96 protein-coding genes and 5 pseudogenes (1 of these 101 cut by a window edge) are annotated in these 114,409 nt (G+C 73.5%); 38 read left to right on the plus strand and 63 right to left on the minus strand.

Annotation, left to right across the window (positions count from 1 at the left end):
• The 5 genes and pseudogenes from ABZ340_RS13530 to ABZ340_RS13550 all read right to left on the minus strand — a co-directional run.
• Positions 1–93: pseudogene (locus tag ABZ340_RS13530) on the minus strand (L-cystine ABC transporter ATP-binding protein YecC); the annotation flags it as partial.
• A gap of 106 nt (positions 94–199) precedes the next feature.
• The gene (locus ABZ340_RS13535) at positions 200–1,129 is read right to left on the minus strand and encodes an ABC transporter ATP-binding protein (protein WP_358781919.1); all 930 of its coding nucleotides are present in this window, start codon (positions 1,127–1,129) and stop codon (positions 200–202) included.
• Between the two features lie 20 nt (positions 1,130–1,149).
• Entirely contained in the window at positions 1,150–2,157 is a 1,008-nt protein-coding gene (locus ABZ340_RS13540; protein ID WP_358781920.1) for an iron ABC transporter permease, read from the minus strand.
• Entirely contained in the window at positions 2,154–3,203 is a 1,050-nt protein-coding gene (locus ABZ340_RS13545; RefSeq protein WP_358782018.1) for an iron ABC transporter permease, read from the minus strand. Before ABZ340_RS13545 ends, ABZ340_RS13540 begins: the two co-directional genes overlap by 4 nt.
• Positions 3,204–3,310: 107 nt before the next feature.
• Positions 3,311–4,291: an ABC transporter substrate-binding protein gene (locus ABZ340_RS13550; RefSeq protein WP_358782019.1), complete on the minus strand. Its 981-nt coding sequence runs from the start codon at positions 4,289–4,291 to the stop codon at positions 3,311–3,313.
• A 236-nt stretch (positions 4,292–4,527) separates the two neighbouring features.
• Here ABZ340_RS13550 and ABZ340_RS13555 point away from each other — a divergent pair, with 236 nt between their 5' ends.
• From ABZ340_RS13555 to ABZ340_RS13575, 5 genes are all read left to right on the plus strand, one after another.
• Entirely contained in the window at positions 4,528–5,772 is a 1,245-nt protein-coding gene (locus ABZ340_RS13555) for a hypothetical protein (RefSeq protein ID WP_358781921.1), read from the plus strand.
• Between the two features lie 276 nt (positions 5,773–6,048).
• A complete protein-coding gene (locus ABZ340_RS13560) occupies positions 6,049–6,639 on the plus strand; it encodes a GNAT family N-acetyltransferase (RefSeq protein ID WP_358781922.1) in 591 nt (196 codons plus the stop codon).
• A gap of 57 nt (positions 6,640–6,696) precedes the next feature.
• A complete protein-coding gene (locus ABZ340_RS13565; RefSeq protein WP_358781923.1) occupies positions 6,697–8,205 on the plus strand; it encodes an ABC transporter substrate-binding protein in 1,509 nt (502 codons plus the stop codon).
• A gap of 3 nt (positions 8,206–8,208) precedes the next feature.
• Complete coding sequence (locus tag ABZ340_RS13570; protein WP_358781924.1) at positions 8,209–10,002, plus strand: ABC transporter permease subunit; 1,794 nt, start codon at positions 8,209–8,211, stop codon at positions 10,000–10,002.
• Positions 9,999–11,225, plus strand: a complete 1,227-nt coding sequence (locus ABZ340_RS13575; RefSeq protein WP_358781925.1) for an MFS transporter — start codon at positions 9,999–10,001, stop codon at positions 11,223–11,225. The genes ABZ340_RS13570 and ABZ340_RS13575 overlap by 4 nt, the downstream gene beginning before the upstream one ends.
• A gap of 6 nt (positions 11,226–11,231) precedes the next feature.
• Here ABZ340_RS13575 and ABZ340_RS13580 read toward each other — a convergent pair whose 3' ends face one another.
• Entirely contained in the window at positions 11,232–12,461 is a 1,230-nt protein-coding gene (locus ABZ340_RS13580; protein WP_358781926.1) for a serine hydrolase domain-containing protein, read from the minus strand.
• Between the two features lie 797 nt (positions 12,462–13,258).
• On the opposite strand from ABZ340_RS13580, the gene ABZ340_RS13585 reads away from it, so the two are divergent.
• Complete coding sequence (locus ABZ340_RS13585) at positions 13,259–15,361, plus strand: tetratricopeptide repeat protein (protein ID WP_358781927.1); 2,103 nt, start codon at positions 13,259–13,261, stop codon at positions 15,359–15,361.
• 125 nt (positions 15,362–15,486) lie between these two features.
• Here the strand turns inward: ABZ340_RS13585 and ABZ340_RS13590 are convergent, their stop codons facing one another.
• The 3 genes from ABZ340_RS13590 to ABZ340_RS13600 all read right to left on the minus strand — a co-directional run bounded on the left by ABZ340_RS13590 (position 15,487) and on the right by ABZ340_RS13600 (position 19,514).
• Entirely contained in the window at positions 15,487–17,247 is a 1,761-nt protein-coding gene (locus ABZ340_RS13590) for a hypothetical protein (RefSeq protein WP_358781928.1), read from the minus strand.
• 103 nt (positions 17,248–17,350) lie between these two features.
• A complete protein-coding gene (locus tag ABZ340_RS13595; protein ID WP_358781929.1) occupies positions 17,351–18,727 on the minus strand; it encodes an MFS transporter in 1,377 nt (458 codons plus the stop codon).
• 121 nt (positions 18,728–18,848) lie between these two features.
• A complete protein-coding gene (locus ABZ340_RS13600) occupies positions 18,849–19,514 on the minus strand; it encodes a TetR/AcrR family transcriptional regulator (protein ID WP_358781930.1) in 666 nt (221 codons plus the stop codon).
• 116 nt (positions 19,515–19,630) lie between these two features.
• On the opposite strand from ABZ340_RS13600, the gene ABZ340_RS13605 reads away from it, so the two are divergent.
• Both ABZ340_RS13605 and ABZ340_RS13610 read left to right on the plus strand, forming a co-directional pair.
• Positions 19,631–20,560 (plus strand): shikimate dehydrogenase, encoded by a 930-nt coding sequence (locus ABZ340_RS13605; RefSeq protein ID WP_358781931.1) that lies wholly within the window; start codon positions 19,631–19,633, stop codon positions 20,558–20,560.
• Positions 20,561–20,816: 256 nt separating this feature from the next.
• Positions 20,817–22,622 (plus strand): TIM barrel protein, encoded by a 1,806-nt coding sequence (locus ABZ340_RS13610; RefSeq protein ID WP_358781932.1) that lies wholly within the window; start codon positions 20,817–20,819, stop codon positions 22,620–22,622.
• Here ABZ340_RS13610 and ABZ340_RS13615 read toward each other — a convergent pair.
• The 8 genes from ABZ340_RS13615 to tkt are packed head-to-tail and all read right to left on the minus strand — an operon-like array spanning position 22,609 to position 33,157.
• On the minus strand, positions 22,609–24,075 hold the full coding sequence (locus ABZ340_RS13615) for a membrane-associated oxidoreductase (RefSeq protein ID WP_358781933.1): 1,467 nt from the start codon (positions 24,073–24,075) through the stop codon (positions 22,609–22,611). The genes ABZ340_RS13610 and ABZ340_RS13615 overlap by 14 nt on opposite strands.
• A 58-nt stretch (positions 24,076–24,133) precedes the next feature.
• Complete coding sequence (locus ABZ340_RS13620) at positions 24,134–24,718, minus strand: histidine phosphatase family protein (RefSeq protein ID WP_358781934.1); 585 nt, start codon at positions 24,716–24,718, stop codon at positions 24,134–24,136.
• Between the two features lie 7 nt (positions 24,719–24,725).
• Complete coding sequence (gene gnd, locus ABZ340_RS13625) at positions 24,726–25,607, minus strand: phosphogluconate dehydrogenase (NAD(+)-dependent, decarboxylating) (protein ID WP_358781935.1); 882 nt, start codon at positions 25,605–25,607, stop codon at positions 24,726–24,728.
• A 2-nt stretch (positions 25,608–25,609) separates the two neighbouring features.
• Positions 25,610–27,262 (minus strand): glucose-6-phosphate isomerase, encoded by a 1,653-nt coding sequence (gene pgi / locus ABZ340_RS13630; RefSeq protein WP_358781936.1) that lies wholly within the window; start codon positions 27,260–27,262, stop codon positions 25,610–25,612.
• The gene (gene opcA, locus ABZ340_RS13635) at positions 27,255–28,190 is read right to left on the minus strand and encodes a glucose-6-phosphate dehydrogenase assembly protein OpcA (RefSeq protein WP_358781937.1); all 936 of its coding nucleotides are present in this window, start codon (positions 28,188–28,190) and stop codon (positions 27,255–27,257) included. The genes pgi and opcA overlap by 8 nt, the downstream gene beginning before the upstream one ends.
• Positions 28,187–29,920, minus strand: a complete 1,734-nt coding sequence (gene zwf / locus ABZ340_RS13640) for a glucose-6-phosphate dehydrogenase (protein WP_358781938.1) — start codon at positions 29,918–29,920, stop codon at positions 28,187–28,189. Before zwf ends, opcA begins: the two co-directional genes overlap by 4 nt.
• Entirely contained in the window at positions 29,917–31,062 is a 1,146-nt protein-coding gene (gene tal, locus ABZ340_RS13645) for a transaldolase (RefSeq protein ID WP_358781939.1), read from the minus strand. The genes zwf and tal overlap by 4 nt, the downstream gene beginning before the upstream one ends.
• Positions 31,063–31,081: 19 nt before the next feature.
• The gene (gene tkt / locus ABZ340_RS13650) at positions 31,082–33,157 is read right to left on the minus strand and encodes a transketolase (protein WP_358781940.1); all 2,076 of its coding nucleotides are present in this window, start codon (positions 33,155–33,157) and stop codon (positions 31,082–31,084) included.
• A gap of 156 nt (positions 33,158–33,313) precedes the next feature.
• Between tkt and ABZ340_RS13655 the strand changes: the two genes are divergently transcribed.
• Positions 33,314–34,234, plus strand: a complete 921-nt coding sequence (locus ABZ340_RS13655; protein WP_358781941.1) for an AraC family transcriptional regulator — start codon at positions 33,314–33,316, stop codon at positions 34,232–34,234.
• 135 nt (positions 34,235–34,369) lie between these two features.
• On the opposite strand, the gene ABZ340_RS13660 is transcribed toward ABZ340_RS13655, so the two are convergent.
• From ABZ340_RS13660 to ABZ340_RS13670, 3 genes are all read right to left on the minus strand, one after another.
• Complete coding sequence (locus tag ABZ340_RS13660) at positions 34,370–35,302, minus strand: Ig-like domain-containing protein (RefSeq protein WP_358781942.1); 933 nt, start codon at positions 35,300–35,302, stop codon at positions 34,370–34,372.
• A 198-nt stretch (positions 35,303–35,500) separates the two neighbouring features.
• Complete coding sequence (locus ABZ340_RS13665) at positions 35,501–36,301, minus strand: IclR family transcriptional regulator (RefSeq protein WP_358781943.1); 801 nt, start codon at positions 36,299–36,301, stop codon at positions 35,501–35,503.
• A gap of 161 nt (positions 36,302–36,462) precedes the next feature.
• Positions 36,463–36,888: a MarR family transcriptional regulator gene (locus ABZ340_RS13670; protein ID WP_358781944.1), complete on the minus strand. Its 426-nt coding sequence runs from the start codon at positions 36,886–36,888 to the stop codon at positions 36,463–36,465.
• Positions 36,889–37,160: 272 nt separating this feature from the next.
• On the opposite strand from ABZ340_RS13670, the gene ABZ340_RS13675 reads away from it, so the two are divergent.
• The 5 genes from ABZ340_RS13675 (at position 37,161) to ABZ340_RS13695 (ending at position 42,414) form a co-directional block, all read left to right on the plus strand.
• On the plus strand, positions 37,161–38,078 hold the full coding sequence (locus ABZ340_RS13675; RefSeq protein ID WP_358781945.1) for an SDR family oxidoreductase: 918 nt from the start codon (positions 37,161–37,163) through the stop codon (positions 38,076–38,078).
• Entirely contained in the window at positions 38,078–38,953 is an 876-nt protein-coding gene (locus ABZ340_RS13680; RefSeq protein ID WP_358781946.1) for an amidohydrolase family protein, read from the plus strand. Before ABZ340_RS13675 ends, ABZ340_RS13680 begins: the two co-directional genes overlap by 1 nt.
• A gap of 9 nt (positions 38,954–38,962) precedes the next feature.
• Entirely contained in the window at positions 38,963–40,474 is a 1,512-nt protein-coding gene (locus ABZ340_RS13685; protein WP_358781947.1) for a long-chain fatty acid--CoA ligase, read from the plus strand.
• A 15-nt stretch (positions 40,475–40,489) separates the two neighbouring features.
• On the plus strand, positions 40,490–40,945 hold the full coding sequence (locus ABZ340_RS13690; RefSeq protein ID WP_358781948.1) for a MaoC family dehydratase: 456 nt from the start codon (positions 40,490–40,492) through the stop codon (positions 40,943–40,945).
• A gap of 131 nt (positions 40,946–41,076) precedes the next feature.
• Entirely contained in the window at positions 41,077–42,414 is a 1,338-nt protein-coding gene (locus ABZ340_RS13695; protein ID WP_358781949.1) for a 6-phospho-beta-glucosidase, read from the plus strand.
• 27 nt (positions 42,415–42,441) lie between these two features.
• Here ABZ340_RS13695 and ABZ340_RS13700 read toward each other — a convergent pair whose 3' ends face one another.
• Entirely contained in the window at positions 42,442–43,608 is a 1,167-nt protein-coding gene (locus ABZ340_RS13700) for an ATP-grasp domain-containing protein (protein ID WP_358781950.1), read from the minus strand.
• A 272-nt stretch (positions 43,609–43,880) separates the two neighbouring features.
• Between ABZ340_RS13700 and ABZ340_RS13705 the strand changes: the two genes are divergently transcribed.
• Complete coding sequence (locus tag ABZ340_RS13705; protein WP_358781951.1) at positions 43,881–44,741, plus strand: metallophosphoesterase; 861 nt, start codon at positions 43,881–43,883, stop codon at positions 44,739–44,741.
• Positions 44,738–45,418, plus strand: coding sequence for a 4'-phosphopantetheinyl transferase superfamily protein (locus ABZ340_RS13710; RefSeq protein ID WP_358781952.1), 681 nt, complete (start codon positions 44,738–44,740; stop codon positions 45,416–45,418). The genes ABZ340_RS13705 and ABZ340_RS13710 overlap by 4 nt, the downstream gene beginning before the upstream one ends.
• Positions 45,419–45,482: 64 nt before the next feature.
• Here the strand turns inward: ABZ340_RS13710 and ABZ340_RS13715 are convergent, their stop codons facing one another.
• The 3 genes from ABZ340_RS13715 to ABZ340_RS13725 form a co-directional block, all read right to left on the minus strand.
• Entirely contained in the window at positions 45,483–45,764 is a 282-nt protein-coding gene (locus tag ABZ340_RS13715) for a hypothetical protein (RefSeq protein ID WP_358781953.1), read from the minus strand.
• Positions 45,765–45,917: 153 nt separating this feature from the next.
• Positions 45,918–46,442, minus strand: coding sequence for a toxin-antitoxin system, toxin component (locus ABZ340_RS13720; RefSeq protein ID WP_358782020.1), 525 nt, complete (start codon positions 46,440–46,442; stop codon positions 45,918–45,920).
• Between the two features lie 32 nt (positions 46,443–46,474).
• Entirely contained in the window at positions 46,475–47,131 is a 657-nt protein-coding gene (locus tag ABZ340_RS13725) for a helix-turn-helix transcriptional regulator (RefSeq protein WP_358781954.1), read from the minus strand.
• 237 nt (positions 47,132–47,368) lie between these two features.
• Here ABZ340_RS13725 and ABZ340_RS13730 point away from each other — a divergent pair, with 237 nt between their 5' ends.
• Both ABZ340_RS13730 and ABZ340_RS13735 read left to right on the plus strand, forming a co-directional pair.
• The gene (locus ABZ340_RS13730) at positions 47,369–48,028 is read left to right on the plus strand and encodes a hypothetical protein (RefSeq protein ID WP_358781955.1); all 660 of its coding nucleotides are present in this window, start codon (positions 47,369–47,371) and stop codon (positions 48,026–48,028) included.
• A 90-nt stretch (positions 48,029–48,118) separates the two neighbouring features.
• Positions 48,119–49,879 carry a beta-galactosidase family protein gene (locus tag ABZ340_RS13735; protein ID WP_358781956.1) on the plus strand — a complete coding sequence of 587 codons (1,761 nt, stop codon included), beginning with the start codon at positions 48,119–48,121 and terminating at the stop codon, positions 49,877–49,879.
• A gap of 55 nt (positions 49,880–49,934) precedes the next feature.
• Here ABZ340_RS13735 and ABZ340_RS13740 read toward each other — a convergent pair whose 3' ends face one another.
• From ABZ340_RS13740 to ABZ340_RS13775, 8 genes are all read right to left on the minus strand, one after another.
• Entirely contained in the window at positions 49,935–50,741 is an 807-nt protein-coding gene (locus tag ABZ340_RS13740; protein ID WP_358781957.1) for an ABC transporter ATP-binding protein, read from the minus strand.
• A gap of 21 nt (positions 50,742–50,762) precedes the next feature.
• Entirely contained in the window at positions 50,763–51,542 is a 780-nt protein-coding gene (locus ABZ340_RS13745) for an ABC transporter permease subunit (protein WP_358781958.1), read from the minus strand.
• Between the two features lie 5 nt (positions 51,543–51,547).
• Positions 51,548–52,321 carry an ABC transporter permease gene (locus ABZ340_RS13750; protein WP_358781959.1) on the minus strand — a complete coding sequence of 258 codons (774 nt, stop codon included), beginning with the start codon at positions 52,319–52,321 and terminating at the stop codon, positions 51,548–51,550.
• Entirely contained in the window at positions 52,318–53,289 is a 972-nt protein-coding gene (locus ABZ340_RS13755) for an ABC transporter substrate-binding protein (protein WP_358781960.1), read from the minus strand. The genes ABZ340_RS13750 and ABZ340_RS13755 overlap by 4 nt, the downstream gene beginning before the upstream one ends.
• 231 nt (positions 53,290–53,520) lie before the next feature.
• Complete coding sequence (locus ABZ340_RS13760) at positions 53,521–54,468, minus strand: PDR/VanB family oxidoreductase (protein ID WP_358781961.1); 948 nt, start codon at positions 54,466–54,468, stop codon at positions 53,521–53,523.
• Complete coding sequence (locus tag ABZ340_RS13765; RefSeq protein WP_358781962.1) at positions 54,465–54,683, minus strand: hypothetical protein; 219 nt, start codon at positions 54,681–54,683, stop codon at positions 54,465–54,467. Before ABZ340_RS13765 ends, ABZ340_RS13760 begins: the two co-directional genes overlap by 4 nt.
• Positions 54,680–55,729 (minus strand): aromatic ring-hydroxylating dioxygenase subunit alpha, encoded by a 1,050-nt coding sequence (locus ABZ340_RS13770; RefSeq protein ID WP_358781963.1) that lies wholly within the window; start codon positions 55,727–55,729, stop codon positions 54,680–54,682. The genes ABZ340_RS13765 and ABZ340_RS13770 overlap by 4 nt, the downstream gene beginning before the upstream one ends.
• Positions 55,730–55,856: 127 nt before the next feature.
• Positions 55,857–57,164, minus strand: a complete 1,308-nt coding sequence (locus ABZ340_RS13775) for an MFS transporter (protein ID WP_358782021.1) — start codon at positions 57,162–57,164, stop codon at positions 55,857–55,859.
• Between the two features lie 164 nt (positions 57,165–57,328).
• Between ABZ340_RS13775 and ABZ340_RS13780 the strand changes: the two genes are divergently transcribed.
• Positions 57,329–59,380, plus strand: coding sequence for a phosphocholine-specific phospholipase C (locus ABZ340_RS13780; RefSeq protein ID WP_358781964.1), 2,052 nt, complete (start codon positions 57,329–57,331; stop codon positions 59,378–59,380).
• Between the two features lie 3 nt (positions 59,381–59,383).
• Here the strand turns inward: ABZ340_RS13780 and ABZ340_RS13785 are convergent, their stop codons facing one another.
• The gene (locus tag ABZ340_RS13785; RefSeq protein ID WP_358781965.1) at positions 59,384–60,454 is read right to left on the minus strand and encodes a hypothetical protein; all 1,071 of its coding nucleotides are present in this window, start codon (positions 60,452–60,454) and stop codon (positions 59,384–59,386) included.
• A 347-nt stretch (positions 60,455–60,801) separates the two neighbouring features.
• Positions 60,802–61,521: pseudogene (locus ABZ340_RS13790) on the minus strand (phosphatase PAP2 family protein); the annotation flags it as partial.
• Positions 61,522–61,780: 259 nt separating this feature from the next.
• Here ABZ340_RS13790 and ABZ340_RS13795 point away from each other — a divergent pair.
• On the plus strand, positions 61,781–62,395 hold the full coding sequence (locus ABZ340_RS13795; protein WP_358781966.1) for a TetR/AcrR family transcriptional regulator: 615 nt from the start codon (positions 61,781–61,783) through the stop codon (positions 62,393–62,395).
• Positions 62,396–62,732: 337 nt separating this feature from the next.
• Here ABZ340_RS13795 and ABZ340_RS13800 read toward each other — a convergent pair whose 3' ends face one another.
• Positions 62,733–63,278 (minus strand): flavoprotein, encoded by a 546-nt coding sequence (locus ABZ340_RS13800; protein ID WP_358781967.1) that lies wholly within the window; start codon positions 63,276–63,278, stop codon positions 62,733–62,735.
• Complete coding sequence (locus ABZ340_RS13805; RefSeq protein ID WP_358781968.1) at positions 63,275–64,486, minus strand: helix-turn-helix transcriptional regulator; 1,212 nt, start codon at positions 64,484–64,486, stop codon at positions 63,275–63,277. Before ABZ340_RS13805 ends, ABZ340_RS13800 begins: the two co-directional genes overlap by 4 nt.
• Before the next feature lie 69 nt (positions 64,487–64,555).
• Between ABZ340_RS13805 and ABZ340_RS13810 the strand changes: the two genes are divergently transcribed.
• Positions 64,556–64,933 (plus strand): hypothetical protein, encoded by a 378-nt coding sequence (locus ABZ340_RS13810; protein WP_358781969.1) that lies wholly within the window; start codon positions 64,556–64,558, stop codon positions 64,931–64,933.
• A 503-nt stretch (positions 64,934–65,436) separates the two neighbouring features.
• On the opposite strand, the gene ABZ340_RS13815 is transcribed toward ABZ340_RS13810, so the two are convergent.
• Positions 65,437–65,946, minus strand: coding sequence for an Lrp/AsnC family transcriptional regulator (locus ABZ340_RS13815; RefSeq protein WP_358781970.1), 510 nt, complete (start codon positions 65,944–65,946; stop codon positions 65,437–65,439).
• Between the two features lie 100 nt (positions 65,947–66,046).
• Between ABZ340_RS13815 and ABZ340_RS13820 the strand changes: the two genes are divergently transcribed.
• Genes ABZ340_RS13820 through ABZ340_RS13830 form a run of 3 tightly spaced genes read left to right on the plus strand, consistent with a single transcriptional unit; the run spans position 66,047 to position 68,545 of the window.
• Complete coding sequence (locus ABZ340_RS13820) at positions 66,047–67,087, plus strand: pyridoxal-phosphate dependent enzyme (protein WP_358781971.1); 1,041 nt, start codon at positions 66,047–66,049, stop codon at positions 67,085–67,087.
• A gap of 25 nt (positions 67,088–67,112) precedes the next feature.
• Positions 67,113–68,099, plus strand: a complete 987-nt coding sequence (locus ABZ340_RS13825) for an alpha/beta hydrolase (RefSeq protein WP_358781972.1) — start codon at positions 67,113–67,115, stop codon at positions 68,097–68,099.
• A gap of 35 nt (positions 68,100–68,134) precedes the next feature.
• Positions 68,135–68,545, plus strand: coding sequence for a hypothetical protein (locus ABZ340_RS13830; protein ID WP_358781973.1), 411 nt, complete (start codon positions 68,135–68,137; stop codon positions 68,543–68,545).
• A 3-nt stretch (positions 68,546–68,548) separates the two neighbouring features.
• Here ABZ340_RS13830 and ABZ340_RS13835 read toward each other — a convergent pair.
• The 5 genes and pseudogenes from ABZ340_RS13835 to ABZ340_RS13855 all read right to left on the minus strand — a co-directional run.
• Positions 68,549–68,692: pseudogene (locus ABZ340_RS13835) on the minus strand (IS630 family transposase); the annotation flags it as partial.
• A gap of 111 nt (positions 68,693–68,803) precedes the next feature.
• Complete coding sequence (locus ABZ340_RS13840; protein ID WP_358782022.1) at positions 68,804–69,673, minus strand: hypothetical protein; 870 nt, start codon at positions 69,671–69,673, stop codon at positions 68,804–68,806.
• A gap of 363 nt (positions 69,674–70,036) precedes the next feature.
• Positions 70,037–70,147 (minus strand): annotated as a pseudogene (locus ABZ340_RS13845) (DUF2510 domain-containing protein); the annotation flags it as partial.
• 88 nt (positions 70,148–70,235) lie between these two features.
• Positions 70,236–71,390, minus strand: a complete 1,155-nt coding sequence (locus ABZ340_RS13850) for an anhydro-N-acetylmuramic acid kinase (protein ID WP_358781974.1) — start codon at positions 71,388–71,390, stop codon at positions 70,236–70,238.
• Between the two features lie 122 nt (positions 71,391–71,512).
• Positions 71,513–72,766: an MFS transporter gene (locus tag ABZ340_RS13855; RefSeq protein WP_358782023.1), complete on the minus strand. Its 1,254-nt coding sequence runs from the start codon at positions 72,764–72,766 to the stop codon at positions 71,513–71,515.
• A gap of 272 nt (positions 72,767–73,038) precedes the next feature.
• On the opposite strand from ABZ340_RS13855, the gene ABZ340_RS13860 reads away from it, so the two are divergent.
• Positions 73,039–75,720 (plus strand): AAA family ATPase, encoded by a 2,682-nt coding sequence (locus tag ABZ340_RS13860; RefSeq protein WP_358781975.1) that lies wholly within the window; start codon positions 73,039–73,041, stop codon positions 75,718–75,720.
• Positions 75,721–75,865: 145 nt separating this feature from the next.
• Here ABZ340_RS13860 and pcaD read toward each other — a convergent pair whose 3' ends face one another.
• Genes pcaD through ABZ340_RS13895 form a run of 7 tightly spaced genes read right to left on the minus strand, consistent with a single transcriptional unit; the run spans position 75,866 to position 82,361 of the window.
• Positions 75,866–77,011, minus strand: coding sequence for a 3-oxoadipate enol-lactonase (pcaD, locus tag ABZ340_RS13865; protein ID WP_358781976.1), 1,146 nt, complete (start codon positions 77,009–77,011; stop codon positions 75,866–75,868).
• Positions 77,008–78,345: a 3-carboxy-cis,cis-muconate cycloisomerase gene (gene pcaB / locus ABZ340_RS13870; RefSeq protein ID WP_358781977.1), complete on the minus strand. Its 1,338-nt coding sequence runs from the start codon at positions 78,343–78,345 to the stop codon at positions 77,008–77,010. Before pcaB ends, pcaD begins: the two co-directional genes overlap by 4 nt.
• Positions 78,342–78,947 (minus strand): protocatechuate 3,4-dioxygenase subunit alpha, encoded by a 606-nt coding sequence (pcaG, locus tag ABZ340_RS13875; protein WP_358781978.1) that lies wholly within the window; start codon positions 78,945–78,947, stop codon positions 78,342–78,344. Before pcaG ends, pcaB begins: the two co-directional genes overlap by 4 nt.
• 6 nt (positions 78,948–78,953) lie before the next feature.
• On the minus strand, positions 78,954–79,727 hold the full coding sequence (gene pcaH, locus ABZ340_RS13880; RefSeq protein ID WP_358781979.1) for a protocatechuate 3,4-dioxygenase subunit beta: 774 nt from the start codon (positions 79,725–79,727) through the stop codon (positions 78,954–78,956).
• 35 nt (positions 79,728–79,762) lie between these two features.
• Positions 79,763–80,965, minus strand: coding sequence for a thiolase family protein (locus ABZ340_RS13885; RefSeq protein WP_358781980.1), 1,203 nt, complete (start codon positions 80,963–80,965; stop codon positions 79,763–79,765).
• The gene (locus ABZ340_RS13890; protein ID WP_358781981.1) at positions 80,962–81,606 is read right to left on the minus strand and encodes a CoA transferase subunit B; all 645 of its coding nucleotides are present in this window, start codon (positions 81,604–81,606) and stop codon (positions 80,962–80,964) included. The genes ABZ340_RS13885 and ABZ340_RS13890 overlap by 4 nt, the downstream gene beginning before the upstream one ends.
• A complete protein-coding gene (locus ABZ340_RS13895) occupies positions 81,606–82,361 on the minus strand; it encodes a CoA transferase subunit A (protein ID WP_358781982.1) in 756 nt (251 codons plus the stop codon). The genes ABZ340_RS13890 and ABZ340_RS13895 overlap by 1 nt, the downstream gene beginning before the upstream one ends.
• A 219-nt stretch (positions 82,362–82,580) precedes the next feature.
• Between ABZ340_RS13895 and ABZ340_RS13900 the strand changes: the two genes are divergently transcribed.
• Positions 82,581–83,045 (plus strand): MarR family transcriptional regulator, encoded by a 465-nt coding sequence (locus tag ABZ340_RS13900; RefSeq protein WP_358781983.1) that lies wholly within the window; start codon positions 82,581–82,583, stop codon positions 83,043–83,045.
• A 116-nt stretch (positions 83,046–83,161) separates the two neighbouring features.
• Here ABZ340_RS13900 and ABZ340_RS13905 read toward each other — a convergent pair whose 3' ends face one another.
• Positions 83,162–84,121: a DUF3048 domain-containing protein gene (locus tag ABZ340_RS13905; protein WP_358782024.1), complete on the minus strand. Its 960-nt coding sequence runs from the start codon at positions 84,119–84,121 to the stop codon at positions 83,162–83,164.
• A gap of 202 nt (positions 84,122–84,323) precedes the next feature.
• Here ABZ340_RS13905 and ABZ340_RS13910 point away from each other — a divergent pair, with 202 nt between their 5' ends.
• Together ABZ340_RS13910 and ABZ340_RS13915 are read left to right on the plus strand one after the other, a co-directional pair.
• Positions 84,324–85,514: a zinc-dependent alcohol dehydrogenase gene (locus tag ABZ340_RS13910; RefSeq protein ID WP_358781984.1), complete on the plus strand. Its 1,191-nt coding sequence runs from the start codon at positions 84,324–84,326 to the stop codon at positions 85,512–85,514.
• Positions 85,515–85,749: 235 nt separating this feature from the next.
• On the plus strand, positions 85,750–86,490 hold the full coding sequence (locus ABZ340_RS13915) for a class I SAM-dependent methyltransferase (RefSeq protein ID WP_358781985.1): 741 nt from the start codon (positions 85,750–85,752) through the stop codon (positions 86,488–86,490).
• Positions 86,491–86,602: 112 nt separating this feature from the next.
• Here ABZ340_RS13915 and ABZ340_RS13920 read toward each other — a convergent pair whose 3' ends face one another.
• Both ABZ340_RS13920 and ABZ340_RS13925 read right to left on the minus strand, forming a co-directional pair.
• A complete protein-coding gene (locus ABZ340_RS13920; protein WP_358782025.1) occupies positions 86,603–88,783 on the minus strand; it encodes a family 16 glycoside hydrolase in 2,181 nt (726 codons plus the stop codon).
• Between the two features lie 14 nt (positions 88,784–88,797).
• Complete coding sequence (locus ABZ340_RS13925) at positions 88,798–91,227, minus strand: ThuA domain-containing protein (RefSeq protein ID WP_358782026.1); 2,430 nt, start codon at positions 91,225–91,227, stop codon at positions 88,798–88,800.
• A gap of 348 nt (positions 91,228–91,575) precedes the next feature.
• Here ABZ340_RS13925 and ABZ340_RS13930 point away from each other — a divergent pair, with 348 nt between their 5' ends.
• A complete protein-coding gene (locus ABZ340_RS13930; RefSeq protein ID WP_358781986.1) occupies positions 91,576–92,601 on the plus strand; it encodes a multicopper oxidase domain-containing protein in 1,026 nt (341 codons plus the stop codon).
• 245 nt (positions 92,602–92,846) lie between these two features.
• Here the strand turns inward: ABZ340_RS13930 and ABZ340_RS13935 are convergent, their stop codons facing one another.
• The gene (locus ABZ340_RS13935) at positions 92,847–93,632 is read right to left on the minus strand and encodes a VOC family protein (RefSeq protein WP_358782027.1); all 786 of its coding nucleotides are present in this window, start codon (positions 93,630–93,632) and stop codon (positions 92,847–92,849) included.
• 296 nt (positions 93,633–93,928) lie between these two features.
• On the opposite strand from ABZ340_RS13935, the gene ABZ340_RS13940 reads away from it, so the two are divergent.
• Complete coding sequence (locus ABZ340_RS13940) at positions 93,929–94,177, plus strand: WhiB family transcriptional regulator (RefSeq protein WP_358781987.1); 249 nt, start codon at positions 93,929–93,931, stop codon at positions 94,175–94,177.
• A gap of 53 nt (positions 94,178–94,230) precedes the next feature.
• Here the strand turns inward: ABZ340_RS13940 and ABZ340_RS13945 are convergent, their stop codons facing one another.
• The 5 genes and pseudogenes from ABZ340_RS13945 to ABZ340_RS13965 all read right to left on the minus strand — a co-directional run bounded on the left by ABZ340_RS13945 (position 94,231) and on the right by ABZ340_RS13965 (position 100,112).
• Entirely contained in the window at positions 94,231–95,205 is a 975-nt protein-coding gene (locus ABZ340_RS13945) for an acyl-ACP desaturase (RefSeq protein ID WP_358781988.1), read from the minus strand.
• 262 nt (positions 95,206–95,467) lie between these two features.
• Positions 95,468–96,244, minus strand: a complete 777-nt coding sequence (gene ddaH / locus ABZ340_RS13950; RefSeq protein WP_358781989.1) for a dimethylargininase — start codon at positions 96,242–96,244, stop codon at positions 95,468–95,470.
• 158 nt (positions 96,245–96,402) lie between these two features.
• A pseudogene (locus ABZ340_RS13955) lies at positions 96,403–97,698 on the minus strand (excinuclease ABC subunit UvrA); the annotation flags it as partial.
• 10 nt (positions 97,699–97,708) lie between these two features.
• Positions 97,709–99,334: an ABC-F family ATP-binding cassette domain-containing protein gene (locus tag ABZ340_RS13960; protein WP_358781990.1), complete on the minus strand. Its 1,626-nt coding sequence runs from the start codon at positions 99,332–99,334 to the stop codon at positions 97,709–97,711.
• Between the two features lie 361 nt (positions 99,335–99,695).
• Positions 99,696–100,112 carry an SsgA family sporulation/cell division regulator gene (locus ABZ340_RS13965; RefSeq protein WP_358781991.1) on the minus strand — a complete coding sequence of 139 codons (417 nt, stop codon included), beginning with the start codon at positions 100,110–100,112 and terminating at the stop codon, positions 99,696–99,698.
• A 242-nt stretch (positions 100,113–100,354) separates the two neighbouring features.
• Between ABZ340_RS13965 and ABZ340_RS13970 the strand changes: the two genes are divergently transcribed.
• Positions 100,355–100,675, plus strand: a complete 321-nt coding sequence (locus tag ABZ340_RS13970) for a plasmid stabilization protein (protein WP_358781992.1) — start codon at positions 100,355–100,357, stop codon at positions 100,673–100,675.
• 10 nt (positions 100,676–100,685) lie between these two features.
• On the opposite strand, the gene ABZ340_RS13975 is transcribed toward ABZ340_RS13970, so the two are convergent.
• Entirely contained in the window at positions 100,686–100,982 is a 297-nt protein-coding gene (locus tag ABZ340_RS13975; protein ID WP_358782028.1) for a YciI family protein, read from the minus strand.
• 60 nt (positions 100,983–101,042) lie between these two features.
• On the opposite strand from ABZ340_RS13975, the gene ABZ340_RS13980 reads away from it, so the two are divergent.
• Positions 101,043–101,756 carry an endonuclease V gene (locus tag ABZ340_RS13980; protein WP_358781993.1) on the plus strand — a complete coding sequence of 238 codons (714 nt, stop codon included), beginning with the start codon at positions 101,043–101,045 and terminating at the stop codon, positions 101,754–101,756.
• A gap of 42 nt (positions 101,757–101,798) precedes the next feature.
• Here ABZ340_RS13980 and ABZ340_RS13985 read toward each other — a convergent pair whose 3' ends face one another.
• Positions 101,799–101,993 carry a hypothetical protein gene (locus ABZ340_RS13985; RefSeq protein ID WP_358781994.1) on the minus strand — a complete coding sequence of 65 codons (195 nt, stop codon included), beginning with the start codon at positions 101,991–101,993 and terminating at the stop codon, positions 101,799–101,801.
• Positions 101,994–102,183: 190 nt separating this feature from the next.
• On the opposite strand from ABZ340_RS13985, the gene ABZ340_RS13990 reads away from it, so the two are divergent.
• Entirely contained in the window at positions 102,184–102,339 is a 156-nt protein-coding gene (locus ABZ340_RS13990) for a hypothetical protein (protein WP_358781995.1), read from the plus strand.
• A 109-nt stretch (positions 102,340–102,448) separates the two neighbouring features.
• Here ABZ340_RS13990 and ABZ340_RS13995 read toward each other — a convergent pair whose 3' ends face one another.
• Positions 102,449–103,639, minus strand: coding sequence for a saccharopine dehydrogenase NADP-binding domain-containing protein (locus tag ABZ340_RS13995; protein WP_358782029.1), 1,191 nt, complete (start codon positions 103,637–103,639; stop codon positions 102,449–102,451).
• A gap of 303 nt (positions 103,640–103,942) precedes the next feature.
• On the opposite strand from ABZ340_RS13995, the gene ABZ340_RS14000 reads away from it, so the two are divergent.
• Genes ABZ340_RS14000 through ABZ340_RS14010 form a run of 3 tightly spaced genes read left to right on the plus strand, consistent with a single transcriptional unit; the run spans position 103,943 to position 108,570 of the window.
• Entirely contained in the window at positions 103,943–105,088 is a 1,146-nt protein-coding gene (locus ABZ340_RS14000) for a CaiB/BaiF CoA-transferase family protein (protein ID WP_358781996.1), read from the plus strand.
• A 52-nt stretch (positions 105,089–105,140) separates the two neighbouring features.
• Complete coding sequence (locus ABZ340_RS14005) at positions 105,141–106,355, plus strand: acetyl-CoA C-acetyltransferase (RefSeq protein ID WP_358781997.1); 1,215 nt, start codon at positions 105,141–105,143, stop codon at positions 106,353–106,355.
• A gap of 34 nt (positions 106,356–106,389) precedes the next feature.
• A complete protein-coding gene (locus ABZ340_RS14010) occupies positions 106,390–108,570 on the plus strand; it encodes a 3-hydroxyacyl-CoA dehydrogenase NAD-binding domain-containing protein (protein ID WP_358781998.1) in 2,181 nt (726 codons plus the stop codon).
• On the opposite strand, the gene ABZ340_RS14015 is transcribed toward ABZ340_RS14010, so the two are convergent.
• On the minus strand, positions 108,554–109,291 hold the full coding sequence (locus ABZ340_RS14015) for a MerR family transcriptional regulator (RefSeq protein WP_358781999.1): 738 nt from the start codon (positions 109,289–109,291) through the stop codon (positions 108,554–108,556). The genes ABZ340_RS14010 and ABZ340_RS14015 overlap by 17 nt on opposite strands.
• A 267-nt stretch (positions 109,292–109,558) precedes the next feature.
• Here ABZ340_RS14015 and ABZ340_RS14020 point away from each other — a divergent pair, with 267 nt between their 5' ends.
• A complete protein-coding gene (locus tag ABZ340_RS14020) occupies positions 109,559–111,025 on the plus strand; it encodes an amino acid permease (RefSeq protein WP_358782000.1) in 1,467 nt (488 codons plus the stop codon).
• 86 nt (positions 111,026–111,111) lie between these two features.
• On the opposite strand, the gene ABZ340_RS14025 is transcribed toward ABZ340_RS14020, so the two are convergent.
• Complete coding sequence (locus tag ABZ340_RS14025) at positions 111,112–112,635, minus strand: M1 family metallopeptidase (protein WP_358782001.1); 1,524 nt, start codon at positions 112,633–112,635, stop codon at positions 111,112–111,114.
• A gap of 200 nt (positions 112,636–112,835) precedes the next feature.
• Here ABZ340_RS14025 and ABZ340_RS14030 point away from each other — a divergent pair, with 200 nt between their 5' ends.
• A protein-coding gene (locus ABZ340_RS14030) for a Xaa-Pro dipeptidyl-peptidase (protein ID WP_358782002.1) crosses the window boundary here: on the plus strand, positions 112,836–114,409 show its 5' portion. Its footprint extends 385 nt past the window's final position; 1,574 of the gene's 1,959 nt are visible here — the first part of the coding sequence; the start codon lies at positions 112,836–112,838; the stop codon falls past the right edge of the window.

Consider the following 114,409-nt stretch of genomic DNA (forward strand, 5'->3'; position numbering starts at 1 on the left):
TTCCCGGGTCCGGTCGTGCTCCGGATCGCCGAAGATCTTCTCCGGCGGGCCGGACTCGATGACCCGCCCCGAGTCGAACATCAGGACCTGGTCGGGCCTGACCCGGATCGGCGATCGGCGCGAAGACCTGCTCGTTGTCCATGAACTCTCCTCAATCGCAAGGAAGTACGGCGTTCGGTCGAGCGCCGCACCACAGACACTAATGAATATGATTTTCAGTTTCTAGTACTGTGTGGTCCCGCAGGGGGTGATCCGGGTAACACACCGGCCAGCCCCCCTCGGGGTCCCGGCCCACCCGGCCCGCCACCCGCAGGACGTCCGCGAGCAGCCCCGGCGTGACGACCTCCTTCGGCGGCCCGTCGGCCGCCACGCGCCCGCCGCGCAGCGCGACGATCCGCTCGGCGAACCGGGCGGCGTGCGCCAGGTCGTGCAGCACCATCACGACGGTCAGGCCGCGCTCCTCGCGCAGCCGCACCACGGTCTGCAGCACGTCCAGCTGGTGGTGCAGGTCCAGGTAGGTGGTCGGCTCGTCGAGCAGCAGGATCCGCGTGTCCTGGGCGAGCGCCATCGCCAGCCGCACCCGCTGCCGTTCGCCCCCGGACAGCGCGTCCACGGGACGTTCGGCCCACTCCTGCACCCCGACGTCGCGCAGCGCCCGGCGTACGACGGGGTCGTCGCCCTCGCGCAGCATGCCGAGCGGGCCGCGCGCCGCGTAGCGCCCCTGCCGTACGAGCTGGCGCACCGTCATACCCGGGACGGCCGGCGCCGACTGGTGCAGCAGCGCGACGCGCCGGGCGGTGGCGCGCCGGGAGAGCCGGGCGAGGTCGTCCCCGCCGAGCAGGACCCGTCCCGAGGCGGGACGCAGCAGGCCGGCGGCCAGCCGCAGCAGGGTCGACTTGCCGCAGCCGTTGAGGCCGACGAGGGCGGTCAGCTCGCCCGGCTCCACGGACAGGTCGACGCCGTCCAGCACGGGCCGGCCCGGGTAGCCGAAGCGGACCCCTTCCACGCGGATCCCCAAGGGGCCCGGGGACGCGATGGACTCGGCGGATCCAGTGGGCCCGGCGGGCTCGATGGGTTCGGCGGGCTCGATGGGCTCGATGGGCTCGATGGGCTCGATGGGCTCGTTCATGCTTGTGTCCTTCGTCGGCATCAGAACGTACGGCTCGGCGCGCGGCGCACGACGGCCAGCAGGAGCGCGGCCCCGACGCACGTGGTGAGCGCCCCGACCGGCAGCGTCAGCCGTCCGGTGTCCAGCGCGACCGCCAGCAGCCGCGACAGCAGCTGGGCGCCCGCGTCGGCCCCGCACACCACGGCCGCTCCCACCAGGGCGGCGCCGGGCAGCGTCACCCGCAGGTCGGCACCGAACACGGCCACCGCGACATGCGGGACGAGCAGCCCCACGAAGCCGAGGGCGCCCACCGCGGCCACCGCCCCGGCCGTCAGCGCCACCGCGCACAGCAGTGCCAGCGCCCGGGCCCGCGCGGTGAACAACCCGGCGGCGGTGGCGAGTTCGTCGCCGCAGCGCAGCAGGGTCAGCGGTCCGGCCAGCAGCCACGCCGACGCGCCCCAGGCCAGCGCCCACGGCCACAGCAGGTGCCAGTGCTGCCACACCCGGCCCTCCGTGGTGCCCACGAGCCACTGCACGACGCTGCCCAGCTCGCCCGGCGCGACCAGCAGCACCATGGCGGTGAGCCCGCCGAGCACCGCCGAGACGAGCACGCCGTGCACGGCGATCTGCCCGGGGTCGCCCCGGCCGCGCCCGGCCAGCAGCCACAGCAGCGCGGCCCCGGCGCAGCCGCCGGCGCACGCGGCGACGACCACGGCGAGCGGCGATTCCCAGCCCGCGAGCCCGAGTCCCGTCGCGGTGACGGCGCCCAGCACCGCGCCCGGTGTCACGCCCGTGACCTCGGGACCGGCGAGGGGGTTGCGCAGCGCGGACTGCAGGACCAGGCCCGCCAGGCCCAGGCAGGCTCCCGCGGCGAGGGCCACCAGCGTCCGGGGGAAGCGGAGTTCGAGCAGGATGTGCCGTTCCGTCGCGTCGCCGCCTCCGCCGAGGACCTCTCCCACGACGGCGGGGGACATGCCCCGGCCCGCCAGCAGTTCGGCGCAGGCGCAGACGAGGACGAGCGCGACGAGCATCCACAGCCGCCGGATCATCGCGTCACCCCCGCCGTGCCCGGTACGGAGCCGGAGGACGCCGCCCGGCCGCCCCGGGCCCTCGGCACCCTCGGCTTTCCGGCGCCCCGAACCCTCGGCACCCTCGGCTTTCCGCCGCCCGACCGCAGCAGGGCGACCCCGGCGGGCACGCCGAGCAGGGCCGTCCAGGCGCCGGCCGGTGTCTCCACGGGCGCCAGCGCGAGCCGGGCCGGGACGTCGGCGACGGCCACCACGGCCGCGCCCCACGCCGCCGACCAGGGCAGCCATCCCACCGCGTCGGCACCGGGGGCCAGGCGCCGGGCCAGGTGCGGGGCGAGGAACCCGACCCACGCCACCGGGCCGCACACGGCCGTCACCGGTGCGATCAGGACGACGGCGATGCCCAGCGCGGCGAACCGCGCCCGCTGCGTGCGCACCCCCAGCGCCTCGGCGTCCTCGTCGCCGAGCCGCAGCACCGACAGCACCGGCGCGCACAGCACCAGCGCGGGCACCGCGACCAGCAGCCAGGGCCACAGCCCGGTGACGTCGTCCCAGGTGCGGGCGGAGAGCGAGCCGAGCAGGTAGCGGTAGACGATCTGGAGGTCGAGCTGGTCGGCCATCACCATGAGGACGAGCAGCGCGGCCTGCAGCGCGGCGGCGACCGCCGCCCCGGTCAGCAGCACGGCGGACGGGCTGCGCCCCAGTCCCGCGGCGAGCAGGGTGAGCCCGCCGCCCAGGACCGCCCCGGCGATGGCGAGCAGCGGCTGGACGGCGGCCGGCAGGGACACCGCCAGCACCAGGGGCGCGGCGACGCCGAGCGCGGCCCCCGACGAGACCCCCAGCATCTCGGGGACCGCCAGCGGATTGCGCAGCGCCTCCTGGAGCACGAGGCCCGCCGCTCCCAGGCAGGCGCCGGCGAGCAGCGCCAGCACCAGCCGGGGTACGCGGAGTTCGCCGACGACGATCCCGGCGAGCGTGGAGTCCCCCTCCAGCAGGGCGCCGGGCAGCCGGTGCAGCGGGACGTACGGTGTCCCCAGGCTCAGCGAGCAGCAGGCCGCCGCGGCCAGCAGGACGGCCAGGACCGGGAGTTGCCGCCTCCACCCGGACCGGCGCCCGCCCGTTCCCGTGTCCGGGGGCGTCCCCGCCGCCCCGGCCCGTGGCGTGGTCGGCGCGCTCATCGCAGCGCGGCCGTGGCCTCGTCGAGCACGAGGCCCAGCGAGCGGGTGCCGCGTCCCTTGGCCCACACCTCGGGGTCGACCTCGTGGACGTCTCCGTTCCGTACGGCCGGGATCTTCCCCCACAGCGGGTTCTCCGACAGCTTCTCCGACAGCTTGCCGTCCGCGTCGCCGAAGCTGATCGTCTCGACGAACAGCACGTCGACGTCGGCCGCGAGGATCTCCTCCAGGCTGTAACTGCCCTCCACGCCGCGGGACTTCCAGGGGTAGTGGGCCAGCTTCGGGAACAGGCTGGCGGTCACGTCGGTCTCCGGGGTGGCGACGCCGAAGTTCTCGTCGCTGCCGTAGATGACGAGGGCGGTCTTCTCGCTCCTGGACCGCTCGGCCCGGGCGAGCTTGGCGCGGAAGGCCTTCTCGGCCTTCTCGCCCTCGGCGGTGCGGCCGGTGAGGGCGGCGACGTCGCGCAGGTAGCCCACGCTGTCCTGCCAGGTCTCGGGCTGCATGGGCCAGAAGGTGGTGGCGTCCTTCAGGGCCGGGGCCAGTTTGCCGTGGGTGTCCTCCAGGCCGATCACGAGATCGGGCTTGTGGGACAGGATCGCCTCCACCTCCGGGGCGATGAACCCGCCGGGGACGACGTCGATCCGCGCGGCCTTCTCCTTGCCGAGGAAGCCGGGGTGGGCGAGGAGCGCGTTGTTGGTGGCCGTGGGGGTGATGCCCAGCTCGGTCAGGATGTCGTCGCAGAGCGCGAAGAGGCACACGATGCGCCGCGGTTCCTTCGCGAGGGAGATCTTCACCCCGTTGGCGTCGGTCAACTGCCGGGTGGCCTTGATCGGTTCGACGGTGACGTCGGTGGTGCCGCCGCCCGCGGCGGGGCTCTGCTCACTCGCGGGTTCGCCGGAGGCGCCGCATCCGGTCAGTACGACGGCGGCGGTCGCGGCGGCGATCCAGGCGCGGACGGATCTCGACGGGGAGCGCAGCATCGGGTGCCCTCGCTTCTTCCTCATGGACTGCTCACGAGGACTGCCCGCACGGGCCGTTCCTCGCGGACTGTTCTCTTGGACCTGGGACGCAGCCGAAGATACATGATAATCGTTTTCATAAGTCCGCTGTTTGTGCACACAAGACCGCTGTTCGTGCACACAAGGCCCCTGTCCGTGTTCACAAGCCCGCTGTCCGTGTTCCCGGCCGCTCGCCGCGCCGGCGAGGGAGGCACCCGATGACCGCCGAACCACTCCTGTACGTCTCCGACCACGTGGCCGGATCCGTCGTCGCGCTGACCGTGCCGGACGGGACGGAGGCGATGCGCCTCACGGGCCGTCACCTCTCCGAGCACGCCGGGTTCCTGGCGCTGCCGGGTGGCCGGGTCGCCTGCGTCGACGACCGCAGGGGCGAGCTGCTGGTCCTCGACCCGGCCGCCCGCGCACTGGTGGAGGCGGCGGTCCCGGTCGCCGTGCCGGCCGAGCACCTGGCCTGCGACCCGTCCGGCAGGTGGGTGGCCGTCACCACCGGCCTCGGCCGCGACGACCGGCCGTGGTCGGACGTGCTGACCGTCGCCGACCTGGCCACGGGGGAGGCGGTCCGGGTACGCACGCGCGCGGGGGAGCCCGGGGTGACGGTCCTCGGAGGCGAGGCCCTCGGGCAAGAGGCCCCCGAGGGCGCGGATGCCGCCGGTGAGGGCCCGCTCGTCGTCCTGCGGCACCGCGAGCCCGGCGCACTGGCCGTCCACCGGTTCGCCGACCTGCTCGCCGCCCCGCCCGGCTGCCCGCACGTCACGCCCCACGCGCACCTGCCCCTGCCGGACGACGGCCACGGAGACGCTCAAGACCCCCTCACCGGGCGCGTGTTCGCGGCCACGGGCGAGGGGGTGCACCGGGCGCGCCGCGCGGGCGGCACACTCGTCCCGGAGCCGGCGATCCCCTGGGGTGCGCCCGCCCGGGGCTGGTACCTGCGGCTCGACCCGCGACGACGGGCGCTGTGGTCGACGCTGCGGGGCGGGCCGCCGGACCCGCTGCGGTGGCCGGAGTGGACCAACCGGGCGTGGCGCCACGACCTGGACACGGGCCGCACGACGCTCACGGACCTCGGCCCGGGCCTGGTCTTCCGGCTGGCCCCGGCCGCACACCACACCGCGTTCACCCGCGTCCACCCCGACGGCGACGAACTCCTGCTCCTGCGGGACACCGGCGGAACCGTCCGCCGCGTCCCGCTCCCCGCCATGGACGGCGCCCCGCGCCGCGGCCGTACGCCGTGGGAGGGTGTCCAGCGCCGCGCGGTGGCCGCCTCGCCGGGCGCGGACTGGGTCGCCGTCACCCGCGGGGGCCACGGGGAGATCCACGTCGTCGACGCCGTGACGGGCTGCGAGGCGGCCCGCCTGGAACCGGGCACGCCACTGCACCACGGCGGCCACGTGATGCTGCGCACCCGGGCCGACGGGGCGGAGGGCGATCCGGTGGGCCGGTGAACACCCGCCGCCCGCCCTTCCCGCGCTCACCACGGCACCGGGGCGAGCGCGGGAAGGGCGGGCTGTGCGCGACCGCGGTGCCGCCAGGGGTGAGGAGCGGTGGCGCCGGGGGTGAGGAGCGGTGGCGCCGGGGGTGAGGAGCGGTGGCGCCGGGGGTGAGGGGCGGTGGCGCCGGGGGTGAGGGGCGGTGACGTTGGAGGTGAGGGGCGGTGACGCCGGGGACGAGGAGGGGCGACGCCGGGCCGCGATCTTGCCAGGGGGCTTAATGCGTATTATGTGCAAGTGCACGACTACAGCATCAGGCCGGCAGGGCCCCAGGACATAGACGCCGCCCGAGCCGTCATGCTCGACACCGTCTACCACGACTTCGGCACCGGGTACGTGCCCCGCTGGCACGGCGACATCGTCGATCCGGTCGCCGCCTACCTCGCCCCGCCGCGCCACACCCTGCTCGTCGCGCTCGGCCCCGGCGGCGAGGTCGTCGCCACCGGCGCGCTCGACTCCCGAGGCCCCGCCCACCCGCCGAACCCGCGGCACGTCGCCGAGCGCTTCCCCTCGGGAGAGACCGCCCAGCTGCGCCGGATCTACGTCCGGCCGGAGCACCGCAGGCGGGGGCTGGCCCGGCGGCTGGTCGAGGAACTGCTGGCGTTCGCCGAGGCGGACGGGGGCTACCGGGCCGTCTACCTGCACACGGACCCGTCCGTGACGGGGGCCGAGCCCTTCTGGCGGTCGCTCGCCAAGGTCGTCCACGACGAGCGTGAGGACCCCGGCGGCGGAAACGGTGTCGTGCACTTCGAGGTGCCGATGGGACGGGGGCCGGTGGCCGGAGCGCCGGCCGGCGGGAGGCCGCCGGGAGGGGCCCGGTAGCTGGAAATGATTGTCATATAGGCTGTCGTTCACGATCTTCCGACCCCCTCCAGGACCATGCATCCCCACGTTCGCCTCCGGCTGCTTCCCGCGCTGATACTCGCCCCCCTCCTCACCGTCACCGGCTGCTTCGCCTCCGGCGGCGACCAGTCGTCCGGTGAGGACGCCGGGGGTGACGGCTCCCGGCTGCGGGTCGCCCTCGCCTTCCCGCCCGCCGAGAACCTCTCGCCGTACGGCGCCGACGCCACCCTGCTCAGCCGGCTCGGCGTCACCGAGGGCCTGACCACGCTCGACGCCAACGGCTCCGCCGCCCCCGCGCTCGCCCGGTCCTGGCGCCGGGAGAACGACCGGACCTGGGAGTTCACCCTGAGGGAGGCCGCCTTCCAGGACGGCACCGACGTCACCCCGGCCGCGGTCGCCGCCTCCCTCACGCGGGCCACCCGGGCCAAGCCCGCCCCCGCCGCCCTGTCCGGCGTCACGCTCACCGCCCGGGCCGACGGCGACCACGCCGTACGCGTCACCACCACCGAGCCCGACCCCGTGCTGCCCCTGCGGCTGTCCAGCCCCAGCCTCGCCGTGCTGTCCCCGAAGGCGTACGGCAAGGACGGGAAGGCCGACCCGGTCGGCACCGCCACCGGGCCCTTCGAACTGACCGAGGTCAACGGCTCCAGCTCGGCCACCCTCGCCCGGTTCGACGCGTACTGGGGAGGCCGGGCCCAGGCATCCGGCATCGACGCCCGGTTCATCGCCGACGGCACCGCCCGCGCCAACGCCCTGCGCACCGGAGAGGTCGACATCGCGGAGGCCGTACCGGTCTCCCAGGCCGCCACCCTGGACAAGGCCACCCGGCGCGACACCGCCACCACCCGCACCACCAGCCTGCTGCTCAACGCCTCCTCCGGACCGTTCGAGGACCCGAAGCTGCGCGCCGCCGCCCGCGCGGCCGTCGACACCTCCGCCCTCGCCAAGGACGTGTACGAGGGGTACGCCGACCCCGGCGCCGGCATCTACGGACCCGCCGTGACCTGGGCCGAGGGCAAGCGGAAGCAGCCCGTGGGCCGCGCCGGGGCCGGCCGGCCCGACGGGCGGACGATCACCCTCGCCACCTACGACAACCGGCCCGAGCTGCCCGAGGTCGCCCAGGTGGTCGAGCAGCAGCTGGAGAAGGCCGGGTTCGAGGTGAAGCTGGAGGTACGCGAGTACTCGCGGCTGGAGAGCGACGCGCTGGCGGGCAGGTTCGACGCCTTCGTCCTCGCCCGCAACAGCCTCCTGGACACCGGTGACCCCGTCGCCGTCCTCGCCGGCGACTACACCTGCGACGGCGGCTACAACATCGCCCAGCTGTGCGACCCGGACGTCGACCGGGCCGTCGCCCGCGCCGAGGGCATCGCCGACCCGGCCGGACGGCAGGACGCCGCCATGGCGGCCGAGGCGGAGATTCTCGGCACCGACGCCGTCGTCCCCCTGGTCCACCAGCGGATCATCACCGGCGTCGGCACCTCGGTGAAGGGTGTGCTGCTCGACCCGTACGAGCGCACCCTCGTCGGCGTGGGAACGCGGCGCTGACCCATGCGACAGCAGGTGACGGCGCTCCTGTGGCGGGCCGCCATCGCGGCGGCCCTGGTGTGCGGGATCGGGCTGCTGCCCTGGCTCACCCGCACCGATCCGGCACTGACCGTCCTCAAGGCCCGCTCCGCCGACCGCGACCCCTCGCCCGAGGTGCTGGCCGCCATCCGCGACCAGCTCGGACTCGACGGCGGCCCGCTGCACCTGCTCGGGCAGTGGCTCGGCGGGCTCGCCCACGGCGACGCCGGGCGGTCGTGGATCTCCGGGTCCGCCGTCCTGCCCGACGTCCTCCAGGCGCTCGGCGCCTCCCTGCTGCTGATGGCGGCGGCCCTCGTGGTCGCCGCCCTCACCGCCGCCCTGGTCTGCGCCCGCACCCTCCGCAAGGGCGCCCGCCGGCAGCTTGGCGGGCGGCGCGGCGGCGGCACCCTGTCCGCCGCCTTGGCCGCGCTGCCCGAGTTCCTCACCGCCTCCGTGCTGGCCACCGTCGTCGGCGTACAGCTCGGCTGGCTGCCCGCCCTCGGCTGGTACGGGCCGCGGTGGACGGTGCTGCCCGCGCTCGCCCTCGGCGTGCCCGCCGGAGCCGTCCTCGGACGCCTCCTCGACGACCTGCTGCCCGGCGCCTTCGGCGAGCCGTGGGCCCGGGCCGCCGCCGCCCGCGGCCTGCCCGGCCGCCGCATCGCCCGCCAGGCGCTGCGCCGCTGCCTGCCCGCCCTGCTGCCCAACCTCGGCCTGTTCGCCGTCGGCCTGACCGGCGGCGCCGTCGCCGTCGAGCAGATCTTCGACATCCCCGGCCTGGGCCGCACCACCCTCCAGGCCGCCCTCGCCCAGGACCTGCCCGTCCTCCAGGCCGGCACCCTCGCCCTCGTCGTGCTCGCCGCCCTCGCCGCCGGTGCCGCCCGCCTCGCCGCCCGCCTCCTCACCGGCCCCGCCCTGCGCGAGGGTGCCCTGCCCACCCTGCACCGGCCCGCACCGCCTGCCCGCCGCGTCCTGCCCCTCCTCCACGGCGCCGTCCTGCTCGCCGTCGTCGTCCTCGGCCTGCCCCGCGACCCGCTCGCCGTGCACACCGGCGACCGCCTGCGGCCCCCGTCCCCCGCCCACCCCTTCGGCACCGACGCCCTCGGCCGCGACCTGCTCGCCCGCGTCGGCCACGGCGCCCTCGACACCCTGCTGCTCGCCCTCGCCATCACCGCCGCCTCCCTCGTCCTCGGCGTGCTGCTGGGCCTGCTGCCCCGGCTGTCCGGGCCGCTCGCCGACACCGTCAACGCCGTGCCGCCCGTCCTCGCCGCCCTCCTCGTCACCGCCGTCGCCGGCAGCGGACCGGCCACCCCCGCGCTCGCCGTGACCGCCGTCGGCTGGGCCGCGCTCGCCACGCACACCTCCGCCCTGCTCCGGCAGGAACGCGCCGCCCCGCACGTGCTGGCCGCCCGCGCCCTGGGCGCGAGCCGCCGGCACCTGATGCGCCGCGTGATCCTGCCCGCGATCCTGCCGCCCGTCGTCCGCCACGCCCTGCTGCGCCTGCCCGGCGTCGCCCTCTCCCTCGCCTCCCTCGGCTTCCTCGGCCTGGGCGCCCAGCCGCCGTCCCCCGAGTGGGGCCTGCTGCTCGCCGAGAACCAGCCCTACGCCGAACGCGCCCCCTGGGCCGTCCTCGCCCCCGCCGCCGTCCTCGCCCTCCTGGGCGCGCTCGCCGTCACCGCGGCCGGCGGGCTGCGCGGGCCGCGCCGGCGGCCACCCGGGCCCGCGGCCACCGCCGTCCCGGACCGGACGGAGACCGTCAAGGAACCGGCGGGAGTGCGATGACCGCCGCCCCCACCGGCCTGCCCCCGGCGTCCGGGCGCACCCGCCTCTCCCCGCTGCTGCGGCTGCTCGTCCTCACCCAGCTCGCCTTCAACATCGGCTTCTTCGCCGTCCTGCCCTTCCTGTCCGAGCACCTCGGCCGGACGGTCGGCATGGCGGGCTGGCTGGTCGGGTTCGTGCTCGGGCTGCGCACCTTCAGCCAGCAGGGGCTGTTCGTGGTGGGCGGGGCCCTGGCCGACCGGTACGGCGTCCGGCCCGTGGTGCTCGCCGGGTGCGTGCTGCGGATCGCCGGGTTCGTCTGGCTCGGGTACGCCGAGCGGACCTGGGCGGTCATCGGCGCCGTCCTGCTCATCGGGTTCGCCGCCGCGCTGTTCTCGCCCGCCGTCGAGTCCGAGGTGGCCCGGCAGGCGGTCCTCTGGGAGGAGGCCGGCGGCGGCTCCCGCACCCGGGTGCTGGCGCTGTTCACGGTGGCCGGGCAGGCCGGGGCGTTCACCGGGCCGCTGCTGGGCGCGCTGCTGCTGGCGGTGGACTTCCGCACGGCGTGCCTGGCCGGCGCCGGGATCTTCGTGCTCGTCCTCGCCGGGCACGCCCGGCTGCTGCCGCAGCACCTCCCCGGGCGGGCCCGTACGCGGGCCCGGGGCGGGGCGCGGCTGGTGCTGCGCAACCGCCGCTTCCTGGCGCTGTGCTGCGCGTACGGCGCCTATCTGCTCGCCTACAACCAGCTCTACCTCGCCCTGCCCGCCGAGGTGGAGCGCGCCACCGGCTCCCAGGCGCCGCTGGCGTGGCTGTTCGCGCTGTCCTCCCTGCTGGTGGTGACCGCGCAGCTGCCCGTCACCCGCTGGGCGGGCGAGCGGCTGACGCCGCGCCGCTCCATGGCGGCCGGACTGGCGCTGATCGCGGCCGGGTTCGCGGCCGTGGCGGCGGCGCGGCCCGCCGGGTGGACGGGCGCGGCGGGGCTGCTGCCCGCCGCCGGGTTCGTCGTCCTGCTCACCGCCGGGCAGATGCTCGTCGCGCCCGTCGCCCGCGCCTGGGTGCCCGACCTCGCCGAGGAGGGCCGGATCGGGCTGTACACGGGGGCGCTGTCGTCGGTCTCCGGGATCGTCGTGCTGCTCGGCAGCTCGGCGAGCGGCACCCTGCTCGACAGCGGCCTGCCGCCCGCCGTGCCCTGGCTCGTCCTGGCCGCCGTACCGCTCGGGGCGGTGGCGCTGCTGCCGCGCCGGAGGTGAGGCGGGTCAGTCCCGGACGGCCTCGTGCACCAGCCGCTTGAGGTCCCGGTGGACCGTGTGCGACGACCTCGGCCGCACCTGCGTCATGAACTGCACGGTCAGATCACGGCCGGGATCGACCCAGAAGGTGGTCGTCGCCACCCCGCTCCAGCCGTACGTGCCGAGCCCGGACGGGGCCTGCGTGCGGGCGGGGTCGATCACCACCGAGACGCCGAGGCCGAAGCCGACGCCGTCGTTGCCGGGCTGGTCGTGGGCGGGGCGGCTGCCGAAGGCGCGCAGGTCGGCGCCGCCGGGCAGGTGGTTGCGGGTCATCAGGTCCACCGTCCCGGCGGCGAGCAGCCGCACGCCGTCGAGTTCGCCGCGCCGCCGCAGCATCTCCATGAACCGGTGCCAGTCGTACGCGGAGGCCACCAGGCCGCCGCTGCCGGACAGGAACCGAGGCCGGCCCCGCAGCGGCAGCCCCGGGACCGGCTCGATGCCGCCGTCGCCGGTCTCGCCGTACAGCTCGGCGAGCCGCCCGGCCTGCTCGTCCGTGACCTGGAAACCGGCGTCCGGCATACCGAGCGGGCGGAAGATCCGCTCGGCGCAGAACACGTCGAGCGGCTGCCCCGACACCACCTCCACCAGCCGTCCCAGGACATTGCTGGCCACCGAGTAGTTCCACTGCGTGCCCGGCTCGAACTGGAGCGGCAGGCTCGCGTACAGGTCGACCGTCTCGGCCAGGTCCGCGCCGGGACGCACCGACGACTCCAGCCCGGCCGCGCGGTAGAGGGCGTCGACGGGGTGGGAGTGGTAGAAGCCGAAGGTCAGACCGGCTGTGTGGGTCATCAGATGCCGTACGAGGACCGGTCCGGAGGCCGGGCGGGTGGTGACGCCGGTGCCGGAGCCGCCGGTGTACACCCGGGGCGCGGCGAAGGACGGGACGTACCGGCCGACCGGGTCGTCCAGCGACAGCCGCCCCTCCTCCACCAGCATCAGCGCGGCGACCGACGTCACCGGCTTGGTCATGGAGTAGATCCGCCACAGCGTGCCGGCCTCGACGGGCAGGGCGGCGGCCACGTCCCGGTGCCCGTGGACGGTGAGGTGGGCGACGCGCCCGCCGCGGGCGAGCGCCACGAGGAACCCGGGCAGGCGCCCTTCGCCGACCAGGCGGGCGAAGTGCCCGTCGAGACGCTCCAGCGCTTCCCGGTCCAGCCCCGCCTCGTCCGGTTCGACCTCTTGCCGCAGCAGTGCCATCGCTCTCCTCCGTCACGTTCGTCGAGGTGAGGTCCGGCCTACCCAGCCCGGACGGCGTCAGACCTCATGGCGCTCGGGGTCTTCCCCGTGCGTGCCCGTGCGCCCGTGAGCAGCTGCTGACCGCACAGAACGACGAGCAGCCTTCCCCGTGCGTGCCCGCGCACCCGAGGCGGGCCGGACGGCGGGAACCCGTGCCTGCGGGCGCCCGGTACCACGATCAGCGCCGGCGGCATCAGCAGCAGCACGCTCCACGGGAACGCCGTCACGCCGAACAGGGCCGGCGGTACACCGCCGGCCGCCCCGCCACCCGCCATCACCGCGTTCCACCGGTGACAGCGCCACCGGTACGCCGGTCATGACGATCACGACGACCGCCACCGCCCGGCCCTGGAGCTCTGCCGGCACCGGCCACCGGGCACACCCGGCCGACGGCGCCCGGGCCGGTCCGGCCGGGTGTGCCCGCCTCGGGACCCGTTCACACCGGGGCCGGCGCTCGGCGCGGGCAGCGGACCCGCCGGAAGGGTCCCGGTGAGGCCGGTGACGACGACGGCGGTGGCCGGGGCCGGCAGGGCCGGCCAGGGCGGGGAACCGGCCGCCGGTGCCGCCGACGGCCGCATCGAAGAGGCGCGTGCGCTCACGCCGGGCAGGGCGGCCCCTGACACCGGTGCCGGATTCAAGCCCTGCCGAGGGAGCGGCCGTGGGGACTGAACCTCCGTCATCTCCGCCTGACGCCGCTAGGGTTGATCCACGTCCGCCGACGACCGGCGGGGCCTACGGACGACGGGGGAGTGCGCGGCATGATGGATCCGATCTCGCTGGGCGCCATCGGGGCGGTGCTGGCGGCCGTCGGGTCGGGCATGGCCAACGAGGCGGGGAAGCGGGCCTGGGAGTCGGCCGGCGCCCTGGTCCGCCGGATCGCCGGCCGGGAGGTGCCCGCCCCCGCCACGCCCGGCCAGCTCGACGACGTGACCCGGCTGCTGCACGACCGGCTGCGCGCCGACCCGCACCTCGCCCTCGCCTGGGCCTCGTTCGCCCGCGACGTCCGCACCCCCGCCCTCCTCGCCGCGCCGGACCGCCCCTGCCTGCCCGCCGCGCCGCGCTTCTTCACCGACCGGCAGCAGGCGCTGAAGCAACTCGACAAGGAGGCCACGCGCCCCTACGACGGCCGCCCCCGGCTGGCGCTGCTGCACGGCCCCGAAGGCATCGGCACCAGCGCCCTCGCCGTCCACTGGGGCTGGCGGCAGACCGCCCGCTTCCCCGACGGCCAGCTCCACGCCGATCTGCGCACCCTCGCCCCCGAGGCCGCCGCCGCGACCCTGCTGCGCCGGCTCGGCCTGCCCGAAGAGGAGATACCCCCGGCCGCCGAGGACCGCACCGCCCTGCTGCGCCGCACCCTGGCCGGCCGGCGGCTGCTCCTCGTCCTCGACCACGCCGGCTCCGCCGCCCAGGTGCATCCGCTGCTGACCGCGGCGCCCGGCGTGTTCACCCTCGTCGTCGCCCGGCACCCGCTCACCGGACTCGACGCCCTGCGTGTCCCCGTCGGGCCGCTCCCGCGCCGGGACGCCGTACGGCTGCTCACCGACCTGGCCGGCAAACCGGCCGTCGCCGCCGCCCGTGCCACGCTGCCCGCCCTCCTCGACCGCTGCGCCGGCTCGCCCTATGCCCTGCGCGCCGCCGCGCCCCGCCTCACCGACCCGCCGCCCGCGCCCCCGGAGGTCCCCGCCGTGCCCGACAGCGACCCGGTCCGCGCCGCCGCCGAGGACTCCTACCGCCGGCTCACCCCCGGCGCCGCCCGCCTCTACCGCCTCGCGGGCGTGCACGACTGGCCCGCCCTGGACGCCGCGGCCGCCGCCCGCGCCGCCGGCACCGACGAGAGCGAGGCCGCACGCCACCTGGACGAACTCACCGACGCGCTGCTCGTCGAACGCACCGACGCCGGCCGCCACCACTACCGCCCCGCGGTCCGCGCCCACGCCGAGCACACGGCCGCCGCCACCGACGGCATCGCCGCCTGCTCGGCCGCCGTCACCCGCGTCGTCGCGTACTACCGGGACCTCGCCGTGGGAGCGGCCCGGGCGGCGCTCCCGGAGAGCTGGCGGGTGCCCTCGGCACCATCCCCGGTGACTTTCCCGGACCGGGGCGCGGCCGTCGCGGCCCTCGCCGCCGAGGCGCCCAACCTCGTCCAAGCGGTGCGCGCCGCCGACGAGTTCGGCGACCGGGACACCGTCGTCCTCCTCTGCCGGGCCCTCTGGCCGCTCCAGCTCAAGGCCGGCCACCACGACGTCCTGCTGCCCGCCCTGCGCACCGGCGCCCGCACCGCCGACGCCCACTGCCCCGGCACCCGCGCGGCCGGAGCACTGCACGCCCAGCTCGCCCACACCCTCACCGAGCTGCGCCGCTGGGACGAGGCCGAGGCGCAGGCGCTCGCCGCCGCGCGGGACGAACGGGCCGCCGGGCACGTGCGCGGCCACGCCTCCGCGGTGGAGTTCCTCGGCCTGCTGCGGCTGCGGCAGTGGCGGTTCGAGGAGGCCCACGCCTGCTTCGACGAGGCCGGCGGCATCCTCGACGCCCTCGGCCCCGGCGACGAGGGCGCCGCCGACCTCCCGCGCGCCCGCGCCCTGCTGGACCGCCACCGGGGCCGCGCCCTGCGCGGCCTCGGCCGCCGGACGGAGGCGGTGGCCCGCCTGGAGAGCGCCCTCGCCTTCTTCCGCGACAGCGGCGAGGCATACAACACCGCCCGCACTCTCACCGACCTCGCCGAGACCCACCTCGACGGCGGTGCGGCCGACACCGCGCTGCCGCTGATCGACGAGGCGCTCGCGGCGCTCGCGCGGGAGAACGCCGCGTATCACGTGGCGGGGCTGCGGGCGCTGCGGGAGCGGTGTGTGAGAGGGATGTGAGGGGCATGAGGGGCATGAGGGAGGGGCGCGGAGCCACCCAATATGCCCGCCCGGTGTGCCCGCCCGGTGTGCCCACCTGGTGTGCCCGTCTGGTGTGTCCGTCTGGTGTGCGGCTCGGAAGGCCCTCACCGCCTCATCGGACGGACCGTCACCGGGTGCGCGGTGCCGCCCGTGCGGATCGTCAGCCCCCGGCCGGTCAGTTCCTCCAGCGCCCTGCCCGCCGCGAGCCACGCGTGCAGCGCCGAGGCGTACACCGCCGGATCGGCGTCCGCGCCCGGCCCGGCCGTCAGCCGCAGCAGCGCCCCCGCGCGGGTGCGGACCACGCACGTCCCTGGCCCGGTGACATACGCGGCCAACGCACAGTGCGGGAGCCGGGCGAGGACCTCCGCCGTCCACTCGGCGGGGGACCCCAGACGCGGGTCGTCCGGGGAACCGTGGCGGAACACCACGTCGGCCAGGGCGAGCCGGTCGGTCTCGCGCGTGTCCTCGTGGACCGCCGTGTGCGCCTCGCCGGCGTCCGGGGGCGGTGGCGCGTACGGGCCCGCGTACCGGGTCACCGAGACCTCGCCGGTGCCCGTCGGTCGGGTCAGCACCAGCAGGGCCGCGGTGGGGACGGCGGGCTCGTGCGGCGGCAGGGGCAGCGGCTCCAGGCGCGCGGGCCCGTCGGGCTCGGCGAGGCCGATGATGTCGTAGAAGAGGCGCCGCAGCCGGGCCGCCGACTCCCCGGGGACGGAGCTGACGAACCCGGCGGGGCCGGGTGTCGGCCGGTGCTCTTCGACGAGCGCGTCCACCTGGGGGCGCAGGGGGAGCGCCGGGTCCAGGCGGGGTGCCGTGCGCACGAACGCGTGGACGGGCGCGTCCGGGGCGAGCCCGGCCAGGGGAGCGGCGCCCAGCAGGACCGGGGCGCCGAGGGCGGCGGCGTAGTACGTGACCGAGCCGTGGTCGCCGATCACGGCGTCGGCGGCCAGCAGCGCCTGCCGCCAGCCCGTCAGCGGGTCGATCAGCGTCAGCCCGGAGCGGCGGGCCCGGTCCAGCCAGGCCCGGATCTGGCCGGGGCCGTGACCGTGCCAGACGTTGGGGTGCAGCACGGCCGCGAGCCGGTACTCGTCGGCGGGGAACTCCGAGGTCAGGCGGGGCAGCAGGGACGGCAGGACGTCAGCGCCGCCGTCGCCGAACAGCGACTCCGGGTTCCAGGTGGAGCTGAGGACGATCAGCCGCCGGCCGCGGCCCACACCGAGCGCCCGCCGGTAGCGTGCGCGGTACGGGCGGGCCGCCAGTATGCGGTCCCAGCAGGGGTCGCCGGCGAGTACCGCCGTGGGCGCCGCCTCGGGGCAGACGGCGCGCAGCCGCTCGTACTGCTCGGGGTGCGAGAGCACCAGCGCATCGGCCACCGGCCGCCCGTCCTCGCCGAGCAGCCACTCCCGCGACATCCCGAAGACGGGGGCGGGCTTCCGGCTTCCGGCTTCCGGCTTCCGGCTTCCGGCATCCGGCATCCGGCATCCGGCATCCGGCATCGCCAGCCTCTTAGTGTATCCGATGCCGTGTGACAATATGGCCAACTTACCTTTTATTTCCCGGAGTTGGCCGCCGAAGCTCGCCGAGATCGCCAACGAGACCGGCGTCGACACCGCCTGTTCCCACGGCAGGACGGGCACACCGGTCTCCGCCAGCAGCTCCGCGATCCCGCCCCGGAACGCCGACGACCCCGGGCAGGTGGCCAGCACCTGTATCCGGAGGTCGTCGTCGAAGAGGGGTATGACGTCCAGCAGCCGGGTCGCCGCGGTCACGTTGTGGACGACGAGGAGGACCTTGCGGGTGCGCCCCCGCGTGGCCCATCGCGCCGCGTCGTCCCCGACCGGTACCCGTATCCACCCGGCCCCCGCCACGTCCTTGCCCGCCTCCCGCGCCCGTTCGCGTGTACGTGTGTACGCCTGTACGTGCGTACGTGTGTCGTGTGACCGGGCAACGATAGTCAACGGGGCGTGCGGGTCAGACGGTCGCCTTCGTCGTCTCCGTCTCCGGCTGGGGCGCAGTCCGCCGGGGCCGCTCGCCCAGTTCCTCCGTCGGCGTCCGGTGGGTCTCCCGGGCCGAGAGGGCGGCGATCACCGGCGGGACGCACAGGGCCGCCGTGAACAAGGCCACCGCGAACCAGTCGTCGCCGTCCGGACCGGCGATCCGCGCGGCGAAGGTGACCGCGAACCCCGCCACGGCGAAGCCGATCTGCGTGCCGATCGCCACCCCGGACAGCCGGACCCGGGTGGTGAACATCTCGCCGTAGAAGGCGGGCCACACACCGTTGGCGGCGCTGTAGACGACGCCGAAGGCCACGATGCCCAGCAGCAGCGTCAGCGGGTAGGAACCCGTCGAGATCGCCCACAGGTACAGGAACATCGTCACCGCGCTGCCGACGGCGCCGATCAGGAAGACAGGGCGGCGGCCGATGCGGTCGGACAGCACCGCCCACAGCGGGATCGCGGCGAGCGCGGCCAGGTTGGCGAGGGCGCCCACCCACAGCATGGACGAGCGGGACATGCCGACGGAGTCGCCGGTCGCGTACGCCAGCGCCCAGACGGTGAAGATGGTGCTGACCGAGGCGACGAGCGAGCCCGCGATCACCCGCAGGACGTCCGCCCAGTGCTCGCGCAGCAGGATCACCAGCGGCAGCTTCACGACGCCCTCGGTGGCGCTCTGCTGGGTGAAGGCCGGGGTCTCGTCCAGCTTGCGGCGGATGACGTAGCCGACGACGGCGACCGCGACGCTCAGCCAGAACGGGACCCGCCAGCCCCAGGAGAGCAGGTGTTCCTCGGGGAGCGCGGCGATCGGGAGGAAGACCAGGGTGGCCAGGAGCTGGCCGCCCTGGGTGCCGCTGAGGGTGAAGCTGGTGAAGAAGCCGCGCCGGTGCGGTGGCGCGTGTTCCAGCGTCATGGAGTTGGCGCTGGCCTGCTCGCCGGCGGCCGAGATGCCCTGCAGGACCCGGCACAGCACCAGCAGGACCGGGGCGAGGGCGCCGACCTGTCCGCGGGTGGGCAGACAGCCGATGAGGAACGTCGACAGGCCCATCAGGATCAGGGTGAACACCATGATCTTCTTGCGGCCGAGGCGGTCGCCGACGTGGCCGAGGACGAACGCGCCGAGCGGACGGGCGGCGTACGCGACACCGAACGTGGCCAGCGACAGCAGGGTCGCGGTGGCCGGGTCCGACTCGTCGAAGAAGACCTCCGGGAAGATCAGCGCGGCGGCGCTGCCGTAGATGAAGAAGTCGTAGTACTCCAGGGCGCTGCCGATCCAGGCGGCGGTGGCGGCCTTCCTGGGCTGGCCGGGCGGAGCGTCGGGAGCGGGAGCGGGGGCGGGGGCGGGGACGGACACGGCGGCTCCTTAGCGGCTTCGTCGCCTAATTAACCCACTGGGTAGTTAGTAGGGGTTGGCTGGGATGGTGCGCCCACGTGTCCCGGGTGTCAAGGGGTGCGTCCGCGTCGGCCGGACCCGCTCAGTCCGCCGCGCGCTCCGCCGTCAGGTACGCGATCACCATGTCGCCCAGCATGGTGCGGTAGTGCTCGCGCCGGGCGGGATCGACCAGGTCACGGCCGAACAGGGCCCCGAAGGTGTGCCGGTTGGCGACCCGGAAGAAGCAGAAGGAACTGATCATCGCGTGCAGGTCGACCGCGTCGACGTCGGCTGTGAACAGCCCCGACTCCTGGCCCGCCGCCAGGATCCGGCGGATCACGTCCAGCGCCGGCGAGCCGATCTTCCCGAGTTTCTCGGAGGCGGCGATGTGCTCGGCCCCGTGGATGTTCTCGATGCCGACCAGCCGGATGAAGTCCGGGTGCTGCTCGTGGTGGTCGAAGGTCAGCTCCGCCAGCCGCCGGATGGCGGCCACCGGGTCCAGGTGCTCGACGTCGAGCCGCTGTTCGGCCTCGCGGATCACACCGTACGCCCGCTCCAGCACGGCCGTGAACAGCTGCTCCTTGCCGCCGAAGTAGTAGTAGATCATCCGCTTTGTGGTGCGGGTGCGGGCGGCGATCTCGTCGACGCGGGCGCCGTCGTAGCCGGCCCGGGCGAACTCCTGTGTGGCGACGTCGAGGATCTCGGCCCGGGTGCGGGCGGCGTCACGGGTGCGCCCGTGGGGTCGTGCCGGTTCGTCGACGCTGGTCATCGGGTTCCTTCGGCCGCGGCGGGTGGTGCCGGTGATTGTAGAAGGTCGGGACTTCCCCTGGGCGGCGCCCTGCTGCTATGACTAACGTACTGGTTCGTACATTAAGGGGGTTCCCGGTGGCCCAGGACGCCAAGGACTCGTATCTCGTCGGGCTGATCGGTTCCGGCATCGGCCCGTCGCTCAGCCCGGCCCTGCACGAGCGGGAGGCCGACCGCCAGGGCCTGCGCTACCTGTACCGGCTCGTCGACATCGACACGCTCGGCGTCCCGCCCGAGGCGGTGGGCGACCTGGTGCGCGCCGCCCGCGACCTCGGCTTCGACGGGCTCAACATCACCCACCCCTGCAAGCAGCTCGTCCTCGCCCACCTGGACGGGATCGCCCCGCAGGCCGAGGCGCTGGGCGCGGTCAACACCGTCGTCTTCGACGGCGGCCGGGCCGTCGGCCACAACACCGACGTCACCGGCTTCGCCGCCTCCTTCGCCCGTGGGCTGCCCGACGTGTCGCTGGAGGAGGTCGTTCAGCTCGGTGCCGGCGGGGCGGGCGCGGCCGTCGCGCACGCCCTGCTCACCCTGGGCGCCGGGCGGGTCACCGTCGTCGACGCGCGGCCCGAACGGGCCGCCGCCCTCGCCGCCTCGCTCGGCCGGCACTTCGGGGAGGGCCGCGCGGTCTGCGCCGCCCCCGGCCGGCTCGCGGAGCTGACCGCGCGAGCCGACGGCATCGTCCACGCCACCCCCACCGGCATGGCCGCCCACCCCGGCCTGCCGCTGCCCGCCGAGCTCCTCCACCCAGGGCTGTGGGTCGCCGAGGTCGTCTACCGGCCGCTGGAGACGGAACTGCTGCGCACCGCCCGCGCGCTGGGCTGCGCCGTGCTCGACGGCGGCGGCATGGCCGCCTTCCAGGCCGCGGACGCGTTCCGGCTGTTCACCGGGCGGGAACCCGACAGTGCGCGGATGCTCGCCGACCTCACGGAGCTGGCCGGGGCCGGCGCGGCGCCGCCGCGGGCCGCCACCGGACCGCGGCAGGCCGCCGTCACGGCACCGGAGTAGACCGCCGTCCCGGCATCGAAGCAAGCCGTCCCGGCCCGATGCAGACCGTCCCGGCCCGGCACAAGCCGTCCCGGCCCGAAGCAGGCCGTCCCGGCCCGGCACAAGCCGTCCTGGCCCGATGCAGACCGTCCCGGCCCGGCACAAGCCGTCCCGGCCCGATGCAGACCGTCCCGGCCCGGCACAAGCCGTCCCGGCCCGGAACAGAGCCGCCCCGGCCCGGAACAGAGCCCCCGGCCCGAAGCAGAGAGGTACCCGGATGCGTACGTCCATCGCCACCGTCTCCCTGAGCGGATCCCTCACCGAGAAGCTGACCGCCGCCGCCCGGGCCGGGTTCGACGGCGTGGAGATCTTCGAGAACGACCTGCTGGCCAGCCCCCTCACCCCGGAGGAGATCCGCGCCCGCTGCGCCGACCTCGGCCTGACCATCGACCTGTACCAGCCGATGCGGGACGTCGAGGCCGTCCCCGCCGAGGAGTTCGCCCGCACCCTGCGCCGGGCCCGGCACAAGTTCGCGCTGATGCGCCGGCTCGGCGCGGACACCGTGCTGGTCTGCTCCAGCGTCTCCCCGCTCGCCGTGGACGACGACGCGCTCGCGGCCGAGCAGCTCGCCGCCCTCGCCGGCCTCGCCCAGGAGTCCGGCATCCGCGTCGCCTACGAGGCGCTCGCCTGGGGACGGCACGTCAGCACCTACGACCACGCCTGGCGCATCGTCGAGGCCGCCGGCCACCCGGCGCTCGGCACCTGCCTGGACAGCTTCCACATCCTCTCCCGCACCAGTGATCCCGATGACCTCGACGGCATCGAGGTCATCCCCGGCGAGAAGATCTTCTTTCTCCAGCTCGCCGACGCGCCCCGCCTCGCCATGGACGTCCTCCAGTGGAGCCGCCACCACCGCTGCTTCCCCGGACAGGGCGGCTTCGACGTGGCCGGGCTGGTCCGGCGCGTCCTGCGGACCGGCTACACCGGCCCGCTCTCCCTGGAGGTCTTCAACGACGTCTTCCGGCAGTCCGACGCCGGGGCGACGGCCGTCGACGCCCAGCGCTCCCTGCGCGTGCTGAAGGAACAGGTCGGCCTCACCGCGCCGTCCGCGCCCGTCGTCCCCACCGGCGTCGCCTTCGCCGAGCTGGTCACGCCCGACGCCGAACCCGTCGCCGCCCTGCTCGGCGCGCTGGGCTTCGCCCGCACCGCGCGGCACCGCGGCAAACCCGTCGACCTGTGGCAGCGGGGCGAGGCCCGCGTCCTGGTCAACACCGGGCCGGCCGCGCGCCGCGACGGCACCCGCCTCGCCGCCGTCGGCCTGGAGACCCCCGACCCCGCGGGCGCCGCCCGCCGCGCCGAGGCGCTGCTCGCCCCCGTCCTGCCGCGCCGCCGCGCCCCCGAGGACGCCCCGCTGGAGGCGGTCGCGGCGCCCGACGGCACGGAACTGTTCTTCTGCGCCGCGCCGGGCGAGGGCCGGCCCGACTGGCGGTCCGACTTCGCCGGCACCGGGGCCGCGCCCGCGGACGGCGGCGGATGCCGCATCGACCACCTCGCGCTGACCCAGCCCTGGCACCACTTCGACGAGGCCGCGCTGTTCCACCGCAGCGTCCTCGGGCTCAGCCCGCAGCAGGCCGTGGACGTCGCCGACCCCTACGGCCTGCTGCGCAGCCGCGCCGTCACCAACGACGACGGCACCGTCCGCATCGTGCTGACGGTCGGCGCCGCCCCCACCGACGACACCGCGCCCGCCCAGCACATCGCGCTCGCCACCGACGACGTGGTCGCCGCGGCCCGCCGCTTCCGCGCGGCCGGCGGCTCCCTGCTGCCGATCCCCGCCAACTACTACGACGACCTCGCCGCCCGGTACGAGTTCGCCGAGGGGGAGCTGGAGACCTACCGGGACCTCGGCATCCTCTACGACCGGGACGCGCACGGCGCCTTCCGGCACTGCTACACGCACACCGTGGGCCGGGTGTTCTTCGAACTCCTCCAGCGCGACGGCGGCTACCGCGGCTACGGCGCCCCCAACGCCTCCGTCCGCCTCGCCGCCCAGCACGCCGCCCGGGGCTTCACGGGCGGCTGACGGCGCGGCTGACGCCCGCGACGACCGTCGTGGCCAGGATCCAGCCCGTGACGATCAGCAGGTAGGCCAGCCACTGGTGGGCTCCGCGCGGCGCGAACGCCGTCTCCTGCCCGAAGGAGACGACCGGCAGCAGCAGGTCGAGGGTGTAGAACACCGGGTTGAACTGCGGTGCCTCGGACGGCTTGAGCGGTGCGGGGTGCTCCAGGCCGAACGCGGCCGAACCGAGCGCGAGCAGCGTCAGCAGCCAGACCAGGGCCCGCATCGGCCGGAAGCCGTAGCCGACGGTCACGTCCTGGAGATATCCCCACGCGCGCCCGTACCAGGGCAGGGTGCGGCGGTGCCGGCGCTGCTTGGCGAGCTGCACGCGCCGGGCCGCGTCGTCGTCGCCGGTCCGGCGGTAGGCGGCGGTGAGCTGCTCGTAGGCGTAGGGGACGTACCCGTCGCCGTCGCGTTCCAGCATGGGCAGGCGGCGTTCGGCGGGGTGGTGCGGGACGAGCGCCGTGTAGGAGAGGTCGTTCAGGTACACCTCGTCGGGCAGCATCTCCGGGTCGAGGCTGAGGCTGTCGATCCGGGCGCGGCGCAGTCTGAGCGCGCCCTGGACACGCTCGCCGGAGAACAGCCACAGCTCCCCGACGACCGAGCTGGTGGCCCGCAGCGCGACACCGCCGGGCCGGGACAGGGACGCGTGGGCCAGGTCGAGGGTCCCGGGGACGCGGGCGCCCCGGAAGTCGAGCAGGCCCCGGGCGCGCAGGCACCCGGCCGACACGCTCGTCCCGACGACCAGGTTCTGCGCGTCCAGGGCCGTGCCCTCACCCGCGTCCAGGACGGCGTCCCTGAGGTTGAGCTGCCCGGCGACGGAGGCCCCGCTGAGCCGGGCCGCACCGCGCGTGCGCAGCCCGGGGGCCCACAGGTCGGCGCCGAGGACCGCCTGGTTGAGCTGGAGCACCGGCCCCTCGGTGTCCGGCGACGCGTGGATCCGCGCACTCTCCAGGTACACGCTCCCGGCGATCTCCGACCCGGACAGCCGCACCGTCCCGTGGAACCGGGCCCGGGTCATCCGCAGCACGCCGTCCACGCGCACCGCGTGGGCGATCAGTCCCGGCAGGGCGGACTCGCTCAGATTGAGTTCCCGCAGCCGGCAGCCGTAGAGCCGGAGCACCTCATCGAAGTGACAGTGCTTCAGCCACACCGGCTGGTCGATCGTGGCGTACTGGAGATGGAGGCCGCCGGTGATCCGGGCGCCGGAGAGGTCCAGTGAGGGGATCTCGCCGTTCTCCTGGGGTGCGGTGAGCAGGAGCGCGCGCAGCACCGCCGCCCGTACGGTGCGCTCCGGCCCCCAGCCGCCGCCGTCGGCGGCGTCCTCGTCGTCCGCCGTGCGGAAGTCCACGGCCTGGCCGCGGGGAAAGGCCCGCCACACCCGCGCCTCGGCCGGGGTCAGATCGGTGATCTCCATCAGCCGGGACTCTGACGCGCCGGCCGGGGGCTGTCAACAGGCCCCGGCCGACGCCCGTTCAGGGCCGGGTGTTCCACTCCGCGATCACCGGGCGCCCGTGTTCCGTCGACAGCCGGCTCAGCGTCCCCGTCGCCAGCTGGAACAGCCGTCCCTCGGCGGGCGGCAGGCCCAGCCGGCGCGCGGTGAGCACCCGCAGGAAGTGGGCGTGGGCCACCAGGACCACGTCCCCGTCCGCGAGGGCGGGCTCCACGCGGGCCAGCACGCGGTCGGCCCGCGCCCCGACCTGCCCGGGGGACTCGCCGTGCCCTTCGGGACCGGGCGGTACACCGTCCGTCCACAGGTCCCAGCCGGGCCGGGTGCGGTGGATCTCCACGGTGGTGACGCCCTCGTAGGCGCCGTAATCCCACTCGTGCAGATCGGCGTCGGGCACGGCCCCGACGAGGCCCGCCAGGTCGGCGGTGCGCCGGGCCCGGCCGAGCGGGCTGGTGAGCACCAGCGCGAACGGCCGGCCCGACAGGAGCGGAGCCAGGGACTTGGCCTGCTCCTCACCGTGGGGGGTGAGGGGCAGGTCGGTGAAGCTGGTGTGCTGTCCCGACACGCTCCACTCGGTCTCGCCGTGGCGGACCAGCAGCAGATCCCCCACCGCGTGCCTACTTCTTCGCCGACTCGACGGCGTGGCCGCCGAACTGGTTGCGCAGCGCGGCGATCATCTTCATCTGCGGCGAGTCCTCCTGGCGGGAGGCGAACCGGGCGAAGAGGGAGGCGGTGATCGCGGGCAGCGGCACCGCGTTGTCGATGGCGGCCTCCACCGTCCAGCGGCCCTCGCCCGAGTCCTCGGCGTAGCCGCGCAGCTTCTCCAGGTGCTGGTCCTCGTCGAGCGCGTTGACGGCGAGGTCGAGCAGCCAGGAGCGGATGACGGTGCCCTCCTGCCAGGAGCGGAAGACCTCGCGGACGTTGTCGACGGAGTCGACCTTCTCCAGCAGCTCCCAGCCCTCGGCGTAGGCCTGCATCATCGCGTACTCGATGCCGTTGTGGACCATCTTGGCGAAGTGGCCCGCGCCGACCTTGCCCGCGTGGACGTAGCCGTAGGGGCCCTCCGGCTTGAGCGACTGGAAGACGGGCTGGAGGCGGTCGACGTGCTCCTTGTCGCCGCCGACCATCAGGGCGTAGCCGTTCTCCAGGCCCCATACGCCGCCGGAGACACCGGCGTCGACGAAGCCGATGCCCTTGGCGCCGAGCTCGGCGGCGTGCTTCTCGTCGTCGCTCCAGCGGGAGTTGCCGCCGTCGATGACGGTGTCGCCGGGCTGGAGCAGGTCGCCGAGCTCGTCGATGACGGACTGGGTGGCCGCGCCGGCCGGGACCATCACCCACACCGCGCGGGGCGCCTCCAGCTTGCCGACCAGTTCGGTCAGGCTGCTGACGTCGGAGATCTCCGCGTTGCGGTCGTAGCCGACGACGGTGTGGCCGGCGCGGCGCAGGCGCTCGCGCATGTTGCCGCCCATCTTGCCGAGACCGATGAGACCGAGCTGCATGGTTACTTCACTTCCTTGAGATCGCGGTAGGCCGCGACGAGGGCGGCGGTGGACGGGTCGAGACCGGGCACGTCGGCGCCCTCGGTGAGGGCGGGTTCGACCCGCTTGGCGAGGACCTTGCCGAGTTCGACGCCCCACTGGTCGAAGGAGTCGATGTTCCAGATCGCGCCTTGGACGAACACCTTGTGCTCGTAGAGGGCGACGAGCTGGCCGAGGACCGACGGGGTCAGTTCCGCGGCCAGGATCGTCGTGGTCGGGTGGTTGCCCTTGAACGTGCGGTGCGGCACCTGCTCCTCGGGCACGCCCTCCGCGCGCACCTCGTCCGGCGTCTTGCCGAAGGCGAGCGCCTGGGTCTGGGCGAAGAAGTTGGCCATCAGCAGGTCGTGCTGCGCCTTGAGCCCGTCGCTCAGCTCGGCCACCGGCCGGGCGAAGCCGATGAAGTCCGCCGGGATGAGCTTGGTGCCCTGGTGGATGAGCTGGTAGTAGGCGTGCTGCCCGTTGGTGCCCGGCGTGCCCCACACCACCGGGCCGGTCTGCCACTCGACGGGGTGGCCGTCGCGGTCGACCGACTTGCCGTTGGACTCCATGTCCAGCTGCTGGAGGTACGCCGTGAACTTGGACAGGTAGTGCGAGTACGGCAGCACCGCGTGCGACTGGGCGCCGAAGAAGTTGCCGTACCAGATCCCGAGCAGCCCCAGGATCAACGGGGCGTTGGCCTCGGCCTCGGCGTTGCGGAAGTGCTCGTCGACGATGCGGAAGCCGTCGAGCATCTCGCGGAAGCGGTCCGGGCCGATGGCGATCATCAGGGACAGGCCGATCGCCGAGTCGTAGGAGTACCGGCCGCCGACCCAGTCCCAGAACTCGAACATGTTGGCCGTGTCGATGCCGAACTCGGCGACCTTCTCCGCGTTGGTCGACAGCGCCACGAAGTGCCGGGCGACCGCCTTCTCGTCGCCGTCCAGCCCCTCCAGCAGCCACTTCCGCGCGGACGTGGCGTTGGTGATCGTCTCGATCGTGGTGAACGTCTTGGAGGCGACGATGAACAGCGTCTCGGCCGGGTCCAGGTCCCGGACCGCCTCGTGCAGGTCGGCGCCGTCCACGTTGGACACGAAGCGGAACGTGAGGGAGCGGTCGGTGTAGGCGCGCAGCGCCTCGTACGCCATCGCCGGGCCCAGGTCGGAGCCGCCGATGCCGATGTTGACGACGTTGCGGATGCGCTTGCCGGTGTGGCCGGTCCACTCGCCCGAGCGGACCCGCTCGGCGAAGTCGCTCATCTTGTCGAGCACGGCGTGCACGGCGGGCACCACGTTCTCGCCGTCGACCTCGATCACCGCGTCCCGCGGGGCGCGCAGCGCGGTGTGCAGCACCGCCCGCCGCTCGGTGAGGTTGATCTTCTCGCCGCGGAACATGGCGTCCCGCAGCCCGAACACGTCGGTGGCGGCGGCCAGCTCCTGGAGCAGGGCGAGGGTCTCGTCGGTGACCAGGTTCTTGGAGTAGTCGATCCGCAGGTCACCGACGTGCACCACGTACCGCTCCGCGCGGGAGGGGTCCGCGGCGAACAGCTCCCGCAGGTTCGGGTGGAGCATCGCCTCGGCTCGATGGTCCTCCAGGGCGGTCCACTCCGGTCGCCGGGTGAGCTTGGGGGCGTCAGACATGTGCGGGGGTCTCCTTGGCGGCCTCGCCGTTCAGGGCGATGGCGTACATCTCGTCGGCGTCGAGGCGCCTGAGCTCCTCGGCGATGAGTTCGGAGGTGGGGCGGACCTTCAGGGCGAGGGTGCGCGAGGGCTGGCCCGGCAGAGACAGGGTGGCCAGCGGGCCCTCGGGCCGGTCGATGACGATCTCGCCGTTCCCGGTGCCCAGGCGCACGCCCGTGACGACCGGTCCGGCGGTGTCCACCCGCTCGACCGGCACCCGCAGCCGGGCCTCCAGCCAGCGGGCCAGCAGCTCCGCGCTGGGGTTCTCCGGCTCGCTCTCCACGACCGCGGAGGTGATCTCCAGCCGGGCCTGGTCCAGGGCGGCGGCCAGCATCGAGCGCCACGGGGTCAGCCGGGTCCAGGCCAGGTCGGTGTCGCCGGGCGCGTACGAGCGCACGCGGTCCTCAAGCGCCTGGAGCGGGTGCTCGACGGCGTACATGTCGGTGATCCGGCGCTGGGCCAGCGCGCCGAGCGGGTCCTTGGCGGGGTTCTCCGGCGCGTCCACCGGCCACCACACCACCACCGGGGCGTCCGGCAGCAGCAGCGGCAGCACCACCGAGTCGGCGTGGTCGGACACCTCGCCGTACATGCGCAGCACCACCGTCTCGCCGGTGCCGGCCTCGGAGCCCACCCGCACCTCGGCGTCCAGGTGGGAGCGGGTGCGGTCGCGGGAGGTGCGGGCGTGCCGCTTGATGACGACCAGGGTGCGCGAGGGGTGCTCGTGCGAGGCCTCCTCGGCCGCCTTCATCGAGTCGTAGGCGTTCTCCTCGTCCGTGACGATCACCATCGTCAGGACCATGCCCACGGCCGGGGTGCCGATGGCGCGGCGACCCTGCACCAGCGCCTTGTTGATCTTGCTTGCCGTGGTGTCGGTCAGGTCGATCCTCATGGCCTGCGCCAGCTCCGTCCGTCTCGTGCGAGCATCTCGTCGGCTTCCTCGGGTCCCCAGCTGCCCGAGGCGTACTGCGCGGGCCTGCCGTGCGTGGCCCAGTACTCCTCGACCGGGTCGAGGATCCTCCAGGACTCTTCCACTTCCTGGTGACGGGGGAACAGGTTGGCGTCCCCCAGGAGGACGTCCAGGATGAGCCGCTCGTACGCCTCCGGGCTGGACTCGGTGAACGACTCGCCGTAGGCGAAGTCCATCGACACGTCCCGGATCTCCATGGAGGTGCCCGGCACCTTCGAGCCGAACCGGACCGTCATGCCCTCGTCCGGCTGGACGCGGATGACGATGGCGTTCTCGCCCAGCTCCTCGGTGGCCGTCGTGTCGAAGGGGGAGTGCGGGGCGCGCTGGAAGACGACCGCGATCTCCGTCACCCGGCGGCCCAGCCGCTTGCCGGTGCGCAGGTAGAAGGGGACGCCCGCCCAGCGGCGGTTGTCGATGCCCAGCTTGATCGCGGCGTAGGTGTCGGTGGTGGAGGCCGGGTCGATGCCGTCCTCCTCCAGGTAGCCGCGGACCGGTTCGCCGCCCTGCCAGCCGCGCGCGTACTGCCCGCGCACGGTGTGCCTGCCGAGGTCCTCGGGCAGCCGCACCGCCCGCAGCACCTTCAGCTTCTCGGTGAGCAGCGACTCGGCGTCGAAGGAGGCGGGCTCCTCCATCGCGGTCAGCGCCAGCAGCTGGAGCAGGTGGTTCTGGATGACGTCGCGGGCGGCGCCGATGCCGTCGTAGTAGCCGGCCCGGCCGCCGATGCCGATGTCCTCGGCCATCGTGATCTGCACGTGGTCGACGTACGAGCGGTTCCAGATCGGCTCGTACATCTGGTTGGCGAAGCGCAGCGCCAGGATGTTCTGGACGGTCTCCTTGCCCAGGTAGTGGTCGATGCGGAAGACCTGGTCCGGCTCGAACACCTCGTGCACGATCGCGTTCAGGTCGCAGGCGCTGGCCAGGTCGTGGCCGAACGGCTTCTCGATCACCGCGCGCCGCCAGGCGCCCTCCGGCGCGTCGGCCAGCCCGTGCTTCTTGAGCTGCTGGACGACCTTCGGGAAGAACTTCGGCGGCACGGAGAGGTAGAAGGCGTAGTTGCCGCTGGTGCCGCGGGAGGCGTCCAGCTCGTCCACGGCGTCCTTGAGCTGCTTGAACGCGGTGTCGTCGTCGAAGTCGCCGGGGATGAACCGCATGCCCTCGGAGAGCTGCTGCCACACCTCCTCGCGGAACGGCGTGCGCGCGTGCTCCTTGACGGCCTCGTGCACGACCTGCGCGAAGTCCTGGTCCTCCCAGTCCCGGCGGGCGAAGCCCACCAGGGAGAAGCCCGGCGGCAGCAGGCCGCGGTTGGCCAGGTCGTACACGGCCGGCATCAGCTTCTTGCGGGACAGGTCGCCGGTGACCCCGAAGATGACCAGCCCGGACGGGCCCGCGATGCGGGGCAGCCGGCGGTCGCGGGGGTCGCGCAGCGGGTTGTCCCACGCGTCGGCCGGGACGGGGACGACGGGCTGCTCCTTTGCCGCCGGGGCGGCCTCGGACGCCGCCTTCCCGCTCTTTCCGGCTCCCTGGGCCGCCTCGCCCTGCCCGGTGTCGCCGGCGGCCTTCCCGCGCCGCTTGGCGGGCTTGGCCTTCCCGGCCTCGGACGTCTCGGTCGCCGCGGCCTCGCCGGCCGCCGCTTCCGCAAGCTCCTCGCTCATTCCCCGTCCACTCCCTTGCTGTTCAGGGACTTCGTCACGGCGTCGAGCAGGTCCTGCCAGGCCACCTCGAACTTGGCGACGCCCTCGTCCTCCAGCTGCCGCACCACCTCGTCGTACGAGATGCCGAGCCGCTCGACGGCGGCGAGGTCGGCGCGGGCCTGGGCGTAGCCGCCGGTGACCGTGTCGCCCCGGACGTCACCGTGATCGGCGGTGGCGTTCAAGGTGGCCTCCGGCATCGTGTTCACGGTGCCGGGAGCGACCAGCTCCTCCACGTACAGAGTGTCCCGGTATGCCGGGTCCTTCACACCGGTGGAGGCCCACAGGGGGCGCTGCTTGTTGGCGCCGGCACCGGCCAGGGCGGTGAAACGGCCGCCCGAGAAGACCTCCTCGTACGCCTCGTAGGCCAGCCGCGCGTTGGCCAGGGCCGCCTTCCCCTTCAGGGCGAGGGCCTCGTCGGTGCCCAGCAGCGTCAGCCGCTTGTCGATCTCGCTGTCGACGCGGGAGACGAAGAAGGAGGCCACGGAGTGGATGGCGGACAGGTCGTGCCCGGCCGCCCGCGCCTTCTCCAGGCCGGCGAGGTAGGCGTCCATGACCGCGCGGTAGCGCTCCAGGGAGAAGATCAGCGTCACGTTCACGCTGATGCCGGCGCCGATGACCTCGGTGATGGCCGGCAGGCCCGCCTCGGTCGCCGGAATCTTGATCATCACGTTGGGGCGGTCGACCAGCCAGGCCAGCTGCCGGGCCTCGGCGACGGTCGCCTCGGTGTTGTGGGCCAGACGGGGGTCGACCTCGATGGAGACCCGGCCGTCCCGGCCGCCGCTCGCCTCGAACACCGGCTTGAGCACGTCGGCGGCGGCGCGGACGTCGGCGGTGGTCATCATGCGCACCGCCTCGTCGACGGTGACGCCGCGCACCGCCAGGTCGGCGAGCTGCTCCTCGTACCCCTCACCGGAGCCGATCGCGGCCTGGAAGATGGAGGGGTTGGTGGTGACGCCGACGACGTTCTTCGTCTCGACCAGTCCGGCCAGGTTGCCGGACTCGATCCGCTTGCGGGACAGGTCGTCCAGCCAGATGGACACGCCCTCGTCGGACAGGCGCTTGAGTGCTCCCGCGGACGCGGATGCTTCGGACACAGTGATCATCTTCTTTCTGGCGATCGGATCAGCCGCGGGCGGCGGCGAGGGACTCGCGCGCCGCGGCGGCGACGTTCTCGGCGGTGAAGCCGTACTCGGCGAACAGGGTCTTGGCGTCGGCGGAGGCGCCGAAGTGCTCCAGGGAGACGATGCGTCCGGCGTCGCCCACGAAGCGGTACCACGTCAGGCCGATGCCGGCCTCCACGGCGACCCGCGCCTTCACGGACGGCGGCAGGACGCTCTCGCGGTACTCGCGCGGCTGCTCCTCGAACCACTCCACGGACGGCATCGACACCACCCGGGTGGCGGTCCCCTCCGCCTCCAGCAGCTCGCGCGCGGCCACGGCGAGCTGCACCTCGGAGCCGGTGGCGATCAGGACGACGTCCGGGGCGCCGGTGGAGGCGTCCGCCAGGACGTAGCCGCCCTTGGCCGCGTCCGGGTTCGGCGCGTAGGTCGGCACGCCCTGCCGGGTCAGCGCCAGGCCGTGCGGGGCCGGGTGGGTGGAGTGCCGGCGCAGGATCTCCGCCCAGGCGACGGCGGTCTCGTTGGCGTCGGCCGGGCGGACGACGTTCAGGCCCGGGATGGCGCGCAGCGCGGCCAGGTGCTCGACCGGCTGGTGGGTCGGGCCGTCCTCGCCCAGACCGATGGAGTCGTGCGTCCACACGTACGTCACCGGCAGCTGCATCAGCGCGGACATGCGCACGGCGTTGCGCATGTAGTCGGAGAAGACCAGGAAGGTGCCGCCGTAGATGCGGGTGTTGCCGTGCAGGGCGATGCCGTTCATCTCCGCGGCCATGGAGAACTCGCGGATGCCGAAGTGGACGGTACGGCCGTACGGGTCGGCCTCCGGCAGCGGGTTGCCCTCGGGCAGGAACGACGACGTCTTGTCGATGGTGGTGTTGTTCGAGCCGGCCAGGTCGGCGGAGCCGCCCCACAGCTCGGGCAGCACCGGGCCGAGCGCCTGGAGCACCTTGCCGGACGCGGCGCGGGTGGCGACGGACTTGCCGGGCTCGAACACCGGCAGGGCGTCCTCCCAGCCCTCGGGGAGCCGGCCGGCGACCACGCGGTCGAACAGCTCGGCACGGCGCGGCTGGGTGTCGCGCCAGGCGGCGATCCGCTTGTCCCAGGCGGCGTGCGCCTCGGCGCCCCGGTCCAGGGCCTTGCGGGTGTGGGCGAGCACCTCGTCGGCGACCTCGAAGCTCTTCTCCGGGTCGAAGCCGAGGACCCGCTTGGTGGCCGCGACCTCGTCCTCGCCCAGCGCCGAGCCGTGCGCGGCCTCGGTGTTCTGCGCGTTCGGGGCGGGCCAGGCGATGATCGTGCGCATCGCGATGATCGAGGGGCGCCCGGTCTCGGCCTGCGCCGCCTTCAGCGCCGCGTACAGCGCGTGGACGTCGATGTCGCCGTTCTCGGCGGGCTCGATGCGCTGGGTGTGCCAGCCGTACGCCTCGTACCGCTTGAGGACGTCCTCGGAGAACGCGGTGGCGGTGTCGCCCTCGATGGAGATGTGGTTGTCGTCGTAGAGGAAGACGAGGTTGCCGAGCTTCTGGTGGCCGGCGAGGGAGGAGGCCTCGGCGGAGACGCCCTCCTGGAGGTCGCCGTCGGAGACGATCGCCCAGACGGTGTGGTCGAAGGGGGACTCGCCCGCGGGCGCGTCCGGGTCGAACAGGCCGCGCTCGTAGCGGGCGGCCATCGCCATGCCGACGGCGTTGGCGACACCCTGGCCCAGCGGGCCGGTCGTCGTCTCCACGCCCGCGGTGTGCCCGTACTCGGGGTGACCCGGCGTCTTCGAACCCTGCGTGCGGAACGCCTTCAGGTCGTCCAGCTCCAGCTCGTACCCGGCCAGGTAGAGCTGCGTGTACAGCGTCAGCGAGGTGTGGCCGGGGGACAGGACGAAGCGGTCACGGCCCGTCCACTCCGGGTCGGCGGGGTCGTGACGCATCACCTTCTGAAAGATCGTGTAGGCGGCCGGGGCCAGGCTCATCGCCGTGCCCGGGTGGCCGTTGCCGACCTTCTGCACGGCGTCGGCCGCGAGAATGCGGGCCGTGTCGACGGCACGCCGGTCGAGTTCGGTCCATTCGAAGCTGTCCGGTGTCTGCGTGCTCATCTTCAAGAAGTCCTCGATCGGAGCGGGATACCTGGTCTGACGTGTTCAAACTTAAAAGTCAGACTTTTTGAGGGGAAGGTCGGGGTGTGCCAGCCTGTGGTGAAAGTGGGACACCCCCGGGCGCCGCGGCGCCCGTCGAAGCGGCATGAGAAGGACATGACGGACGAAAACATCCCAGGTGGCGAGGGTGACGGCGCCGACGGCGGGACGGGCGACGGAATCAGAACCTTCCCCTTCCCCGCCGACCGGAGCGTCCTCGGCGTCGGCATGCAGATCGGCCCGATGGGCACCGGCCGCACCTGGCACTCCGAGGCGCCGCTGCACCGGGTGCACCGCATCGACTTCCACGTCGTCATGCTCTTCACCGGCGGCCCGGTCCGGCACATGATCGACTTCGCCGAGTACGAGGCCGCCGCCGGCGACCTGCTGTGGATCCGCCCGGGCCAGGTCCACCGCTTCTCACCGGACAGGGAGTACCGCGGAACCGTCCTGACCATGCAGCCCGGCTTCCTGCCCCGCGCCACGGTGGAGGCGGCCGGCCTCTACCGCTACGACCAGCCGCCCCTGCTCCACCCCGGTCCGGCGCAGCGCGCGGCCCTCACCGCCGCCCTCGACCAGCTCCGCCGCGAGTACGAGGACACCACCACGCTGCCGCTCAGCCTGCACACGGCGGTGCTGCGGCACTCCCTGTCCGCGTTCCTGCTGCGCCTGGCCCACCTGGCGGCCAGCTCCGCCGAGGCGGTGCGGCTGAGGCAGGCCGACACCACCTTCACCCTCTTCCGGGACGCGGTCGAGAAGGGCTTCGCCACCAACCACAGCGTCAGCGCCTACGCCGACGCGCTCGGCTACTCCCGCCGCACCCTCGTCCGCGCGGTCCGCGCCGCCACCGGCGAGACGCCCAAGGGGTTCATCGACAAGCGCGTGATCCTGGAGGCCAAGCGGCTGCTGGCCCACACCGACATGCCGATCGGCCGCGTCGGCGCGGCGGTCGGCTTCCCCGACGCGGCGAACTTCTCCAAGTTCTTCCACCAGCACACGGACATGACACCGGCGGCGTTCCGGGCGGAGCTGCGCTGACGGGGCGGTGGGCCGGCCGGCGCCGGGCCGCGGCCAGCCGGGCGGTGCCGGGCCGCGGCCGGGCGGGCGGCGCCGACGGCGAACCGGTGGCGCGCGGCGGCCGGCGCGGTCCGCGCCGGCCGCCTCAGGCGCCCGCTACAGGGCGCTGCCCGCCTTCCACTTCTCCCACGACAGGTTCCAGCCGTTGAGCCCGTTGTCCGCGGCGACGGTCCGTTCGCCGGAGTTCTTCACGATCACCACGTCCCCGAGCAGGGAGTTCATGTAGAACTCGTGGCCGGCCGTGGAGTCGTCGTCCCCGCCCTTGGCGTCCTGCAGGCCGATGCAGCCGTGGGTGGTGTTCCGCTGCCCGAACACCGACGGCGAGGTCCAGTAGTTGCCGTGGATGAAGGTGCCGGACGTCGTCAGCCGCTGGGCGTGCGGGACGTCCGGGATGTCGTACTCCTGGCCGAGCCCCACGGTCGAGGAGTCCATGCGGGTCTCCTTCAGCTGCTCGCTGATCACCATGATCCCGGACCAGGTGGTGTGGTCGGCGTCGCCGCCGGTGACGGCGTAGGTGGCGACCCTCCGGCCCTCCTGCTCGACCGTCATCTTCCCGGCGGCCAGATCGACCGTGCTGATCTGCTTGCGTCCGACGAGGAAGGAGAGGTCCCCGGACTGGACGCCGTACACGCCGCTCGCGGCCTCGACGCCCTGCAGCCGCACCCGCACGGTGACCCTGGTGCCGGGCGCCCAGTACTTCCGGGGGCGGAAGTCCAGCCGCTTGTCGCCGAACCAGTGGCCGGCCACCTCGACGCCGGGGTCGGCGGTCACCGTGATCGCCCGCTCGACGGCGGCCTTGTGCGTCACGGCGTGCGAGAAGGTGATCGACACGGGCATGCCGACGCCGTACAGGCCGCCCGCCCGCGGGGTGACGGTGGCGGTGAGGGACTCCGCGGCCTGCGCCGCCGGACCGCTCCAGCCGGTCAGGGCGACAGCGGCCGGAACCGCACCGAACAGCGCGAGCACCCCGCGCCGGGACCACCTCCCTGGCTGCTGGTCGGGCCGGCTGGGTATGTGGGGGGTGCTCACGGGGTGCCTTTCTGTGACGGTCGACGGCATCTGTGCAGTGTGCACCTTATAACTGGGTTTTCTCTGAGAGGACCCGTCGGCGGCCCACGGGAGCTGTGAGAAATGCGTCAGACATTCCGGGAGAGGCGCCTGGGGAGAGACGTCTGAGAAGCCGACCCGGCCGGTGCCGGTGCCGGTGCCGACCGGCGGGCCGGGGCCTCACCGGTGAGAGGGGTCCGCGGAGTCCGGGCGGGCGGTGTCCGGCCGGGTGGTGTCTTCGGGCCGCCAGCCCAGCGCCCGCGAGATCCCGCGCGCCGCCAGCCGCACCGCCGGCGCCAGCACCGGCACCTGCGCGTCCGGGTACGGCACGACGACCGAGACCGCCGCGGCCACCGCCCCGCCCGGGCCGCGCACCGGGGCGGCCACCGACAGCGCGTCCTCGGTGACCTGGCGCGCGCTGACCGCCACGCCGGTGCGCCGCACCTCGGCCAGGACCCGGCGCAGCCGCGCCGGATCGGTGATCGTGTACGGGGTGAAGGCCGCGAGCGGCCCCGCGCAGTACGCCTCCTGGAGCTTTGGCCCGCCGTGCGCCAGCAGCGCCAGCCCGACCCCGGTGGCGTGCAGCGGCCAGCGCGCCCCGACGCGGATGTGGACACCGACCGCCGACCGCCCCGACAGCCACTCGGTGTAGACGACCTCGTCGCCGTCCCGCACCGCCAGCTGCACGTTCTCGTGCGTCGCCTCGTACAGGTCCTCCAGGTACGGCAGCGCGACCTGCCGCAGCGCCGGCCCGCGCGGGGCGAGCGCGGCGAGCTCCCACAGCCGCAGGCCGACGTGGTACCTCCCGGCCTCGTCCCGCTCCAGCGCGCCCCACGCGGTCAGCGCGCCCACCAGCCGGTGCGCGGTGGTCAGGCTGAGTCCGGCCCGCCTGCTGATGTCCGTCAGGCACAGCGCCGGGTGCGCGTGGTCGAACGCGGCGAGCACGGACAGCAGCCGGTCGGTCGCGGTGGGGGCGGTCATGGCGGCGTCCTTCGGTGGGCGTCCTGCGCGGGGCGTCTTCCGGGCGGGCGAGGCCGTACGGGTACGGGGCGGAGGGTACGGGGCGGAAGGCGCGGCGCAGAAGGTGCGGGGCAGAAGACGCGGCGCAGAGGATGCGGCGCAGAGGGGACGGACGCGCCGGGTCAGCCCAGTCCGGCCTCCGCGATCCGCAGCAGCAGCGCGTGCAGCGTCTCGCGCTCGGCCGGATCGAGCGGCTCCACCAGGTCGTTGGTCACGCGCAGCCCCGCCTCGTCGGTGTCGCGCAGGAACGCGCGGCCCTCGCCGGTCAGGACGACGATCCGGCTGCGGCGGTCGTCGGGGGAGGGGCGGCGCTCGGCGAAGCCCAGCTTCTCCAGGTCGTCGACGAGCCCGACGATCGCGCTGGGGTCGTAGCCGAGCCGGGTGCTCAGCTCCCGTTGCAGCGCGCCCTCGGCCGTGGCGAGGAAGCGCAGCAGCGCGTAGTGGCGCAGGCGCAGGCCCGACTCCTGGAGGAAGGCGTTGAAGAGCTGTCCCGAGCGCAGGCCCAGGCGGTACAGGAGGTAGCCCGTGTCCGCGTGCAGCCCGCGCATCCACGGTTCCTGCGCGTCGATGGGGGCGGGGTTCGCGGTGTGCTGCTGGCGGGCGATGACGGGCTCCCTGGGCGAGGCCCCCGGCGGGGCGGTTGCTGCGGACCGGGCCAGTCTCCCGCATCCGCCGGGCGGCAACAACTATTGACGACAACAATTATTGCTCTTAGCTTCGATCTCGGCTTCGCCCCGCAGCCGCTCCGCCACCGCTCCGCAGATCCCGGCGCCGGGCGCGCGGCCGTACCCGACGTCTCACCAGGGAAGGGACCCCCTCCGTGCCCAGCATCGATCTCACCGGCAAAGTCGCCGTCGTCACCGGCAGCGGCCGGGGCCTCGGCCTCGCCTACGCCCACGCGCTCGCCGCCCACGGCGCGTCCGTCGTCGTCAACGACGTCGACGAGGCCGTGGCCGAGGCGGCCGTGAAGTCCCTCACCGACGCGGGCGGCACCGCCGTCGCCGAGGTCGTCGCGGTCGGTACGAGCGAGGCGGCGGACCGGCTGGTCGGCCGCGCGGTCGCCGAGTTCGGCCGCCTGGACGTCCTGGTCACCAACGCGGGCATCCTGCGCGACAGGGTCCTGTGGAAGATGACCGACGACGACTTCGACGCCGTCGTCACCACCCACCTCAAGGGCACCTTCACCTGCGCCCGCGCCGCCGCCGTCCGCATGCGCGAGCAGGGCGGGGGCGGCACCCTGGTCCTGGTCGGCTCCCCGGCCGGGCAGCGCGGCAACTTCGGGCAGACCAACTACGCCGCCGCCAAGGCCGGCATCGCCGCCATGGCCCGCACCTGGTCCATGGAGCTGGCCCGCGCCGGCATCACCGTCAACGCGATCGTGCCGGTCGCCGCCACCGCGATGACCGAGACCATCCCCGCCTTCGCCCCGTACGTCGAGGCGCTGAGGAACGGCGAGCCGCTCCCGGACGTCCTGCGCAAGGGCGAGGGCTTCGGCACCCCTGAGGACTGCGCGGCCCTCGTCCCCTTCCTCGCCTCCGACGCCGCCCGGGACGTCACCGGCCAGTGCATCGGCATCGGCGGCGACAAGGTGGCCCTGTGGTCCCACCCGCAGGAGGTCAAGGCCGCCTACGCCGACGGCGGCTGGACCCCCGAGACGCTGGCCGCCGCCTGGCCCACCTCGGTCGGCGCCGAACTCCAGACGGTCGGCATCCCCGCGCCCCGGCTCCCGGAGGCGTGATGGACCTCGACGACCTGACCGCCATCGACGTCCACACCCACGCCGAGGTGTCGTCCAAGGGCCACTCCTCCCTCGACGACGACCTGCACGACGCCTCCGCCGTCTACTTCAAGGTCGAAGGCAAGCGGAAGCCGACGATCGAGGAGACCGCCGCGTACTACCGCGAGCGGAAGATGGCCGCCGTCATCTTCACCGTGGACGCCGAGTCCGCCACCGGCACCGCGCCCGTCCCCAACGAGGAGGTCGCCGAGGCCGCCGCCGCCAACGCCGACGTGCTCATCCCGTTCGCCTCCGTCGACCCCTTCCGCGGGAAGGCGGGCGTGAAGCAGGCCCGGCGCCTGGTGGAGGAGTACGGGGTGAAGGGCTTCAAGTTCCACCCCAGCATCCAGGGCTTCTTCCCGAACGACCGCTCCGTGGCGTACGCGCTGTACGAGGTCATCGAGGAGACCGGCGCCATCGCCCTGTTCCACACCGGGCAGACCGGCATCGGCGCCGGGGTGCCCGGCGGGGGCGGCATCCGCCTGAAGTACTCCAACCCGCTGCACGTGGACGACGTGGCCGCCGACTTCCCCCACCTGAAGATCATCCTCGCCCACCCGTCCTTCCCCTGGCAGGACGAGGCCCTCGCCGTCGCCACCCACAAGCCGGGCGTGCACATCGACCTGTCCGGCTGGTCCCCGAAGTACTTCCCGCCGCAGCTGGTGCAGTACGCCAACACGCTGCTGAAGGACAAGGTCCTCTTCGGCTCCGACTTCCCCGTCCTCACCCCCGACCGCTGGCTCGCCGACTTCGCGAAGCTGCCGGTCAAGGACGAGGTCCGGCCGAAGATCCTCAAGGAGAACGCCGCCCGCCTGCTCGGGCTGACGACACCGTAAGGGGCGCCCATGCGCAACGAGGGACTGGGGTCGTGGCCCGCACGCCGGGCCCGCAAGACCCCGCACCGCACCGCCCTGATCCACGGCGACACCACCCTCACCTACGCCGCACTGCACACGCGCACCACCCGCCTCGCCCACGCCCTGCGCGCCCGCGGCGTCCGCCGCGGCGACCGCGTCGCCTACCTCGGCCCCAACCACCCCTCCTACCTGGAGACCCTGTTCGCGGCGGGCACGCTCGGCGCGGTCTTCGTCCCCCTCAACACCCGCCTCGCCGGCCCCGAGATCGCCTACCAGCTCGCCGACTCCGGCGCCAAGGTGCTGGTGTACGGCCCCGCGCACGCCGGACTCGTCGCCGGGCTGCCGGGCGGCACGGACGTCCGTACCTACGTCGAAACCGGCGCCGAGTACGAGGAGATGCTCGGCCGGGCCGCCGCCGACCCCGTCGACGAACCGGTCACCGCCGACGACACCTGCATCATCATGTACACCTCGGGGACGACCGGCCGTCCCAAGGGCGCGATGCTCACCCACGCCAACCTGACCTGGAACGCGATCAACGTCCTCGTCGACACCGACCTGATCGCCGACGAACGCGCCCTGGTGTCCGCCCCGTTGTTCCATACGGCCGGGCTGAACATGCTCACCCTGCCGGTGCTGCTGAAGGGAGGCACCTGCGTGCTGGTGGAGGCGTTCGACCCGGCCGGCACCCTCGACCTGATCGAACGGCACCGGATCACCTTCATGTTCGGGGTGCCGACCATGTTCGACCAGGTGGCCCGCCAGCCCCGCTTCCCGGACGCGGACCTGTCCTCCCTGCGCATCCTCACCTGCGGCGGCTCACCGGTGCCGACCCCGCTGATCGCCGCCTACCAGGAACGCGGCCTGACCTTCCTCCAGGGGTACGGCATGACCGAGGCCGCGCCCGGCACCCTCTTCCTCGACGCCGAACACGCCCTCACCAAGGCCGGTTCGGCGGGCGTGCCGCACTTCTTCAGCGACGTACGGGTGGTGCGGCCGGACCTGACGCCGGCCGACGTCGGCGAGACGGGCGAGGTCGTGGTGCGCGGCCCGCACGTCATGGCCGGTTACTGGGGGCTGCCCGAGGAGACGGCGGCCTCCTTCACGGACGGCTGGTTCCGCAGCGGGGACGCCGCCCGGGTCGACGAGGACGGGTACGTCCACATCGTCGACCGCATCAAGGACATGATCATCTCGGGTGGGGAGAACGTCTACCCCGCCGAGGTCGAGGACGCCCTCCTCGCCCACCCCGACGTCGCCGAGTGCGCGGTCATCGGCGTGCCCGACGCCACGTGGGGCGAGGTGCCGCGCGCGGTCGTCGTCCCGCGCCGGGGCGCCCGGCCGGACCCCGGCCACCTCCTCGCCTCCCTCGCCGGACGCCTCGCCAAGTACAAGATCCCCAAATCGGTGGTGATCGCGGACGAACTGCCGCGCACCGCCTCCGGAAAGCTCCTCAAGTCGCAGGTGCGCCGACGCTACGGCGGCCAACTCTCACCCTAAAGAAGAGGTTTAAACATGAGCATCACCGTCCACGGCCTCGACGCGCTGAAGAAGCTGGCCGGCAGCGACCTGGGCACCAGCGAGTGGATCGAGGTCACCCAGGAACGCATCGACACCTTCGCCGACGCCACGGGCGACCACCAGTGGATCCACGTCGACCCCGAGCGGGCCGCCGCCGGCCCCTTCGGCGCCCCGATCGCCCACGGCTACCTCACCCTCTCCCTCTTCATCCCCCTGTTCACCGAACTGCTGGACGTCCAGGGCGTCACCACCAAGGTCAACTACGGCCTGAACAAGGTGCGTTTCCCCGCGCCCGTGAAGGCGGGCTCCCGGATCCGGCTGGCCGGGCGGCTCGCACAGGCCGAGGACGTGCCCGGCGGGGTGCAGATCACCGTCGACGGCACCCTCGAGATCGAGGGCGGCGCCAAACCGGCGGCCGTACTGCAGAGCCTGTCGCGGTTCTACGCCTGAACCCTGACAGGATCGTCCTGCCCGCCGTTGCGGCGGGCAGGACGATCCGGTGGTGACCAGCGCGCCGGCGGACCGGGCGGCCCCTCCCGAGACGGCGGGCGCCGCCCGGCCGCGGCGGGAAAGGTGCAGGCGTGAGGCTGACGATCGTGGGCGGCGGCGGATTCCGGGTACCGCTCGTGTACGGGGCGCTCCTGGCGGACCGCGGCGAGGGCCGGGTGGCACACGTCGTGCTGCACGACCCGGACGCGGCCCGGCTGGCGGCGGTGACCCGGGTGCTGGCCGAGCAGGCCGCCGGGGTGCCGGACGCGCCGGCGGTGACGGCCACCACCGACCTCGACGAGGCGCTGCGCGGCGCCGACTTCGTCTTCTCCGCGATCCGCGTCGGCGGCCTCCAGGGCCGGGCGGAAGACGAGCGGGTGGCCCTCGCCGAGGGCGTGCTGGGCCAGGAGACGGTGGGCGCGGGCGGCATCGCCTACGGCCTGCGGACCGTGCCGGTGGCCGTCGACATCGCCCGGCGGGTGGCCCGCCTGGCACCCGACGCCTGGGTCATCAACTTCACCAACCCGGCCGGACTGGTCACCGAGGCCATGTCCCACCACCTCGGCGACCGCGTCATCGGCATCTGCGACTCGCCGGTCGGCCTCGGCCGCCGTATCGCCCGCGTGCTCGGCGTGGACCCGGACGAGGCGTGGATCGACTACGTGGGGCTCAACCACCTCGGCTGGGTGCGCGGCCTGCGCGTCGCCGGCCGCGACGAACTGCCGCGGCTGCTCGCCGACCCCGCCCTGCTCGGCTCCTTCGAGGAGGGCCGGCTGTTCGGCGCCGAGTGGCTCCGGGAGCTGGGCGCGATCCCCAACGAGTACCTGCACTACTACTACTTCAACCGGGAGACCGTGGACGCCTACCGGCGGGCCGGGCAAACCCGCGGCGCCTTCCTGCGCGACCAGCAGGCTGGTTTCTACGAGAGGGTGCGCGACCCGGCCGTCTCCGCCCTGGAGGTGTGGCAGCGCACCCGCGCCGAACGCGAGGCCACCTACATGTCCGAGAACCGCGAGGCGGCGGGCGCGGGCGAGCGCGAGGCCGAGGACCTCTCCGGCGGCTACGAGAACGTGGCGCTGGCGCTGATGCGGGCCATCGCCCGCAACGAACGCGCCACCCTCATCCTCAACGTCCGCAACCGCGGCACCCTGCCCGCCCTCGACGCGGAGGCGGTCGTCGAGGTCCCGTGCCTGGTCGGCGCGGACGGCGCGCACCCGGTGGCCGCCGGCCCGCTGCCGGACCACGCCACCGGGCTGGTCTGCGCGGTCAAGGCGGTCGAGCGCGAGGTGCTGGCCGCCGCCGAGACCGGCTCCCGGGCGACGGCCGTCAAGGCCTTCGCGCTGCACCCGCTCGTCGACTCCGTGACGGTCGCCCGGCGCCTCGTCGACGGCTACACCGCCGTGCACCCCGGGCTGGCGTACCTGAGGTGACGGCCGCCGCCCCGGCCCGCCGCGAACTCAGGCGGGGGACCGGGCGGGGGCGCCGGCGGCGTCCGCGGCGGGCGCGGCGGCCGGTCCGGCCACCGGCGTCGCGGACACCTCGGGCGGTGCGGACGGCGCGGGCACGGCCGGGGCGGGGTCCGTCCGCTGCTGCGGCAGCGGCACCGGCAGCAGCGGACGCGGCCCGGACACCACCGTGTAGTCCTGGCCCAGGAACGGCGGCACGATCTCGCCCGGGTCCTCGCCCAGCGCCAGCTGCACCGCGGCCCACGGCGCGTTGACGCCGCACAGCGACAGCTGGTGCAGCCCGCCGGCCGGGCGCGTGTTGACGTCCATCAGGACGGGCCGGTCGCCGAACATCCGGAACTGGATGTTGGACAGGTGGTGCAGGCCGAAGCCCTCCGCGAGCCGCCGCGCCGGCTCCAGCCACTGCTCGTGCAGGGTGAAGCCCCGGCGCCGCCCGTTCTTGGTGCGGCCCACCGCCAGGCGGACCCGGTTGTCACGGCCGGTGAGGCAGTCCACCGACACCTCCGGCTGCTCCAGCCGCGGCATCACCAGCCAGTCGACCGGCTCCCGGGACGCCCGCACCGCCTCGACGGCCAGGTCCAGCGGCACGTACGGGCCGGGGAACCCGGTGAGGTGCGTCATCGAGAAGGGGGAGCGGGTGATCACGCGGAATCCCACACCGCCCGCGCCGGACGCCGGTTTGAAGCACGCTTTGTACCCGGCCGCCTCCAACTCCTCGACGGCTGCGAGGAGTTCCTCGGCATTGCGCACCCGCCACCACGGCGGCACGGGGACGCCGATCGCCCGGGCCGCCTCGTACGCGATCACCTTGTCCTGGAACACGGCCACCGCCTCCGGGGGCGGCGCGAGCAGCGCGGTGCCGGCCGCCTCGAACTCGGCGCGGTGGGCGACGATCGCCGCCTGGTGGAGCCGGGGCACGAACACGTCGATGCGGCGCCGTGCGCACTGCGCCAGGGCGTACTCGACGTACGCGGCCGGGGACAGGCCCTCCGGTTCCAGCTCGGCGGTGTCGGCGGCGGCCAGGACGGGGGAGTCGGGGTCGCCGTGCGTGGCGTGGATCTCGACGGCCCGGTCGCTGGGATTTCTCCGCAGCTGATCCATGAAGAACACGTTCTCCGCGTACGTGCGGTTGAGCCAGACGCGTACGCGAGAGACCATGCAGGCCGCCTTTCACGGTTTGCGGGCAGGGCGGAGCAGGCCGTGCCCGGCCAGGGTGAATGGAAGGGACACCAAACCGCCCTGCGCAGAGGGAAGTTCGAGGCGGTGGTGTTGGGGCGATCATACGGTGTCGGAAGCCGCCGCGCGCAACGCGCGTGTGACGGACGGACTCCGGCGGACGGCGTGGCTCCGCCGGGGCGGAGCACCCTTGTCCACGGGTCCCCGGATGTGATCTCGTGGTCCCGGACGCGCGGGCGGAAAGGGGGGCGGCGGTGACGTCGACGGCCGGTGGCGCCGGACACCTGTGGGCCATCAGCGACCTGCACATCGGCTACCCGGAGAACCGGGCACTGGTCGAGGGGATGCGCCCCGACTCGGACGAGGACTGGCTGCTGGTGGCCGGTGACGTGGCGGAGACCGTCGCCGACGTCCGCTGGGCCCTGCACACCCTTGCGCAGCGCTTCCGCCGGGTCGTGTGGGTCCCCGGCAACCACGAGCTGTGGACCCATCCGAGCGATCCCGTCACCCTGCGCGGCGTCGCCCGCTACCGGCACCTCGTCGACCTGTGCCGGGAACTCGGCGTGACGACACCGGAGGACCCCTACCCCGTGTGGGACGGCCCCGGCGGTCCCGTCGCCGTCGCCCCCCTGTTCCTGCTGTACGACTACTCGTTCCTGCCGCCCGGCTGCACCACCAAGGAGGAGGGCCTGGCCTACGCGCACGGCACCGGGGTCGTGTGCACCGACGAGTACCTGCTCCACCCCGACCCCTACCCCAGCCGTGAGGCCTGGTGCCGGGCACGGATCGCCGAGACCGAACGCCGCCTCGCCGAACTCCCCGCCGGCCTGCCGGCGATCCTCGTCAACCACTACCCGCTGGACCGGCACCCCACCGACGTCCTGCGGTACCCCGAGTTCGCGATGTGGTGCGGGACCCGGCTGACCGCCGACTGGCACCGCAGATTCCGCGTCGACACCATGGTCTACGGCCACCTCCACATCCCGCGGACCACCTGGCACGAGGGCGTCCGCTTCGAGGAGGTGTCGGTGGGCTATCCCCGCGAGTGGCGCACCCGGCGGCAGCCGCCGGGACGGCTGCGCCGCATCCGGCCGAGGGAGGACGGAACCCGGTGATCGAGGAACTGCTGCCCGCCACGGTGGTGGCCGTGGAGATCCACGGTCACGACGACCCCGGCCCCGCCGCGCTGTTCCCGCAGGAGGCGGAGGCGGTGGCCCGGGCCGTGGACAAGCGTCGCCGGGAGTTCACCGCCGTACGGGTCTGCGCCCGCCGGGCCATGGACAAGCTCGGCGTGCCGCCGCAGCCCGTCCTGCCCGGCGAACGCGGGGCGCCGCGCTGGCCTGAGGGCCTGACCGGCAGCATGACCCACTGCGAGGGCTACTGCGCCGCCGCCCTGGTCCGCACCGCGGACCTGGCCTCCCTCGGTATCGACGCCGAACCCGACGAACCGCTGCCGCAGGGCGTCCTGGACGCCGTGTCGCTGCCGGCGGAGGCGGAGCGGCTGCGGCGCCTGGCCGCGGACGGCCCCGGTGTCCACTGGGACCGGCTGCTGTTCAGCGCGAAGGAGTCCGTCTACAAGGCCTGGTTCCCGCTCACCGGGCGGTGGCTGGACTTCTCGGAGGCCGACATCGAGATCGCGGCCGACCCCCGCGACGGGCGGTGCGGAACCTTCCGCGCCGCGCTCCTCGTCCCCGGGCCGCGGGTGGGCGGCCGGCACCTGACGCACTTCGAGGGCCGCTGGGCCGCCCGGCAAGGACTGCTGGCCACGGCGGTGACGGTGCCGCACGGCTGAGAACGGGGCCGGGGACGGGGACGCGGGCGGGACCGGGTGTCCCCGCCCCGCCCCCCGCCCTCCGTCACGGCGGTGGCGGGCACCAGCCCCGCACCAGCCGGAAGAACGCCTCCTCGTTGCCCGCCAGGCCCGCGGCGCGCAGCGCGTCCTCCGCCTCGGCGAGCACGGCGGGCGGGACGAGGGACGGGCCGGCGGGCGGGGCACCGGCGCCGGGCGGGCCGGCGGGCGGGGCACCGGCGCCGGGCGGGCCGGCCGCGGTGTCGAAGGCGGCTTGCGCGGTGTTCAGCAGCCGCAGCCAGGCCTGGACGGCGGCGCGCTCGCGGTCGGTCGGGACGGCGGTGGTCATCGGACGGCTCTCCCCGGTTCGGCAACACGGTCACGTGCGCCCCGCACAGCGGCGGCGCACCTCCAGCTTGCCGCCCGCCACTGACAATCCCGCCCTCCCGCCGCACCGGCGGCGCGCGTCACCCGGCCGCCCGGGCCCGGCGGAGCGGCGGCGCTACTGCCCCAGGTATCCCAGCGACGTCTCGATCCGCCCGGCCAGCCGGTCCCGCTGCACCGGCCCACGCAGCGACGAACCCGCCAGCCAGGTACGGCACTTGCTGGCCAGCAGCAGCCCGAAGCGCTCGGCCTCCTTCTCGTCGGCGAGCTCGAACCGGGAGCGCGCGGCCACCGCGCGCACGGTCGCCCGGAGATCGGCGTCGTCGTGCAGCAGCCGGGCGGCGACGGCGCTGCCCTCGACGTGGTGACCGCAGTGTCCGGCCTTCATGTGCCACAGCTCGTGGCCGAGGATCACCAACTGGTGGTCGGGGGTGGTGCGTTCCTCGATCACGACGAGGTCCTGGTCGGTCATGTCGAGCCACAGCCCGCTGGCGGTCCCGGCCGGGAAGGCGGCCGTACGGAAGTGGACGGGACGGCCGCGGCGTCTGCTCATCGCGTCGCAGAGCGCGGTGTACAGCTCGTCGGGCCGTGCGGGGGCGGGCAGCGTCAGCTCCCCGACCAGCTCGCCGCACAGACGGCGCATCTCCCTGCCGGTGCCCACATTCCTCCCCAGGATCACGACTCGGGCCGCTTGACGCTCTCCAGGAGCATGTCCAGCCACTCGGCGACCTTGTCGCGGTGCTGGTCGGTGGGCAGCTGCGCGGCCCGCCACGCGATGCCGCGGACGCCGTGGTCCTGCAGCAGCCGCTGCAGCGGATCGTCGGCCGCCGCGGTTGCCGCCCGCTCCCGGTCGGCGAGTTTCTGCAGGAGGTCCTGCTCGGTGTGCTGCAGCGCGCTCGCCAGTGCCTCGGGGTCCTCCGCCGTGAGGAAACCGGCGTGCACGCGGAAGAAGCGCTGGAGGGCGTCGCAGTGCTCCATGGTGGGGCGCCGGTCGCCGTTGATGAGGGCACCCGCCTGCTGCCGCGACATCCCGGCGCCGTCGGCGATCTCCTGCTGCGTGTACTTGCGCCCGTTCGGTTTCAGCCGGGTGCGGCGCAGCAGGTCCAGGCGTTGCAGGAACCGGGCCTGCACGTCGGGTTCCCCCGCCGGCCGGCCGCTCAGCAGGGCCTTCACCACCGGCTCGGGCACTCCGGAGGCGACGGACAGGCGGCCGACGTCGAAGACCTCGGCGTGCGGGATGCCGAGCCGGTCGGCGAGCGTGGCGACGCGGGCGACGACGGCCGGCAGCGCGGCCGTCGGCGTGCCGCCCGAACCCCCGAAGCCACCGGTCACCGAAGCATCTCCCACGTCTCTCACAGGCTTCTCACAAACGCTTCTCATAAGCGGATGCCGTGAACTTCCCGGAGAGTAGCCCCTGGCTCGAACTCACATCCAGGTCTCGCCACAACTGTGGCCAATTTCAGCCGTCGACCGGCGTGGAATGCCACGATAGTTGACACGCCTCACGTCAGGACAGCAGGATCGGGGCGCCGTGAGAAGGGCCGCGCAGGCAAGAGGGGTGACCTCCCGATGGCATTTCAGGCAGGAGGGCGGCGGCCGGCACCGCGGCCCGTTCCCGAGATCTCCGAGACCCAGGCGTACCTGCAGGACTACGCCGCGCTCCTGGAGGCCGTCCCCTTTCCCTCCTTCGTCGTCGACCACCGCTGGGACGTGGCCTTGGCCAACGACGCCTTCCGGGCGCTCTTCGGCGGCGTCACCCCGCATCCCACGGCCATGCCGGGCGACAACTTCCTCAGGTTCGTCCTGTTCCACCCGGACGCCCCCGCGGTCCTCGGCGAGCACGAGCCGCGCTGGTGCCTGCCGATGATGGCGCACTTCGCCGCCACCCTCGAACGGCACGGCCACGACCCCGCGCTCCAGGCCGTCCGCCGCGACATCGCCCAGGACCCGATCATGGAGGCCGCCTACCGGCAGGGCCTGCCGCACTGGATCCGCGCGGTCGGGGAGGCCGCCGTCGAGCACGACGGCGCCGTACGGCCGGTGCTGCACCCCGATCCGCGCTGGGGCGTGACCGACTGCCGGGTCGTCGTCGAGACGCCCCGGTCCCTGGCGGACCTCGGGTACACGCGTGTGACGCTCGTCCTGCGCGAGGCGCGCCGCGCACCCGCCCGCGAACGCCGGACGCGGCGTGCCGCCTCCCACCTGAGGATCGTCCCCACGACCGGATGAAAGCAGCCGGATGAAAGCGGCCGGGCGCGGACCGCGCCGCGCCCGCACCGCACCAGGCCGTCCCGCCGCCGCCTCTCCCACGGAGCCCGCATGTTCCACACGACCCCCGAGGGCTTCGTGCTCGACGGGCGCCCGCTGCGCGTCCTGTCCGGCGCGCTGCACTACTTCCGGGTCCTGCCCGAGCAGTGGCCCCACCGCCTGCGCATGCTGCGCGCCCTGGGCCTGAACACCGTGGAGACGTACGTCCCCTGGAACTTCCACGAACCGCGCCCGGGCACCTACGACTTCACCGGCATGGCCGACGTCGGGGCGTTCCTGCGCGCCGCCGCCGACGCCGGGCTGTACGCGATCGTGCGGCCCAGCCCCTACATCTGCGCCGAGTGGGAGAACGGCGGCCTGCCCTGGTGGCTGCTGACCGACCGCTCCCTGCGGCTGCGCTGCTCGGACCCCCGCTACCTGGCCCACGTCGACCGCTGGTACGACGAACTGATCCCGCGCCTGGCCGCCCACCAGATCACCCGCGGCGGCAACGTGCTGATGATGCAGGTGGAGAACGAGTACGGCTCCTACGGCTCCGACACCGCCTACCTGGAACACCTCGCCGACGGCCTGCGCGCCCGCGGCGTCGACGTCCCGCTGTTCACCTCCGACGGCCCCGAGGACTTCATGCTCCAGGGCGGCACGCTGCCCGGCGTGCCCGCGACCGTCAACTTCGGCTCCCGCCCGGAGGAGGCCCTCGCACGGCTGCGCCGCCACCGCCCCGGCGACCCGCCGATGTGCATGGAGTTCTGGTGCGGCTGGTTCGACCACTGGGGCGAGACGCACACCGTGCGCGACGCCGCCGACGCCGCCGGCGTACTGGAGCGGATGCTCGCCCTCGGCGCCTCCGTGAACCTCTACATGGCGCACGGCGGCACCAACTTCGGGACCTGGGCGGGCGCCAACCGCGGCGGCCCCGCGCACGACGGCGCCCACCAGCCCACCGTCACCTCCTACGACTACGACGCCCCGATCGACGAACGCGGCGCGCCCACCGCGAAGTTCTGGGCGTTCCGCGAGGTGCTCGCCCGGTACGCCGGGCAGGCCGGGCTCCCCGGACCCGCCGACGTGGAGCCGCCGCCGCCGGTCCTCGACCCCGTGACCGTCCCGGTCGACGCTTCCGTGCCGCTCCTCGACGCCCTGCCCCTGCTCGGCACCGGCGAGGTGACCTCCGCCGTGCCGCCCTCCTTCGAGGACCTCGGCGTCGCGCACGGACTCGTCCGCTACCGGGGGCGGCTGCCGGGCCCGCGCCGGGCGTATCCGCTGACGCTCGCCGGACTGGGCGACCGCGCGCACGTGTACGCCGACGGCGAGCACGTCGCCACCGTGGCGCGCGACGACGAGCGGCCCCCCGAGATCGCCGTCCCGGCGGGCGGGGTCACGCTGGACATCCTGGTGGAGTCGGCGGGCCGCACCAACTACGGCCCGGGCCTCGGCGAACGCAAGGGGCTGGACGGCGTCCGGCACGGCAACCAGTACGTGCACGGCTGGACCGCCCTGCCCGTCCCGCTGGACGGGCCGCTGCCGGAGCTGCCGTGGGGCACGGCCGCCGCCGGCGCCGGGTTCCACCGGGCCCGCCTCGACGTCACCGAACCCCAGGACGGCTACCTCGCCCTCCCCGGCTGGACCAAGGGGTACGTCTGGGTCAACGGCTTCTGCCTGGGCCGCTACTGGGACCGGGGCCCGCAGCGCACGCTGTACCTGCCGTGGCCGCTGCTGCGGGCGGGCCGCAACGAGATCGTGGTCCTGGAACTCGACGGCCGCGCACCGGACGCCGTGATCGACGTGCGCGTGGAGCCGGACCTCGGCTGACCCCCGGCCCCGGTTCCGCGCCGCTCGCCACCCCGTCCGCGCGGGGCGGCCCGGCTCAGCGGGGCGGAGGAGTGTCCGTCCCGGCCTCCCCCGGTGCCCCGTGCTTCGCCGCCCGGATCTGCTCGTACACACGGGTGCGCAGCTCGGCGAAGCGCGGGGCCACCCGCGTGTGCACCTGGTCCCGGCCCGGCGGCAGATCGACGCGGAGCTCCTCCCGCACCACGGTGGGGGAGGCGGACAGCACGATCACCCGCTCACCGAGGTAGACGGCCTCGTCGATGTCGTGGGTGACGAACAGGATGGTCATGCCGCGCTCCCGCCACAGCCGCCGCACCAGGTCTTCCAGGTCGGCGCGGGTCTGTGCGTCCACCGCCGCGAACGGCTCGTCCATCAGCAGCACCGCCGGCTCGTACGCCAGCGCCCGCGCGATGGCGACCCGCTGCTGCATACCGCCGGACAGCTCCCACGGATACGCCCCGGCGGCGTCCGCGAGCCCCACCGACGCCAGCGCGTCCGCCACCCGTTCCCGGCGCCGCACCCGGCTCAAGCCCTTCCGCTTCAGAGGCAGTTCGACATTGGCGCCGACCCGCATCCACGGGAAGAGGCTGCGCCCGTACTCCTGGAAGACGAACGCCGTCCCGGGCGGCGGCCCGTCCACCGTCCGCCCCGCGAGCACGACCTCTCCGGCGGTCGGCGTGAGCAGCCCGCCCACGCACTTCAGCAGGGTCGTCTTGCCGCAGCCGGACGGGCCGACCACACAGACCAGTTCCCCGGCCCCGACAGTGAAGGTGACCTCGCGCACCGCCTCCACCCGGCGCCCCGCCCCCTCGTAGACCTTCTTCAGGCCGCGTACGTCGAGCATGGACCCGCCCTTTCGCGTACGTCACCGGGGCCGCCGGCCGGCGGCGCGCAGACCGTCGTACCAGCCGAGCACGCGCCGCTCGACCAGCCGGAAGAGGACCGAGAGCACGAAACCGAGCAGACCGAGCAGCAGGATCCCGGTCCACATCTCGGGGATCGCGAAACCGCGCTGGAACTGCACGAGGGTGAAGCCGAGCCCGTTGCTCGCCGCGAACATCTCGCTGATCACCATGAGGATGATCCCGATGGACAGGGCCTGCCGCAGACCCGTGAAGATCTGCGGGCCCGCCGAGGGCAGCACCACGCGGGTCAGCCGCCGGACGCCCGTGACGCCGTAGGAGCGGGCCGTCTCCGCCCGCACCGGATCCAGCGCCCGTACGCCCTCGACCGTGTTGAGCAGAACCGGCCACACGCAGCCGCTCGCGATCACCACGATCTTCATCGTGTCGCCGATCCCCGCGAACAGCATGATCACCGGGACGAGGACCGGGGGCGGCACCGCCCGCAGGAACTCCAGCACCGGCTCGCACACCGCCCGCACCCGCCGGAAGGAGCCGACAAGTGTGCCCAGCGCGACCCCGGCGACGGCCGCCAGGGCGTACCCGGCCGTCAGCCGCCCCACGCTGGGCAGGACGTCCGCGCGCCACCGCTCGCCGGTCCACACCTCGGGGAACCGCCCCAGGACGGTCCGCAGCGGCGGCCAGTACACGTCCGTGCTGCCGGCGGAGGCCGCCCACCAGGCGGCCACCAGCACCACGGGCAGGGCGGCCAGGAGGAAGAGCCGCAGCAGTGCGCGCCTCACCCGCCTCACACCCTCACCTCCCCGCGCACCGACGGGTGCCAGGCCAGCGCCCGCCGCTCCACCGCCCGGGCCCCCACGTTGACCAGCAGCCCCAGCAGGCCGGTGACGACGATCAGCGCGTACATCTCCGGCACCGCCTGCGAGGTCTGCGCGACCGCGATGCGCGCGCCCAGCCCCGGCGCGCCGATGACCAGCTCGGCGGTGACGGCGAGGATCAGCGCCACCGCCGCGGCCAGCCGCACCCCGGTCATGACGTACGGCAGCGCGGTGGGCCACAGCACGTGCCGCACCCGCGCCCAGGTGCCCAGCCCGTAGGACCGGGCCGTCTCCTCGGCGACCGGGTCGACGTCCTGGACGCCGTACAGCGTCTGGATCAGCACCTGCCAGAAGGAGGCGTACACCACCAGCAGCAGCACCGAGCGCAGTCCGGTGCCGAACAGCAGCACCGCCAGCGGGATCAGCGCCACGGACGGGATCGGGCGCAGGAACTCGACGGTGGAGGCGGTCGCCTCCCGCAGGTACGGCACCACGGACAGGACGACCCCGGCGACGACCCCCGCCCCGACCGCGACGGCCAGGCCCAGCGCCCAGCCGGTGAGGGTGTCGCCGAGCGCGGTCCAGAAGGCGCCGTCCCCGGCCTCGGCGAGCAGCGCCCGCGCGATCCGGCTGGTGGGCGGGAAGTGCTCCTCCCCGACCAGGCCCAGCCGCGGCACCGCCTCGCCCAGGGCGAGGAAGGCGGCGAGCCCGGTCACGCCGAGGGCGGCGTCGGCGCCCCTCACGGCAGCAGCTCGTCCAGGTCGGGCGTGCGCTGGAACAGGCCGTCCCGCTCGCCCAGTTCGGCCAGCCTCTCGATGGAGGTGCGGTCGGCCTTTGCCGGCCACTTCGGCAGGGTGACCTTCTCCAGCACCGCCGGCGGGATCTTCGTGTACGTGGTGACGACCTCGCGGACCTCGTCGGGGTGGGCGTCGGCGTACGCCAGGGACTCGGCGGTGGCCTCCCGGAACCTCTTCACCACTCCGGGGTTCTGCTGCGCGTACCGGGTGGAGGTGAAGTACATGGCGACGGTGAGCTTCGGGGCGATGTCGACCAGGGCGGAGGCGATCTCCCGCCCGCCCCGGCTCTTGACGGTGGCCAGCGCGGGCTCCACCACCATCGCCGCGTCGATCCGGCCGCCGTCGAGGGCGGCGGGCATCTGGTCGAAGGGCAGCTCGACGAACTCCACCTCGTCCGGGTCGCCGCCCGCCGCGCGCACCGAGGCGCGTACCGCGGTCTCGTTGATGTTCTTCAGGGTGTTGACGGCGACCTTCCTGCCCTCCAGGTCCTTCGCGGACGTGACGGGGCTGTCGCCCTTCACCGTGATCGCGCCGAAGTCCTTGCCCCGCACCCCGGTGGAGGCGATGCCGTTCACCACCGCCTTCACGGGCACGCCGTTGGACTGCGCGATCATGAGCGAGGTGATGTTGCTGAAGCCGAAGTGGAACTGACCGGACGTCACCCCGGGCACGATCGCCGCGCCGCCCTGCGCGGCCGTCAGGGACAGCTCCAGGCCGCGCTCCCGGAAGAAGCCCTTCTTCTGCCCCAGGTACAGGGGCGCCACGTCGACGATGGGGACGACCCCCACCTTCACGGTGGTGGTGCCGCCGGACGGTCCGGAGTCCCGCGGCTGTCCGGAGCCGGACGACGAGCCGCAGGCGGTCGCGGCGGCCAGGACGGTCACGGCCGTGAGGCCGACGAGCAGACGACGCATGGTTCCCCCCGTGGGACCGGCCACGTGCTCCGGCAGATGGTGCGCGGACGGCGGACGGTGCGCAGACGGCACCAACGTGCTCAGCGGGAACGTAGAGCCCGCGCCGAGCCACGGTCAATGCCCGTGCCGTCCTCCGTCACACCGCGCGGGGCCCGCGCATCCCGCTGCCGCACCCGCCGTACTCGCCGTGCCCGGGGCGGCCGTTCCCGGCCGCCGGTGCCGCTGCGCGGATCACAGGTCCAGCACGAGCCGCTTCCCCCGGCACCGGGAGACACAGATGAGCATGGTCTCCCCGGCCGCCCGCTCGGCCTCGGTGAGGACCGAGTCCCGGTGGTCCGGGTCGCCCTCCAGGACGTCGGTCTCACAGGTGCCGCAGGTGCCCTCGGTACAGGAGTACAGCACCTCCACCCCGGCGGCGCGGACCGCGTCGAGGACGGACACGTCCGGCGGGACGGTGACGGTCCTGCCGCTCCGCGCCAGCTCGACCTCGAACTCCGTGTCCCCTCCCGGCTCCAGCGCCTCCCGCTCCTTCGGCCGGAAACGCTCCAGGCGCAGCACGCCCGGCGGGCACCGCTCCTCCACCGCGTCCAGCAGCGGACCGGGACCGCAGCAGTAGACGAGCGTGCCGTCCGGGAGGCCGTCCAGCGCGGAGGCGAGGTCCAGCAGCCCCGTCTCGTCCTGGGGCGCGAGGACCACCCGGTCCCCGTACCGCGCCAGTTCCCGCGTGAACGCCATGGAGGCGCGGGTCCGGCCCCCGTACAGCAGCGTCCACTCGGCGCCCGCCGCCTCGGCCGCGGCCAGCATCGGCAGGATCGGGGTGATGCCGATGCCGCCCGCGACGAAGCGGTAGCGCGGGGCGGGCTCCAGGGGGAAGTGGTTGCGCGGGCCGCGCACCCGCACCGTGGCGCCCGGCCCCAGCCGGTCGTGCACGTACGCCGAACCGCCCCGCCCGTCCGGCTCGCGCAGCACGGCGATCCGCCAGGCGTGCCGGCCGGCGGGGTCGCCGCACAGCGAGTACTGCCGCTCCAGGCCGGCGGGGCCGAGGACCACGTCGATGTGGGCGCCCGGCTCCCAGGCGGGCAGCGCCTCGCCCCGCGGATGGCGCAGGGTGAGCGCGAGCACGCCGTCGGCGGCCGGCTCGCTGTGCTCGACGACGAGTTCGGAGTCGTACAGGGTCATGAACCGTTTCCTCGGGGCCGGTGTGCTTCGGGCTGCGGTGCTGCGGGTCGCCGCTCTTCGGGCCGGTGTCCCCGTGGATGCGCGAGCATCCACTCCCACATCGCGACCGGGTCCTCGGCGGTGTGCCCGGCGCCGCAGTGACACGTGCCGTGCAGGACGTCGGTGCCGGGGACCCAGTCGACGCGGTAGATCTCTCCGGTGGCGGGGGAGGTCACCGCGCGCCCTCCTCGACCAGCCGGGCGAGGATGCGGCGGGCCGCCAGACCGCCGGTGTCGATGTTGATGCTCAGCTCCTGGTAGCCGGTGCGCTCGGTGCCGAGCGTCCGCTGCAGCAGGTTGAGCGCGTCGACGTCCTGCATGACGACGGTGTGGTTGTTCTTCCGCAGGAACTCGGTGACCTCGTCGTCGTCGGTCGCCCAGTCCCGGGAGACCGCCCAGAAGTCGTACACCTTGCCGTCGGTGGACGGGGTGATCGCGTACGTGATCTCGGTGTGGAAGCCGTCCGGGTCGCTGCCGTCCGCCCCGGGCACCACCCCGACCGGGGCCACCCTGCTGTGCAGCAGGTACAGGCAGGGGGCGTGGTACTCGATGTCCTGCCACCGCGAGATCCGGCCCTCGATCCCGGTCGACTTGGCGTAGAACGGCGGACACTCGGCGTCGTCCATGTGCCGGCTGACCCGTACGATCCCGGCGCCCTCGTCGACCTCCGTGGTGATCGGCGTCTCGGCGACCTCGGGCGTGCCGATGTACCCGCCGTGCAGATACGTCTCGTGGGACAGGTCGAGGAGGTTGTCGACGAGGAGTCCGTAGTCGCAGTCGATGGGCTCCATGCCGCGCACGGTGACCCAGCCGGGCGCGTCCAGGTGCCGGGCGCGCGGGACGGCCTGCGGGTCGGCGAGCGACGGGTCGCCGATCCACACCCACACCAGGGAGTCCTGCTCGACGACCGGGTAGGAGGCGACGCGCGCGGTGCGCGGGACGCGCTTCTGCCCCGGCACGTACACGCAGGTGCCGGTCGTGTCGTAGGTGAACCCGTGGTAGCCGCAGACGATCCGGTCCCCGTCGAGCCGGGTCGGCGCCTCGGACAGCGGGTACCGGCGGTGCACGCACCGGTCGTGCAGGACGACCGGTGCGCCCTCCCCGGTGCGGTAGAGGACGAGCGGCTCCCCGAGGATCGTCCGGCCGAGCAGTTCGCGGCCCACCTCGTGGGCGTAGGCGGCGACGTACCACTGGTTCCTGGCGAAGGCGGTCGTGTGAGGCATGGCGTTCCCGTCCCTGAGAAGCGGGGCTCCGTCGCCCCGCGTGCCGTGGTTGCCCCTAGGTTCGTGACGCCCGCCACATCCCGGCAAGCCCTCTTCCGCCGGACGGAAGGCGGCCGGTGACCGGTCGTCAGCGGGCGAGCTCCCGGTGCGCCGTCTCCGGCAGCCTCAGGTACACCACCGACGACAGCAGGCACAGCACCGCCACGTACCAGGGGAACAGCCCGGAGTGGCCCAGGTCCTTGAACAGCGTGCCCACGTACGGCGCCGTGCCGCCGAAGAGGGCGACCGTCAGGGAGTAGGGGAAGCCGATGCCGGCCGCGCGCACCCGGGGCGGGAACACCTCGGCGTTGACGGCGGCGCTGATGGAGGTGAAGCCGGTCAGCAGCACCATGCCCGCGCAGCTCACCAGCAGCAGTACGGCGAAGGAGTCGCGCAGGACGTGCAGCAGCGGCACGCACAGCAGGGCGAACCCTACGCCGAAGAAGAGCAGCAGCGGGCGGCGGCCGAAGCGGTCGGAGAGCAGGCCGCCCACCGGCTGGAGCAGGGCGAAGAAGGCGAGCGAGAGGGTGCCGGCCAGCAGCGCGTCCGACTTCTCGACGCCCGCGTTGAGTTCGGCGTACGTCGGCAGGTACGACGTCCAGGTGTAGTAGGCGAGGGTGCCGCCGGCCGTGATCCCGGCGATCAGCAGCGACTCGCGCGGGTGGCGGCGCAGCGCCTCGAACAGGCCCGGGCGCGGCCCGTGCCGCTGCTCGGCGCTGCGGGTCTCCTGCGCGCCCTGCCGGATCCAGAAGCCGACCAGGCTGAGCAGCGCGCCGAGGACGAACGGGACCCGCCACCCCCAGCCGTTCATCGACCGCTCGGAGAGCGTGCCCACGAGCAGCGCGGCGATCCCGGAGGCGGCCAGCTGCCCGGCGGTCGTCGACACGTACTGGAAGCTGGAGAACAGCCCGCGGCGGCCCGGTCCCGCCGACTCCACCAGGAAGGTCGTCGAGGCGGCGAACTCACCGCCCACGGAGAGCCCTTGGAGGAGACGGGCGAGGACCAGGATCACGGGGGCCAGGATTCCGGCCGCCGCGTAGGTCGGGGTCAGGCCCACCAGCAGGCTGCTGCCGCCCATCAGCAGGATGGTGACCGTCAGCGCGGCCCGCCGCCCGTGCCGGTCGGCGATCGCGCCCATCAGCAGTCCGCCCACCGGCCGCATGAAGAAGCCCACCGCGAACACCGCGAACGTCGACAGCAGCGGCACGAGCGAGTTGTCCGCGCCCTTGGGGAAGACCTGGGCGGCGATGTAGGTGGCGAGGAAGGTGTAGGCGTACCAGTCGTACCACTCCACGGCGTTGCCGACGGAGGCGGCGAGGAGCTGGCGCACGGGGCGTCGCGCCGGAGCGGGGCGACCGGGTGCCGAGGTGTGCATGCGTGTCATGATCGCGACCATCCCCGCGCGGCGGGCTTCGAACACCTCGTGTACCGACGACTTTCACGCCCGCGCCACCGTCCCCTTCCCTGACGTTCGGTGCCCCTGAAACACTCCTTCCGCGCGCACTCCGTCACCGACCACCGGCCGGCAGAACCACGTCACAGGGGAGAGGTTCCTCGTCCATGCCCGAAGTCAACCGGCGCCGATTCCTCCAGCTCGCGGGCGCCACCACGGCGTTCGGCGCGCTCTCCGCCACCATCCAGCGGGCCGCCGCGCTCCCGGCCAACCACCGCACCGGGTCGATCGAGGACGTCGAGCACATCGTCGTCCTGATGCAGGAGAACCGTTCCTTCGACCACTACTTCGGCACGCTGAGAGGCGTCCGCGGTTTCGGTGATCCGCGCCCGGTGACCCTGCCCAGCGGCAAGTCCGTGTGGCATCAGACGAAGGACGGCAAGGAGGTCCTGCCCTTCCACCCGGACGCCGACGACCTCGGCATGCAGTTCCTGGAGGGCCTGCCGCACGGCTGGCCCGACGGCCAGGCCGCCTACAACGGAGGCAGGTACGACAAGTGGCTGCCCGCCAAGGGCACCACCACCATGGCCTACCTCACCCGCGAGGACATCCCCTTCCACTACGCCCTCGCCGACGCCTTCACCGTCTGCGACGCCTACCACTGCTCGTTCATCGGCTCCACCGACCCCAACCGCTACTACATGTGGACGGGCCACACCGGCAACGACGGCACGGGCGGCGGCCCGGTCCTCGGCAACGACGAGCTGGGCTACGGCTGGACGACCTACCCCGAGCGCCTGGAGAAGGCCGGGATCTCCTGGAAGATCTACCAGGACGTCGGCGACGGCCTGGACGCGGCCGGCTCCTGGGGCTGGATCGACGACGCCTACCGCGGCAACTACGGCGACAACTCGCTGCTGTACTTCACCAGCTACCGCGACGCCCGGCCCGGCGACCCGCTGTACGACAAGGCCCGCACGGGCACGGACGCCAAGGCGGGCGAGGGCTACTTCGACCGGCTCCGGGCGGACGTGAAGGCGGACCGGCTGCCGCAGGTGTCGTGGATCGCCGCCCCCGAGGCGTTCTCCGAGCACTCCAACTGGCCGTCCAACTACGGCGCCTGGTACATCGCCCAGGTCCTGGACGCCCTCACCGCCAACCCGCAGGTGTGGGCGAAGACGGCCCTGTTCATCACCTACGACGAGAACGACGGCTTCTTCGACCACGTGGTGCCGCCGCTGCCGCCGGAGTCCGCCGCGCGGGGCAGGTCCACCGTCGACGTCTCCCTCGACCTCTACCCGGGCGACGGCAAGCGCCCGGCCGGCCCCTACGGGCTCGGCCCGCGCGTGCCGATGCTGGTCGTCTCGCCGTGGAGCAAGGGCGGCTACGTCTGCTCCGAGACCTTCGACCACACCTCGATCATCCGGTTCATGGAACGCCGCTTCGGCGTGCGCGAGCCGCAGATCTCCCCGTGGCGGCGGGCCGTCTGCGGCGACCTGACCTCCGCCTTCGACTTCTCCCGCAAGGACAGCCGCCCGGTCGGCCTGCCGGACACCGACGGCTACGAGCCGCCGGACCGCGAGCGCCACCCCGACTACCGGCCCACCCCGCCGGCCGACCCCGGCATGCCGAAGCAGGAGCGGGGCCTGCGCCCGGCCCGCCCGCTGAAGTACGCCCCCTACGTGGACGGCTCGGCGGACCCGGAGACCGGGACGTACACGCTCACCTTCGCCTCCGGCGCCCGGGCCGGCGCCGCCTTCCTCGTCACCTCCGGCAACCGCACCGACGGCCCTTGGACGTACACCACCGAGGCCGGCAAGACGATCTCCGACACCTGGAACCCGGCGTACTCGAAGGGCGCCCACGACCTGACCGTGCACGGCCCCAACGGCTTCCTGCGCGCCTTCCGGGGAGCCGGGAAGGCCGCCGGACCGGAGGTCACCGCCCGGCACACCGGCGACGACGTGGAGCTGACCTTCACCCACACCGGTACCGGCACGGTCCGGCTGAGGCTGGCCGACGCCTACGGCAACCGCACCACGACCGTCACCGTGCGCCCCGGCGCCACCGTGAAGCGCCGGATCGACCTCGCGGCGAGCCGGCGCTGGTACGACCTGACCGTCACCTCCGAGGCGGACCCGGCCTTCCTGCGCCGCTTCGCCGGACACGTGGAGAACGGGCGGCCCGGGGTGAGCGACCCGGCCACCGTCACCGAGTAGCGGCTACAGAGGCGTGAGGTGGCCCGGCTCCTGCTGCGGGGGCCGGGGCACCAGCGCCGGTCCGGCCGGCGAGACGGGGCCGGACTCCAGGGCGAGGACGGCGGCCACCGGGTGGTCGTCCCGGTGCGGGGCGGGGGTGGCCGCGGCCTGTCGCCGGGCGCCGCCCCGGTGTGGGGTGCCGGACCACTGCCCGGCGCCGTCCCGGTCCTGGTTCTGCTTCTGGTCCTGGTTCTGGTCCGGGGACCGGCCGGGGCCGGTGGCGGCGGCGCGGGTGAGCAGGAGCACGCCCCAGGCGGCCAGCGCCGCCCCGGCCAGAGCCAGCAGTACGCCGACGGGGCCGCCCTGGAGCCGTTCGCCGAGCAGACAGAGGCCGATCACCGCGGCGGCGACGGGATTGGCCAGGGTCACCACCGCCAGCGGCGCCCCCAGGCCGCCCCGGTACGCCGTCTGCGCCAGCAGCAGCCCGCCGGTCGCGAAGGCCGCGACGAGCAGCGCCACGCCGATCACCTGCACGCCGAGCAGCGGGCCCGAACGGTCGGTGACGGCGACCGTCACCGTCTGGGTGAGCGCCGACGCGACCCCGGAGGCCACCCCGGACGCGGTCGCGTGCCGCAGCCCCGGCCGGGAGCCCGGCCACGACAGCGTGCCGATCAGCGCGGCGGTCACACCCGCCACCACCAGCGCCTCGGGGACGCTGAGCACGTCGTCGGGCGCGGGACCGGACGCGGTGATCAGCAGCGCGCCCAGACCCAGCAGGGTCAGACCGGTGCCACGCCACTCCACCGCGCTCACCCGCCGCCCCGCGAGCCGCGCCCCCATGGGCACCGCGGCCACCAGGGTGAGCGCGCCGAGCGGCTGGACCACGGTCAGGGGGCCGTACTTCAACGCCACGACGTGCAGCAGCGCGGCCGACGCGTTCAGCGCCACCGACCACCACCACGCGCTGCTGGCCAGCAGCCGCAGCGTGCCCGCCCCGGCGGACCGGGACGCCAGCCGCTCCTGCGCGACGGCCGCGGCGGCGTAGGCGACGGCGGAGACGAGGGAGAGGACGACGGCGAGCAGCGCGGCGCTCATCGGCCCACCCCGAGCAGCCTGCGCCCGGCCGCACCCGTCCGCCCGGTGGGAGGCGAGGGCGGCGGAGCCGCGCGGATGATGGCCGGCAGGGGTTTTTGAGCGGTGACCGGCATGGATTCCCGTGCAGCGACCGGCATGGATTCCCGTGCAGCGACCGGTATGGATTCCTGTGCGGTGACCGGCATGGATTCCCGTGCAGCGACCGGTATGGATTCCCGGGTGGTGGCCGGTGCGGGTTCGCGGGCGGTGACCGGTGCCGTCCGCCGCTGCCCCGCCACGGCCGGGAGGGCGTGCCCCGCCACGGCCGGTCGCGGCGTGTGCCGGGGGCGCACCGTGGTGGCCGCCTTCCGGTGCGGCGGACGGATCACCGCGAGCGCGAGGCCGAGCAGGGCCGTCGCCACGATCGCGTCGAGCCAGTAGTGGTTCGCCGTTCCCACGATCACCAGCAGGGTCAGCAGCGGATGCAGCAGCCACAGCGCGCGCAGCCGCGACCGGGTGGCTGCCATCAGCCCGATCGCCAGCATCAGAGCCCAGCCGAAGTGCAGCGACGGCATGGCCGCGAACTGGTTCGACAGGTGGTCGCTCTGCGGCGGGCCGTAGACCGAGGGCCCGTACACCCGCGCGGTGTCGATCAGGCCGGTCGCGGCCAGCATCCGCGGCGGGGCGAGCGGGAACGTCAGGTGCAGCACCAGCGCGGCGGCGGTCACCGCGGCCAGCACCCGGCGGACCCAGACGTAGTGCGCCGGCCGCCGCAGGTACAGCCAGACCAGGAAGGCCGCGGTGGCCGGGAAGTGCACGGTGGCGTAGTAGGTGTTCGCCACGTGCACGAGGGCGTCGCCGTGCAGCAGCAGGGACTGCACCGTGCCCTCGCCGGGCAGGTGCAGGGCGCGTTCCAGGTCCCACACGTGACGGGCGTTGCGGAACGCCTCGCCGGTGTGGCCGGTCGCCAGTTGGCGGCCGAACTTGTAGACGAGGAAAAGCCCTGCGACGAGCAGGAGCTCACGGATGAGCGGTGGCCGCGCTGACGCGTCGGGCTCCGCTTCTGCAGGCTCGGTGCGGGCATTCATCCCCCGGCCCCTTCGCTGACGGTGGTGCGTGTGGTGGTGTGGCGGAGCTGGTGACTCGCCGGTTCTGCCGGGCTCGCGGGTGGTGAGCCGACCGGTACGGGAGGGTGACGGTTCTCATCGATACGTTCCCGTACCGATACGCAAGTGTACCGATACGCCCGAGTACCGGTACACTGGCGTATCGATGGCCGTACGACACACTGGAGCACAGGTGGAGTACGGGCCCTTGGCCACCGGATCCGAGCGAGGAGTGCAGCCGATGACGCCGCAGGCCGCGGACCGACCGGACACGGTCGTCGCCTCGCGCCGCTCCAAGATCACGCCCGAGCGTGAGCAGGAGTTCTTCGACGCGGTCCTCGAACAGATCCGGGAGTGCGGGTACGACGCCGTCACCATGGAGGGCGTCGCCGCCAGCACCCGGTGCAGCAAGTCCACGCTCTACCGGCAGTGGAAGACCAAGCCGCAGTTCGTGGCGGCGGCCCTGCGCTCCCACCGCCGGGTGCGCTTCGCCGGCATCGACACCGGCTCGCTCGCCGAGGACCTGCGCCAGGCGGCCCGGGCCGCGGGCGAGTGGTCGGGCAAGGACACCCGGCTGCTCCAGGCGCTCGGGCACGCCGTCATGCAGGACCCGGAACTCCAGCAGGCCCTGCGGGAGGCGCTCGTCGAGCCCGAGATCGCCGCGCTCCGGGAGATCCTGGACCGCGGGGTGGCGCGGGGCGAGGTTCCGGCCGGCCATCCGGCGCTGGAGTACGTGCCCGCGCAGATGTTCGGCGTCCTGCGGGTGCGGCCCGTCGTGGAGGGCGAGTACGCCGACGCGGACTACCTGGTCCGTTTCGTGGAGGCCGCCGTGCTGCCGGCACTCGGCCTCACCTGAAGACTCAGGCCGCCGTCCACGGGATGACTGGACGGCGACCTGACCGCGCCGACCCGTGGGGACGGGGGCGGCGCGCACCCCCCGGCCGGGTGGGACGCCTCTTGAGCGGAGGGGCGCCCCACCCGGCCGTTCCGTCACCGGGCCCGGTGGGGGAGAAGACGGCCGGACGTCCCCGCGCCGCACCTGCCGCAGCTCCGCGCACAGCCGCGCGTACTCCTTCCGCCGCCCGCCGCGAGCGGCACCGCCGGGTGCGGCCCCAGGGCACGGCTCTCCGCGTCGAGCTCGTCGGCAGGCCCACGGCACCAGGGGCGGCAGGCTCAGGGAGCATGATTTAGGCCTACGAGCGCCTCACCTGACGCCGAACCCCATCAAGTGCCTTCTCCCAGGGATACGACTTCGGGTCCCCCTGCTTCGGCGGATGCGACTCATACCCGTCCGGCCCGTCGAGGACCAGGACACCCTGTTCCCGCAGCGCGGCGATCGAACGGGCCACCGCAGGCTGCGCACCCTGCGCCCGGTTGAAGTACGGCATCGCCACCACCGGCAGGCCCATGTTCACCGCCTCCGACGGCAACCCGATCGCCAGCGTGTCGCTGATTCCCGCACCCCACTTGTTCAGCGTCGTGCACGACATCGGCGCCACCAGCATCGCCGTCGCTTTCGGCAGCGCGTCCTTCTCCCACGGCAGCTTGTACCGCGACCGCACCGGATGCCCCGTCAAGTCGATCAGCTCCTGCATCCGCGGCTCCCACCAGGCGGCGGCCGACGGCGTGAGGACCAAACACACGTCCCAGCCGTCCGCCTGAGCGGCACGGACTCCGTCGTCGATGTACTGGGTGGGGCCCGCAGCGCAGGCGATCAGGTACAGAACCGGCTTCGTCATGTCCGGAGTCCACAGCGCTTGGCCAACGCGCGCAAGCCCGGCCCCGGATGAGCCGTCACCCCGACGACGTCCTTCACCAGATTTACCGTGTCCGGCCGACCGCGCACCTCTTCGGGCGCCAGTTCGTCGGCCTTCAGAAGGGCTTCCGCGGCGTCGTCCTTGCACCGCGTCAAGAGCGAGGCGCGGGCCATCGCGACATGGTGGCCGACCTGCCGCTCTCGGGACAGGCCGGCGAGTGCCTCGGGCTTGAGGTCGCCGGCGGCTTCGAGGGCGGACCAGCCGTCCTCGAAGCGGAGCAGCACGTCCATCCGGTGGAGAGTGACGTTGGTCGGGCCGAACTGGGTGTAGTCCTCGTCGCGGTCACCACCTTGTCGCCTGGCGACGTCCTCTGCTTCGTCGACGTAGTCACAGGCTGCACGGACTCGACATGGGGTCCGCTCCTGCGAGGACGCGGCGAGCGCGGCGGACAGGTAGAGCATGCCGAGGGTGGACAGACCGAGCGGCCCGCGTTCGGTGAGGTCGGCGGACAGCCGGCGAGCGGCAGCCGTAGCGAAGGCGACCGCGGCCTCCGGCCGCTGCTGGTACACCAGGCTCTTCGCGATCCGTCGTGCCGCAGCCCCCGTCTGTACGGGGTCGCCGGACCGTTCGGCGGCGGCCAGCGCACGGTCCGCGGCGAGCGCTGCCTGGATCGCCGTCGCCGAGCCGTACTTGTGCAGGTACGAAGTGGCGAGCTGGTAGACGCGGGACAGCAGGGCCTGCGCGTCCGACTGCTCACCTACGCCTGCGGCGTGCGCGGCCTGCTCGGCACCACGGATCAGGGCCGGCAGCTCCCGCGCGAGCGTGGCGTAGTGGCACGCCTGGAACGCCTCACAGCAGTACGTGAGGCGCCGCTGCAGTACGCCCGGCGCGGATGGGTCATCGCTGCTGCCCGGGGCGTACAGCGCGTCGATGACGGCGAGGGCCTCGGTGGGCGGGCCGCTACCCGCCGGCGGCGGGGGCGGGCTGTCGGACAAGAGCTGCTCCAGGGGGACGCGCAGGACTTCGGCCGCGCGCACCAGCACCGACAGACGAGGGTCCTGTTGGCGTTTCCCGCCTTCGAGGTCCTGCACCCACCTCTTCGTCTGCCCCATGAGCCGGCCGAAGTCGGTCTGGGTGAAGCCGCGCAGGCCGCGCCAGTAAGCGATGCGGCGCCCGATGCCAGTGTCCATGTACGCCCCCGAAACAAGGCACGCGCTTTGCGTGCCCCCTCTGTTGTACCGCGGCCTACGGTCCTGTGTGTGAGACGTATCACCTCGACCGTGGAGACCCCAGCCATGCCGGACACCGTGACCGGCACTACCCGCGAGATCCCACCCGAGGCGCTGGTCCTGCTCGTGCTGCCCCCGCTCGACGTGCTGACCGCCGACCAGGCCCGCGGCGCGGTCTGCGTCTGGGGCGCGGAACGCCTCACCACGGAGACGGCCGTCGACCTCGGCGAGCGGACGGACCCGGAGGCTGGACGGTGGTGGCCGCGCGCCTGCCACCGCCACATCGGCATCCGCGCGCAGCTCGCCCTCTACACCCACGTCGCCATGTGCGAGCCCTGCGTCGACGACGTCGGCCGGTGCGAGACCGGCCGCGCCCTGTCCCGGCTCATCAGGAAGTACCGCCGATGACGCCCTCGGACGCCATGAGCCCGCCCCCCGCCCTCGGGGTGCTCCCTCCCGAGCCGCCCCCGGTGACGGGATGCCGGACGTGCCGGAGCCTCGCACGGGAGCGGGAGGAGGCCCGGTCGGCGGGAGACGGCTCGCGTGTCTCGGACTGCAACGTCCTCATCCGCGCCCACCCCCATGGTCCCCGGCCCGGCACCCGGCAGGGCTGAGACTCCCGTCGGCGTCGTAGGACGAACGCGGCGCCGGCGGGCCGGGCGGTCGTCCGGGCAGGGGAGCTCGAACGGCCGCCCGCACCAGATCCCGTCACCGGCTCGCGCACCGACCGAGCCGGTGACGGCTCAGCCACGGCCCGCCTCCGTAGCACCGACTCCGGTCGGGCAGCCGCTCACCGCCCGCCCTTCGACGACCCCCGGCGTAACTGGCGCATTCCGGGGGCCGTTCGGCTTTCCCGTGGGAGACGGATCTTGGTCACCAGGGCTGAGCGCCCTTGTCAGGGACTCCAACGGTCACCCGTCTTGTGGCCGAGAGGGCTGTGGCCCGGGAAGCGGGAAGGCGAGGCCGGTCTTGACGGTCTCGAAGACGACCAGGGTCTCGTAGCGCCTGATGTTGTCGTCCGACTTGAACAAGCGGTCGCCGAGCCGGCTGCAGTCGCGCGTGCTCCTGGCGGCCAGGACGACCACGTAGTCCCAGGGACCCGCAACCTGGTAACACTGCTGAACCTGCGGATCCGAGCACATCCGTCGGGAGAACGCGCGGTGGTGCTCGAAGGATTCCTGATCGAGCGTCACCAGCACCGTGGCCAGGACGGCGGGGTCGAAGCGCTGCGGGTCGAGGACAGCGACCTGCCTGGTGATGAGGCCGTCCTTGCGGTAGCGGGCGATCCGCCGCTGGACGGCGCTCGGTGAGAGCCCGACTTGTTCACCGAGGGCGTGCAGGGTCTGCCCGGCGTCGCGCTGGAGCAGGTCCAGCAACAGGGCGTCGATTTCGTCCAGATGCAGCGGAGGCGGTTCGGGCACGCAAAAATATTGCGCCGCGGCGCGAAAATTTTCAATCGCTTCGACCGGGCGTCCGCATAGCGTCAGGTGAGTCCGCAGCCCCCGAGGAAAGACGTTGCGCATGGATCTGGACGTGGCGCGCATCGAGCAGGCCGTGCAAGTGATCGATCCGGTATTCCTGAACACCCCGCAGTATCTCGACGAGCAGCTGTGCAGGGCGCTGGACGACCGCATGGTGACGGTGAAACTGGAAACCGCCAACCCGGTGCGCAGCTTCAAAGGCCGGGGCGCCGACCTGATGCTGAGCACGCTCGCCCCGGGCACACCGGTGGTATGCGCGAGCTCGGGCAATTTCGGGCAGGCCCTCGCCTACGCGGGACGCGCCCGCGGGATGCCGGTCGAGGTGTTCGTGCCCGAGACGGTCAACCCCGCCAAGCGGGAACGGATGGAGACCTTCGGCGCCCGGGTCATCGTGGCAGGGGCGGACGGCTCGGCGGCTCGCGCGGCGGCAGCCGCCCACGCCGAACACCATCCCGACCGCGTCCACCTGCAGGACGGCCTGCAGGCCGCGATCGCCGAGGGCGCCGGGACGATCGGGGTGGAGCTGACCCGCGGCGCATCCGGTGGCACGTGCGGTCCGCGCTTCGACGCCGTCGTGCTCCCGGTCGGCGACGGCGCGCTGATCAACGGCGTGGCTCGCTGGATGAAGGAGTACGCACCCGGCACCCGGATCGTGGGAGTCAACGCCGAGGGCGCCCCCTCGATGCTGGCAAGTCTGCGCGCCGGCCGCGCGGTCCCTGTCGAACGCGCCCGCACCTTCGCCGATGGAATCGCGGTGCGCAGCCCGCTGGATGCCTCGGTGCGTCGAGCCCGTGCCTTGGTGGACGAGATGGTCCTGGTGACGGACGAGGCCATCGCCGCCGCCATGGAGCTGGCCGCACGCACGCTCGGGATCGTCCTGGAACCGGCGGGGGCCGCGGGCTTGGCGGCGATCGCCGAAGGCGCGGTCGCCGGTGTCCGCTTGGCGACGGTGCTGACCGGCGCCAACCCGCGTCCCGAGCAGGCATGGGAGCTGGCGGCCCGGTTGGCGCGGCCGTCCGCATGGCCATCGGTACTACCGGGCTCTCGAACCCCCGAGGGGCATCGAGTCCCACAGGACTGACAACTCCGCAGAGCAAGGAGAGACCATGACCGAGATCACAGCCACGAAGCGGCCGGCGGCGCCGGACTGGGAGGCGGTGACGGATGAAGAGCTGGCCGCCTACCGGAACGCGGAGAACCGCTGGCGGGCGTCCACCGCGGCGCGGGCGATGACGGGGGAACCGGATCCCGGCGCCGCGATCGGCTGGCGGGAACTGGCGTTGCCCGGCCGTGAGCTGCCGGTCCGGGTGTACCGGCCGGCCTCCGGGCGCGACGGTGACGGCACCGACCGGACGGACCTGCCACTCGTGCTCCACGTGCACGGAGGCGGCTTCGTGGGCACGGCCGTGCAGAGCGACTGGGTGAACAGCCATCTGGCCGTCCGACTGCCCGCCCTCGTCGTGTCGGTCGAGCACCGCCTGCTCGCTCCGGGCACCCCGCTGTCGGCCGCCGTCGACGACGGCTGGGATGTCCTACGGCACCTGCTGCGCGATGCCGCTCAGTGGGGCATCGACCCGGCGCGGACCGCGGTCTTCGGCGAGAGCTGTGGCGGGCTGATCTGCGCAATGGCAGCGATCCGGGCCAGAGACGCCGGCCTGCGGCTGCAGGCGCAGGTGCTGGTCAACCCCGTTGCCGACGTGACCGAAGCGATGTTCGACCATGACTCGGTCACCCGGCACGCCCACACCCCGACTCTCACCGTGCCCCAGCTGCGACTTCTCCAGCGGCTCGCTGTCCCGTCCGGTGCCGACCCTCGCGCTCTCTCGCCGCTTCACGCCGAGGACCTGAGCGGGCTGGCCCCGACGCTGGTGGTGATCCCGTCCCACGACCCGCTGGCCGATCACGGCCGCCGCTACGCCGAACGACTCCAGGCATCCGGGACGCGTACACGGCTTGTCGAACACCCCGGAGCGGGGCACGCGTTCCTCAGCTTGCCGGCCGTGGCGCAGCAGGCCGGGCCCGCGCGGGTGGAAATCCTCGAATTCCTCCGCACCTCTCTCGTCGGACGAAGCGGAAGGGCGACAGCCCGATGATGACGAGACACCCGGAGCGAGGGGCTGTCGCGGCGATGTACACGGGCCTCGGTCTCACCGTTCTCGCGGCGGCCGTTCCTTACGCCGACCGATCCGCCACCCACCTGATGGCCGACCACATCCGGTCCGGCTACCCCGGCTATGACCAGGCGCGCATCGACACGGCCGTCGACGCCTACGTGGTCCTGCTGTCGGTCGTCGGGGTGCTCGGCGTCGTCTGCTGGCTCGGGGCGGCCTGGGCTGTCAGGGCCGGCAAGCGGTGGGCCCGGCCCGCCTCCGCCGTGATGCTCGTGTTCGGCATCGGCGTCGGGCTGGCCGAGCTGCTCACCAAGGACACCTCTGGTGCGACCGGCCTGCCGCCGGCGCTGGGCTGGGTCGGCATGGCCCCGTGCCTGGCAGGTCTTTGGGCGGTCGTGCTGCTGTGGCGACGACCGCAATCGGCATGACGTCGGTGCCCGGTTCCCACCGGCCGCGGCGAGCAACATCGTCGCGCGCCGGTGGCGCGCCGAGTCGGTACCGCCCCGGCGCACGATCTGCTGTAGCCGCTGCCCTTCCTGGCCGGTCGGTCTGCGCACACGGACAGGCTCGGCCACAGCGCCTCCAGCGGTCGGATCGGATGTCACCGCACATCCGACCGCCACGGCCGCCGCCCCGGCGAACCCCTGCGGTCGGAGCAATAGCCGCAGCTCACTCCCTGACAGGCGTTACACCCGCTCTCCGTCGTTGCCGCCCCCGGACGCCTTCTCGATGCCTTTCGTGATCTCGTCGATCACGCCCTGCCCCTCGCCGACGTCGACGCCGAAGCGGACGACGACGATCTGCTCGGGGTTCTTCGGCGCGGGGAAGGCGAGCGACTCGACATAGCCGTCGGAGCCCTTGCTCGTGACCGCCTTCCAGCGCACCAGGTAACCCTTCTGCCCGGCCACGGTCACCGCCTCGGACGCCAGCACCTCGTGCGAGGTGATCGAGCCGTAGCCCTTGCCGTAGGACTCCTCCGCGTTCGCCGCGATGTCCGCCTTGGCGACCTCCTCGGCGGTGCCGCCCTTGGTGCCGAGCAGCATCGCGGGCGCCGAGTACGCGCCGCCCTTGGTGCAGGACTGGGAGGTGTCGCCGGGGCACGGGTAGGAGTCGTCCGACGTCACCTGCGCGCCGACCTGCATCTGCTGGCCGTACCAGCCGTCCGGGACGGGCAGGCTGATCCCGCTGAGCGCGTCGGTCACCGACCCGCTGTCGACCTTCGGCGGATCGGACGGGTCCGGGGACGGCGAGGCACCGCCGTCCCCGTCCCCGAAGGGGCCGCCCGGACGGTCCCGGTCCTGCTGCCGGGGTGCCGCGCCGCGGTCGCTTCGGTCGGTTCCGTCGGTGAGGGCGTACACACCGACGCCGATGCTCGCGAGGACGGCCGCGGCCAGGCCCACGGCGATGCCGGTGCGCAGCCCCCGCCGCCGTCCGGCCGGCGGCTGCGCGGGATACGCCGGGTAGCCGGGGTAGGCGGGGGGACCGGGAAACGCGGCCTGTCCGGGATACGCGGGGGACCCGGGATGTGTGGGCTGTCCGGGGGAAGCCTGCGGCACCGAGTACGCCGGGGGCCCGGCCGGCGTGCCGTCGGCTCCGGACCCGGCCGGTGTTCCGTCGGCCGGTGGCTGCGTCGGCTGTTCGGTGCGCGCCGGCGGTTCGGACGGTGCCGCGGTCGCCGGAGGAGGGCCGGACGGTGCCGCGGTCGCCGACGAGGGGCTGGGCTGTGCCGCGTCGGCCGGTGTCCGTGCCGGCTGCTCGCCGTGTTCCGGTCGTCCGGGCTCGGCCGCGTCCGTGGCCGCCGGCTGCCCGGGCAGCGTTGCCGCTCCGTCCGCCGGCACCGTTGCTTCCGCTTCCGCTTCCGCTTCCGCTTCCGCTGCCGACGGCGATGGAGGCGGCGGGTCCCCGGCGTCGGGCCCCGCGGAGCGGATCCGGTCCGTCCACGCCTTGCCGTCCCACCAGCGCTCGGTCGCGGGACCGTCACTTGTCTGCCCGGGGTCCGGGTACCACCCGGGAGGAGTCACCTGCGTCATGGGCCCACCGTATGAGGCGTCGGTGAAAGCGCGATGAGAGGACCGGCCTCGAGGTGGCCCGGGCGGGTGCGCCCGCCGGACGTCCGGGTCACCCCAGCACCAGCCGCACCGGCCGCTCCCGCGCCGGCGGCGGCAGCCGGAACCCGTCCCGGCCCGGCGTCACCGACCCCAGCACGCTCGGGTGCCGCGCCCCGGTGCTCGCCGGGTCGGTGCCCGGCAGGCCGTGCGCCGTCAGGAACCCCAGGACCGCGAACGCGTACGCCTCCTTCGCCTGCGCCGGCAGCCCCAGTTCGTCGGAGGTGCGCAGCGCCGTCCCCGGCAGCGACCGCCCGAGCAGGTCCATCAGGACGGGATTGCGGGTGCCGCCGCCCGAGGCGATCACCTCCGTGGCACCGGCCGCCCGCACGGCGTCGGCGATCGTGCGGGCGGTGAGCAGGGTCAGCGTGGCGACGACGTCCTCGGCGGGCAGCGCCTCCCACCCGGCCAGCGCCTCCCGCAGAAGACCGGCGTGGAACAGCTCCTTGCCCGTCGTCTTGGGCGGAGGCAGCGCGTAGTACGGCTCGGCGAGCAGCCGCTCCAGCAGCGGCCCGTGCACCCGGCCCCGGGCGGCCAGCGCCCCGTCCGCGTCGTACGCCGCCCGCCCGCCGCCGTACTCCCGCACGGCCGCGTCGATCAGCGCGCAGCCCGGCCCGGTGTCGAAGGCGGTCCCGTCCGGCGCGGTGAGGTTGGCGATCCCGCCGATGTTCAGCGCGACCGGTGTGCCCGGCCGGCCGCGCAGCCACAGCAGGTCGACCAGGCTGACCAAGGGGGCGCCCTGCCCTCCGGCGGCGATGTCACGCGGCCGGAAGTCGGCGACCACGGGCAGCCCGGTCGCCTCGGCGATCCAGGCCGGCTGCCCGAGCTGGAGGGTGCCGTGCGCCCGCCCCCGCTCCACCCAGTGGTAGACGGTCTGCCCGTGCGAGGCGACCAGCTCGGCCCGGCCGGAGCACAGGTCGCGGTCGGCGCGGACGGCCGCCGCGGCGAACGCCCGCCCGATCCGGGTGTCGAGCCGGCACACGTCGGCGAGCGTCACACCGGCCGGCGGCAGCGCGGCGGCCAGCGCCTCGCGCACCTCGTCGTCGTACCGCTCGCTCACCATCCCGAGCGGCTCCAGCACCAGGGTGTCCCCAGACAGCCGCAGATCGGCCGCCGCCGCGTCGATGGCGTCGTACGACGTACCGGACATCAGCCCGATCACTCTCATCGCCCTCGTGGCCTCCAACGCTCCCGTCGCCCCCTTAACCTCCGTCGCCCCCTTAGCCTCCGTCGCCCCCTTAGCCTCCGTCGCCCCCTTCACCTCCGTCACCTCCGTCACCTCCTCCGGACTCACCTCCCCTCCTCGGTGGCGGCAGGCGCCCGGCGTCCCGTCCGCCCGGGTACGGCGGCCAGGGCGAGCGCGCTCACCGCGCAGGTGGCCGCCGCGTAGTACGCGGGGACGTCCACGTTCCCGGTCCGCTCCACCGTCTCGGTGATGACGAGCCCCGCGCAGCCGGAGAACACCGCGTTGGACAGCGCGTAGGCGAGTCCCAGCCCGGTGTAGCGCACCCGCGTCGGGAACATCTCCGACAGCAGTGCGGGCCCGGGCCCCGCCATCAGCCCCACCACGGCCCCCGCGGCGAACACCGCCGCCCCCTTCGCGGCGTTCGAGGCGCCCGGGTCCTGGAGGAGGTTCAGCAGCGGAAGGGCCGACACCGCCACGAGCAGTGCCCCCGTCAGCATCACCGGCCGCCGCCCGGCCCGGTCGCTGAGCAGCCCCGCGGGGACGATCGTCACCGCGAACCCCAGGTTGGCCAGGACGGTGGCGAGCAGCGCCTGCCGGAAGCTCGCGTCCAGGCTGCTCTGCAGGTACGACGGCAGGACGACCAGGAAGGTGTACCCGGCTGCCGCCCAGCCCATGATCCGCCCCGCGCCCAGGGCGATCGCCCCCGCCACCTCCCGCGCGGGCGGCGTCACCCGCTCCCGCTCCTCGCGGAAGGCCGGCGTCTCGTCCAGCCGCAGCCGCAGCCACAGCGCCCCCAAACCCAGTGGCAGCGTCAGCAGGAACGGCAGCCGCCAGCCCCACTCGCCCAGCTGCCGCTCGGTCAGCACGGTCGCCAGCAAGGCCGCCGCTCCCGCCCCGCCGAGCAGCCCGAGCGCCACCGTGAACGACTGCCACGACCCGTACAGCCCGCGCCGGCCCGGCGGGGCGAACTCCGTCATCACCGACACCGCGCCCCCGAACTCCCCGCCCGCCGACAGCCCTTGCAGCACGCGCAGGAAGGTCAGCAGCCACGGCGCGAGGGCACCGGCCTGCGCGTACGTCGGCAGCGCGCCGATCAGCGTCGTCGCGGCCGTCATCAGCGAGATCACCAGGACCAGCACCGGCCGGCGCCCGATCCGGTCGCCCAGCCGGCCGAACAGCGCCGCGCCGACGGGCCGGAAGAAGAACGCCAGCGCGAACGAGGCGTACGTCTTCACCAGGGCCTCGGCCTCGCCACCGCCCTCGGGCGTGAAGAACCGCTCCGCGATGACCGTCGCGAAGTAGCCGTAGACACCGAACTCGTACCACTCGATGAGATTGCCCACCGAGCCCGCCACCAGCGCCCGCCGGCCCCGCGCCCCGCCCCGGTCGCCCCGGTCCCGCGGGTCCCGCCTCGCCTTTTGGTTGCCTTCCTCTCCCAACTTCCCTTCGCCTCCCCACTGCTGACTGACCGTGAGGTGCCGCGCGGCCGGTGAGAGGCCCCGTGCGTCGCCCTCCTGTACCCGGTGTCACCCGTCTCGGCAAGTCCTGCCCGGACCGCTCACCACTCAGTCCGCGGGGCGGCTACGCTCAAGGTCTGTACGTCGTTCGGGCGACTTGGGGAGGTAGCGGGATGACGGAGGTACGGCCCACGGCCGCCACCTCGGCTTCCCTGTGGGAGCGCGATCAGGAGATCGCCGTTCTCACACAGGCGGTCGACGCCCTGTGCGCGGACCGCTCGTCGCCCGGCACCGTTCTGGTGCTGCGGGGCGAGGCGGGACTCGGCAAGACCGCCCTGCTGGCCGAGGCCCGGCGCATCGCCGAACGCGCCGGCTGCACGGTGTGGTCGGCCCGCGGCGGCGAGACCCTCCGGTCCGTCCCCTTCAACGTGGTCCGGCAACTGCTCCAGCCCGCCCTGGTGACGATGCTCCCGGAGGAGGCGCGGGAGTACCTCGGCGACCGGTACGACGTCGTCGGCCCCGCCCTCGGCATAGCGGACCCCGGTGAGCGGCAGGCCGACCCGCAGGGCGTCTGCGACGGCCTCGTCACCGCCGTGCGCCGGCTCGCCCGGCGGGAGTACCCGCTGGTGCTGCTCCTCGACGACGTCCACTGGGCCGACCAGGAGACCCTGCGCTGGCTCGCCGCGTTCGCCGAGCGGCTGGAGGACCTGCCTGTCCTGGTCGTGGCCGCCCGCCGGCCCGGTGAGGCCGACGGCGAGAGCGCCCGTCTCCTGGACACGGTCGCCGCCGCGGCCCGCCCCCTGGCCACGCTCAGCGCCCTCACCCCGGAGGCGACCGCCGGGCTCACCCGCGCCACGCTGGGCGCGCACGCCGACGCCCCGTTCTGCCGCGAGGTGTGGGCCGTCACCGGCGGCAACCCGTACGACACCGTCGAACTCCTCGCCAAGGTGCGCGACAGCGAGCTGGAACCGGTCGAGGCGCAGGCCGGTGAACTGCGCGCCCTGAACCGCGCCGCCCGCGGCGGCGGCCTCGTCTCCCGCTTGGAGGACCTCGGCGTCGACGCCACCCGGTTCGCCTGGGCGGCGGCCATCCTCGGCACCGGCATCACCGTCGACATGGTCGCCCGGCTCGCCACCATGGACCGTGACGACGCCGTCCGCTGCGCCGACCTGCTCCGGGACGCCCGCATCCTCACCGAGCCCGATCCCGCCGCCGGACCGGCCGTCCTCGGCGAGCTGGAGTTCGTGCACCCGCTGATCGCCAGCGCCGTCTACCACTCCATCCCGGACGCGCTGCGCCGCGCCATGCACGGCATCGCCGCCCAGATCGTCGCCGACCTGGGCCTCGGCGCCGCGGCCGCCTCCCGCCACCTGATCCAGGTCCACCCCGAGGACGACCAGGAGATCGTCGAGCAGCTGCGCGAGGCGGCCCGCGAACACCTCGCCGTCGGCGCCCCCGACGCGGCCCGCCGCTGCCTGGAACGCGCCCTGGACGAACCGCCGTCGCCCGACACCCACGCGCGCGTGCTCTACGAGCTGGGCTGTGCCACGCTGCTCACCGCGCCCGCCACCACCATCGCCCACCTGCGCAGCGCCCTGGCCATGCCGGGCCTGGACGGGCAGGCACGCGTCGACGCCGTCTTCCGCCTCTCCCAGGCGCTGACCCACAACAACCAGCTCGACGAGGCCCTGCGCACGGTCGGGACGGAGGCCGCCCGGCTCCCCGACGGGCCCGCCCGGCTGCGGTTGCAGGCCGTCCGGTACATGTGGGAGGGCATCCACGCCGGGGAGACGGCCTCACCGGACCGTTCCGCGCGCCTGGCCGCCCTCGCCGCCACCTGCACCGGCCGCGACAACGCCGAGCGGGCCCTGCTCATCCTGCGCGGCTTCGACGCGATGACCCACGGCGAGAACGCGGAGGAGGTCGCCGAGCTGTGCGACCGCGCCCTCGTCAACGGCCGTCTCGCACCCGGGCTCGGCTGGACCGACACCGAGTGGGGCCTGGAACTGCCGATGATGCTGGCCAGCTCCTACGCCTACACCGACCGCCTCGACCGCGCCGAGGCCCTCTTCACCGACGCCCTGCGCGCCTACCAGTCCGCCGGCTGGAGCGGCGGCCACCTCGCCCTCGCCCACGCCTACCTGGGGCTCGGCCACCGCCGGCGAGGCCGCCTGACGGAGGCGGAGGACGCCCTGCGCGAGTCGCTGCGGCTGGCCGAACGGGTGGGCAGGGGCCTGCCCCTGTACTGGTCCGCCACCTGCAACCTGGTCGACACGCTGCTCGCCCGCGGCCATGTCGACGAGGCATGGTCGATCGCCGAGCAGTACGGCTTCGCCCCGCCGTACCCGTCCACCATCGTGCTGCCCGACCCGCGCTCGGTGCGCGGCCGGCTGCTGCTGGCGGTGGGCCGCACCGAGGACGGCATCGGTGAACTGGAGGCCGCGGAGAAGGCGGCGGCCACCCGCGGCCACCACAACCCGGTGCTGGTCCCGTGGGCGGTCGACCTGGCCCGGGCCGTCGCCGCCGAGGACCCCGCCCGCGCCGCCCGGCTCGCCTCCGACGCCCGCCGCCAGGCCGAGCGCTTCGGCACGGACACCGCCATCGGCGAGGCCCTGCGCTGCGCCGCCGCCCTGGAGACCGGGCAGCGCGCGGTCCGGCTCGCCGCCCAGGCGGTCGCCTACCTGGAGGCATCGCCCTGCCAGTACGAGCACGCCGCGGCCCGCGTCGAGTACGGTATCGCCGCCCGCTCGACGGCCGAACTGGAACGGGGCCTGGCCCTGGCCCGGTCGTGCGGCGCCGACGGTCTGGCGGCACGGGCCGAGAAGGCCCTGCAGGCGGTGGGCGTACCGCTGTAGCCCACCGCCCGAGGCGGGTGGCACGCCCACGCGACGCGCCACCCGGAGACGATGCCCCGCCCCGGGGGGATGGAAGCGCACGCACACGGTGCACCGCCCCGGGCGAAGGCGCGCACACGGCGCCCCGCCCAGAACGGCCGGCGGGTCAGCCCGCGCCGCCCCGCCCCTCTTCCTCCGCCGGTTCCTCCGCCAGCACCCGCTGGGCCGTGGCGAACGCCGAGTTCGCCGCCGGGACACCGCAGTACACGGCCGTCTGGAGCAGCACCGCGCCGATCTCCTCGGGCGTCAGCCCGTTGCGCCGGGCCGCCCGCACGTGCATGGCCAGCTCCTCGTAATGGCCGTGCGCCACCAGCGCCGTCAGCGTGATCATGCTGCGTTCGCGGCGGGAGAGCGTGTCGTCGGTCCAGATCTCGCCCCAGGCGTAGCGCGAGATGAAGTCCTGGAACCGGGCGGTGAACGGGGTCTGCCGGGCCTGGGCCCGGTCCACGTGGGCGTCGCCCAGCACCGCGCGCCGCACCGCCATGCCCCGCCGGGCGTGCCCGTCGAGGTGGCCGCGCAGCGCGGCCAGCACGGCCTCCGGCCGCTCCGCGGGCGCCAGGTGCGAGGCGCCCGGGATCTCCACCAGCGTGGCGCCCGGCACGGCGTCGGCGATCTCCCGCAGGTGCGCCGGGGGCGTGGCCGGGTCCTCGCGGCCGGCGATCAGCAGCGTCGGCACGGAGATCTCGCCGAGCCGGTCGCGCAGGTCGAACGCGGCCAGCGCGTCGCAGCAGGCGGCGTACGCCTCCGGGTCGGCGTCCCGGTGGTCCTTAACCAGTTCCGGCACGGTGAAACCGGGCGTGAACCAGCGGCCGTCCGCGCTCTCGGCGAGCTGTGCCAGTCCCTCGCGCCGCACCAGCGCGGCCCGCTCCTGCCAGGGCTTGGCCCCGTTGAAGTGCGCCGACGAGCAGACGACCGCCAGCGACGACACCCGCTGGGGGTGGTGCAGGGCCAGGTGGAGCCCGACCGCGCCGCCCAGCGACACCCCGGCGTAGGCGAACCGCTCCACGCCGAGCGCGTCGGCGAGCGCGAGCACCAGGTCGGCGAGGTCGCCGACGGTGGCGCCGGCAGTGACGAGGTCCGCCGCGGATCCGCCGTGGCCCGGCAGGTCCCAGCGGATCACCCGGTGCCCGGTGGACAGTTCGGGCGCCACCCGGTCCCACAGGGCGCAGGAGGTGCCGAGCGAGGGCCCGAGCAGCAGCGGGGGAGCGGAAGCGGGGCCTTCGGCGCGGTGATGGAGAAGGGTGTCGTTCAACGTCGCTCCAGAGCGCGGTCGGTGAGAACTCCGGCACAGCCGGTGTACCGGGACGGGTCGGTGAGCCCGTCGAGGTCGAGGCCGGTGTCCCGCAGCTCCGGCTCCTCGGCGAGCAGGTCGCCGAGGGCGCGGCCCTCGGCGAAGGCCCGCCGGGCGAGCTCGGTCAGCAGGGCCTTGGCGCGGGCCCGCCCCAGCACGGGGGCCAGTTCGGCGGAGAGCCGCTCGGACACGACCAGTCCGTGGGTGAGGCCGAGGTGGGCGCGCATGGCCTCGGGCCGCACCCGCAGCCCCTCGGCCAGTTCGGCGGCGTCCCGGGCGGCGCCGCCGGTCAGCCGCAGCAGGTCCCGCAGGGGCTCCCACTCGGCGTGCCAGGCGCCGGCCGGCCGCTCGTCCTCGGCGGCCAGCGAGCCGTACAGCGTGGCGGCGAGCTGCGGTGCGCGCCGGGCCGCCGCCGCGATCAGCGTGGACCGCACCGGGTTGGCCTTGTGCGGCATCGCCGACGAACCGCCGCCGCTGCCCTCGGCCACCTCGCCGGTCTCGGTGCGGGACAGCACCAGCACATCCGCGGCGATCTTGCCGAGCGCCCCGGCGGTGAAGGCCAGGCACCCGGCGAGGTCGGCGACGGGCGTGCGCAGGGTGTGCCACGGCAGCAGCGGGGCGGCCAGGCCCAGTTCGCGGGCGTACGCCGCCGGCAGCGCGGCCGGGTCCGGGGCGCCGTACGCCCCGAAGGCCGCCAGCGTGCCCGCCGCGCCGCCGAGCTGGACGGGCAGGCCGCCGCGCACGGCGGCGATCCGGTCGCGGGCGTCGAGCACCAGCGAGCGCCACCCGGCGGCCTTCAGCCCGAACGTCGTCGGTACGGCGTGCTGGGTGAGCGTCCGCCCCGGCATCGCGGTGTCGCGGTGCCCGGCCGCCAGCCGGGCCAGTGCCCGCTCGGTACGGCCCAGGTCGGCCAGGACGAGGTCCAGGACGCGCGCGGCGACCAGCATCGTCGCCGTGTCCAGGATGTCCTGGCTGGTCGCGCCCCGGTGGACGTACGGTCCGTGCTCCTCGCCGACCGCCTTGGTCAGGTCGGCGACGAGCGGGATCACCGGGTTGCCGCCGCCGCGGGCGCGTTCGGCCAGCGAGGCGGTGTCGAAGCGGGCCGCCTCGGCCGCCTCGGTCACCGCCGTCGCCGCCTCGTCCGGGGCGAGGCCGAGCGCGGCCTGGGCGCGGGTGAGGGCCGCCTCCGCCTCCAGCAGCGCCCGCAGGTACGCGGTGTCACCGGTGGCGTCGGCGGCCGGGGAGCCCGCCCACCCGGGGGCGAGCAGGCTTCCGTCGGATACTGCTGATGTCACTGGAACTCCAGGAAGACCGTCTCGCCCTCGCCCTGAAGGCGGATGTCGAAACGGTACGTGCCGTTGCCCTCGTCGGCGGCGATCAGCGTGGTGCGCCGCCCGTCCTCCACCCGCGACAGCAGAGGGTCGGCGGCGAGCGCCGCCTCGTCGCCCGGCAGGTAGATCCGGGTGAACAGGTGCACCAGCAGGCCGCGCGCGAAGACGCACAGGCTCAGGTACGGGGCGTGCGCGCCGCGCGCCCCCGGGCGCAGCGTCCGCACGTACCAGTGACCGTCGGCGTCGGTCTGGATGCGCCCGAACCCGGTGAACTCCACGCCGTTGCGCCCGAGGAAGCCGCCCGTGGCCGGGTCCCGGCGCATCGAGCCGTCCGCCGTCGGCAGGTTGCCGTCCGGGTCCGGTCCCCACACCTCCAGCAGCGCGTCCGGCAGGGGCCTGCCCTCACCGTCGTACACGTACCCGTGCACGGTGATCGTCTCGGGGTGGCCGAGGGGGGCTATCTCCTCGCCGCCGCGGAAGGGCAGCGCGTACCCGTAGAACGGGCCGACCGTGTGCGACGGCGTGGGCAGCACGTTCTCGGGGCTGCTCGTGTCGATCTTCGTCATGGCGGGTCAGCGTCCTTCTTCCATCCAGGTGGCCCGCGGGCCGTCGAGCACGATGTCCCAGTGGTAGCCGAGGGAGAACTCCGGCACCGACAGGCTGTGGTCGTACGTGGCCACCAGCCGCTGCCGGGCGGCGTCGTCCGTCACCGACTGCAGGATCGGGTCGTACGGGAACAGCGGGTCGTTCGGGAAGTACATCTGCGTCACCAGCCGCTGGGTGAACGCCGAGCCGAAGACCGAGAAGTGGATGTGGGCCGGGCGCCAGGCGTTGACGTGGTTGCGCCACGGGTAGGGGCCGGGCTGGATGGTGGTGAACCGGTAGAAGCCGTCGTCGTCGGTGAGGGTGCGGCCCACACCGGTGAAGTTCGGGTCCAGCGGGGCGTCGTGCTGCTCGCGCTGGTGGGCGTAGCGGCCCGCCGAGTTGGCCTGCCAGATCTCCACGAGCTGGCCCCGCACGGGGCGGCCGTCGCGGTCCAGCAGCCGGCCGGAGACGGTGATGCGCTCGCCGACCGGCTCGCCGGTGTGCTGCCGGGTGAGGTCGTTGTCGATCTCGGTGATGTCCCGCTCCCCGAAGGCGGGGGAGGACAGCTCCACCAGCTCCGGGTCCTTGGTGACGTCGATGGCGATCGGCGGCTGCTTGGGGTGGCGCAGCACCGAGGAGCGGTAGGGGGCGTAGTCGCGGCGCGGGTGGTGCTCGACGGGGGCGCCGTCGGCGACCCGCTTCTCGTACGCGGCGTGCTCGGCCGCGATCTCCGCGTCGATGTCCTGCTGAGTGAGAGTCATGGGGGATTCCTGTGCGCTTCCTGGCGGTCGGGGACCTAGCGTTCGAGGACGAGGGCGAGGCCCTGGCCGACGCCGATGCAGAGGGTGGCGACGCCGGTGCCGGAGCCCTTGCGGGCGAGCTGGTGGGCGAGGGTGCCGGCCAGGCGGGCACCGGAGGCGCCCAGCGGGTGGCCGAGGGCGATGGCGCCGCCCTGGGGGTTGAGGATCGCCGGGTCGAACTCGGGCCACTCGGCCACGCAGCCCAGCACCTGGGCGGCGAACGCCTCGTTCAGCTCCAGCACGTCCAGGTCGGCGAAGGTCCGGCCCGCCTTGGCCAGCGCCCGGTTGACGGCCTCCACGGGGGCGAGGCCGAAGTAGTGCGGGTCGGTCGCGGACACGCCGGTCGCCGAGATACGGGCCAGCGGTTCGCGGCCGGTGGCCTTCAGGCCCTCCTCGTCGGTCAGGAGCAGGGCGGCGGCGCCGTCGTTGAGCGGGGAGGCGTTGCCCGCCGTCACCGTGCCCCCGTCCTTGCGGAAGGACGGCTTCAGCTTGGCCATCGCCTCCAGGGAGGCGTCCGCGCGGACGCATTCGTCGTCGGCGACGACGACCGGGTCGCCCTTGCGCCGCGGGACGGCCACCGGGGCGAGCTCGGCGTCGAACAGGCCCTCGGCCCGGGCGCGCGCGGCCTTGTGGTGGCTGGCGAGGGCGAACTCGTCCTGCTGCTCCCGCGTGATCTTGTGCTTGTCCGCGATGAGCTCGGCCGACTCGCCCAGCGGAATGGTCCACTGCGGTTCCATCCCCGGGTTGACCATGCGCCAGCCGAGGGTGGTGGAGTACAGCTCGGTGTGCCCGGCCGGGAACGGCTTGTCACTCTTGGGCAGCACGTAGGGGGCGCGGGTCATCGACTCCACCCCGCCCGCGACGGCGATGGAGGCGTCGCCCACCGCGATGGCGCGGGCCGCCTGGATCACCGCCTCCAGGCCGGAGGCGCACAGCCGGTTGACGGTCACGCCGGGCACCGAGGTGGGCAGACCGGCCAGCAGGGCGGCCATGCGGCCGACGTTGCGGTTCTCCTCGCCGGCGCCGTTGGCGTTGCCGAAGTACACGTCCTCGATACGGGCCGGGTCCAGGCCGGGGGTGCGGGCGAGCAGTTCGCGGATCGCGTGCGCGGCCAGGTCGTCCGGGCGGACGGAGGCCAGGGAGCCGTTGTACTTGCCGATCGGGGTGCGGACCGCGTCGACGAGGTAGACGTCCTTCACTTCACACCCTCCAGGGTGACGATCTCGGCGCCGGTCCTGGCGATGACCTCGTCCGCGGTCACCCCGGGCGCCGTCTCGGCCAGGACGAGTCCGTCCCCGGTGACGTCGAGGACGCCGAGGTCGGTGATGATCCGGTCCACGCACGCCTTGCCGGTGAGCGGCAGCGAGCACTCGGTGACGATCTTGGGGCTGCCGTCCTTGGCGGTGTGGGTCATCACGACGATGACCGTGCGGGCGCCGTGGACGAGGTCCATCGCGCCGCCGATGCCGGTGATCATCTTCCCCGGCACGGCCCAGTTGGCCAGGTCGCCCCGGGCGGAGACCTGCATCGCGCCGAGCACGGCGACGTCGATGTGCCCGCCGCGGATCATTCCGAAGGAGAGGGCCGAGTCGAAGAAGGAGGCGCCGGGCAGGACTGTGACGGTCTCCTTGCCCGCGTTGATCAGGTCCGGGTCGACCTGCTCCTCGGTGGGGTAGGGGCCGGTGCCCAGGATGCCGTTCTCCGACTCCAGGGTGACCTCGACGCCGGCCGGGAGGTGGTTCGGGATCAGCGTCGGCAGGCCGATGCCGAGGTTGACGTACTGGCCGTCGCGCAGCTCCCGGGCCGCGCGCGCGGCCATCTCCTCACGTGTCCAGGCCATCAGGAACTCACCGTCCGCTTCTCGATCAGCTTGTGCGCCGCCTGCTGCGGCGTCAGCGCCACCACCCGCTGCACGAAGATCCCCGGCAGGTGCACCGCGTCCGGGTCGATCTCGCCGGGCTCGACCAGCTCCTCCACCTCGGCGATCGTGACCTTGCCGGCCATCGCGGCGAGCGGGTTGAAGTTCCGGGCGGACTTGCCGAAGACGAGGTTGCCGTGCCGGTCGCCCTTGGCCGCCCGCACCAGCGCGAAGTCGGTGCGGATGCCGCGCTCCAGCACGTACTCGGTGCCGTCGAACTCCCGCACCTCCTTCGCCGGGGAGGCCAGCGCCACGCCGCCCGCACCGTCGTACCGCCAGGGCAGCCCGCCCTCGGCGACCTGCGTGCCGACCCCGGCCGGCGTGTAGAAGGCGGGGATGCCGGCGCCGCCGGCCCGCAGCCGCTCGGCCAGCGTGCCCTGCGGGATCAGCTCCACCTCCAGCTCACCGGCCAGGTACTGCCGCGCGAACTCCTTGTTCGCGCCGATGTAGGAACCGGTCACCCGGGCGATCCGCCCGGCCGCCAGCAGCACCGCCAGCCCGGACTCCATCGCCCCACAGTTGTTCGACACCACCGACAGGCCGCCGACCCCGCGCTCGTACAGCGCCTGGATCAGCACGTTCGGCACGCCGCTCAGCCCGAAACCGCCCACGGCCAGCGAGGCGCCGTCCGGTACATCGGCCACCGCCTCCCCGGCCGTGGCCACCACCTTGTCCATCCGAGAAGCCCCATCTCTCCGCCAGCGCCCCGAGGGAGGGAAAGTCCCAGATAGTCAGGGCACTGAGTATTTCAGCGAGGTTGCCCACACGCTGCCATCGGAGAGCCGTACCGTCAAGACCTGGGTAAACGCGACCTTCATCGTCGGCCGAGTGTGAAGACGGCTTCCCTTCGAGGAGGTATCGTCAGTGCACCAACGAATGCGATCACGGGAGCGCACATGGCCGCGGTGGACCTCACCAGCCACCCCGGGCACCTGGCCCGGCGGCTCCAGCAGGCGCACTACCTGCTGTGGAACACGATGGTCTCCGAGGAGATCACCTCGCCGCAGTTCGCGGTCCTCAACGCGCTCGTCGCCGAACCCGGCCTGGACCAGCGCACGGTGGGGGAGCGGGTGGGGCTCGACCGCTCCACGATCGCCGAGGTGATCAGCCGGCTCGGCCGCCGCGGACTGCTCGACAAGGTCCGCGATCCCCAGGACGGCCGCCGCTTCCTGCTGCGCCTGACGGACGAGGGGCAGCGCACCCACCGCAAGCTGACCGTGCGCACGGCCCGGATGAACCAGGTCTTCCTCGCCCCGCTCTCCGCCGAGGAGCAGGAGGTCTTCTTCGACCTGATCCGCCGGGTCGCGGACGCGGCGGAGGGGCTGCGCAACCCGGGGGAGCCGGTAGTGGCCCGGCGCTGACACGGACGGCCCGGGCGCCGGTCAAGGGGTCCCGTCCCGGTCAAGGGGTCCCGTCCCGGTCAAGGGGTCCCGTCCCGGTCAAGGGGTCCCGTCCCGGTCAGAGGGCCCCGCCCCGGTCAGGCGGCCCGCGCGAACACCACCCACACCTGGCCCCGGGCGAAGTTCACCGGCGCGCCGTCCGCCGTCGTGAACCGCGTGCCTTCCTGGGCCGCCCCGCGCTTCCAGTGCACGTCGTACGCCCTGCCGTCCCGCAGCACCCGGGCCGGACCGGCGCCCACCGTCTCCACGTACGGCGTGGCGCTCCCGAGGAAGTCGCGGTAGGCGGAGTCCCGCACCCGCACGTACTGCACGACCACGGTCTGGGGCGCGAGCCGCCCGCCGCCGGCCGTGACGGCGGGCGTCCCGTCCATCGCGACCAGCCAGCCCGCGTGCCGCGCGGACCAGGTGAAGGTGAAGCGGGCCGCCGGGTAGCGCACCGTGCGCGAGGTCTCGGGCGTACCGCCGGCCGGCGCCGCGCCGTACCGGAACCCCGTCGTCAGGGCGTGGGCGCCGGGTGCCGAGGGCATCAGCTCGCCGGGGCGCAGGTAGAGGTCGTGCGGGGCGGACCGCCCGGGACTGCGCAGGTACGCGCCGGGAGCCTCCTCGGGGGTCTTCGTCAGCAGCGGCGCCCGGTCGATCAGCGGCAGCAGCTTGCTCTGCGCGCCCGAGAAGGCGAGCACCGGCCGGTCGAACTGGCGCAGCAGCTCCAGATCGGACTCGCGGGCGCTGCGCACCGGCCCGACGGTCTGCGGCAGCCGTGTCGCGTACACCGCCATCAGCCGGCTCAGCCCGCCCTCGACCGGTTCCGCGTAGACGACGTCGGCCGCCTCCAGGCCCGTCTGCGGCCGGGCCGCGGGCGCGTTGTCGATCTTCACGGCGAGTACGGAGGCGGTGCCGCCCGCGGTTCCCGGCGGTGTCCGGCGCGGCCGTTCGTCGTCCGGTCCGGGCCCCGCCGTGCAGCCGGCCGCCAGGGACAGCGCCACCGCCGCCGCCAGCGCCAGTGCCGGACCCCGCCGGTTGCGCGCCGTTCGTCGCATCCCCACCACCCGCCCGCTGTCCTGTGCCATTGATTGTGCGCTTCTCGGTGCATTTCTGGCCATACCCGACCGGTCGCGATCGCGCATGCCGTTTCCGCCGATCGGCCCCGCCGGACGGCCGGCGATTCGGCCGAGCGGCTCCCGGGTACTCGGCGACCACCCCAGGAACCGACGCGCACGGCGACGGAGGGAGCGCGAGGCGATGAAGGCAGTGACCTGGCAGGGCAAGCGGGACGTACGGGTCGAGGACGTGCCCGACCCGAGGATCCAGGAACCGACCGACGCGGTCATCCGGGTCACATCCGCCGGACTGTGCGGTTCCGACCTGCACCTGTACGAGGTGCTCACCCCGTTCATGACCCCGGGCGACATCCTCGGCCACGAGCCCATGGGCATCGTCGAGGAGGCCGGCGCCGAGGTGCCGCATCTCAAGCCGGGCGACCGGGTCGTCGTCCCGTTCCAGATCGCGTGCGGCCACTGCTTCATGTGCGGCACCGGGCTGCCGACCCAGTGCGAGACCACCCAGGTCACCGCCGAGGGCATGGGCGCCGCCCTGTTCGGCTACACCCGCCTGTACGGCGCGGTGCCGGGCGGACAGGCCGAGTACCTGCGCGTCCCGCAGGCGCAGTACGGGCCGATCAAGGTGCCGGACGGGCCGCCCGACGACCGGTTCGTGTACCTCTCCGACGTCCTGCCCACCGCCTGGCAGGCCGTCGCCTACGCCGACGTCCCGCAGGGCGGCAGCGTCGCCGTGCTCGGCCTCGGCCCCATCGGCGACATGGCCTGCCGGATCGCCCAGGTCAAGGGTGCCGGGCGGGTCTTCGGCGTGGACCTGGTCCCCGAACGGCTGCGCCGGGCGCGCGAGCGGGGCGTGGAGACGTATGACCTCAGGGCCTTCGACAACGAGAAGGAGCTGGTCGCCGCGATCCGCGACGAGACCGACGGCCGCGGCCCCGACGCCGTGATCGACGCCGTCGGCACCGAGGCCCACGGCAGCGCCGCCGCCAAGCTGGCTCAGCAGGCGTCCGCGCTGCTGCCCCGCTCCCTCGGCGCACCGCTCGCGGAACGCTTCGGCGTCGACCGGCTCGCCGCCCTCTACACCGCCATCGACCTCGTACGGCGCGGCGGCACCCTCTCGCTGTCCGGCGTCTACGGCGGCATGGCCGACCCGATGCCGATGCTCACCCTGTTCGACAAGCAGATCCAGCTGCGCATGGGGCAGGCCAACGTCCGCCGCTGGAGCGACGAGATCCTCCCCTACCTCACCGACGAGGACCCCCTCGGCGTCGACGACTTCGCCACCCACCGGGTGCCGCTCGCCGAGGCGCCGCAGGCGTACGAGATGTTCCAGAAGAAGCAGAACGGCGCGGTCAAGGTGCTGCTGAAGCCCTGACGCGTGAAGTCCCGCCGGAGCCGAGGAAGCCCCGGCTCGGCCCGCCGCTTCATCGGGAAGGCGGCGGACACGCCCACGTGCCGGAGGACGCCCCGGTCGTCGTACAGACCCAGCAGCGAGCCGGCCACCGGCCCGCCCCGAAGCGTGCGATCGGAGCCGGTGGAAGGTAAATGCGGAGCCGGTGGAAGGTAAATGCGTCGACAGCACCCCTCGGCGCCCGGCAAAGTGGCCGCCCGTGACGAGCAGTGAACTGTGGACCCGTGCGGCCGCCGACCGCTACGACGCCGAGGAGGCCGAGTCGTCCTCGGCCGCCGTTCTCGGACCGACTCTCGCCTTCCTCGCCGAGCTCGCCGGAGGCGGCCGGGCACTTGAGTTCGCCATCGGGACCGGACGAGTGGGCGTCCCGCTCCGGGAACGCGGCGTGCCGGTAGTGGGCATCGAACTGTCCGAGCACATGGCGGCGGTGCTGCGGCGCAAGATCGACGAGGACACGCTTCCGGTAACCATCGGAGACATGGCCACCACGGTCGTTCCCGGCCAGTTCACCCTGGTCTACCTCGTCTACAACACCATCACGAACCTGCTCACGCAGGACGAGCAGGTCGAGTGCTTCCGCAATGCCGCACGTCATCTGGAGCCCGGCGGCCGGTTCGTCATCGAGCTGGGTGTGCCGCCGCTGCGGTTCCTGCCGCCCGGCCAGGTCGCGGTGCCGTTCGACGTCTCCGAGGAGCATCTCGGCTTCGACACCTTCGACCTGGTGGAGCAGATCCTCGTCTCGCACCACTTCACCCGCGACGGCGACGACGGCCGTTACCGGCGTGACAGCTCCCGGCACCGTTACGCCTGGCCGGCAGAGCTCGACCTGATGGCACGGATCGCCGGGCTCGAACTGGAACGGCGCGTCGCGGACTGGGACGGGTCTCCGTTCTCCCAGGACTCCGCGAAGCACGTCTCCGTGTGGCGCAAGCCGGCCTGAGGCCGGTCACCGGGCCATCGACGTCGGCCGTACCCGCCCGAGTGTCCGAAGACGCCGGGGGAACCCAGGCGGGTACAGCCGAGCCGCGCGAAGAGGCCCTCCGGGCCGGGGCCTACAGTTCCTTGATCCGCACGTCCCGGAAGGACACCACATCGGTCGTGCCGTGCACCTGGAGCCCGATGTAACCGGAGGCGAAGCGCCGGCCGTCGGTGCCCGGGTCGTCCGAGCGGGGCGGCGTGAACTCCTGGCCGCCGGTGTTGTCGAACTCGTTGATCAGCACGCCGTTGCGGTAGATCTCGTAGTGCTGGTCGACCACGCGGATCTCGTAGTCGTTCCAGGTGCCCTTCTCGGTCACCCCGGCGCCGGCCAGCCCGACCCGGTCGAAGCCGTACACCGAGCCCGTCTTGTACATGTCGCCGGTGGGGCTGTCGAACACCTGCAGTTCATGCCCGTACTTGATGGCGACCCACTCCGGACGCGACTCCTCGGGGTGGCCGTGGACCCACGGGAAGCGCACGAACACACCGGAGTTGGCGTTGCCCGTGCCGGGGGCGTCGTCGCGCCACTGGAGCTTCAGCGAGAAGTCGCCGTACTTGCGCTCGGGGAACCACAGCATGCCGAGCCCCGGTTTCGTGGTACCGGAGGTGATCGACCCGTCCGGGTTCGGCGCGAACGAACCGCCGCCCACCTGCTCCCACTTGGCCAGCGCCTCGGGGCTGCCGTCGAGGATCGTGCGGTAGCCCTCGGTCTGGCCGGGCCTGCCGATCCCGGACTGGCGGGCCGCCTTCTCGATCGCCCGGTACTCGCGCCGGTCGACCACGCCCTCGGCGAGCAGCCGGTCCAGGACCTCCTGCACGTGCTTGAGGAACAGCGCCTGGGACGTCCAGTCCTTCTCGTCCTCGATCAGCTCGCCGATCCGGCACCGGTTGTTCGTCACGCGGTTCGGCACGCCCGAGTCGACGCTCCCGACGATCACCGTCAGGCGCTCGTCGTACTCCGGGCAGTTCGGCGCCGGCACGCCGCCGCCCGCCACCACCGTGAAGCTGACGGTGCCCGGCTGGGAGGTGTTGCCCGCCTTGTCGCTCGCCCGGTAGGCGACGGTGTGCGTGCCGGCCCGGTCCACGACGACGGGCGCGGTGTACGCGAGGTAGGGCCCGCCGTCCAGCGAGTACTCGACGGCGGCCACACCCGAGCCGCCCGCGTCGGTGGCGCTGACGGTCACCTTGGCGCTGCCGACGTACGCCCCGTCGGAGTTCTTCGTGCCCTCCACGGTCGCACCCGTCACCGGCGGGGTGGTGTCCCGCGGGGGAGCGGCCACGACGGTGAAGGTGACGCTCTTCTCCGCCGCCGCGTTGCCCGCCTTGTCGGTGGCCCGGTAGCGCACGGTGTAGGTGCCCACCTGGTGGACCATCACCGGCGCGGTGTACGCCTGCCAGGCGCCGTCTCCGACCGCGTACTCGATGGTGTTGACGCCGGACCCGGTGTCGGAGGCGGTGACGGTGACCGTCGCCATGTCGATGTACGCCCCGTCCGGGTCCCGTTCACCGTCGACCGTCGCCGAGGTCTCCGGCGGGTCCGTGTCCTCGGTCGGCGGGGGCACGACGGTGAAGGCGACGCTCTTCTCCGCCGCCGCGTTGCCCGCCTTGTCGAACGCCCGGTAGCGGACCGTGTGGTCGCCGACCTGGTCGATCACGACCGGCGTGGTGTACGGCTGCCAGGTGCCGTCCGCGCCGACCGCGTACTCGACCCGGTCCACCCCGCTACCGGCGTCGCTCGCCTCGATCGCCACGCTCGCCGAACCCACGTACTGGCCTTGGGAGTTCCGCGTGCCGCGCACCTCGGCCGACGTCTCGGGCGCCGTGGTGTCCTCACCGGTGCCCTCGGTCACCACCAGCACGCCCTTCATCTCCCCGTGGCCGGGGATCGTGCAGTGGTAGAGGTACCGGCCGGGGGAGAGGGTGACCTCGGCGGTGTGCCGGCCGCCCTGGTCGTCGAAGGGGTTGGCCAGGATGTTGAGCTGGACGTCACTGTTGTACTCGGGGTCGCTCGTCACGAACGTCAGCGTGTGCGGCATGCCGGTGGTGTTGCCGGTCGCCTCGCTGTTCTCGAAGACGATCGTCGCCGGTCCGGCCACCGCCGTCTCGGGTGCCGACGTGTACTTCGTGATGTCGTTGCCCGCGGTCCAGGTGAGGACCTGCTCCGCGGCGGCCTCCTCGGCCCGCGGCTGCCCGGAGGCGGGCATCGTCTGGAGGCCGAGCATCACCAGCAGGCCCGCCAGCAGGGCGGCCCACACTCTTCGCTGCCGTATCACCGCGTCCCCCTCGCCAGTTGTCCGGCGGCCGGGGTGGGCCCGCCGCCCGTGTAGGTGACCCGCCACAGGGCCGACCGGGAGTCGGAAGTGAAGAAGCCGCGCCCGTAGTCCAGGACGTACAGCGCGCCGTCGGGGCCGAACCGCCAGTCCATCAGGTTGCGGATGCCGTCGTTGCCGACCGGCACGATCTTCTTCAGCGACTCCGAGTGCACCGGCGGACCGCCGTCGCCCTGCGTCGCGGGGTCCATCAGCACCGCGTTGCGCGGCTGGTCGGCGTCGTAGAAGTCGCCGACGAACCACTTGCCGTCCCAGTACGCGGGCCACTTGGTCTCGCTGGGGCTGTCCGCGTCGTACCGGTAGACCGGGCCGTTCATCGCCGCCTGGCCGCCGCCCTTGAGCCAGGGCAGCCGGTAGGTGGCCTCCTCCTTCTTGTACGACGGGACCCCGTCGGCGTCGCGCGGGAAGTCCGGGCCGCCGCCGTCCGGTGAGTACCAGATGTTGTTGCCGGTCACCGGCGGCAGGTTGACCAGGCCGTCGTTGTTCGGCGACTCGTTCTTCGGGTGGTCGCAGTCGTACCAGCCCAGCGGCTGCGACGGGTCGGGCAGGTTGCGGTCCCGGTAGGGCTGCTTGTTGCCCATGCAGTACGGCCAGCCCCGGTTGCCCGCCTCGGTGATCACGGCGAACTGGTCGTACTTGGCCGGACCCCAGGTCGGCGACGGGCTGCTCGCGTCCGGGCCGACCCAGCCCGCGTAGAGGATGTCGGTCGACTTGTCGACGAAGATGCGCGCCGGGTTGCGCACGCCCATCACATAGATCTCGCCGCGCGTCTTGCCGCCGCCCTCGTCGGTCTCCTTGCCGGTGAAGAGGTTGCCCTCGGGGATCGTGTACGTCCCGTCCGGCTCCGGGTGGATGCGCAGGATCTTGCCGTTGAGGTTGTTGGTGTTGCCGGCGGTGCGGCGGGCGTCCGCGAAGGACACGCCCTTGAAGTTCGGCTGCGGGTTGTTGCCCGAGTAACCGTCGCTGAAGCCGCTGGAGTTGTTGTCACCGGTGGCGATGTACAGGTTGCCCCGGGAGTCCCAGGCCATCCCGCCGCCCGCGTGGCAGCAGCTGTGGATCTGCACCGGCCACTTCAGCAGCACCTTCTCGCTGTTCAGGTCCAGCCTGCCGGTGGCCTCGTCGAAGGTGAAGCGGGAGACGCGCCGCTCGGCCATGTGCGTGTCGCGGTCGATCCGGGAGTGGGGGGTGTAGTGCAGGTACACCCACCCGTTCTCCGCGAACCGCGGGTCCAGCTCGATGCCGAGCAGCCCCTCCTCGACCTTGACCAGCTCGTCGCCGCCGCCCTTGTTGCCGAAGACCGTCAGCTCGCCCGCGAGCGTGACCTTCTCCGTCCTCGGGTCGTAGACGTGGATCTGGCCCTTGCCCTTGCCGATGTCCGGGTTGTTCCAGTCCGTGATCACCGGCTGGGAGGCGTCCGCGCCGCCCCGGCCGATGTAGAACACCCGGCCGTCGGGGGCGGTGACCAGGCCGTGCGGCTCGCCGATCTGGTCGTTCTGCCCGGGCTGGTTGGGCTGGGTGAGCCGCTCCGCCTTGTAGTTGCCGCTGATGGTGGCCTTGCAGTCGGCCTGCACCAGCCGGGTGGTCCACAGCAGCGCCCCGCGCAGGTGCTCGCGGAAGTCGGTCTCGTCGTACGACGACACCGTGCCGCCCATGCCCGTGTAGAAGGAGCGCCCGCCGTCGTAGTCCCGGCACCAGCTCACCGGATGGTCCCAGCCGTTGGCGCCCGCGCCGGGCCGGTACGTCGACTCGCGCACCCGCGCCACGGTGTGCACCTCGCCGGAGGGGTTCTTCACCCAGTTCAGCCACTTGTCCAGCCTCTTCCACTGCACCGGCAGGTCCTTGGTGGCCGGGTGGCGCCGGTCGCCGACCTCGACGGTGGCCCGCTGGACCTCCGCCGGGCTGGAGGTGGCCGGGCGGGCGCCGACGAGCCCGGTGAACCAGTCGGAGTACGGCTCGGCGCGCGCCGCGTCGTGGATGCCGACGAAACCGCCGCCGGCCTCCATGTACGCCTCCAGACCGGCCTCCTGGTCCGGGTCGAGCACATCGCCGCCGCCGGTCGGGAACACGATCGCGTTGTACCGGCTGAGCCTGCGGTCGTCGGTGAAGACGGAGGCGTCGTCCGTGGCCTCCACCCGGAAGCGCTGTCCCGCCGGGCCGGACAGGCCGATCTGCTCGATCGCCTCGATACCGGCGTTGACGAGCGGCGACTCCTCACCGGGTGCGGCCGACCCGTAGAAGATCAGGACGCGGACGTTCGCACCACCCGGCGGCGAGGTGATCGACATCGTTGTCAGGGACGGATCGGGGGCCGGGCGCGCGCTGGCGGCGGGGCCCGACAGCAGTCCCGCGGCCACCACGCCGGCGGCCAGGGGAGCCGCCCAGACCCGTCTCCTCCTGCCTCTGGCGTTCCCGGTGCCACCGGTGTTCCCGGGGCTTTCGGCGTGCGCGGTGCTTCGTGCGCTCAATCCTCGTAGGTGCAGGGGCTCGTGTTGCGATGTGAAGCGCATGCGGTCACCCACTCCTCCCTCGGTCGCGGAAGCGGCAACAGCAACAGCGCCAAGGAAGCTAGACCTCTTTGCGTGGCTCGCCAATAGGTATGACCGTGATGCCACAAACTTTGTCCTGAGTGTGGATAAACGGGGCTGTGCCCGCTACCGTCTCACAGGCTCATCACAGCTACGTCCCGGCACTTTCCTTACCAGCGTGGGGAGTTCGGCATGGACAGACGCGGCTTCAACCGGCGGGTGCTGCTGGGCGGCGCGGCCGTCGCGACGTCGTTGTCGCTGGCCCCGGGGTCGGCCGGCCCCGCGGACGCCGCCACCGGCGACACGGTGCGGACCGCCCCGGCCGGGGGCGAGGTCAGGCACCTGAAGCTGTACGCCGAGAAGCTGCCCGACGGGCAGATGGGCTACGGCCTGGAGAAGGGCAAGGCGACGGTCCCCGGCCCGCTGATCGAGCTCAACGAGGGCGACACCGTCCACATCGAGCTGGAGAACACGATGGACGTGCCGGTGAGCCTGCACGTCCACGGCCTGGACTACGAGATCTCCAGCGACGGGACGAAGCTGAACAAGAGCGACGTCGAGCCGGGCGGCACCCGCACCTACACCTGGCGCACCCACGCGCCCGGCCGCCGCAAGGACGGCACCTGGCGGGCGGGCAGCGCGGGCTACTGGCACTACCACGACCATGTGGTGGGCACGGAACACGGCACCGGAGGCATCCGCAAGGGCCTGTTCGGCGCGGTGATCGTCCGCCGCAAGGGCGACATCCTGCCGGACCGCACGCACACCGTCGTCTTCAACGACATGCTCATCAACAACAGACCCGCGCACTCGGGTCCGGACTTCGAGGCCACCGTGGGAGACCGGGTCGAGTTCGTGGTGATCACGCACGGCGAGTACTACCACACCTTCCACCTGCACGGTCACCGCTGGGCCGACAACCGCACGGGCCTGCTCACCGGGCCGGAGGACCCCAGCCAGGTCATCGACAACAAGATCACCGGGCCGGCGGACTCCTTCGGCTTCCAGGTGATCGCGGGCGAGGGGGTGGGCGCCGGGGCGTGGATGTACCACTGTCATGTGCAGAGCCACTCGGACATGGGCATGGTGGGACTGTTCCTGGTGAAGAAGACGGACGGGACGGTCCCGGGGTACGACCCGCACGAGGGCCACGCAGGGCACGAGGGACAGGAGTCCCCGCAGACCGGGGACGCGGACGGGCGGCGGCACGCGCACTGACGGATCGGGGGCGGACGGCCGCCGCCCGGACCGGCGTGGGACTGCCGGCGGCCCGGCCGCACCCCGCGGGCGCCGGGCGGGTCCCGGTGCGGGCCCGGCGCGTCACCGCCGTCGGCCCGGCGGACGTACCGGGCCGCGTGCGTCACGTCCGTATGAGGCGGTGCGGGCCACGATGCCCGGCGGCGACCGCTCCGGCATCCGCTCCTTGACCGCCTGCTCCAGCCACCCGGCGCCCTTGTACGGGCCTACGCCCCCTGCGGCGCGGTCTTGATCACCGCGAACCGGGCGCCGTACGGGTCGGCGAGCCGGGCGACGCGCCCGACGCCCTCGATGTCCGTGGCCGGCACGCGCACCGTGCCGCCCAGCTCCTCGGCCTTGGCGACCGCGGCGTCCGCGTCGGGCACCTCGATGTACGGCAGCCAGTACGGCTCCGTCTCGGCCGGATCGTCGGCCAGCGGGACGAGCCCGCCGAACATGCCGTCCTCGCCCTGGCCGGCCGGGTTGACACAGGTGTACGTGCCGCCGGGGAAGGAGACGACCGAGGTCTCCAGGCCGAGCACGGTCCGGTAGTACGCGGCGGCGGCGGGGACGTCCGGTGTGTACAGCTCGGCCCAGCACAGCGATCCGGGCTCCCCGGCCAGGTCCAGGCCCGCCAGCTGCCCGGGCTGCCAGATGCCGAACGGCACGCCCGCCTGGTCGGCGAGAATCGCCATGGTGCCTTTCCCCATGACGTCCATCGGCCGCATGAGCACACTGCCGTGCGCCTGCTCGGAGGCCTTGGCGGTGGCCTCCGCGTCCGGGCTCTGGAAGTAGACCGTCCAGGACGGCGGACCCTGCTCCGGCGTGATCTGCATGCCGCCGGCCGCCGTCCTGCCGTCCCGCTGGAAGAAGCCGTAGCCGCCGGCCTCCGGCCCGGCCGACCGGAAGCGCCAGCCGAAGAGGGCGCCGTAGAAGGAGGCGGCGCCGTCGATGTCGGAGGTGCCGACGTCGATCCAGTTCGGGGAGCCGTCGACGAAACGGGTGGTGAGCATCATCGCCCTCCTCGGAAGAGTCCCGTTGCCTGCTCTGCCGAGTCTTGCACCGCCCACTGACAACCGCCGCCGGGGCGAACCGCCGGCCCGTCCGCCAGACGGGTCCGGATCGGTCCGGGCACGGCTTCGCGTGCCACCACATGCCACCGCGTGCCACCGCATGCCGTCGCATGTCCCCGCGCGCCGCCGTGCACCCCGGCACCGCGCGGGGGACCATCGGGGGGCCGAAGGCCCTGGAGCGCCCCGTTGATCCCGCGTTGATCGAACGTTTTTCACCGCCGGGCACGATCCTGTCCATGTCTGTGGAAACGATCATGTCGCCGTCCGAGCTCGACTGGCAGGAGGAGGCGCTGTGCGCGCAGACCGGGGGAGACTTCTTCTTCCCCGAGCCGGGCAGCTCCGTCCGGGAGGCGAAGCGGATCTGCGCGCTGTGCCCGATCCGGCCCGCCTGCCTGGACTACGCACTGGCCAACGACGAGCGTTTCGGCGTCTGGGGCGGTCTCTCCGAGAAGGAACGGCTGATGCTGCGGCGGGCGGGAGACTGACACCGCCTCCCGCCCGTGGCGGCCGGCGTGCCGCCGGTGCGGCACGGGTGCCGTCAGCCGCCCGCGCGGGCCGCCATCCGGGCCTTGCGCGCCGCCAGCTTCTCGTCGAACTTGGCGGCCTCCGCGTCCAGTCCACCCATGAACAGCCCCAGTTCCTCCTGGGCCTTGAGGCCCTCCGGGCCGAGGCCGTCGATCTCCAGGACCTTCAGGTGGCGCAGCACCGGCTGGAGCACGTCGTCGTGGTGGATGCGCAGGTTGTAGACCTCGCCGATCGCCATCTGCGCGGCGGCCCGCTCGAAACCGGGGATGCCGTGGCCGGGCATGCGGAAGTTGACGACCACGTCGCGCACCGCCTGCATCGTCAGGTCGGGCGCCAGCTCGAACGCCGCCTTGAGCAGGTTCCGGTAGAAGACCATGTGGAGGTTCTCGTCGGTCGCGATGCGGGCCAGCATGCGGTCGCAGACCGGGTCGCCGGACTGGTGGCCGGTGTTGCGGTGCGAGATGCGGGTGGCCAGCTCCTGGAAGGCGACATAGGCGACCGAGTGCAGCATCGAGTGCCGGTTGTCCGACTCGAAGCCCTCGCTCATGTGGGCCATGCGGAACTGCTCCAGCTTGTCCGGGTCCACGGCGCGCGAGGTGAGCAGGTAGTCCCGCATCACGATGCCGTGCCGGCCCTCCTCCGCCGTCCAGCGGTGCACCCAGGTGCCCCAGGCGCCGTCGCGGCCGAACAGGGAGGCGATCTCGTGGTGGTAGCTGGGGAGGTTGTCCTCCGTCAGGAGGTTGACGACCAGGGCGATCCGGCCGATCTCGGTGACCTTGGACTGCTCCTTGTCCCAGGCCTCGCCGTCCTCGAAGAGGCCGGGGAAGTTGCGGCCGTCGCTCCACGGCACGTACTCGTGCGGCATCCAGTCCTTGGCGACCTTCAGGTGCCGGTTCAGCTCCTTCTCGACCACTTCCTCCAGTGCGTACAACAGCCGGGCGTCGGTCCAAACGGCGGGGCTGCCGAGGTGCGGGGAAGTGATCGTCACGGGTACTCCAGGGGGACGTACGGCAAAGCGGAAAGCGGCCGGCGAGCGGTGCCGGAACCTACGGAATCGTAGGCTACGAAAGCGTAGGCTACGAGTCCGTAGGTTACGAGGCCGTAGGTTAAAGTCGCCGTAAAGGTGCCTGATCAGCCCGGTGGGCCCGTATCCGTCGGGTGCGGGCGCCTGTCTCCCCGTCTGTCCCCGGCGCAGCGAAAGGCCCCGGAACTCGCAGGTCCCGGGGCCGCACGGGTGGCGTTTTCACCCGTCAGGAGTACAGCTCCCGCAGCCGCACCGAGAGGCACGTCACACAGCCCTCGAGTTTCTCGAACTCGCCGATGTCGACCACGACCGGCTGGTGGCCGAGGTCGGCGAGCAGCTCCGCCGTGCGCGGCGCGCTCGCCGCCATCAGCAGCTTGCTCCCGCCCAGCGGCACCACATGCGCCCCGGACTCCTCCGGCACCGGCAGGAAACGGCCGAACAGCGACGGGGTGTCCATCTTCGGGATGTGCCCGATCACCGTCCCGTCGGGCAGCGCCGTCACCGCCGACTTCAGGTGCAGCACCTTGCTCACCGGCACGGCGACGACCCGCGCGCCCAGCGGCTCGAACGCGGCCCGCACCTGCTGCACCCCGGCCGCGTTGGTGCGTCCGCCGCGGCCGACGTAGATCGTGTCGCCGACCTTCAGCACGTCGCCGCCGTCCAGGGTGCCCGGTTCCCATATCCAGTTGACCGAGCAGCCCAGCCGGGCCACGGTCTCCTCCACGCCCATGGTCTCCGCCCGCCGGGACTCGGCGCCGGGCCGGGTGATCAGCGCGACGTTCTTGTACATGACCACCGTGTCCTCGACGAACACCGAGTCGGGGCAGTCGTCGGCGGGGTCGACCTCGATCGTCTCCCAGCCGTGGGTGCGCAGGGCCTGGACGTACGCCTCCCACTGCTCGACGGCGAGATCGACGTCGACCTTCTCCCGCGCGACGTGGGTCACCAGCCCCTCGGCGAGGCGCGGGCTGGGGCGGCGGACGAGGGCCTTCTTGCTGGGCACTGGGGTCTCCGTATCGGCGGTGTCTTTCCGGCACCATGATGCGACGCCGGTCCGTCATCATGCAGGGCGGGTCCCCGCGGGCGAAAACTCCGCCGCCGCCGTCAGACGGTGGCCCTCCTGAGGTGCTCCGCCGTGAAGGAGCCGCGGGCCGCGAGGAGTTGCCGCGGGGTCCCCTCGAAGACCACCCGTCCGCCGTCGCGGCCCCCGCCCGGCCCCAGGTCGACGACCCAGTCGGCGTACGCGACGACGTCCAGGCTGTGTTCGACGACCACCACCGTGTTCCCCTTGTCGCGCAGCCGCAGCAGCAGGTCGCCCAGGCGGCCGACGTCGCGCGGGTGCAGCCCGGCACTGGGCTCGTCGAAGACGTACGTCATCCCGGTCAGGCTGGAGCCGAGGTGCCGCACGGTCTTCAGCCGCTGCCCCTCGCCGCCGGAGAGCGTGGCCGTCTCCCGGTCGAGGCCGAGGTAGCCGAGCCCGATCGCCTCGATGCGCTCCAGCGCGGCGACGGCGGCACCGGCGACCGGCCCGGCCACCGGGTCGTCGATCTCCTTCAGCACCGCGATCAGATCGGTGACCTGCATGCGGGTGCAGTCGGCGATGGACAGGCCGCGAATCCGGGTCGCGAGCGCGGCGGCGTTCAGCCGGGCCCCGCGGCACTCCGGGCAGACGTCCTCGGTCAGGAAGCGCTCCACCAGGTCACGGGTCTTCCGGCTGAGCGCGGACAGGTCCCGCTTCAGGTACAGCCGCTCGAAACGGTCGGCCAGCCCCTCGTAACCGATGTCCCGTGCGCCGCCGGTGTTGTCGACGGTCACGGTGGCCCCGCGCCCGCGCATCAGGAACTCCCGCTCGGCGGCGGTGAACTCACCCACCGGTTTGTGCACGTCCACCCCGGTGGTGTTGGTGTACGTCTGCCCCTGCCAGGTGCCGACGGCGAACGGCGGGAAGAGGATCGCGCCGCCCGCCAGCGACCTGGCCGGGCCGATGATCCGGTCCCAGTCGGGCCGCACCTTCCGGCCCAGCCCGTCGCAGCCGGGGCACATGCCCGACGGGTCGTTGAACGAGTACGCCGTCGCCGGCCCGGCGCTCGGGGTGCCGTGCCGGGAGAACAGCACCCTGAGCACCGAGTAGACGTCCGTCATCGTGCCGACCGTGGACCGCGAGTGGCCGCCGACCGGCCGCTGGTCGACGACGATCACGGGGGAGAGGTCCTCCAGCGCGTCCGCGTGCGGCCGTTCGTACGTGGGCAGCCGGTTGCGCACGAACCAGGTGAACGTCTCGTTCAGCTGGCGCTGTGACTCGACCGCGATCGTGTCGGACACGACCGTCGACTTCCCCGACCCCGAAACGCCGGTGAACACGGTCAGCCGGCCTTTCGGGATGCGGAGGGTGACGTCCTTGAGATTGTTCTCGCGGGCTCCGATGACGGTGATGAACTCGTTCGCGACCTCGCTCATACCGGGGACGCTAGGCGGGATACCCGACAGTTTCCGGCGTGATTTCCTTCAGTTCTCCCTCCTCCAGCATCAGCCAGCGCGTGATGCCGACCGACTCCAGGAACGGCAGGTCGTGGCTGGCCACGATCAGCGCCCCCTCGTACGACTCCAGGGCCGTGGTGAGCTGCCGGACGCTCGCCATGTCCAGGTTGTTCGTCGGCTCGTCCAGCATCAGCAGCTGCGGCGCGGGCTCGGCCAGCATCAGCGCGGCCAGCGTCGCCCGGAACCGCTCGCCGCCGGAGAGCGTCGCCGCCTTCTGGTCGGCGCGGGCGCCCCGGAACAGGAAGCGCGCGAGCCGCGCCCGGATCCGGTTGTTGGTGGCGCCCGGCGCGAACCGGGCCACGTTCTCGGCGACGCTCAGCTCGCCGTCGAGGACGTCCAGGCGCTGCGGCAGGAACCGCAGCGGCACGTGCGCCGTCGCCTCGCCCGCCACCGGCGCCAGCTCCCCGGCGATCGTACGCAGCAGCGTGGTCTTGCCCGCGCCGTTGCGCCCGATCAGCGCGATCCGTTCGGGACCGTGCAGATCCAGGCCCCCGGCGACCCGCGCCCCGTACCGCAGCTCCAGCTCGCGCAGGGTGAGCACGGACCGGCCCGGCGGGACGGCCGTGTACGGCAGGTCGACGCGGATCTCGTCGTCGTCCCGTACGGCCTCCGCCGCCTCGTCGAGGCGTTCCTTCGCCTCGGCGAGCTTCTCCTCGTGCATGATGCGGTGTTTGCCCGCGGACTCCTGTGCCGCGCGCTTGCGCGCCCCCATGACGATCTTGGGTTCGCGTTTGCTGTCCCACATCTTCTGCCCGTACCGCTTGCGGCGGGCCAGTTTGACCTGGGCGTCGGCCAGTTCCCGCTTCTGCTTGCGCAGATCGGACTCGGCGACGCGCACCATGCGCTCCGCCGCCTCCTGCTCGACGGCCAGGGCCTCCTCGTAGGCGCTGAAGTTGCCGCCGTACCAGGCGATCTCGCCGGAGCGCAGGTCGGCGATCTGGTCGACCAGGTCCAGCAGTTCCCGGTCGTGACTGACCACGACCAGCACGCCGGGCCAGGACTCCACGGCCGCGTACAGCCGCCTGCGCGCGTACAGGTCGAGGTTGTTGGTCGGCTCGTCGAGCAGCAGCACGTCCGGGCGGGCGAGCAGCAGTGCCGCCAGCCGGAGCAGCACGGACTCGCCGCCGGACACCTCGCCGATGGTGCGGTCCAGGTCGACGTGGCCGAGGCCGAGTTCGCCGAGCGTGGCCAGGGCGCGCTCCTCCACGTCCCAGTCGTCGCCGACGGTCTCGAAGTGCTCCTCGGCCACGTCACCGGCCTCGATGGCGTGCAGCGCCGCCCGCTGTGCGGCGATGCCGAGCGCCTCGTCGACCCGCAGGGCGGTGTCGAGGGTGACGTTCTGCGGGAGGTAGCCGACCTCGCCGGCGACCCGGACGGTGCCGTCGGACGGGGCGAGTTCCCCGGCGATCAGCTTCAACAGGGTCGACTTTCCCGACCCGTTGACGCCGACGAGCCCGGTCCGGCCGGGACCGAAGGAGACGTCGAGGCCCTCGAAGACGGGAGTGCCGTCGGGCCAGGTGAAGGAGAGGGACGTACAGCTGATGGACAAAGGCATACGGGCCTCCGCGGTTGCGTGATGCGGTCAGGGCAAACGCGTGTGAGACACCGGGAGGCGGCGACCGTCGCGGGAGAACCGCGGGGAGGGACGAGGGAGCCGGGCGGTCCCGAGGGCCCGGAGGGGGCCGGACAGCCTTGGGCAGAAGAAAAGCCCTGTTCGTCGGGGACGGCTCGAACGCCGAGGTCGCACGCGGCGCACACACCTCACAGGGGTGTGACGCGGTGTCTCAGGACCTCAGACGAGCAACGTCCTTCTCCAATCGACGGCAACAGGACCGCTGTACAGCGTAGGAGGGGCCGGAACGGCTGTCAACGCCTTTTCGCCGCCGCCCGCCGCACCGGCCGCCCGCGCCGTGGGGTCAGCGGCTGCCCCGCATCAGCTCCGCCAGGTCGTGGTCCAGGTCGAGCTGGAGGTGCTCCAGGCCCGCGGGCACCAGCTCGTCCGTGGCGGCGAGGAAGCGGCGCAGCTCCCCGGAGCGGACGTGCACCACGGCGGTGCCCTCGGGGGCGTGGAACTCCAGGACCGTGCGGTCGTACCCGTACGGCCGCACCCGCACGTCGCCGTGCCCCTCGGGCTGTTCCATCCCCGCGGCGAGGAGTTCGCGGGAGAAGGTCCAGCAGACGTCCACGCCCTCCAGGGTGGCCGGGGCAGGGAAGGTCATGCGGACGGCGAAGGGATCGCGCCGGTCGTAGGACAGCGTGGCGGGAATGCTCGGCATCCGCGGCGCGGCGGCGACGAGACGGGCCTCTACGGGCTGCTCGATGACGGTGGACAACGCCTGCTCCCTCGTGTCGGCTGGACGGACTGACGGGCGGATGGTGCCGGGCACGGGGAAAGACGATGGAATGAGCCGTTCCGTGCGCACGCCGACCGAGTGACCTCTGTCACCGTCGCCATGCACCGGAGTGACGCGGTTCTTCACCGTGCGCCGCACGCCCGGCGGCATGCCGAGCGCTATGCCGTGTTCGTCCGTAACGTGGGTATCCGTTCGCTGAACGTGAGAGGAAGTGAGCGGACATGCCACGCGGTTCGAGCCCCAAACGGGAGCGGCAGTACGAACACATCAAGGACAGCGCCCGGGAGCGCGGCGCGAGCACCGGACGGGCCGAGGAGATGGCCGCCCGCACGGTGAACAAGGAGCGCGCCCGGTCCGGCGAGACCAAGAGCTCCGGCCGCGGTGCGGGCAAGGACACGTCGTCCGGCGGCGGCCGGCGGTCGGGGCAGGGCTCCCAGGAGGCCACCTACGACCAGCTGTACCAGGAGGCCAGGCGCCGCGACCTCCCCGGCCGTTCGCACATGAACAAGAGCGAACTGCGGCGCGCCCTGGGCGGCGGGTGAGCCGCAGGGCTCACCCGGGCGTCTCCCGGTGGCGCTCCAGCTCCGGCGCCGTCATGGTCGCCGCGAACTCGACGACGCGGTACCGGCACACACCGGCGGTGACGAACGGATCGCCCGCGACGGTCTCCTCGATCCGCGCGCGGTCCGGTGCCACCGCGATGATCACTCCGCCGTCGCGGGGGTTCTTCCGGCCGGACGCCAGGAAGAGCCCCTTGCGGTACTGCTCGTCGAGCCACGCCACGTGCGCCTCCAGCACGGCGTCGACGGCGTCGAGCGGGGCGGTGTAGGTCAGCTCCAGGACGAACATGATCATGAGCTTACCCCCGGTGGTCCGCGGGCGCCGGGGGCCCGTACGCTCGACCCCACCATGACGACCGACCCCAGCACGACGACCGTGGGCGTTCCCGAGGGCTGGCCCGTGACGGAGGAGCAGGCCCGCGCCGTCCAGGAGGAACTGCGCGGGCGGGTGGTGCTCGACGAGCCGGGGCCGCCGCCCGGGACCGGCCATGTCACCGGAGTGGACGTGGCCTACGACGACGAGCGGGACCTGGTCGCCGCCGCGGCCGTCGTCCTGGACGCCGCGACCCTCGCCGTCGTCGCCGAGGCCACCGCCGTCGGACGCGTCGCCTTCCCCTACGTCCCCGGCCTGCTCGCCTTCCGCGAGATCCCGGCCGTCCTCGCCGCCCTGGACGCCCTGCCCCGCCCTCCCGGACTCGTCGTCTGCGACGGCTACGGCCTCGCCCACCCGCGCCGCTTCGGCCTCGCCAGCCACCTCGGCGTACTCACCGGACTGCCCACGATCGGCGTGGCCAAGAACCCGTTCACCTTCACGTACGCCGAGCCGGACGCGCCGCGCGGCAGCACCTCCCCGCTGCTCGCGGGCACCGAGGAGGTCGGCCGCGCCCTGCGCACGCGGGACGCCGTCAAGCCGGTCTTCGTCTCCGTCGGCCACCGCGTCGGCCTGGGCGACGCCTGTGCGCACACGCTCGCGCTGACCCCCGCCCACCGCCTGCCGGAGACCACGCGCCGGGCGGACGCCCTGTGCCGTACGGCGCTGCGCGCGGCCTCCCGGCCGGCCTGACCGCCGCGCCCGCCGCATCCGCCGGGCCGGGGGCGGCCCGGCTCACCCGGACGGTTCTTCGATCCGCCAGCTGCCCACCTCCCGGTAGGCCGAGTCGTAGACGGCCGAGCCGTCGCCGGGCCGGAGTGCGTAGTGGCGGAGGTTGCCGCCCCAGTACCGCAGGATCCGGCCGAGCTCATCCGCCGGGTCCTCGGCCAACGCGCCGTCGTCCATGGTGACTTCGAGGAGGAATCTCATGCCTTCAAGTGTTTCATTGAACTCCTTCTTGGCAGTTTCGCGTGAGCGGGGCCGACAGCAGGTGGGAGTGAGGCGGGAAAGTCTCAAATCCAGGGGAGGGCGGGCTGCCGTACGCGCGGGCCGGCTGAGTACGCCCTCTGAGTAGCCGTACGGATGCGGGGCCGCCGCCCGGACCGGCAGGCTCGGCCGTATGACGACGCACCGCGCACCGAAGTCCGTGGCCCGCCCCGGCCGCCCCGGCCGCCCCGCCGAGCGCGCCGTGACGGCCGGGCTGGCCCTCGCCGTGGCGGCGGGGCTGGCCTGGGCCGGAGGGATGCTCTACACCGTCGTGGAGTGGTGGTCGTAGGCCGCGGCGGGCCTGTGGGATATGGCAGGGCGGGCCCGCGGGACGTGGCAGGGCGGGCCCGCGGGACGTGGTGGGCGGGCCCGCGGGACGTGGTGGGCGGGGCCGCCGGTCAGCGGACCGCGGCCAGCCGGAAGCCGATGCCCGCCGCCCGCAGCCGTCCGATCAGCGCGTCCCCCATCGCCACGGCCGGGGTGACCTGTCCCGCCGTCGGCGGCAGGTCGTCGAGGGCCAGGGACAGGGCCGCCTCGGCGAACATCTTCGCCGTCTCGTCGTACCCGGGGTCGCCGCCCGTGACCTCCGTGAACACGCGCCGCCCGCCGCCCTCGCCGACGAAGCGGACCGTGAACCAGCTCCGCGCCCGCCGCTGCGGCCCGGGCCCGTCGCCGGGCCGGACCAGGCCGGACAGCCGGCGTCGCGCGGCCGGCACCTGGGCCGCCGCCACCAGCGCGCCGAGGGCCGCGGCCCCGCCCACCGCGACGGGGAGGTGCCGTACGGCCGCGTAGTGGCGGTAGCGGAAGTCGGGGCCGTAGCGGGCCAGCGCCCGCGCGGAGCGCCGTACGATCTGCGGGTCGACGGTCGGCAGCGGCAGCGCCCACGCGCCGACCTCCCCGGCGAACCGCGGCGCCCCCGTCGGCGTCGCCACCCGGCGCCCCACCAGCCGCGGCTCGTGCCGCCGGCGGTCCCGCGCGGCGGCCCGCATCTGCCGCAGACGCGCGAACTGCCCCAGCGCGGAGGCGAACGTGCCGCCCGAGAAGGAGGCGTGCGCGGTCACGAACCCGTCCACGGTCAGCGGCACGCCCTCGGGCAGCTGCCGGACCGTGAAGTACACGCCCAGGTCGTGCGGGACCGAGTCGAAGCCGCACGCGTGCACCAGCCGCGCGCCGGTCTCCCGCGCGCGTGCGTCGTGGCGGACGTACACCAGGTCGACGAATTCGGGCTCGCCCGTGAGGTCGAGACAGTCCGTGCCGCTGTCGGCGCAGGCGGCGACGAGCTCCTCTCCGTACGTCACGTAGGGGCCCACCGTCGTGGCCACCACGCGCGCGTGGCGGGCGAGTTCCCGCAGCGAGGCCGGGTCCGAGGCGTCCGCCCGCAGGACGCCGGGCTCCGCGCCGTCCGGCCACCGGGCGGACAGCCGTTCCCGCAGCCGCCGGAGCCCGTCCTCGCTGCGTCCGGCGATCGCCCAGCGCAGCCCCCGGGGCGCGTGGGCGGCGAGGTACTCGGCGGTGAGTCCGCCGACGAAGCCGGTCGCGCCGAAGAGCACGATGTCGTACGGACGGTCCGCCTTGTTCATCCCGTTCAGCCCGTTCGGCCCGTTCATCCCGTTCGGCCCGTTCGGTCCGTTCGTCCCGCTCGGCCCGTTCGGCCCGTTCGGCTCGTTCGGTACGTTCAGCCCGTTCATGACACTCCCTGGCCTCTCTGTCACCGCCGGTCCGCACCACGCGCCGTTGTCGGTGGCCGAGGCTAGCGTGGGGAGTGCCGGGTCCCGACGGCGAGCCGGAGGATCATGGGCTAAGCGCTTGCTTGCCCAGACCCTTGTGCCGGTGGGAACACGTTCTTAGCATCGCTGGTGTTACATCATGTGTGTCACAGAGCTGGGGGCTCGATGGCAGAGGCGAAGACGCCGGGGGACGGCCCGCTCACGGGCGTGCGCGTGGTCGAGCTGGCCGGCATCGGGCCCGGCCCCTTCGCCGCCATGCTCCTCGCCGACCTGGGCGCCGACGTGGTCCGCGTCGACCGCCCCGGCGGCCCCGGCCTGGCGATCGACCCCGCCCACGACGTCACCCACCGCAACAAGCGCTCGGTGATCGTCGACCTGAAGTCCCCGGACGGCCCCGCCCGTGTCCTCGACCTGGCCGCCCGCGCCGACATCCTCGTCGAGGGCTACCGGCCCGGCGTCGCCGAGCGCCTCGGCGTCGGCCCCGAGCCGTGCCACGCCCGCAACCCCCGCCTGGTCTACGGCCGCATGACCGGCTGGGGCCAGCAGGGCCCGCTCGCCTCCCGCGCGGGGCACGACATCGCGTACATCGCGCTCACCGGCACCCTCGGCATGATCGGCGAGCCGGACCGCCCGCCCGCCGTCCCCGCCAACCTCCTCGGCGACTACGCGGGCGGCTCCCTCTACCTCGTCGTCGGCGTCCTCGCCGCCCTGCACCACGCGCGCGCGACCGGCACCGGACAGGTCGTCGACGCCGCCATCGTCGACGGCACCGCCCACCTCTCCGCGATGATCCACGGCATGCTCGCCGCCGGCGGCTGGCAGGACCGCCGCGGCGCCAACCTCCTCGACGGCGGCTGCCCGTTCTACGGCACCTACGAGACGGCCGACGGCCGGTACATGGCGGTCGGCGCGCTGGAGCAGCGGTTCTACGAGGAGTTCATGCGCCTCCTCGGCATCCCGGACCGGGCACCGGCCCGCGACGACCCGGCCCGCTGGGGCGAGCTGCGCGAGGCGATCGCCGCCCGCTTCAAGACCCGTACCAGGGACGAGTGGACGGCCGTCTTCGAAGACTCCGACGCGTGCGTGGCCCCCGTCCTGTCGCTGCGCGAGGCCCCGCACCACCCCCACCTCGCCGCCCGCTCCACCTTCACCGGCCACGGCGGCCTCACCCAGCCCGCCCCCGCCCCCCGCTTCTCCGCGACCCCCACCGCCGTCCGCACGGGGCCGGCCCTGCCGGGCGCCGACACCGAGGCCGTCGCCCGCGACTGGGACGTGCCCCGGCTCCTGACCGCCCGGCCGCCGGACCCGTGAGCGCCGGCCCCGCCCCGACCCCGCCCCGAAACCCTCAGCGAAAGGCCCTCCAGTGACCACCGAAGCGTACGTCTACGACGCGATCCGCACCCCGCGCGGACGCGGCAAGGCGACCGGCGCCCTGCACGGCACCAAGCCCGTCGACCTGGTCGTCGGCCTCATCCACGAGATCCGCGCCCGCTTCCCGGGCCTGGACCCGGCCGCCGTCGACGACATCGTGCTCGGCGTGGTCGGCCCGGTCGGCGACCAGGGCTCCGACATCGCCCGCATCGCCGCGATCGCCGCCGGGCTGCCGGACACGGTGGCCGGCGTCCAGGAGAACCGCTTCTGTGCCTCGGGTCTGGAGGCCGTCAACCTGGCCGCCGCCAAGGTGCGCTCCGGCTGGGAGGACCTCGTCCTCGCGGGCGGCGTCGAGTCGATGTCGCGGGTGCCGATGGCCTCCGACGGCGGCGCCTGGTTCAACGACCCGATGACCAACCTCGCCACCAACTTCGTGCCGCAGGGCATCGGCGCCGACCTGATCGCGACCATCGAGGGCTTCTCCCGCCGCGACGTCGACGAGTACGCGGCGCTGTCCCAGGAGCGGGCGGCCACCGCCTGGAAGGAGGGCCGCTTCGAGCGGTCCGTCGTGCCGGTGAGGGACCGCAACGGCCTGGTCGTCCTCGACCGCGACGAGCACCTGCGCCCCGGCACCACCGCCGACTCCCTCGCCTCCCTCAAGCCGTCCTTCGCCGACATCGGCGAACTGGGCGGCTTCGACGCGGTGGCGCTCCAGAAGTACCACTGGGTGGAGAAGATCGACCACGTCCACCACGCGGGCAACTCCTCCGGCATCGTGGACGGCGCCGCCCTGGTCGCCATCGGCTCCAAGGAGACCGGCGAGCGCTATGGCCTCACCCCTCGCGCGCGGATCGTCTCCGCCGCCGTCTCCGGCTCCGAGCCCACCATCATGCTCACCGGCCCCGCCCCCGCCACCCGCAAGGCGCTCGCCAAGGCCGGGCTGACCATCGACGACATCGACCTGGTCGAGATCAACGAGGCGTTCGCCGCGGTCGTCCTGCGCTTCGTGCGGGACATGGGCCTGTCCCTGGACAAGGTCAACGTCAACGGCGGCGCGATCGCCCTCGGCCACCCCCTCGGCGCCACCGGCGCGATGATCCTCGGCACGCTCGTGGACGAACTGGAACGCCAGGACAAGCGGTACGGCCTGGCCACCCTGTGCGTCGGCGGCGGCATGGGCATCGCCACCGTCGTCGAGCGCGTCTGACCCCCTCCCGACGGATCACCTGGAGCACACCCGCATGAGCACCGAGTCCACCACCATCCGCTGGGAGCAGGACGACACCGGCGTCGTCACCCTCGTCCTCGACGACCCGAACCAGTCCGCCAACACCATGAACCAGGCGTTCCGGGAGTCCCTCGCCGCGGTCACCGACCGCCTGGAGGCCGAGAAGGACGCCATCCGGGGCGTGATCGTCACCTCCGCCAAGAAGACCTTCTTCGCCGGCGGCGACCTGCGCGACCTGATCCGGGCCACCCCCGAGACCGCGCGGGAGCTGTTCGACGGCGGCCTGGCGATCAAGCGGAACCTGCGCCGCATCGAGACCCTCGGCAAGCCGGTCGTCGCCGCGATCAACGGCGCCGCGCTCGGCGGCGGCTACGAGATCGCCCTGGCCTGCCACCACCGCGTCGCCCTGGACGCGCCCGGCTCGAAGATCGGCTGCCCCGAGGTCACCCTCGGCCTGCTCCCCGGAGGCGGCGGCGTCGTCCGCACCGTCCGCCTGCTCGGCATCACCGACGCCCTGCTGAAGGTCCTCCTCCAGGGGCAGCAGTACACCCCGCGCCGCGCCCTGGACAACGGCCTGGTCGACGAGGTGGCCGACAGCCCCGAGGACCTGCTGGCCCGGGCCCGCGCTTTCATCGACGCCCACCCCGAGTCCGCCCAGCCCTGGGACCGGCCCGGCTACCGCATCCCGGGCGGCACGCCGAGCAACCCGAAGTTCGCGGCCAACCTGCCCGCCTTCCCGGCCAACCTGCGCAAGCAGACGAACGGCGCCCCCTACCCGGCCCCGCGCAACATCCTCGCCGCCGCCGTCGAGGGCGCCCAGGTCGACTTCGAGACCGCGCAGGTCGTCGAGGCCCGCTACTTCGTCGAGCTGGCCACCGGACAGACGTCGAAGAACATGATCCAGGCGTTCTTCTTCGACCTCCAGGCCGTCAACTCCGGCGCCGGCCGCCCGCGCGGCATCGAACCCCGACGGGTCCGCAGGGCCGCCGTCCTCGGCGCCGGGATGATGGGCGCGGGCATCGCCTACGCGTGCGCCCGCGCGGGCATCGACGTCGTCCTGAAGGACGTCTCCCTGGAGGCCGCCGTCAAGGGCAAGGGCTACTCCGAGAAGCTGTGCGAGAAGGCCGTCGCCAAGGGCCGTACGACGCGGGAGAAGGCCGACGCGCTGCTCGCCCGCATCACGCCCACCGCCGAGGTGCAGGACCTCGCGGGCTGCGACGCGGTCATCGAGGCCGTCTTCGAGGACACCGCCCTGAAGCACAAGGTGTTCCAGGAGGTCCAGAACGTCGTCGCCCCCGACGCGCTGCTGTGCTCCAACACCTCCACCCTGCCCATCACCACGCTCGCCGAGGGCGTGGAGCGCCAGGCCGACTTCATCGGGCTGCACTTCTTCTCGCCCGTCGACAAGATGCCGCTCGTCGAGATCGTCAAGGGCGAGCGGACGGGGGACGAGGCCCTGGCCCGCGCCTTCGACCTCGTGCGGCAGATCGGCAAGACGCCGATCGTCGTCAACGACTCGCGCGGCTTCTTCACCTCCCGCGTCATCGGCCGCTTCATCGACGAGGGCGTGGCGATGGTCGGCGAGGGCATCGAGCCCGCGTCGGTGGAGCAGGCCGCAGCCCAGGCGGGCTACCCGGCCAAGGTGCTCTCCCTGATGGACGAGCTGACCCTCACCCTGCCCCGCAGGATCCGCCAGGAGACCAGGCGGGCCGTCGAGGAGGCGGGCGGCACCTGGACCCCGCACCCCGCCGAGGCCGTCGTCGACCGCATGGTCGACGAGTTCGGCCGCACCGGCCGCAGCGGCGGCGCCGGCTTCTACGACTACGGGGACGACGGCAGGCGCACCGGCCTGTGGCCGGGCCTGCGGGAGCACTTCACCAGGCCGGGGTACGAGATCCCGTTCCGGGACATGCAGGAGCGCATGCTGTTCTCCGAGGCCCTGGACACCGTCCGGCTGCTGGAGGAAGGCGTGCTGACCTCCGTCGCCGACGCCAACATCGGCTCGATCCTCGGCATCGGCTTCCCCGGCTGGACCGGGGGAGTGCTCCAGTACATCAACGGCTACGAAGGGGGCCTTCCCGGCTTCGTCGCCCGCGCGCGGGAGCTGGCCGAGCGCTACGGCGAGCGGTTCACGCCGCCCGCGCTGCTGGTGGAGAAGGCGGAGAAGGGGGAGATCTTCACGGACGGCCGCTGAGGCCCTCCGCGCCGCCCCGGCCCTCGGCGTCACCGCCGAGCCACTCCCGCAGCTCCTCCCGGAGCGACCGCTGGAAGGTGGTCAGCAGGGCCTGCACGACCAGCGGCTGCATGTGGGCGGACAGGGACTTCACGTCCCGCGTGCCGCGTTCGGCGACCGCCTCCCGCAGCAGCCGCGACAGGTCCCGCGCGGCGGCGCGGGAGTGCTCCAGCAGAGCCGTGCGCGCGGCGAGGACCGTCTCGGGGGACAGGGGTACGTCGAGCAGCTCGACGCCGAGCCGGAGCAGCCCGGTGTCGACGCGGTAGGCGTCCCCGTCCCGCTCGACGACGTCCATCGCCGCCAGCCGCTCCACCTCCTCGCCGGTCAGCGGCCGGCCCGCCCGCCGCTCCAGCTCCTCCAGGGTCACCGTCTCCACGGTGTCCGGCGCCCAGGACGCGACGACCGCGCGGTGCAGGGCGAGGTCCCGGGCGGACAGGCCGGGCGGCAGCCGCCGCAGATGGCGTTCGATCGCGGCGAGCGTCATGCCCTGGCGCTGGAACTCCTCGATCAGCGCCAGCCGGGCCAGGTGCTCCCCGCCGTACCGTCCCACCCGGCGCGGACCGAGCACCGGGGGCGGCAGCAGGCCCTTGGTGCCGTAGAAACGGATCGTGCGCACCGTGACGCCGGCCCGCGCGGCGAGCTCGTCGATCGTGAGGGCCGGTTCCTCGGTGTCGGTCGTCATGCGCAGCAGTATCGCTGTCTCACCCGTACTGTGAAACCTCGCACGTCACCTGTGTGACCGGACCGTGAAGACGGGGCGGCCGTGATGAAGACGCGCGATGGATCATGTGAGAAGTAACGCTCTGTGACTCGCGTCACCGCATGTAACCGTGGCGATGTGGGAAAGTGCTGCCTTGGTCTGTGCCCCGTTCAAGGGTGGTGCGGGCCAGGACACGTACGGACGTCCCGGGCGCGACCCGCCCGGGCGCACCAGAGAGTGGTACCACCCGTGAGCAAGGACGCCGTTGACACGGCACAGGTTGCCGCCCATCCTCAGGCGACCCAGACGCCCGCGGACGCGGGCGACGCCGGTTACAGCAAGGACCTCAAGGCCCGCCACGTCAACATGATCGCCATCGGCGGGGCCATCGGCACCGGCCTCTTCCTGGGCGCCGGTGGCCGCCTGCACAACGCCGGCCCGGCGCTCGCGCTGGCCTACCTCGTCTGCGGCGTCTTCGCGTTCTTCGTCGTACGCGCGCTCGGCGAGCTGGTCCTGTACCGGCCCTCGTCCGGGTCCTTCGTGTCGTACGCGCGCGAGTTCCTCGGCGAGAAGGGCGCGTACGTCGCCGGCTGGATGTACTTCCTGAACTGGTCGACGACCGGCATCGCCGACATCACCGCGATCGCGCTGTACACGCACTACTGGAGCCTGTTCACGCCCATCCCGCAATGGGTGCTGGCGCTGATCGCGCTCGCCGTGGTCCTCGCCGTGAACCTGATCTCGGTGAAGATCTTCGGCGAGATGGAGTTCTGGTTCGCGATCGTCAAGGTCGCCACCCTGGTCGGCTTCATGCTGATCGGCATCTTCCTGCTGGCCACCCAGCACGAGGTGGGCGGCGAGAAGCCCGGCCTGCACATGATCACGGACCACGGCGGCGTCTTCCCGCACGGCCTGATGCCCGTCGTCCTCGTCATGCAGGGCGTGATCTTCGCGTACGCCGCGCTGGAGCTGGTCGGCGTCGCCGCCGGCGAGACCGCCGAGCCGGAGAAGGTCGTCCCGCGCGCGGTGAACTCGATCATGTGGCGGGTCGGCCTGTTCTACGTCGGCTCGGTCGTCCTGCTGGCGCTGCTGCTGCCCGGCTCGGTCTACTCGGCCGACGAGAGCCCGTTCGTCACCGTCCTGTCCAAGATCGGCGTCCCGGCCGCCGGCGACGTGATGAACCTGGTCGTCCTCACCGCCGCCATGTCCTCGCTGAACTCCGGCCTGTACTCCACCGGCCGCATTCTGCGCTCCATGGCGATGGCGGGCTCCGCCCCCAAGTTCACCCGCGTGATGAGCCGCAGCCAGGTCCCCTACGGCGGCATCCTGCTGACCTGCGGCATCTGCGTGCTCGGCGTCGGCCTGAACTACCTGATGCCGAGCAAGGCCTTCGAGATCGTGCTGAACGTCGCCTCCCTGGGCATCATCAGCACCTGGGTGATCATCATGATCTGCCACGTGATCTTCGTCCGCCGCGCCAAGGCCGGCCTGGTGACCCGCCCGCACTTCCGGCTGTGGGGCAGCCCGGTCACGGAGATCGCCACGATCGCGTTCCTGCTGGCCTGCCTCGGCATGATGTGGAACGACCCGGAGGTCGGCCGCAAGACCCTCCTGCTCATCCCGGTGATCGCGGTCATGCTGGTCGCCGGCTGGTTCGGAGTCCGCCGCCGCGTCGGCCGGAACGCCGACGAGGAGCTCGCCGAGCTGAGGAAGTAGCAGCCGGGGAAACAACGCACGAGCACCGAGCCCAGGCCCGGGCGGCCGGCTTCGCCGCGCCGCCCGGGCCTTGCCGTACCGTCCGCTCAGTGCCCGTGCGCCCGCCGGTGCTCCCGCCCGTGCTCGTGCACGCCGTTCGTCGCGGCGATCTTCTTCCACGACCTCGGCCGCACCGGCGCGTCCGGGGCGGTCGCGACGGAGGCCGCGCGCGCGGCGGGCGCGGCCGGCTTCGACGGCTGGAACAGCCAGGTGCCGAAGAGCGCGGCCAGCGGCTTGCCGGACACCTCCTCGGCGTACCGGCGGAAGTCGGCGACCGACGCGTTGCCGTGGGCGTACCTCGCCGGCCAGCCCTTGAGGATCGCGAAGAACGCCTCGTCGCCGATCTCGTTGCGCAGCGCCTGCAGGGCCAGGGCGCCCCGGTCGTAGACGGCGATGTCGAACTGGTGCTCGGGCCCCGGGTCCCCGGGCTTCACCGTCCAGAACGGGTCGTCGGCCGGGTGCGAGGCGTAGACGTAGTCGGCGAGCTCCTGCGCCGTGCCCTCGCCCTCGTGCTCGGACCACAGCCACTGCGCGTACCGCGCGAAGCCCTCGTTGATCCAGATGTCCTTCCAGCCGCGCACCGACACCAGGTCGCCGTACCACTGGTGGGCCAGCTCGTGGACGACGACGGACACGTTCGAGCCGTTCGCGAACTGGCGCGGACTGTAGAACGGCCGGGTCTGCGTCTCCAGCGCGTACCCGGTGTCCGTGTTCGGCACGTACCCGCCGAGCGCGTTGTACGGGTAGGGCCCGAAGTACCCGGCCAGCCAGTCGGCGACCTCCCCGGTCCGCTCCAGGCTGGCCCGCGCCGCGCCGTCGTGGGCGCCCAGGTCCTTGCTGTACGCGTTGACGACCGGAATGCCGCTCTCGGTGGTGCCCGTGGTGAGGTCGAACCGGCCGAGGGCCAGCGTGGCGAGATAGGTGGCCTGCGGCTTGTCGGACCGCCAGTTCCACCGGGTCCAGCCCAGCCGGGACGTGGTCGACTGGAGCGTGCCGTTGGAGATGGCCTGGGTGCCGTCCGGGACCTGCACCGACACGTCGTAGGTGGCCTTGTCGAGCGGGTGGTCGTTGCTGGGGAACCACCACCAGGCCGCCTCGGGCTCGTTGGCCGCGACGCCGCCGTCCGGGGTGCGGTGCCAGCTGGTGAAGCCGTAGGCCTGCTTCTCCGACGGGACGCCGCTGTAGCGCACCACCACGGTGACGGGCGCGCCCTTGCGCAGCGGGCTCTTCGGCGTGATCGCGAGCTCGTGCTCGCCGGTGGACGCGAACGACGCCTTGGCGCCGTTCACCCGCACCTCGCTCACGTCGAGCAGGAAGTCCAGGTTGAACCGCGACAGGTCCTGGGTGGCCTTGGCCAGGATGGTCGCCGTGCCCTCCAGCCGGTCCGTGGCCGGCTGGTACGTCAGCCGCAGGTCGTAGTGGGAGACGTCGTATCCGCCGTTGCCGTAGGCCGGGTAATAGGGATCGCCGATGCCCGGTGCGCCGGGGGAGAAGCTCGCGGCCGATGCCGGGATCGCCAGCAACAGGGTGGACGCGGCCAGTGCTCCCGGCGCGATGATTCTGCGGTGCACGAGAACTCCAAGTCGTAGAGGCAGGACGTCTGTTCGACAGCCTATTGAGTCCCCGTCACCTCCCGTGTGTCCATGGCCACCGCTGTCACACGATCGCCATTCGGCCGTCATGAACCACTCGTCCCGCCGGTGGGCACCCACCCCGTCCGCCGTCCGGATGCCCTCTTCTGTACGGCAGTTGACCGATGTACCGTCCGCGCATGCCGACACGCATACGCCGCACGCCCCGGAGACCGCTCGCGGCGGCGGCCACCGCCGCCCTCCTGGCCGCGCTCGTCACGCCCGCCGCGGCACGGACCGCCGCCCCGCGCACGAGCGAACCCGTCTACTCGTACGGCGACGCCATCCGCGAGGCCGTATGGGTGGACACCGGGCTCGACGGGAACGGCGACGGAAAGACCGACCGCGTCGCCGTCGACATCGTCCGCCCCGCCGAACCCGCCCGGCGGGGCCGCGAGGTCCCCGTCATCATGGAGGCCAGCCCGTACTACTCCTGCTGCGGGCGCGGCAACGAGAGCCAGCGGAAGACCTACGACGCGGACGGCGACGTCGTGCGGATGCCGCTCTTCTACGACAACTACTTCGTGCCCCGCGGCTACGCCTTCGTCGGCGTCGATCTGGCCGGAACCAACCGCTCCGACGGCTGTGCCGACGTCGGCGGACGCTCCGACATCCAGTCCGCCAAGGCCGTCGTGGACTGGCTCAACGGACGCGCCACGGCCTACACCACCCGCACCGGCACCCAGCGCGCCCGGGCCGACTGGACCAACGGCCGCACCGGCATGATCGGCAAGAGCTGGGACGGCACCATCGCCAACGGTGTCGCCGCCACCGGCGTCGAGGGCCTGGAGACGATCGTCCCGATCGCCGCCATCTCCTCCTGGTACGACTACTACTTCGCCCAGGGCGCCCCGCTGTACGGCTCCGGCCCCGACTGGCTGTCGGAGTACGTCAGCAGCCCCGGCGCCCGCGCCACGTGCGACGCCGTGCAGCGCGAGCTCGTCGACGGAGCCCCGCGCACCGGCGACCGGACGCCGCTGTGGACCGAGCGCGACTACGTGCGGGCCGCGAGCAAGGTGAAGGCCAGCGTCTTCCTCGTCCACGGCATGCAGGACCTCAACGTCCGCATGCAGCACGTCGGCCCGTGGTGGGACGCGCTCGCGAAGAACGGCGTCGAGCGCAAGATCTGGCTCTCGCAGACCGGGCACGTCGACCCCTTCGACTTCCGCCGCGCCGAGTGGGTCGACACCCTGCACCGCTGGTTCGACCACGAACTGCTCGGCTACGACAACGGCATCGACCGCGAACCCATGGCCGACATCGAACGCGGGCCCGACCAGTGGGTCACCTCGGCTGTCTGGCCGCCCCACGGCACCCGTACCACCACCCTGCGCCCCGCCCGGGGCGCACAGCCGGGCGTCGGCACCCTCGGCCTGCGCAAGGGCCACGGCACCGAGACCTTCACCGACGACCGGGAGCTGAGCGAGACCGACTGGGCGGCCCGGATCGACACCCCGACACCGGACAAGGCCGGATTCACCACCGGCCCGCTCACCCGCGGCCTGCGCCTGTCCGGCTCCTCCACGGTCACCGTGACCGCGACGCCCACCACGCCGACGGCCCACCTGTCCGCCGTCCTCGTCGACCTCGGCCCCGCCACCATCCGCGACTACGCCGATGCGGGCGAGGGCATCACCACGCTCACCGACCGCACCTGCTGGGGCGCGAGCACACCGGGCGACAGCCCCTGCTACCAGGAGACGGCCGCCAGGAC

It is taken from the genome of Streptomyces sp. NPDC006134, assembly GCF_040628835.1.
Taxonomy (GTDB): Bacteria; Actinomycetota; Actinomycetes; order Streptomycetales; family Streptomycetaceae; genus Streptomyces.

What these genes read in the sequence shown, in the direction of transcription:
- ABZ340_RS14015 (WP_358781999.1), bottom strand. Translation starts at nt 109,291, where the DNA reads ATGACGACCGACACCGAGGAACCGGCCCTCACGATCGACGAGCTCGCC.
- ABZ340_RS13535 (WP_358781919.1), bottom strand. Translation starts at nt 1,129, where the DNA reads ATGAACGAGCCCATCGAGCCCATCGAGCCCATCGAGCCCATCGAGCCC.
- ABZ340_RS13555 (WP_358781921.1), top strand. Translation starts at nt 4,528, where the DNA reads ATGACCGCCGAACCACTCCTGTACGTCTCCGACCACGTGGCCGGATCC.
- ABZ340_RS13720 (WP_358782020.1), bottom strand. Translation starts at nt 46,442, where the DNA reads ATGCGCCGTCTGTGCGGCGAGCTGGTCGGGGAGCTGACGCTGCCCGCC.
- pcaH (WP_358781979.1), bottom strand. Translation starts at nt 79,727, where the DNA reads ATGACTCTCACTCAGCAGGACATCGACGCGGAGATCGCGGCCGAGCAC.
- ABZ340_RS13785 (WP_358781965.1), bottom strand. Translation starts at nt 60,454, where the DNA reads ATGAGCGCCGCGCTGCTCGCCGTCGTCCTCTCCCTCGTCTCCGCCGTC.
- ABZ340_RS13910 (WP_358781984.1), top strand. Translation starts at nt 84,324, where the DNA reads ATGAAGGCAGTGACCTGGCAGGGCAAGCGGGACGTACGGGTCGAGGAC.
- ABZ340_RS13570 (WP_358781924.1), top strand. Translation starts at nt 8,209, where the DNA reads ATGCGACAGCAGGTGACGGCGCTCCTGTGGCGGGCCGCCATCGCGGCG.
- tal (WP_358781939.1), bottom strand. Translation starts at nt 31,062, where the DNA reads ATGATCACTGTGTCCGAAGCATCCGCGTCCGCGGGAGCACTCAAGCGC.
- ABZ340_RS13935 (WP_358782027.1), bottom strand. Translation starts at nt 93,632, where the DNA reads ATGCTCACCACCCGTTTCGTCGACGGCTCCCCGAACTGGATCGACGTC.
- pgi (WP_358781936.1), bottom strand. Translation starts at nt 27,262, where the DNA reads ATGTCTGACGCCCCCAAGCTCACCCGGCGACCGGAGTGGACCGCCCTG.
- ABZ340_RS13760 (WP_358781961.1), bottom strand. Translation starts at nt 54,468, where the DNA reads ATGACCCTGTACGACTCCGAACTCGTCGTCGAGCACAGCGAGCCGGCC.
- ABZ340_RS13850 (WP_358781974.1), bottom strand. Translation starts at nt 71,390, where the DNA reads ATGAGAGTGATCGGGCTGATGTCCGGTACGTCGTACGACGCCATCGAC.
- ABZ340_RS13830 (WP_358781973.1), top strand. Translation starts at nt 68,135, where the DNA reads ATGTACACGGGCCTCGGTCTCACCGTTCTCGCGGCGGCCGTTCCTTAC.
- pcaG (WP_358781978.1), bottom strand. Translation starts at nt 78,947, where the DNA reads ATGACGAAGATCGACACGAGCAGCCCCGAGAACGTGCTGCCCACGCCG.
- ABZ340_RS13930 (WP_358781986.1), top strand. Translation starts at nt 91,576, where the DNA reads ATGGACAGACGCGGCTTCAACCGGCGGGTGCTGCTGGGCGGCGCGGCC.
- ABZ340_RS13805 (WP_358781968.1), bottom strand. Translation starts at nt 64,486, where the DNA reads ATGGACACTGGCATCGGGCGCCGCATCGCTTACTGGCGCGGCCTGCGC.
- ABZ340_RS13990 (WP_358781995.1), top strand. Translation starts at nt 102,184, where the DNA reads ATGACGACGCACCGCGCACCGAAGTCCGTGGCCCGCCCCGGCCGCCCC.
- ABZ340_RS13575 (WP_358781925.1), top strand. Translation starts at nt 9,999, where the DNA reads ATGACCGCCGCCCCCACCGGCCTGCCCCCGGCGTCCGGGCGCACCCGC.
- ABZ340_RS14010 (WP_358781998.1), top strand. Translation starts at nt 106,390, where the DNA reads ATGAGCACCGAGTCCACCACCATCCGCTGGGAGCAGGACGACACCGGC.
- ABZ340_RS13615 (WP_358781933.1), bottom strand. Translation starts at nt 24,075, where the DNA reads ATGGAGATCACCGATCTGACCCCGGCCGAGGCGCGGGTGTGGCGGGCC.
- ABZ340_RS13860 (WP_358781975.1), top strand. Translation starts at nt 73,039, where the DNA reads ATGACGGAGGTACGGCCCACGGCCGCCACCTCGGCTTCCCTGTGGGAG.
- ABZ340_RS13895 (WP_358781982.1), bottom strand. Translation starts at nt 82,361, where the DNA reads ATGGACAAGGTGGTGGCCACGGCCGGGGAGGCGGTGGCCGATGTACCG.
- ABZ340_RS13980 (WP_358781993.1), top strand. Translation starts at nt 101,043, where the DNA reads ATGACGACCGACCCCAGCACGACGACCGTGGGCGTTCCCGAGGGCTGG.
- ABZ340_RS13825 (WP_358781972.1), top strand. Translation starts at nt 67,113, where the DNA reads ATGACCGAGATCACAGCCACGAAGCGGCCGGCGGCGCCGGACTGGGAG.
- ABZ340_RS13730 (WP_358781955.1), top strand. Translation starts at nt 47,369, where the DNA reads ATGGCATTTCAGGCAGGAGGGCGGCGGCCGGCACCGCGGCCCGTTCCC.
- ABZ340_RS13715 (WP_358781953.1), bottom strand. Translation starts at nt 45,764, where the DNA reads ATGACCACCGCCGTCCCGACCGACCGCGAGCGCGCCGCCGTCCAGGCC.
- tkt (WP_358781940.1), bottom strand. Translation starts at nt 33,157, where the DNA reads ATGAGCACGCAGACACCGGACAGCTTCGAATGGACCGAACTCGACCGG.
- ABZ340_RS13670 (WP_358781944.1), bottom strand. Translation starts at nt 36,888, where the DNA reads ATGCGCGGGCTGCACGCGGACACGGGCTACCTCCTGTACCGCCTGGGC.
- ABZ340_RS13565 (WP_358781923.1), top strand. Translation starts at nt 6,697, where the DNA reads ATGCATCCCCACGTTCGCCTCCGGCTGCTTCCCGCGCTGATACTCGCC.
- ABZ340_RS13680 (WP_358781946.1), top strand. Translation starts at nt 38,078, where the DNA reads ATGGACCTCGACGACCTGACCGCCATCGACGTCCACACCCACGCCGAG.
- opcA (WP_358781937.1), bottom strand. Translation starts at nt 28,190, where the DNA reads ATGAGGATCGACCTGACCGACACCACGGCAAGCAAGATCAACAAGGCG.
- ABZ340_RS13685 (WP_358781947.1), top strand. Translation starts at nt 38,963, where the DNA reads ATGCGCAACGAGGGACTGGGGTCGTGGCCCGCACGCCGGGCCCGCAAG.
- ABZ340_RS13550 (WP_358782019.1), bottom strand. Translation starts at nt 4,291, where the DNA reads ATGCTGCGCTCCCCGTCGAGATCCGTCCGCGCCTGGATCGCCGCCGCG.
- ABZ340_RS13900 (WP_358781983.1), top strand. Translation starts at nt 82,581, where the DNA reads ATGGCCGCGGTGGACCTCACCAGCCACCCCGGGCACCTGGCCCGGCGG.
- ABZ340_RS13655 (WP_358781941.1), top strand. Translation starts at nt 33,314, where the DNA reads ATGACGGACGAAAACATCCCAGGTGGCGAGGGTGACGGCGCCGACGGC.
- ABZ340_RS13800 (WP_358781967.1), bottom strand. Translation starts at nt 63,278, where the DNA reads ATGACGAAGCCGGTTCTGTACCTGATCGCCTGCGCTGCGGGCCCCACC.
- ABZ340_RS14000 (WP_358781996.1), top strand. Translation starts at nt 103,943, where the DNA reads ATGGCAGAGGCGAAGACGCCGGGGGACGGCCCGCTCACGGGCGTGCGC.
- ABZ340_RS13540 (WP_358781920.1), bottom strand. Translation starts at nt 2,157, where the DNA reads ATGATCCGGCGGCTGTGGATGCTCGTCGCGCTCGTCCTCGTCTGCGCC.
- gnd (WP_358781935.1), bottom strand. Translation starts at nt 25,607, where the DNA reads ATGCAGCTCGGTCTCATCGGTCTCGGCAAGATGGGCGGCAACATGCGC.
- ABZ340_RS13820 (WP_358781971.1), top strand. Translation starts at nt 66,047, where the DNA reads ATGGATCTGGACGTGGCGCGCATCGAGCAGGCCGTGCAAGTGATCGAT.
- ABZ340_RS13780 (WP_358781964.1), top strand. Translation starts at nt 57,329, where the DNA reads ATGCCCGAAGTCAACCGGCGCCGATTCCTCCAGCTCGCGGGCGCCACC.
- ABZ340_RS13970 (WP_358781992.1), top strand. Translation starts at nt 100,355, where the DNA reads ATGCCACGCGGTTCGAGCCCCAAACGGGAGCGGCAGTACGAACACATC.
- ABZ340_RS13610 (WP_358781932.1), top strand. Translation starts at nt 20,817, where the DNA reads ATGCGTACGTCCATCGCCACCGTCTCCCTGAGCGGATCCCTCACCGAG.
- ABZ340_RS13985 (WP_358781994.1), bottom strand. Translation starts at nt 101,993, where the DNA reads ATGAGATTCCTCCTCGAAGTCACCATGGACGACGGCGCGTTGGCCGAG.
- ABZ340_RS13905 (WP_358782024.1), bottom strand. Translation starts at nt 84,121, where the DNA reads ATGCGACGAACGGCGCGCAACCGGCGGGGTCCGGCACTGGCGCTGGCG.
- ABZ340_RS13665 (WP_358781943.1), bottom strand. Translation starts at nt 36,301, where the DNA reads ATGACCGCCCCCACCGCGACCGACCGGCTGCTGTCCGTGCTCGCCGCG.
- ABZ340_RS13795 (WP_358781966.1), top strand. Translation starts at nt 61,781, where the DNA reads ATGACGCCGCAGGCCGCGGACCGACCGGACACGGTCGTCGCCTCGCGC.
- ABZ340_RS13580 (WP_358781926.1), bottom strand. Translation starts at nt 12,461, where the DNA reads ATGGCACTGCTGCGGCAAGAGGTCGAACCGGACGAGGCGGGGCTGGAC.
- ABZ340_RS13755 (WP_358781960.1), bottom strand. Translation starts at nt 53,289, where the DNA reads ATGCGTCGTCTGCTCGTCGGCCTCACGGCCGTGACCGTCCTGGCCGCC.
- ABZ340_RS13690 (WP_358781948.1), top strand. Translation starts at nt 40,490, where the DNA reads ATGAGCATCACCGTCCACGGCCTCGACGCGCTGAAGAAGCTGGCCGGC.
- ABZ340_RS13740 (WP_358781957.1), bottom strand. Translation starts at nt 50,741, where the DNA reads ATGCTCGACGTACGCGGCCTGAAGAAGGTCTACGAGGGGGCGGGGCGC.
- zwf (WP_358781938.1), bottom strand. Translation starts at nt 29,920, where the DNA reads ATGAGCGAGGAGCTTGCGGAAGCGGCGGCCGGCGAGGCCGCGGCGACC.
- ABZ340_RS13960 (WP_358781990.1), bottom strand. Translation starts at nt 99,334, where the DNA reads ATGCCTTTGTCCATCAGCTGTACGTCCCTCTCCTTCACCTGGCCCGAC.
- ABZ340_RS13735 (WP_358781956.1), top strand. Translation starts at nt 48,119, where the DNA reads ATGTTCCACACGACCCCCGAGGGCTTCGTGCTCGACGGGCGCCCGCTG.
- ABZ340_RS13585 (WP_358781927.1), top strand. Translation starts at nt 13,259, where the DNA reads ATGATGGATCCGATCTCGCTGGGCGCCATCGGGGCGGTGCTGGCGGCC.
- ABZ340_RS13775 (WP_358782021.1), bottom strand. Translation starts at nt 57,164, where the DNA reads ATGGTCGCGATCATGACACGCATGCACACCTCGGCACCCGGTCGCCCC.
- ABZ340_RS13940 (WP_358781987.1), top strand. Translation starts at nt 93,929, where the DNA reads ATGTCTGTGGAAACGATCATGTCGCCGTCCGAGCTCGACTGGCAGGAG.
- ABZ340_RS13600 (WP_358781930.1), bottom strand. Translation starts at nt 19,514, where the DNA reads ATGACCAGCGTCGACGAACCGGCACGACCCCACGGGCGCACCCGTGAC.
- ABZ340_RS13890 (WP_358781981.1), bottom strand. Translation starts at nt 81,606, where the DNA reads ATGGCCTGGACACGTGAGGAGATGGCCGCGCGCGCGGCCCGGGAGCTG.
- ABZ340_RS13975 (WP_358782028.1), bottom strand. Translation starts at nt 100,982, where the DNA reads ATGTTCGTCCTGGAGCTGACCTACACCGCCCCGCTCGACGCCGTCGAC.
- ABZ340_RS13700 (WP_358781950.1), bottom strand. Translation starts at nt 43,608, where the DNA reads ATGGTCTCTCGCGTACGCGTCTGGCTCAACCGCACGTACGCGGAGAAC.
- ABZ340_RS13770 (WP_358781963.1), bottom strand. Translation starts at nt 55,729, where the DNA reads ATGCCTCACACGACCGCCTTCGCCAGGAACCAGTGGTACGTCGCCGCC.